Genomic DNA, 115,343 nt, shown 5'->3' with positions numbered 1-115,343 from the left:
CGGCGGCTTCCCGAGGGGCCAGACAGCCCCGGTGCCGTTATCCACGGCAACCGTCATCTCCTCGGCGGCCGAACGCGAGCGAACCAGACGCAGCACCCTCTCGAAACCCCCGGTACAGCTCGCCGAAGACCATCGCGGTCTCGCTCGACGCGCCCTCCGACAGACCGGCCCCGGCGCCTCCTTGCTCAGCGAGGCGTTGCCAAAGCAATGGCCAAGGCTGTTGCGTGTGTGCCTCTTCGGCGGGCACGCGTGCGTCACCAACTACAGATGGGGTGACACCGCATGGAGATCTCAGGCGTGATCAGCGCGATTGTCATCGGCATCGTGATCGGCGTCCTCGGCCGGCTCGTGGTCCCCGGGCGCCAGCACATAGGCATGCTGTGGACGATCCTGATCGGCATCGTCGCCGCCTTCATCGGCACGGGCATCGCGGCAGGCCTCGATGTCGCCGACACCAAGGGCGTCGACTGGGTCGAGTGGCTCATCCAGATCGCCGTGGCCGCGCTCGGGGTGGCCGCGCTCAGCAAGGTGAAGGTGCGCCACTGACGGGCCGGCGCGTCCAGAAGGCGTGCAGTTCGACTCGAGGTCGCCTGCCGGATCGCGCCCACCGGCCCGATCCGGTGGGCGACGACCACTGCCCGGGTGCGGTCGCACAGGCGGTCCGACCCGGCCCGTTCATCCGTCGAGCGCTGTACCGCCCCTGAGTTGACGCCTCTCGCGGAGCAGGACGGCGACCGGCACGCGCACGCCGTAGCCCACCGCGCGCCTCGTGACGGACGTAGCGGTGTTCTCGACGCGGGCCAACTGATGCTCGGCCAGGTCCAGCAGAGCACGCTGCAACGGCCGGAAGCCGGGCACGGTGGAGTCCACGAGGGCTCGCGAGTCGGTCAACGACTTCCTGGTCCTACGGCAGGTCAGGGCCACCAACTCCCGTACGGCCGGGGTGTCCTGGCCCTGCTCGAGGTCGGCACGGGTGACGCCGAAGCGGTCCAGGTCCTCCTGCGGGAGGTAGAGGCGCCCTTCGGCCAGGTCGTCGGTGAGGTCGGTCAGGAAGTCCAGGCGTTGCAGACCTTCGGCGAACGACCGGCAACGGGACCGGAAGACCTCGTCGCCGCCGCCCTCGTACTGCAGGTCCTCGATCAGCATCAGGGCCGGCAGGGCGAGATTGTCGACGTAGCGCTGGAAGTCGGCTTCGGTGGCGTGACCGGTGAAGTGCAGTTCCTCGGTGGTGGCCTTGAGGTAGGTGTGCACCCAGTGATGGGGCAGCCGCCGTGCGGCCACGGTGTGCAGGAAGGCCCGCAGGACGGGGTCGTCGGCGCACCCTGACTCCAGTCCCACGGTGACCTGTTCGGCCCAGGCCCGCCAGCGGGGCAGGCGTTCGTGCAGCGGCCCCTGGTCGGCGAGGTCGTCGGTACGGGCCAGGAAGGCGTAGGCGGCGACCACGTGCGGGTGCAGTGCCGGAGCCACCAGCAGACGTACGGCGGCGTAGTGGGCGAGGATTCTGCGGGCGAAGACCCGAGCAGCCGTCGAATAGTCCGCGCGCAGGGCACGGTCGCGCACACCCGCGGCCGTCAGCCTGCGATCCCAACTCGGCACGTCGTACCGCCCTTTCCTCTCCGACTCGGCCCGCCGGACCGCCACGGCCCCGGTCGGGCACGGCGTCGAAAGGGCGGTCGGGGTGACCTTAGCCTTCTCCCAACTGCGGGCGTACACCGGTGACTTCTCAGTGAGCGGAGAGCTCGACGAGGTGCCGGACCGTGCCGACGGGATCGACGATCTGGTGGAGGTGTGCACCGGGCAAGTGGGCCACACGCCAGCCGCGTCGGCGCGCCTCGTCGGCAGGTCCGTCGTACGGCGGGCCGAACAGCAGGTAGGAGCAGGGGTGGTCGTCCCAGCCGTCGGGGACCGGAATGTGCTGCTCGTAGTAGGACAGGGGCAGAGCGGGCTGCTCCTCCACCACCTTCTGGCGCACCTGCGGATCGGCGAACATGGGGGCGATCTCTGCCTCGTCCCACCAGTCGGTCCAGCGCGGCAGCCTGCCGTTCACGGCCTTCGGGCGGAGGAACTCCAGCAACTCGGGCGAGGCGACAGGGGTGGGTCCGATACGGGCCGGCAGTGCGGCATCGACGAAGACCGAGGCGGTCACCGCATGGTCGAGGCCGGAGCGGATCGCCGGGAGGAACAGCCCCGCGTTGCTGTGGGCGACCAGCACGAGGGGGCTGTCGACCGGTACTTCGCGGAGGTCGTCGCGTACTGCGTCGACCACGCGGGGCCAGAAGGGCGCGGGGCCGGCGCCCACGTGCAGGAGTGACGGCACCCGTGCCCGGTGTCCCGCCGCCACCAGGTGTTCGGCGACGGGGTGCCAAGTCGAGGGTCCTACGGACGGACTGTGCACGAGAACGAAGATCGGCTGCATGGGACGATCCTGTCGCCCACGCTGTCGGAGCCGCGACCGGCTCGGCCGACAGCAGAGCGGCCGTACCGACGGTCAGGTGTGGAACAAGTTCCGCGCTCGCGAGGGCGCACATGTGGAGTCTCCGCATAGCCCACCCCAGAACTGTGTTGCCCCGCCACATGTGCCCGTCAATTGCGCGTTCCTACGGTGTGCGCATACATACCCGTCCCCACCGCACACGAGGAAGTGGCGCACATGGCCTCCGCAGCATCCGCTCCCCCGACGCCGAACAACTTGAGGCGCATCGTCGCCGCCAGCCTCATCGGCACCACCATCGAGTGGTACGACTTCTTCCTCTACGGCTCCGCGGCCGCCCTGGTCTTCAACAAGCTGTTCTTTCCCGACTCCGACCCGCTCGTCGGCACGCTGCTGTCGTTCCTGACGTACGCCGTCGGATTCGCCGCCCGTCCGCTCGGTGCCCTGGTGTTCGGGCACTACGGCGACCGGCTCGGACGCAAGAAGCTGCTGGTCCTGAGCCTGCTGCTGATGGGCGGGGCGACCTTCGCGATCGGGCTGCTGCCCACGCACGCGACCGTCGGCACGGCCGCCCCCGTGCTGCTGACCGTGCTGCGCCTGGTCCAGGGCTTCGCGCTCGGCGGAGAGTGGGGCGGAGCCGTACTCCTCGTGTCCGAGCACGGGGACGCCCGGCGGCGCGGCTTCTGGGCCTCGTGGCCGCAGACCGGCGCGCCGGCCGGACAACTCCTCGCCACGGGTGTGCTGTCGCTGCTGACCGCCGTGCTGTCGGACGCCGCGTTCGTCAGCTGGGGCTGGCGGATTCCCTTCCTGCTCTCCGGCGTCCTGGTGATCGTCGGCCTGTGGATACGGCTGTCCGTCGACGAATCCCCGGTGTTCAAGCAGGCGTTGGCGCAGGCGGAGGCCCGCAAGGCGGCGCGGGACGGCGCGGCCGAGAAGCTGCCGATCGTCTCCGTGCTGCGCCACCACTGGCGCGATGTGCTGGTCGCGATGGGCGCGCGCATGGCGGAGAACATCAGCTACTACGTCATCACCGCGTTCATCCTGGTCTACGCCACCACGTCGGCCGGAGTCTCCAAGCAGACCGCCCTCAACTCGGTACTGATCGCCTCGGCCGTGCACTTCGCGGTGATCCCCGCCTGGGGAGCCCTGTCGGACCGCGTCGGCCGGCGCCCCGTGTACCTGCTCGGCGCGGTCGGCGTGGGGCTGTGGATGTTCCCCTTCTTCTCGCTCATCGACACCGGCGGCTTCGGCAACATGATCCTCGCGGTGACCGTCGGGCTCGTCATGCACGGCGCCATGTACGCGCCCCAAGCGGCCTTCTTCTCAGAGATGTTCGCGACCCGGATGCGGTACTCCGGTGCCTCCATCGGCGCTCAGTTCGCCTCCGTCGCGGCAGGTGCCCCGGCACCTCTCATCGCCACCGCGCTCCTCTCCGACTACGGCAGCTCCACACCGATCGCCCTGTACGTCATCGCCGCGGCCGTCCTGACGATCGTCGCCGTAGGTGTCGCCAAGGAGACGCGCCACCGGGACCTGGCCGACGTCGAGCCGGACGACGAGCCGGAGCCCGCGGCCAAGTCCCCCGCCGCGGACGCCCGGACCGCCTGAACCCTGGACGGTGCCCGACCTCACCGGCCCCCGTACGCAACGCGCGTGCGGGGGTCAGTGCCGCGTCGGCGCCGACAACCGGTGCAGCCTCAGGGCCAGTTGGATCTCCAACGCGCGGGCGGGGCGCTGCCAGTCCTCACCGAGCAGACGGCCCACGCGCTCCAGGCGCTGGGCGACGGTGTTCACATGGACGTGCAGCTCGTCCTTGGTGCGGGCCGGGCTCATCCCGCACGCGAAGTAGGCGTCGAGGGTGCGCAGCAGATCGGTGCCCCGCCGGTCGTCGTACGCGACGACCGGGCCGATGGTCCGGTCGACGAAGCCCGCGATGTCCCGGTCACCGGCGAGGAGCAGTCCGAGGAATCCGAAGTCCTCGGCGGCGGCACCGTCTCCCGAGCGGCCCAGGAGGCGCAGCGCGTCGAGGCAGCGACGGCCCTCCTCGTAGGCCGCGGCAACGGCGTCCGGGCGGGCGGCGAGATCGCGGACCGGCGCCGAGGCGCCGACGGTCACCGCCTCGTGGACGGCTGTGCCGAGGTGTCCGGCGGTGCGGCGGGCCAGTTCGGTGGCCGTGTCCCCTGTGGTGAGGGGCAGCAGCAGGACGGTGCCGCCGTCGCGGGCGGCGGCCAGGCCGTGCCGGGTGGCAGCGAGGTGGGAGGACGCGGACCACAGGCGTCTGCGGGCGGCCGCCTCCTGGTCGGCGTCGGCCGCGGTGCCTTCGAGACGGGCGGCCAGCACGATGTGGGTGGCGTCGAGGTCGGCGTCCAGCCGGACGGCGCGTTCGCGCAGCAGCCGAGGATCGCGGTCGCGGGCGTCGAGCAGGTCGTCCAGGAGCTCGCCGCGCACCCGCTGTTCGGCCTCGGCGGCGGAACGCCGGGCCAGCAGGAGCAGCGAGGTGACCATCGCGGCGCGCTCCAGGGTGCGCTGGTCGACGGGGTCGAGTCCGGGGTGGCCGCGCAGCACGAGGGCACCCAGGAATTCTCCGCCGGCGGCGACCGCGGCGATCCAGTCGTCCTTGTGCCGCACGGCGTGGCCTTCGGCCCGGGAGGCCTCCAGCGCCTCGGCGGGCGCGACCTCGGAGAACTCGACCGTGCCGTCGAGGATCTCGGAGACGGCAGCGGCCACGTCGTGCACCCCGCCACCCCGCAGCACCAGTTCGGCGAGCCGGTCGTGGACGTCGGAGGCGCGCTCGATGACGCCGCTGTGATCCCGGATGATCTCGTTGGCCCGCTCCAGCTCGGTCAGGGCCGAACGGGTCTCGGTGAGCAGGTTCGCGGTGTCGATGGCGGCCGCGGCCAGCGCGGCGAAGGAACCGAGGAGCGCGATCTGCTCCCGCTCGAAGACGCGGGCACGCCGGTCCGCCGCGAACAGCACCCCGATGACGTGGTGCCCCAGCGTCAGCGGCACGCCGAGGATGGCGACCAGGCCCTCGTCCCGTACGCCCGCGTCGATGGTGAGGGTGTGCTGGAAGCGGTCGTCCTTGAAGTAGTCGTCGGTGACATAGGGACGGGCGGTCTGGGCGACCAGTCCGCCGAGCCCCTCGCCCATCCCGAGCCGCAGCTGCTGGAAGCGGGCCGCGACCGAGCCCTCGGTGACCCGCATGTAGGTGTCGCCCCGCGCCGGGTCGTTCAGGCTGAGGTAGGCCACGTCCGTGCCGAGCAGGGACCGGGCGCGCTGCACGATGGCCCGCAGCACGGCGTCCAGGTCTCGAAGCCCGGCCAGGTCGTGGGCGGTCTCGAACAGGGCGGACAGCTCGGCCTCCCGCCGGCGTCGGCCCTCCAGCTCGGAGCGCACCCGCAGGGCGACCGCCTTGGCCGCTTCGAGCGCGGCGATCCGCTCGGCCGGCCTTCCCTCGGCGCGGGCGATCAGCACCGGCTGCTCGTAGGCGTCGGCGGACGCGCCCCTGGCGAGCAGCTCGAGGAAGGGTGCCTCGGCACTGCCTGCGGGGCGCTCGGCGGACTGCACGTGATCGCTGGACATGCCCACAGGATTGCTCATCGCACGCTCACCCCGTCAGGCCTGTGGAAAACTCCGGGCGGCGTGACGTGCGGCCGGATGCCGGTCAGTGCGCGGTCCAGCCGCCGTCGAGGACGAGCGACGTTCCGGTGACGAAGGACGCCTGCGGGCCGCACAGGTACGCCACGGCCTCGGCGACCTCCTCCGGCTCGATGAGCCGCTTGAGCGCGCTGTCCTGGAGCAGCACCTCGGACACCACCCGCTCCTCGGGGATGCCGTGCGCAAGGGCCTGGTCGGCGATCTGCCGCTCGACCAGTGGGGTACGCACATAGGCGGGGTTCACACAGTTCGAGGTCACTCCGTGGGGGGCGCCTTCGAGGGCGGCCGTCTTGGACAGACCCTCCAGACCGTGTTTGGCGGCCACATAGGCCACCTTGTACGCCGAGGCGCGCAGGCCGTGGACCGAGGACACGTTGACGATGCGCCCCCACACCCCTGCCCGTACATGTGCGGCAGGGCGCCGCGGATCAGGCGGAACGGCGCCTCCAGCATCACGGTGAGCACCGTGTGGAACACCTCGGGCGGGAACTCCTCGATGGGGCGCACGAGTTGGAGGCCGGCGTTGTTGACGAGGACGTCGGTGCCCGCGGCGGCGTGTTCGGCGGCGTCCAGGTCGGTGAGGTCGAGGACCAGCGGTTCGACGGTGCCCGCCAGCCCCGCGGACCGCTCGGCGAGCGCGTCCAGACCGGCCGCGTCCCGGTCGACCGCTCTCACCTTGGCCCCGGCCGCCGCGAGCCGCAGCGCACAGGCGCGGCCGATGCCGCCGGCCGCGCCGGTGACGAGGGCGGTGCGGCCGCCGAGGTCGAGCGTGGGGGCGTGGGGGCCCGGGAGGGCGCTGCTAGCGGTCATGCTCCGATCCTAGGGAGCGCCCGATCCTCACTACATGTGGTGACACCCCATACTTCACTCTGAACTCGTAGGGTCGAACCATGTGGGTGCGTCGGTCAGTGCCTGCTTGATCCGCTGCAGCCCGAACTCGTTCAGTTCCGGGAGGGCGTCCACCGCGAACCACCCCACGTCCAGCGACTCGTCGTCGTTGACCCGCGCCTCGCCGCCGACGGCCCGGCAGCGGAACGAGATGTCCATGTACTGGCAGGTGTCGCCGTTGTCGTACGTCACGGGCTTGAGCGCCTGGACGACGATCACCCGCTCGACGACGCAGTGCACGCCCGTCTCCTCCTCGACCTCCCGCACGGCACAGGCCGCGGGCTGCTCCCCCGGTTCCGGGATGCCACCGATCAGCGACCACCTGCGGGTGTCCGAGCGCCGGTTGAGCAGCACTCTGCCTTCGTCGTCGAGGACGACGGCGCTGATGCCGGGGAGCCAGAGCAGTTCATGACCTATGGACCCGCGCAGGGTGCGGATGAAATCAGGAGTAGCCATGTCTGCGACCCTAACCGGCCGGTCATGGCGCCTTGGTGATCTTCAGGGGGCGTACGACCGGCGTACGGTTACGCGTCACCGGCGCGACGCCCTCGCACTCCGGCGCCGATCGCCCAGCCGAGCCCGCCCGCGGCGACCAGCACCAGGGCCATTTCGGGCAGGATACCCAGCCGGGTCGCCGGGGTCTCAGTCGACCGCAGCGGCACCTTCTGCACCAGCGAGTCGGCCACGAACATCCCGGTCCTCTGGGTGATCTTCCCGTCCGGCATGATGATCGCGCTGACGCCGCTGGTCACGGGCACGGTGACGGTCCGGCTGTGCTCCACGGCACGCACCCGTGACATGGCGAGCTGCTGGTAGGTCATCTCGCTGCGGTCGAAGGTCGCGTTGTTGCTCGGCACGGAGATCAGCTGCGCGCCGTCAGTGACCTCGGAGCGCACGGCCCAGTCGAACGCGGCCTCGTAGCAGGTGACCAGGCCGACCTTGGCGTTGGCCATCTGGAACACGCCCGGCTTGGTGCCCCGGCTGAAGTCCTGGCGGACCATGGAGGTCCAGTTCTTGTTGATCGCGCCGACGAGGGAGCGCAGCGGCAGGTACTCGCCGAACGGCTGGATCTGCCGCTTGTCGTAGGTGTCGGTGGGGCCCTTGACCGGGTCCCACAGGATCTGCTCGTTGTAGAGCTTGCCGTCCCGTTCGACGACGCCGCCGACGGAGATCGGCGCGTCGATGGCCTTGGCCGCCTGCTCGATGATCAAGGCCGCGTCCGCGTCGGTGAAGGGGTCGACGTCGGAGGAGTTCTCCGGCCACAGCACGATGTCGGGCTTCGCGATCTTGCCGGCCTTCACCTCGGCGGCCAGCCGCTCGGTCTCGCGCGCGTGGTAGTCGAGCACGGCCCGCCGCTGGGCGTTGAACTCCAGCCCCGCGCGCGGCACGTTGCCCTGGATGGCCGCGACGGTCACGGTGCCGTCCTCGGCCTTGTCGCTCACCAGCGTCCGGGCCGCGAGCGCTCCGACCACCGGCACGGCCACGCTCAGCAGGGCCACGGCCGCGGCCGGACGTCGTACGGCACCGGTCCCCCGCCGCTCCACGACCAGCCGAACGATCTCGTACAGGCCGAACCCGCACAGCACGACGGCGAAGCTCAGGACGGGCGTGCCGCCGACCGCGGCGAGCGGCAGGAAGACGCCGTCCGCCTGTCCGAACGCGATCTTGCCCCAGGGAAAGCCATGGAACGGCGCACGCGCGCGTGCGGCTTCTCCGGCGATCCACACGGCCGCCGCCCACACCGGCGAGCCCGGCAGCTTCGACACCGCGGCGACACCCACGCCGACCAGCGCGACGAAGATCGCCTCGATCGCCACCAGTGCCAGCCAGGGCCCGGGGCCGACCTCGACGCCGGTCCACACCAGCAGCGGCAGCAGGAAGCCCAGGCCGAAGAGATAGCCGAGACCGAAGGCCGCCTTCCAGCCGCGGCCGCGCAGCACCCAGCCGAAGACGGCGAAGGCGGGCACGGCCAGCCACCACAGGGTGCGTGGCGGGAAACTGACGTACAGCAGCACTCCGGAGAGCGCCGCGACGGCGGCCGGGACGAGACGACGGAGCCGGGCGGCCCAGCGGGAGGCGGGCGCGGACTGCGGTTCCAGCCGGTCCGACTCGTCCACGGAAGTTGCGGTGACGGTCACTCCGGGAGTGTACGGCCGTTGACCTTGACGTCGACAGCGCGGTCCGCCTGGTGACCGTGACCCGTGGCCGGGCACCTGAACCGTGATGCGCCCGGGCAACCCCGCGCAACTCGTCCACAAATCACCCATCAGCCGTTACGGTGTGCCGGAGTCCCTGTCGTACGGGCCGATGGCGTGCGGGCGGCGAGGACCACAGGTCGGGGGACCGGCGTTTCGGGGGGCGGGGTGGGTTCCACGGGGATGACGTCTGTGGCCGGTTCTACGGAGGACGGCGACAGACGAAACGTTTCCGACGCGGTGGGCGTGCTGGTGCTCGGAGCCAGTGCCACCTGGTCGCTGATCACCGCGGCCGCGCACGACGGCCGTCCGGAGGGCGTCCTGCTCGCCTTGCTGGCCGTGGCCGCTGGGTATGCCGCCGGCCGGATCTCGGGGGCGCTGCTGCCGGTCGCCGCCCCTTGCGCCGCCGCGCTGACCGGACTGGGCCTGGCGGTGGGGCTCCCCCACCTCGCGCCGGGCCCCGAGATCGCACCGCTCGGTCACGCGGGCGCGACGGCCGCCCTGCTGACGCTCGCCACCGGCGCGGCGTGCTGCGCCGCCTGGACCACCGGATCGCCCGCCCTGCGGCTCCTCCTGCGCCTGATGGCCGTCGGCATCGCGGTGGCCTCGGCCGCCCTGGGGTCGGTCTCCGGGCTGGTCACCTGTGCGGCGGTGCTGCTGTGCTCCCTCGCGGCGGGTCAGATGCGCCACCGCGGTCCGGGCATCGCCGGTCTCATCCTCGCCGCGACCGCGGTGACCGGCCTGACCTGGGCGGTGGCCGGGAACGCGGTACCGGACGGACTCGCCGAGTCGCTGCGCGGCCGGCTCACCCCGCACCGGATCGGCCTGTGGCACGACGCCCTGGGCCTGGCCCGCGAGGACACCGCCCTCGGGGTGGGACCGGGCCGCTTCGGTGGGCTCAGCACGACGGCGGCCCAGTCACCGCTGCCCGACGGGAAACCTCACTCGGCACCGCTTCAGATGGCCGCCGAGCAGGGGCTGGTCGGGGCACTTCTGCTGGGGGCGGCCTTCTGCTGGCTGCTGTACGCGCTGTGGCGCTCTGCCCGCTCCACGCCCGTCGTCCTCACCGCGGGCGCGGCGCTGACGGCGCTGGCGGCGATCGCCGCGGTCGGCAACGCGCTGAGCTTCACGATGGTGTCGGTGGGCGCAGGGCTCCTGGCAGGTCTGGCGACGGCCCACCCGCTGACCGAGGAACCGGCCCCGAAGTGACCGAGCGGCCCGGTCTCAGCGTCGCGGAGCCGTGGCGCCGGGCCGCAGCCGGTCGCGGATGACGCGTACGGCGGACTCGGCGTCGTCCACGGTGATCGTGAACGTGTGCCCGTCCCACAGTTGGAGGACCACACCCTCACCACGGCGTACGACGACCGCGGTGCCCTTCTCGGGGCGCCACCGGTAGCCCCAGCCGCCCCACTGGCGCGGGTTGACGTGGGGGGCGAACTCGGCACCGGCGACGTGCGCCAGCGGGATCCGCCGGCGCGGCACGCCGATGTGGCCGCAGCGCACCTCCAGGCACTCCATGTCGACCTTGAGGGCCACATGGACGAAGCCGAGCGTGAGGAAGAGGACGAGCAGTCCGGCCGCGATGCAGCCGACCACGGACATGACCAGCGGGGCGACGCCCGAGGTCCACGCCGAGTCGACGGCGAGTTCGACGCCGAGCGCCACGATCGCGGCGCCGCCGAGCGCCAGCAGCCACTGGATCCGGTTGGAGGCGCGACCGGTCCAGACGTCGGTGTGGTGCGAGGTCTGCTCGCCGTGGGGGTGGTCCCTCATGCCTACGAGGTTACTCAGGTTTCGCCGTGCGGGTACCTCGTCGCGGAGAGTGACTGCTCCGGGTGGGGCTTTCCGGCCCGCGCGGCGGTCAGCGGGCGGGCGTGGCCGTGCGCAGGAGCCGGCCTTCCGCGTAGGCCAGGGCGGGCGCGGGCAGGGCGCTTCCTTCGCGTCCGCTCAGCAGCACCGTGAGGGTGCCGGTGGCCTCGGCCTCGGGCGCGGGCTGCTCGCCGATCCGGCGCAGCGCCTGGGCGGCGACCGCTCCGGCGGAGCCGTGCAGGACGAGTGGCGGACGGCCGGGACGCTGCACGGCGGCGCGGATGCGCTCGGCGACCAGTTCGTAGTGGGTACAGCCCAGGACGACGGTCGTCACGTCCTCGGGGGTCAGGGCGGCGGCCGCGGCGACGGCGGCGTCGATGGCGGCCTCGTCGGCGTGTTCCACCGCCTCGGCGAGGCCGTGGCAGGGCACCTCGGTGGCCGGTACCCCGTCGGCGAACTCCTCGAGGAGCCCGCGCTGGTAGGGGCTGCCGGTGGTGGCGGGTGTCGCCCAGATGGCGAAGGGGCCGCCGCCGGACGCCGCGGGCTTGATCGCGGGGACGGTGCCGATGACCGGCAGATCCGGTTCGAGGCGGGCGCGCAGGGCGGTCAGGGCGTGCACGGTGGCGGTGTTGCAGCCGATGATCAGGGCTTGGGGACCATGGGCGGCGGCGGCCTCGGCGAGGGCCAGAGCGCGCCCGATGATGTCGTCCGGCGTCCGCGGGCCCCACGGCATGCCGTCGGGGTCGAGGGAGAGCACGAGATCGGCGTCGGGGCGCAGCCGCCGTACCGCGGCGGTGGCCGCCAGCAGGCCGATTCCGGAGTCCAGGAGCGCGATCTTCACCCGGCCACGATAGACGATATGCCCTTGAGCGCCGGTCCCGTGGGGCAGACTGCGCGCGTGAGCGCCATCGCGTGGACCGCCGCCGTATCCCTCGCCGCCTGGCTGTGGCTGCTGCTCTGCCAGGGCTTCTTCTGGCGTACGGATGTGCGGCTCCCGCCGGAGCGGGACCCGCAGGCCTGGCCCCCGGTGGGTGTGGTGGTGCCGGCGCGCGACGAGGCCGAGGTGCTGCCCGCGAGCCTTCCTTCTCTCCTGGCCCAGGACTATCCGGGCCGGGCGGAGGTCTTCCTCGTCGACGACGGCAGCACGGACGGCACCGGGGAGCTGGCCCGCGAGCTGGCGCGCCTGCGGGGCGGGCTGCCGTTGACCGTGTCCTCGCCGGGCGAACCGCCGGCCGGGTGGACCGGCAAGCTCTGGGCGGTGCGCCACGGTATCGGCCTGGCACGCGCGCGTGGCCCCGAGTACCTGCTGCTGACGGACGCCGACATCGCCCACGAGCCGGACAGCCTGCGGCGGCTGGTGGCCGCCGCGCACGCCGGGGGCTTCGACGTCGTCTCGCAGATGGCCCGGCTGCGGGTGGAGAGCCTGTGGGAGCGGCTCGTGGTGCCGGCGTTCGTCTACTTCTTCGCGCAGCTGTATCCGTTCCGCCGGATCGGCAAGAAGAGGGGGCTCGGACGGCGGCCGCGGCGGGCGGCTGCGTCCTGCTGCGCGCCGAAACCGCCGAGCGGGCGCGGATCCCGGACGCCATCCGGCAGGCCGTCATCGACGACGTGGCCCTCGCGCGGGCCGTCAAGGGCGGGGGCGGCCACATCTGGCTGGGCCTCGCCGAGCGGGTGGACAGCGTGCGTCCCTATCCCCGGCTGCACGACCTGTGGCGGATGGTGTCGCGCAGCGCCTACGCCCAGCTCCGCCACAACCCCCTGGTGCTGCTCGGAACGGTGGCCGGGCTCGCGCTCGTCTATCTGGTGCCGCCCGTCGCCGTCCTCACCGGTCTGGCCACGGGGAGTACGGCGACCGTGGTGACCGGTGCTCTCGCGTGGCTGGTCATGACGGGGACGTACGTCCCGATGCTCCGCTACTACCGGCAGCCGTTGTGGCTCGCACCCCTGCTGCCGTTCACCGCGTTCCTCTATCTCCTGATGACGGTCGACTCGGCGGTGCAGCACTACAGGGGGCGCGGCGCGGCCTGGAAGGGCCGCACCTACGCGCGCCCGGACGCCGTCGCTGGCGAGGAGGGGTGAGGCCTCACTTGCGGCCCGGTGTCCAGTTCATGCCCCAGCCGTAGACGTGGTCCACCGTCCGCTGCGGGCTCACCCCGCGGTCGGGCACCAGATAGCGGGCCTCGCGCTGGACGACCAGGTCGTCGCCGGTGCTGGTGATCAGGGCCAGCGCGCACACCGTCGAGGGCACCGTGCACTCGTCGAGGGAGAAGTCGATCGGGGCGCCGTACTGCGGCTGGAGGGTGACCGTGGCGTGCAGGTCGGCGAAGGAACGCGCCCCCTCGTAGATGGTCACGAAGACCAGGATGCGCCGGAAGTCCCGCTTGTGGTCGAGGTTCACGGTGAGGTTCTCGCCGCTCGCGAGGGCACCGGTGCGGTCGTCGCCGTCGAGGTGGATGTACGGCGGCTGGTGCAGGGCTCCATAGGCGTTGCCCAGCGCCTGTACGACCCCCTTGCGGCCGTCGGCGAGTTCGTAGAGGGCGCACAGATCGAGGTCGAGGTCGGCGTGCATGGCCACCGCGCGACCGCGCTTGCTGCCCCAGCCCGAGAACTGTTTGCGTACCTGCCAGTTGAGGTTCACGCGCATCGCGCCCGACGTGCCGCCCTGTTTGGCGAGGGAGACCGAAGGCGCCGACTTGGTCAGCGTGACCTTGGAGAGGCGGACCGGTTGCGAGGCCGGGGCGGGCGCCGGGGCCGTGGGGGCTGCCTGCTGGGGTTCGTCCACGGTGATACCGAAATCCGTTGCCAGACCTTCCAGTCCGCTGTCGTAGCCCTGACCCACGGCGCGGAACTTCCAAGCGCCTTGACGGCGATAGAACTCTCCGAGCACGAAAGCGGTTTCCACGGTCGCACCCGCACTGTCGAATCGCGCCGCCACCGTGCCCTGAGCGGCGTCCTGTACCTCGATGTAGAGATCCGGGATCTGGGCGAAGGTCCCGCCGTCCGCGGAGGCGGCGAGTACGACCGTCTCCACCGACGGCTCCACGCGCGCGAGGTCGACGAGCAGTGTGTCGGTCACCCGGCCGTCGTCGGTCCGTTTGCCCTCGTGGCGGACCGCTCCGGAGGAGTGCTGCGGCTGGTTGTAGAAGACGAAGTCGGCGTCGGAGCGGACCTTTCCGCCGACGAGCAGCAGGGCCGAGGCATCCGCGTCGGGGACTCCGGGTCCGGAGCGCCAGCCCAATTCGACGCGCAGTGCCGTCGTGGGCACCGGAGCGTTCGACCCTTTCGACATTGACATGTCCGCCCCCATCAGGTGTCGGCAGGCCAGGACTCGCCCCGGCGGTCCTTCGGGTTCTACCCGCACAACCTATTCCCCAGGGACAGCGAACTCCCATCCCACGGACAGGAAGATCGCCGGTCAACCGTCGGTAACCCGCCGGGAACTCGGCCTTTACACGGATCGGGCCTGGATTGGCGTCCTTTTTTGCCGAGTTCGCTCGCATTGGGGATCCCACGTCACTGCGGACACGGAAAACAACCCTCTTATCGGTCTCCCCAACCAGCACATCGTGGGCTTAACTTATGTGCCATGACCTCCCCCCGCTCCACTTATGGCGGCGGCTACTACTCCGCCTCCTTCCCGGACACTCCGATCTACGACTCGCTCGTGGCCGAGCGGGGCACCCCGCAGATCGCCCCGATCCGGGTCCCTGCCGCGTACGACGTCCCGGCGAGCAACCTGCCGGCGCTTCCGTCCGGGCTGCCCGCTCTTCCCGCGGGTCCCTCCTACTCCTCCTACGGCTACCCGCAGGCGCAGCAGCCCTCTCCGCTGCAGCAGGCGCCCGGGGCGTACATCCCGCAGCAGGCGGCCGCGCCTCGCGGTTATCCCGGGCCGCAACAGCAGCAGCCGCGTCCGGCCGGCCAGGGCATGGGCACGGGCTACGAGGCGATGCGCCCCGCGGCTCCCCGGCCCGCTCCGGCGGCTCCCTACCAGGATCCGTACAACAACCAGCAGTACCGCGGGTACTGATTCCCCTCCCGGGCTGTCGGTGCCACCTGGCACGATGGCCTCATGGGGAATGCGCAGCTGCTGTCGATTCACGTCCATCCGGTCAAGGCGTTCCGGGGTCTGGCACCGCGGGAGGCCGAGGTGGAGCCCTGGGGGCTGGCCGGAGACCGGCGCTGGGCGCTGGTCGACGACGGGGGAAAGGTCGTCACACAGCGACAGCAGCCGCGCCTCGCGCTGGCCGCCGCCGAGCTGCTCCCCGGCGGCGGCGTCGTTCTGTCCGCGCCCGGCATGGATCCGCTGACCGTGCCGGTCCCCGAGTCGGCCGAGACCGTCACGCTGGATCTCTTCGGGGACAAGGTCGAAGGGGTACCCGCCGCCGACACGGCCGCGCACGCGTGGTGCAGCGAGTACCTCGGCGCCGGGACCCGCCTCGTCCACATGGACGACCCCGCCAACCGCCGCCCGGTCGAACCCGAGTACGCGCTGCCGGGCGAGACCGTCACCTTCGCCGACGGATATCCGCTTCTGCTCGTCTCCGCGGCCTCCCTGGACGCCCTCAACTCCCTCATCGCCGAAGGCCGGCACGCGGCCGAGGGCCCCCTGCCCATGAACCGTTTCCGGCCGAACGTCGTCGTGGGCGGCACCGACGCCTGGGCCGAGGACGACTGGTCGCTCCTCGCGATCGGGGACGTGACCTTCCGGGTGGCCAAGATGTGCGGGCGCTGCGTGGTGACCACGACCGACCAGGCCGCCGCCGTCCGCGGCAAGGAGCCCCTGCACACCCTGGGCCGGCACCGCCGCTTCGGCAGCAAACTGGTCTTCGGACAGAATCTGGTGCCCCGGTCCCGCGGCACCATCCGGGTCGGCGACACGGTGAGGATTCTCGAATAGCGAGCGGCGGGTCGACGCGGCGGCGGTGGACAAAGTTCCGCCAAAGATCAACCCGGGCCTCGGCCGCGGGAACACCGCCCGGGTGCCTGCACGTTGGGACCTTCATGAGGAGTTCATGAGAGGACCCGGCCGCAGGTGATTTCGCTCTCTCTTCGGCCGGTCCCTCGCGTGAACGACTCCGTCGGGGGTTATCACGGAGCGGGGAAGGGGGTGCGGACGGTGCGAGCGATCAGTGGACTCTGGCGTTGGCGGCGCAACCCGCTGCGCCGCGGGACCGACCTGGCCGAGGCCTGGGTGGGCCTGCTGGCCCTGCTGCTGATCCTGGTCGTCGGACCGGTGGTCGGGTCCGTCACCGGGGGCGTGGCCCAGGACGCGCTGCAGCGGTCGGTCCGTGAGCAGCAGGAATCCCGCCGGCTGGTGACGGCGACCGTGATCCGCAAACTGGACCGCTCACCGCTGGACGCCGACCCCGAGGCCGCCTCGGGGCGGGATGTGCGCAGCCGGGTGGTGGCCGACTGGACCGCGCCGGACGGCACCACGCACAAGGGCACGGTGACGGCCGCCCTCCAGACCCCGCACCGCGGCGACCACTTCAGTCTGTGGACGGACCTCCACGGACGGATAGCGGCCCGGCCGCTGGACTCCGCGACCGCCAGCACCCATGCCGTCCTCGCGGGCACCGGGGCGGCCCTGCTGACCGCGGGCCTGATCGAGGGCGGCAGGCGGCTCGCCGTCTGGCGCATGGTCCGCCGCCGGTACGCCCGTTGGGACCAGGCCTGGGACCGCGCGGGCCCGGACTGGGGCCGGACCGGCACCGGCAGTTGACGGCCTTACGGCTCTGGTCAACCCACCACCCGCGCGCACGCTACGGTGGACCGGCCGAGGTTCTTCGGCAGCACAAACCCGCGTACGTCGAGGTGGGGGCACAGCAACGCCATGGCACAGGGCACGGTCCAGGTGACGCACACCGGTACATCGCGGTGGCGGCGCCGCACGGGTGAGTACGCGTCCCTCGCCGCCGCCCTGGAGGCCGCGGCCGACGGCGACGTGCTCACGGTCGCGCCCGGCACCTACCGGGAGAACCTCGTCGTGCAGCGGGCGGTGACCCTGCGCGGCCCCGAGGGTTCGCCCGGTTCCGTGCGCATCGCGCCCCTGGACGGGGTGCCGTTGACGGTGCGCGCCTCCGCCGTGGTGCAGGATCTGCACGTGGAGGGCCAGGACGCCGCCGCGCCCGCCCTGCTCGTCGAGGAGGGCACCCCGGAGCTCTCCGACATCCGGGTCGTCACCCGGTCCGCGGCCGGCATCGAGGTCCGCGGCGGAGCCCGCCCGACCGTGCGGCGCTGCACCGTCGACAACCCGGCCGGCATCGGCATCGCCGTACTGGACGGCGCGGGCGGGGTCTTCGAGGAGTGCGAGATCGTGGCGGCCGGCCAGTCCGGCATCGCGGTGCGCGGCGGTGCCCATCCCCGCCTGGAGCGCTGCCGGGTCCACCACACCTCCGGTGCGGGACTTGCGGCCACCGGCGAGAACTCCGCGCTGGAGGCCGTGGGTTGCGAGATCTACGAGGTCCGCGGCAGCGGTGTGCAGATCACAGGCCGGGCCACCGCCCACCTCACCGACTGCGATGTGCACCGCACCACCGGCGACGGCGTCACGCTCGACACCGACGCGGTGCTGACCCTCGCCGACTGCCGTATCCACGACATCCCTGAGAACGCGGTCGACCTGCGCTCCCGTTCGGTGCTCACCCTGACCCGCACGACGGTCCGTCAGTTCGGGCGCAACGGCCTGTCGGTGTGGGATCCGGGCACGCGCGTGGACGCCAACCAGTGCGAGATCTTCGACAGCACCGGCGACTACCCGGCCGTCTGGGTCAGCGACGGTGCCACCGCCGTACTGGACTCCTGCCGGGTGCACGACGTGCCGGACGCCCTGTTCGTCCTGGACCGCGGCTCCCGCGCGGACGTCGTCGACAGCGACATCTCCCAGGTCCGCAACACGGCCGTGTCGGTGAGCGACGGGGCCACCGCGCAGCTCGACGACTGCCGGATCAGGGACGCGGCGACCGGCGCCTGGTTCCGCGACCACGGCAGCGGCGGCAACCTCAACAACTGCACCGTGGACGCCACCCAGACCGGCGTGATCGTCACCAAGGGCGCCGACCCGACGATCGAGCGCTGCACAGTCGACTCCCCCGCCGAGGCGGGCTTCTACGTGTCGGCGGGCGGCCGCGGCAGCTTCCTGAACTGCCGAGTGACGGGCAGCGGCGGGTACGGCTTCCATGTGATAGACGGCTGCCGTACGACGCTGAAGAAGTGCCGCACCGAGCGCTGCGCGCGCGGGGGCTATGAGTTCGCGGACGCCCCGGACGCGGCCGCCGGTGCGGGTCCCGTCGTCGAGGACTGCACCAGCGACGAGAGCGGGGGCCTGACCCCGCCCGCGGCCCGCGAGACCGCCGTACAGAACGACTCCCGCGCGCCCGGCCTGCTGGGTGCGATCCCCGGCCAGCGGATCACCGAGCAGGAGCCGCTGGTCGTCCCCGCGGCGCCGGAGAAGCCCTCGCGCACCTCGAAGGCCGTTCTCGGCGAACTCGACGCGCTGGTGGGCCTGGACAGCGTCAAGCGCGAGGTGCGAGCGCTCACCGACATGATCGAGGTGGGCCGGCGCCGCCAGGAGGCGGGCCTCAAGGCGGCGTCCGTCAAGCGCCATCTGGTCTTCACCGGTTCCCCCGGCACCGGCAAGACGACGGTCGCCCGGCTCTACGGCGAGATCCTCGCCTCCCTCGGTGTCCTGGAGAAGGGCCATCTGGTCGAGGTGTCCCGCGTCGACCTGGTCGGCGAGCACATCGGTTCCACCGCGATCCGCACCCAGGAGGCCTTCGACAAGGCGCGCGGCGGAGTGCTGTTCATCGACGAGGCGTACGCGCTGTCACCGGAGGACTCGGGCCGGGACTTCGGCAAGGAGGCCATCGACACGCTGGTGAAGCTGATGGAGGACCACCGGGACGCGGTCGTGGTGATCGTCGCGGGCTACACCGCCGAGATGGAGCGGTTCCTGTCGGTCAACCCGGGTGTGGCCTCCCGCTTCTCACGGACCATCACCTTCAGCGACTACAACCCCGAGGAACTGCTCAGCATCGTGGAGCAGCAGGCCGAGGAGCACGAGTACCGGCTGGCGCCGGGCGCCGCGGAGGCTCTGCTGAAGTACTTCACGGTGCTGCCCAAGGGCCCCGCCTTCGGCAACGGCCGGACCGCGCGCCAGACCTTCGAGGCGATGGTGGAGCGGCACGCGAGCCGGGTCGCCCAGGTGGACGACCCGACCACGGACGATCTGACCCTGCTCTACGCCGAGGATCTGCCCGAGTCGTCCTGAGCCCGCGGGCCCGGTACGTCCGGCTGCAAACGGCCCAGCAGTTTCGCCCGCTCCTCGGCGAAGACCGGGTCGGCCTGGTAGTCGGAGTGGCCCAGGATCTGTGAGGGCAGCGGGTGCAGGTCGGTACGGCCGTAGGCGAGCGGGTCCTTCAGGGGTTCCCGGTCCACTTCGGGGCCGCAGTCGCCGGGCAGCCGGACCGGGCCGCCGATGGGGTCGGTGAGCCGGTAGAGGTTGCGCCAGCAGTCCACGTCGTGGTGCAGGGCGGTGAGCGCGGCCGGACCGAAGTGGGCCGGGAACCAGCGGCCGTAGAGACGCTCCAGCGGGGAGCCGTAGGTCAGCAGGGCGACCCGCTTGCGGACCGACGGCTCCAGCTGCCAGGCCGCGGCGGCGGCGAGCACGCTGCCCTGGGAGTGGCCGGAGATGACCAGCCGGCCGCGGGTGGTGCGGGTCCAGGTCGCGATCCGCCAGGTCAGGTCCGGTACGGCGCGCTCGGCGTAGCAGGGCGGAGCGAAGGGGTGGGCGGCGCGCGGCCAGAAGGTGCCCACGTCCCAGAGGATGCCGATGGTCCGGCGCGCGGAGGGGTCCTTGTAGGCGCGGCGGCCCCAGGTGACGAACAGGATGAAGCCGAGTCCGATCAGCCAGGAACCGAGCGCCTGCGCGGTCTCCGCGGCGCTCTCGACGAAGGCGTACGCCCCCTCGGCGGCCTTGCCGGGTGTCTTGTGGGAGGTCAGGGCGCCCACGAGCGCTCCGGCGCCCAGGAGCAGGGTGCTGGCCGAGGTCACCCCGATCAGACGGGGCCCCCGGTCCGTCAGCGCGGCCATCGCGCGGGTGCGGGCGATGCGGCGGGTTCGTTGCGCGTCCTTGGGCTCCGCGGGGTACTCGCTCTCCACCGCGCCCAGTTGGGCCCGCCCGGAGCGCCAGGTGCGCAGGCCGAGCCAGGCGCAGTGCCCCAGCAGCACGACGAGGACCAGCGGGATCACGGAGGCCTGCCAGGTCAGCAGGACCGGCGGTCCGAGGATGGTCGCGCCGGTGCCGTCCAGCCAGTCCGCCACGCGCTGCGACACGCCGCCGGACATCACACCGCCGAGGGCGCAGGCCAGCATCGCCACGGCGGGTCCGCCGAGGCCCCGCATCGCGGAGCGGGGGTCGGGATGCGTGCGGTACAGCAGGTGGGCGACCGCGGCCAGGGCGATGATCAGCAGGCCCTGCACGAAGGCGATGCCGCCGAAGGTGGCGTCCCCCGACAGCCTGCCGTGCGACTCCCACCCGGGCCGTGCCCACCCGGCGTACACCGCGGCGAGGGCGAGCAGGACGAGCGCGGCGAGCGGCAGACGTCGTACGAGGTGCTCGTCGAGCTGCCGGTCGAGATGCTTCTCGCTGCGGCCGCGGCGGCACACCACCCAGACGACGGCGACCCCACCGGCGACGAGACCGGCCTCCAGGACCCGGCCGAGCGTGTCGAGCAGTGCGGAGCCGCCCGGTGCGCGGTCGAAACGGGCCGCCGTCGAGCTGACCGCCGCGGCGATCGTCAGCAGGCCCGCGGCGGTGTGCGCGGCCCGCAGGCGGGCGACCAGACGGCGGCCGTACCAGAAGCCGGGCCGGCCGAGTGCGGTGCGGCCGTTGTCCTCCTCCGGATCGCCCTCGCGGGACATGGGCTGCTGGGACTCGTAGGCGCTCCAGGTGCGGTGGGACAGGTACCAGAGGAGGCCGGTGAGCGCGGCCGGGACCAGGGCCGCGAGGGCGAGGCGGCGGCCCGGCCTGCTCCACCAGCCGCCGTCCGACACGTCGGGCGACAGGAAGCCCAGCCAGGAGTGCGACTCGGCACACGCGCGTGTGCCCGCGCACTGCCAGGCCGCGAGGTCCAGGGCGACCTCGCAGGCGGCGGCGACCAGCAGAACGGTCAGGGTCAGACCGGCGAGTCGTACCAGCAGGCCGTAGAGGCGCACGGTCCTTTTGCGGCCGCGTGCGGTGGGGCGCATCCAGTGGGCGAGGTTGACCACCATGAACGGCAGCAACAGCAGCCACAGGGCGCGGGTGCCGTTGCCGGAGGTGAGGTTGCACCAGACGTACGCCTCGGGCACCGGGCCGGTGCGGCCCTCGCGCGGTCTCTTCTCGGCATCGACGTCGTCGGCGCGCCGGAAGACGGCCGCGATGTCGTCGCCGGTGATCCGCACCGTGCGCGGATCGTCGAGCATCTTCTCCGGCGTGGTGCCGCCCACCCCGTGGACCAGGAGTTCCAGGGCGGTTCCGGATTCTTCGGGCCGGGCGGCCGAGCCGTCCCCGCCCATGGTCGTGACACGTTCCACTGTCTTCGCACTTCCCCCGTGACGCGCTGTCGGCATCTGTCCGTGCGGGCACAAGGATCTCCGGTCTGCGCAGTGCGCACACCCCTCGTCACGGAATCTCCCCGATCCGGGTGACAGCCAAAGCCCGGGTGTCACCCCGGTGGCAAGAGGGTGACGGGGCGGTCGGTGGCACTCCCCGCCGGGGCCCGTGCGAGTATGGGACGTCCCGCGCACCAGGGTCGGGCAAAATGTGCTTGTGGGAGAGGGTGCGCAGGGCATGTCGGACGGCCCCAGGCGAAAGGACCGGAGCGTACGTGAGTGAGAATCAGAACCTCCTCGCGGAGCAGCGGCGCGCCCTGATCCTGGACGAGGTCCGGCGCCGAGGCGGGGTGCGCGTCAACGAGCTGACCCGCAAGCTCGGCGTGTCGGACATGACGGTGCGGCGCGATCTGGACGCGCTGGCCCGCCAGGGTGTGCTGGAGAAGGTGCACGGCGGCGCCGTCCCGGTGGTCGAGGCGAGCACCCACGAGCCTGGCTTCGAGGCGAAGTCGGGTCTGGAGCTGACCGCCAAGGAGGACATCGCACGGTCGGCGGCGGAGCTCGTCGCCCCGGGCACCGCGATCGCGCTGTCGGGCGGTACGACGACGTACGCGCTGGCCCACCATCTGCTCGATGTGCCCGATCTGACCGTCGTCACGAACTCGGTGCGGGTCGCCGACGTGTTCCACGCGGCGCAGCGCACCACGGGCCCCCGCCAGGGCGCGGCCACCGTCGTGCTGACCGGCGGTGTGCGCACCCCGTCCGACTCGCTGGTGGGCCCGGTGGCCGACCAGGCGATCGGGGCGCTCCACTTCGACGTGCTCTTCCTCGGTGTGCACGGCATATCGGTCGAGGCCGGACTGTCGACGCCGAACCTCGCGGAGGCCGAGACCAACCGGCGTCTCGTACAGTCGGCGCGGCGGGTCGTGGTGGTGGCCGACCACACCAAGTGGGGCACGGTGGGCCTGAGTTCGTTCGCCTCGCTGGAGCAGGTCGACACGCTGGTCACGGACGCGGGGCTGCCGGCCGGGGCGCGCGCGGAGGTCTCCGAGCATCTGCGACGGCTGGTCGTGGCCGGTGAGTCCGTTGACGGTACAGACAGCTGACTGAGCGTCAGTTAGGGTGACACTTCCCGTTCGACGCCAGGGGGGTGTGTCCGTGGTTCACCAACTGCGTGAGGTGGGGCTCGACTTCATCGGGACCGCGCCGGTACGGCTGGTGTTCGCCCAGCAGATGGCCGCCCCGCCGGAGGCGGTTCACCGGGCGCTCGCCGAGGACGTACCGGGCTGGGAGGAATGGTTCTCCGCGGTGACTCTGGCCCGTTCGACCGGGGACGGCTCGACCCGGGAGATCCACCTCAAGGGCGGCGGGCGCTTCCAGGAGACGGTCCTCGCGGCGAAGGCCCCCGAGCTGTACGCCTACCGTGTCGACGTGGCCAACGCTCCCGGTGCCCGCGCCATCGTCGAGGAGTGGAGACTCACTCCCGCCGGGGCGGGCACCCATGTGCGCTGGACGTTCGCCGTGGACGGCACGGCGGCGTTCCGCGTCGTCGCCAAGCTGGGGCGCGCCGGGCTGGGGCGGGCCTTCCGGGACGCGGTCCGCACGCTGGACCGACGCCTCGCTGCGCAGGGATCCTAGCCGGGGCGTCCCCCAGGGCCCTGGCCCGGTCGCCTGCCGGTGACGGACCGCAAGGTCATCGGGAACCGCCTGCGCCTGACCAGGCGGCCGGCCACCGATCAGCCGTGTGAACAATCCTGCGGGTCAGTCCGACTGGGACCTGCCGGGAGAGACGTGGCCCGGCCAGATCCCCGTCTCCAGCAGTGAGGCGATCGCCGCCGTGTACGGCTCGATGTCCAGGCCCTGCTCGGCCAGCCACGCGTCCGAGTAGTACTTGTCCAGGTATCGGTCGCCGGGGTCACAGAGCAGGGTGACGACGCTCCCCCGGCGTCCTTCGGCCACCATCTCGGCGATGATCTTCAGCGCGCTCCACAGTCCGGTGCCGGTCGAGCCGCCCGCCCTGCGGCCGATGGTCCGCTCCAGGGCACGGACGGCGGCCACGCTGGCCGCGTCCGGGACCTTCATCATGCGGTCGATCGCCCCGGGCACGAAGCTCGGCTCCATGCGCGGCCGGCCGATGCCCTCGATGCGCGAGCCGCAGTCGCACGTGACGTCCGGATCGCCGGTGGTCCAGCCCTCGAAGAAACAGGAGTTCTCCGGATCGGCCACACAGATGCGGGTGTCGTGCTGCATGTAGTGGACGTACCGGGCGATGGTCGCCGAGGTGCCTCCGGTGCCGGCCGTGGCGACGATCCAAGCGGGCTCCGGGAAACGCTCCAACTCCAGCTGGCGGAAGATGGATTCGGCGATGTTGTTGTTGCCGCGCCAGTCCGTGGCCCGTTCCGCGTAGGTGAACTGGTCCATGTAGTGGCCGCCGGTCTCCACCGCGAGGCGGGCGGACTCCTCGTACATCGTGCGCGGGTCGTCGACGAAGTGACACCGGCCGCCGTGGAACTCGATGAGGCGGATCTTCTCGGCGCTCGTCGTGCGCGGCATGACCGCGACGAAGGGCACACCGATCAGCTTCGCGAAGTACGCCTCGGACACGGCGGTGGAGCCGCTGGACGCCTCGATCACCGGGCGGCTGGGCCGGATCCAGCCATTGCACAGGCCGTAGAGGAAGAGCGAACGGGCGAGCCGGTGCTTGAGGCTGCCGGTCGGGTGGGTCGACTCGTCCTTGAGGTACAGGTCGATGCCCCACATCTCCGGGAGCGGGAAGCGCAACAGATGCGTGTCGGCCGAGCGGTTGGCGTCGGCCTGGACCTTGCGGACGGCTTCTTTCAGCCAGCCGCGATAGGTGGTGTCGGTGCGGTCGACATCGAGGGTGTCGCCGGTCCGGGTCTGCTGAGGGGTGCTCACGGCGGGGCTCCTAACACTTCGCGCCGACGGCGCGTCGCGCGGCCGATGGTTCGATCATAGACACCTTCCGCACGCTTCTCACCTGCATAAACACACCTTTGAGAGCCCCAAAGACACCCCTGGGGTCACAACGGAACGCGACCACGGGGGCGCATTCGACGAGTGCTCCGGGCGCCCCCGGCGAGATGTCATGCGCACTGGTGCTGGACGCCCGTGGCGGGCAGACTGCACCGGACGGGACGGATGTCTCGGACGGGGGCGCACACTGGATCACGACAGGAGCCGGCTCTCGGCCCACGCGGGAGCGACGGGCCGGCACACCGACGCTCACAAGGGGGCGGGGCGGCATGGCGGAGCCGGAGTTCACGGCTACGGGCGTGCGGATCGGGAAGAGGTTGCGTTCGCTCACCCGGGCCGGTCAGGTCCGGATCAACGACGGCCGACTGGAACTGCTCACCAGTTACGGCAGCGAGATCGACAGTGCGCCCGTGCAGGCGGTGCGCGCCTCCAAGCCCTGGTTCGCGGCGGACGACCGGGCCCTCGCGGACCTCAACGGCAACAGGTACCTGCTGACCCTGGGCGATCACGACCCCGCTCCCGGCGAGCCGGGGCCGCCCGCCGCACGCCGGTTCATCGAGGCCGTACGCAGGGCTGCTGGTCGTAGCGGCTGAGTCACCGCGAGTTGCGGTATCACACCTCCTGAGTCACGCTGATCTCACATCACTCTGGGTTAACCGGCGATCACGCTGCGAACCAGCCCGCCGGGCACGACAGCAGGCGGCCGTTTCACGCAGGCACCTGCTGGATCGATCCGAACTCCGTGTTCTTCCGGACCTCACGTCGGGGAGTCGCAGCCGTGATCAGTTATCCAAGCAGGCACTGCACGGTGGAGCTTCAAGCCCTGCCGTCGCGGATCGGCCAGGTCCGCAGAATCCTTTCAGCGCAGTTGCGCTACTGGCACATGGATCCCCTCATAGACCGGGCCGTGCTCGGTGTGACGGAGCTTTTGACCAACGTCCACCGCCATGCCCAGCCCGACAAGACGTGCACCGTGGAGATCGAGCTGCTGCTCGATCGGCTCACGGTCTCGGTGCACGACCACGACCCGCGTCTGCCGGTCGTGGCCGACATCAAGGACACCGAGCCGCTCGCCACGTGCGGGCGAGGGCTCGCGATGGTCGCCGCGGTCAGCGAGAGCTGGGGCGTCCGGCCGGACGGCGAGTCGGGGAAAGCCGTGTGGTTCACACTGCCGACGCCCTCCGCCGCGCGGCCACAGCGGCGCACCGTCCTTGACAAGACCGCGCTCAGGTACGCCGAGGTGCGGGTCGACGGCCGTAGGCCCGAACACGCTCCCGCCCGGTCCGCCGTTGCCGGCTGACCGGGCGGTGACGACTCCTCTTTTCGCTTGGTCGCCCGCGGGGCGCTTTCAACCGGTGCGCGCCCCTCCGGCTCAGCCACGCCGACTGCGCCGGCGCAGTCGGCGTGGCTGCACCCTTGCCCGTCACTCGGTGGCGATCGCCCGCAGTACGTCCAGACGGGCGGCGCGCCTGGCCGGGCGCAGGCCTGCGAGGGCTCCCGCGGCGACGCCCACCAGGGCCACCACCGCGAGTTGCACGGGTGGCATCGCGAAGGCGAAGGTGCTGTCGCTCGCGCCGTCCGAGGCCTCGACCAGGACCCAGCCGAGGAAGGCGCCGAGGGCGAGTCCGCCGACCGTGCCGAACGCGGCGACCAGGACCGACTCCCAGCGGACCATGGCGCGGAGCTGGGACCGGGCCTGGCCCACGGCCCTCAGCAGACCCAGTTCCCGGGTGCGCTCGTGGATCGCCAGGGTCAGTGTGTTGGCGATGCCCAGCAGGGCGATGAGGACCGCGAGGGCGAGCAGCGCGTAGACCAGGGTGAGCATCATGTCGATGCCGCCGGCCGAGGACTGCGCGTACTCGTCGCGGGTCTGCACCTCGGGGTCGCCGTACCGCGCCGCCACCTTCTCCACCGCCGCCTTGCCCGCGCCGGTGCTCACACCGTCCTTGAAGGAGACCGCGACGAGGGTGTCGGAGTCCTGCGTGCGGTGCGGGGCCCAGGCCGCGCGGGTGATGACGTAGTCACCGGCCAGCTCGGACTGCCCGTAGACCGCGCGGACCGTGAAGGTGTCCTTCGCGCCGTCGGTGAAGGTGAGCCGGGCCTTGTCGCCGGTCGTGAGGCCCTGCTTCTCCGCTTCCTTCTCGGTGATGGCGATGCCGTCGGTGCCGAGGTCGCTCAGGGAACCCCGCACCTTGCCGAGGTCGAAGGTGCGCTCCAGTGCGAGCGGGTCGGTGACGGTCAACGCCCGCCCCTTGCCGTCGACTTCGGCGACACCGCGACCGAGGCCCACCGCCGTGTCCACCTCGGGCAGTTGCTGGACCGCTCCGCCGAGACGCGGGCTGAGGCCGCTGCCGCCCGCGCCGAACGACGGGGTGCTGACGGCGACATCGCCCGCGAAGGACCGTGACACCGTCTGGTCCATGGTGGCCTTCAGGGACGCTCCGAACACGGTGAACAGGGAGACCACGGCCACGCCGATCATCAGCGCGCTCGCGGTGGCGGCCGTTCGCCTGGGGCTGCGCAGGGCGTTGCGGCGGGCGAGGGAGCCGGTGACTCCGCGGAGCCGGTCGAGGGGGCCACCGATGACCCGTACGGCTGTCGTGGAGGCGACCGGGCCGAGGACCACGAACGCCGCCAGGGCCGTTACGGAACCGGCTCCCGCGAGCCAGATGGACGGTGAGACCAGGACGCCGGTGAGCGTCACGGCCACCGCGAGTGCCGCCAGTCCCCCGCCGATGACCGCTCGGACCCGGGATGCGCCCGACTGGTCGACGGCCGTCTCGCGCAGGGCGGCGAGCGGTGCGGTGCGGCCCGCGCGCACGGCGGGCAGCAGCGCGGAGCCCAGGCAGACGACGATGCCGACCGCCAGCGGCAGCACCATCGACAGCACACTGACCACCAGGTCGCCCTCCGGGAAGGGGAATCCGATCGCCGGGAACAGCGTCTGGAGCCCGGCGGCGATGCCGATGCCGCCCGCGAGGCCGGCGGCCGACGCGGTCACCGCGACCACGCTCGCCTCGGTCAGGGTGGATGCCGTGACCTGCCGGCGGGAGGCACCGAGAGCCCGCAACAGGGCGTTCTCACGGGTGCGTTGGGCCACGACGATCGCGAAGGTGTTGTGGATGGAGAAGGTGGCGACCAGGAGGGCCACGCCCGAGAAGACCAGCAGGAAGGTCGTGAAGACGGCCAGGAACTGGCTGGAGATCATGTCGGTGTTCTCTTCGGTCGACTCCTGACCGGTGATCGCCTCAACGCCCCTGGGCAGCACGGGAGTCAACCGGTCGACGAGCTCCTGCTGACCGACGCCCGGACCCGCGCGCACCTGGATGCTCGACGCCTCCCCGGGCCCGGCCGTGAGGTACTTCTCGGCGTCGGACTGAGTCATGCCGGTGAAGGTCACCTGGGCCATGCCGTCCTCGCCGCCGAAGGTCGCGAGGCCGACGATCGTCACCTCGACGGGGTCGGGCGTACGCAGGACCGTCGTGTCGCCGATCTTCAGGTCGCCCCGGTCGGCGGTGCCGCGGTTGACGACGACCTCGCCGGACCTCTTCGGTGCACGGCCTTCGGCGAGTCGGTACGGGTTGAGCTCGGGGTCGTCGATCCAGTTGCCGGCCACGGTGGGTGGGCCCTGGCCGCCGATGGGCTTGCCGTCGGCGCCGATCAACTGGCCCGCTCCCTGGATGTCGGGGGCGGCCGCCGCGACACCGGGAACCTGCTCGACGGTCTTGACCAGGTCGGTGTCGACCGGCTCGCGCACCCCCTCGCTCTCCCCCGGCGTGGTGATGGCCTCGGCACTGCGGACCACGGCGTCGGTGCCGCCGGTCGCGTTGCCGAACATGGTGTCGAAGCCGGCGCGGAGCGTGTCGCCCATGACGAGCGTCCCGGCGAGGAACGCCACGCCGAGGAACACCGCGAGGAAGGTCCCGGCGAAGCGCCGCTTGTGGGCGCGCAGGGAGGACATGCTCAGCCGTACGGAGGCGTTCATGAGGGCACCTCGAAGGCCTTCAGGCGGTCAAGGACCCGGTCGGCGGTGGGGGATTCCATACGGTCCACCAGGCGCCCGTCGGCGAGGAAGACGACCTCGTCGGCGTGGGCGGCGGCGACCGGGTCGTGGGTGACCATGACGACCGTGCGGGCCGTCCGGCGCACGGTCCTGGAGAGGAGGCCGAGGACCTCGCCGCCGGAGCGGGAGTCGAGGTTCCCGGTGGGCTCGTCGGCGAAGACGACGTCCGGTCGGCCGGCGAACGCCCGGGCCACGGCGACACGTTGCTGCTGTCCGCCGGACAGCTCGGCGGGCCGGTGCCGGAGGCGGTCGCGCAGGCCGACGACCTCGATCAGCGCGTCGATCCACTCCGCGTCGCCCTTGCCTCCCGCGAGGTCCAGCGGCAGCCTGATGTTCTCCTCGACGGTCAGCGTCGGCACCAGGTTGAACGCCTGGAAGACGAAGCCGACGCGGTCCCGGCGCAGCAGGGTCAGACGGCGGTCGTCGAGCGAGCCGAGGTCGGTGGCGCCGATGTAGGAGGCGCCCTCGGTGAGCGTGTCGAGGCCGGCCGCGCAGTGCATGAGGGTGGACTTGCCGGAGCCCGAGGGCCCCATGATCGCGGTGAAGCGGCCGGCCGGGAAGTCGACGCTCACCCCGTCCAGGGCCCGCACCCCGGTGTCGCCGCTGCCGTACACCTTCACGGCGTCGACCACCCGGGCGGCCGGCAGCGTCCTCGTCGAGGTGGTCGTGGCGGTCATGCCGCACCGCCCTTGCCCGCCGCAGGGCCGAACTGCTCGTCCAGGACGGACAGCCGGCGCCAGTACTCGTCCTCGTCGATCTCACCCGAGGCGAAGCGGCGGCCGAGCATGGCGATCGGTGAGTCGCCGGAGGGGCGGGCGTCGGCCATGGCGCGCCAGGGTCCGCGGCGGCCGCGCCACACGGTGCGGCGCAGGACGGTGACGACGCCGAGCACGACGGCCGCCCAGATCAGCGGGAAGAAGAGGATCCACGGGCCGGGGCCGCCGTCCCAGTGCGCGAGTGTCTGCATCTTGAGTCATCTCCTTGGTGGGTCTTGTCGTGATGACTCGAGACTGGCTCGGGAGAGGGGGCCGGGTCGTCGTACGGACAGCGGCAGTGCGGATACCTCCCGGGGAGTACGAGAGGGCCTCGACTTCTGTAACTACTAGTATGTACAGTGAGCGCATGAGCACCTCGGACCGACTGATCGAGTCCACCCGTGAGCTGCTGTGGGAGCGCGGCTATGTGGGGACCAGCCCCAAGGCGATCCTGGAGCGCGCGGGGGCCGGACAGGGCAGCATGTACCACCACTTCAAGGGCAAGCCCGATCTCGCCCTGGCCGCGATCCGGCGGACCGCCGAGGACCTGCGGGCCACCGCGGAGGAAGTACTCGGCGGGCCCGGCACGCCGTACGAGCGGATCGAGGCGTATCTGCGGCGCGAGCGGGACGTGCTGCGCGGGTGTCCGATCGGCCGGCTCACGATGGACCCGGACGTCATCGCCAGCGACGAACTGCGTGCGCCCGTCGACGAGACGATCGACTGGATCCGTGAGCGCATCGCCGGGATCGTCGAAGAGGGCAAGGAACAGGGCCAGTTCGCGTCCTCCCTGGACGGCGAGGAGATCGCGGCGACCGTTCTCGCGACGGTCCAGGGCGGCTATGTCCTCGCCCGCGCGTCCGGCTCGCCCGCCGCGTTCGACACGGGCGTGCGGGGTCTGCTCTCACTGCTCACACCACCATCGCCGTAAGGGAGTCGACCCACGTGCAGATCACCCGACAGCGCCCGGAGACCCGGCAGGGTCCGGCCGAGAACTTCACGGGGACGGTGTGGCTCGACGAGATCGCCGCGCCCGCCTCCCCGTCCCGGCTGCGGATGTTCAACGTCCATTTCGCGCCCGGCGCGCACACCGCGTGGCACCGCCATCCGCACGGCCAGGTGCTGCACGTCCTGGAGGGCGAGGGGCTGGTGCAGCGCAGGGGCGGTGCCGTCGAGCCGATCCGCGCGGGTGACAGCGTGTGGATCGAGCCGGGCGAGTGGCACTGGCACGGGGCGGGGCCGCGCACCTTCATGACGCATCTCGCGGTCGTCGAGGCCGCCGAGGACGGCACGACCGCCGACTGGGACGCGCACGTCGCCCCCGAGGACTACCCCGCCTGAGGAGGCATCCGATGCACGCCATGCAGTACGAGCTCACCCTGCCCGCCGACTACGACATGGCCGTCATCCGCGCCCGGGTGTTCCGGATCGGGCATCTGCTGGACGACTGGGACGGGCTCGGCTTCAAGACGTACCTGATGCGCGAGCGCGGGGTGAACGGCTCGCCCGTCAACCAGTACGCCCCCTTCTACCTCTGGGACACCGTGGAGGGCATGAACTCCTTCCTCTGGGGAGGCGCCTTCCAGGGGCTCAGCAACGACTTCGGGCGGCCGTCGGTGCGGCAGTGGACAGGTCTGTCGTACGAGGAGGGCGGCGCCGTCGGCTCCCCCGCCCGGTCGGCGGTCCGCAGGCGTCAACCGGTGCCGGAGGGAGTGGAGTTGGCAGAGGTGATGGCGGAGGCCGTGGACGAGACGGGGCGGCTGGCCGGGGAGGACGGCGCGCTGTTCGCGGCGGCCGCCGTGGACACGGCCCGCTGGGAACTCGTGCACTTCTCTCTGTGGGCGCACGAAGCGCCGAAGGCGGACGGTGATCTGTTCGAGGTACTGCACGTGTCGGCGCCGGGACGGGAGCGGCTGCCTCGGGGGCGTCAGTGGTGAGCGCGGTCGCGGTCCGTACCGTGGCCGGGGACGTCCCCGCCGAGGAGCTCGGCGTGTGCGACGCGCACGACCACCTGTTCTTCGGCAGCCCCCAACTGCCGGGGCAGGAGCTGCGGAGCGTCTCGGCGGCGCGGACCGAGCTGACGGCGTTCGCCGCGCAGGGCGGTGGCGCCGTGATGCAGTGGACGCCGTACGGGCTGGGGCGGCGGGCCGACGCGCTGCCGACGCTGGCACGGGAGACCGGGGTGCGGATCGTCACCGCGACCGGGCTGCACCAGGCCGCCCACTACGACGACGCCACGCTCGCCGGGCTGCGCGGCCGGCTGGCTGACGTGTTCGTCGCCGAACTGACCGAGGGCATCGGGCGGTCGGGGGTCCGCGCGGGGCTGATCAAGGTGGCGGGCGGCTTCCACGCGCTGGACGCGCACGCCCGCTGGACGATGACCGCGGCGGCCGAGGCCCATCACGCTACGGGGGCGCCGATCGCCGTCCACCTGGAGCTGGGGACCGGTGCGCTGGACGTACTGGATCTGCTGTGCGGGGAGTTGGGGGTGCCGCCGCGGCGAGTGATCCTCGGGCACCTCAACCGCTCCCCCGACTTCACGGTGCACCGCGAGGCCGCGGGGTCGGGCTGCTATCTCGCCTTCGACGGGCCCTCGCGCGCCCACCACGCCACGGACTGGCGCATGCCCGACGCGGTGCGGGAGCTCGCGGACGCGGGGCACGGCGACCGGCTGCTGCTCGGCGGCGACACCACGACCGCGGCGGCCCGCTCGGTCAACGGCGGCCCGGGGATGCCGTATCTGCTGCGCCGGGTGCGGCCGCGGCTCACGGCCGACCTGGGTGAGGAACTGGTGCGGCGCATCCTCACCGACAACCCTGGTCGAGCCCTGGCCGTGGAGTGGAGTCGGCCATGACGCCGCTCACCGGCAGAGTGCGTCGATGTCCTCGGAGAAGGTCGGGAACTCCGCCCGGGCGGTGGTGACGATGTCCCGGGTGGTGCGGCGCGGGGTGTTCGCGTGGCGTTCGGCGAGGGCGGTCAGCGTCGCGCTCGGACGGCCCTCGTACTGCTCGAAATCCACGACCTCCAAAGGCCCGAGGCCATCGGCGAGCACCCACAGGAAGTCGGACAGGTTCGCCGCCACCACACCGCGCTCGCCCTCCGATCCCAGGAACACCACGGGCTGCTCCACGAGGGGCCGCCCCGGCCGCACGCACCACAGGGCGGCGAGGCCACCGGTGCCGTCCTGTCCGAAGACCCGGTAGGCGTCGCCGTCCAGTTGGTGGTTGCCGGTCCAGTGGCGCAGCCAGTCGGTGGTCTCCTCGGCGGAGTCGAAGGCGTCGTACGGCTCGAAGTCGACGCCCTCGCCGTCGTCGTAGTCGAACTCCACGCGGGCCACGTCGGCCAGGGCGGGCGGAAAGGCGCGGTCGCGCTCAGTCGTCTCGATCATGCCCGGCAGGCTAGTCGCCGCCACTGACAACGGCCCTACGCCACCGAGATGTCCACCGAGGGCCGCAAGTTTCGCCGCCGCGGCCGGGAGCCTGACGGTGGCGCCGGATACTCCTGTCTGACACTGACCTGCTCGACACTGATGGGAAACGTATGCGAGTCGTCGTCATCGGCGGAAGCGGCCACATCGGCACCTTCCTCGTCCCCCGCCTGGTGCGGGCGGGCCACGAAGTGATCAACATCAGCCGTGGCACCCGCACGGCCTACACCGAGGCTCCCGAGTGGCAGCAGGTCCGCCAGGTCGTCGCCGACCGGCAGCGGGAGGACGACGAGGGCACCTTCGGTGACCGGGTGGCCGGCCTGGCCCCGGACGCCGTGATCGACCTGGTCTGCTTCACCCTGGAAGCGGCCACGGCACTGGTCGAGCGGCTGCGCGGCGAGATCGGGCACCTGCTGCACTGCGGCACCGTGTGGCGTTTCGGCCCCAGCGACAGGCTGCCGATCTCCGAGACCACGGGCACCCCGCCCGTCGGGGAGTACGGCATCCAGAAGGACCGGATCGCCCGGATGCTGAAGGAGGAGACCGCTTCCGGGGGCCTGGTGACCACGTCCCTGCACCCCGGGCACATCGTCGGGCCGGGCTGGCACCCGATCGGTCCGCTGGGAAACCTCGACCCCGCGGTCTGGTACGCCCTCTCGGCCGGACGGCCGCTGCCGGTCCCGGGGATCGGTGCCGAGCTGATGCACCATGTGCACGCCGACGATGTCGCCCAGGCCTTCGAACGGGCGGTCGAGCACCGGGACGCGGCGGCGGGAGAGGACTTCAATGTCGTCGCCCCCACCGCGCTGAACGTCCGCGGGTACGCCCGCATCGCGGCCGGCTGGTTCGGTCGGACCGCGTCGCTGGAGCCGGTGACCTGGGAACAGTTCCGCCGGACCACAGCCCCGGAACACGCCGAGGCGAGCTGGGAGCACCTCTACCGCAGTCAGTACCTCACCATCGAGAAGGCCAGGACCCTCCTCGGCTACGCGCCGCGCCACGAACCGGAGGCCGCCGTACTGGAGTCGGTGCGATGGCTGATCGACCACGAGGAACTGAAGGTGGCCGGCCCGCTCGGCGTCTGACCGGACGCGCGCTTCTAGGCCCTGTCGTCACATTCCCGTCGTCCGCCCGGAGGGCGGGCCGCGCGGCGGCGATGGGGCCCCTCCCGCGCGAGCTTGCTTCGAGCGTGCGGTCGCAAGGCGCCGGAGCGCCGTGTGGCGGAGCCGTGTCGGCGGTCGGCAGCGCGGCGAGCGCGCGTGCCGGGCGTCGCGCGGCAGGCGGGGATCAGGCCCGGCCGGCGTCCAGGCGTCCCACCCGGGCCACGTTCTCTCGGTCCTCGGCGTCCTCGCTCGCCCCGGCGGTGAACCAGGCGTCGAGGATCTCCTTGAGGAGTGGCTCGGAGGTGAGGCGGAGGCTGAGGGCCAGGACGTTGGCGTCGTTCCAGCGGCGGGCGCCGTCCGCCGTGTAGGCGTCCGTGCACAGGGCGGCCCGTACGCCCGGGACCTTGTTGGCGGCGATGGAGGCGCCGGTGCCGGTCCAGCAGCACACGACGGCCTGGTCGGCCGTCCCGGCGGCCACCTCACGGGCCGCGGCCGCCGAGCAGACGGCCCACTGCGGGTCGGCGCCGGGGCTCAGGGCGCCGTACGCGACGACTTCGTGGCCCCGCGCGCGCAGTTCGTCGACGAGGGTGCGCGCGACTGGTTCGTCCATGTCCGAGGAGACGGAGATCCGCATGTCACGAGCCTACTCGGCGGCTCACCCAACGGACGACGGGATCCAGGTAGCCCACGTGCGGACCGGCGAGGTCCGGAAGTTCGGCCGGTGAGCCTACGAGCGCGAGCCGGTCGAACTCCGGCGCCCGTCCCCGTACCGTCTCCGCGGCCGTCAGCGCCGTGAAGCTCTCCTGCAAGAAGGACGCGGGCAGGGGCGGTGCCAGGTAGTGGACACCGACCTGTCCGTCCGCGCCGTGCGTCACCAGACACCGGGTGAGGTCGGCGGCCGGGACGTCGACGCCCGTCTCCTCGGCCAGTTCCACGGCCGCGTGGCGGCGCAGTGCGGGTTCGTCCAGGGGCTCGTCGCCGGTGGGCGGTTCCACCGATCCGCCGGGGAACTGCCAGCGGCCGGGCGCGGCGGTGGACGCGGACATACGGCCCACCAGCACGCGTCCGTCGTCCGTCGGCTGCACCACGCTGACGAAGAGGGACGCCAGGGCGTCGGCACCCGGGACGCGGCGCAGGGCGAGGTACCGATAGGTCACCCGGGACCAGGAGACGAGCAGGTCGTCCTGGGCCTCCCGTGAGAGCCCCGCGCACACCGCCACCGGACCGTCGAAGAGGGCCGGGTTGGCCAGGACGGCCTCGCCCCACTCACGGTCCATGGCCGTCCGCACCTCGGCCGGCACCACCGGGGGCGCCACCTCGACCAGGCGCAGTCCCGCGGCCTCCAGCAGGTCAGCCATGGGTCAGTGCACCCAGCGGATCGTCCAGCACCGGCTGCCACGCCAGCTCGGCCGCCCCGACCAGGCTGTTGTGGTCGAGGGTGCAGGCCAGGATGGGAACGCCGCCGCTCTGCCCCCACAGACTGCGGTCGGCGACGACGGCGCGCAGACGGGCGGGGTCGGCGTCCAGAAGGGTGCGGTGGAGGCCGCCGAGGATGATGCGGTCCGGGTTCAGGATGTTCACCAGGCCCGCGAGACCGAGGCCCAGGCGGTCGATGAGGGCCTCGGCGGCGGTGCGGACGGCGGGATCGTCGTAGTGGTGCCGGACGAGGTCGTTGGCCTGCTGGAGCAGGGAGAGCTCGGGGCCGGGGTCGAGTCCGGCCGCCGTGAGGAACGCCAGCGGGTCCGCCTCGACGTCCAGACAGCCCCGGCTGCCGCAGTGGCAGGGTCGGCCCTCGGGGTTCACGGTGAGGTGGCCGACCTCCAGAGCCAGGCCCGAACTCCCCGTGTGCAGACGCCCGTCGAGCACCAGCGCGCCGCCCACGCCCCGGTGTCCGGTCGCCACGCACAGCAGGTCCCGGGCGCCGCGGCCCGCGCCGTGCCGGTGCTCGGCGAGCGCGGCGAGGTTGACGTCGTTGGCCGCGAAGGCCGGTCCGGTGATGCCTGCGGCACGCACGCACTCGCCGAAGATACGGCGGACGGGGGCGCCCGCGGGCCAGGCGAGGTGCAGGGGGTTGAGGGCGAGGCCTTCGGGTTCGGCGACCGCGGACGGCACGGCGAGTCCGGCGCCGACACAGCGTCTGCCGGTGGTGCGCAGCAGGTCGGCGCCCGCCTCGACGACGGAGCCGAGGACCTTCGCCGGGTCGGCGTCGACCGTCTCGCAGCCGGGGGCGGTGGCGACGATACGGCCGCCCAGACCGACCAGGGCGGCCCGGAAACCGTCGGCGTGGACCTGCGCGGCCAGCACGACGGGACCGTCCTCGGCGACCGCGAGGCGATGCGAGGGCCGGCCCTGCGAACCGGCGGCAGCGGTGGGCCGGGCGTCGACGCGGATCAGCCCGAGCGCCTCCAGCTCGGCGGCGACCGCGCCGGCCGTCGCCCGCGTCACCCCGAGTTCCGCGGTGAGCACGGCCCGGGTGGGCGCGCGGCCGGTGTGCACGAGCTCCAACGCGGGCCCGAGCGCACCGCGCCCCCGGTCCAGCCGCGTCCTCGAGGTGGTTCCTTCCCCCGCCGGCCGGGGGTCCGCCTTGCCGCTCATGAGGGCGAGTCTCCCATGATCCGTTCGCGATGGAGCTCAGAGCCCGCTGACCCGCAGCGTGATGTTCAGCCGTCCCGTCAGCCCCAACTCGGGCGGCGCGGTGCCCGGATGCACACGGGGGACCCCGTGGTACGCGAGTCTCGACGGGCCGCCGAACACGAACAGGTCACCACTGCGCAGTTCGACGTCCGTGTAGGGCCGGGTCCGGGTTTCGGGGTTGCCGAAGCGGAAGACGCAGGTGTCGCCGAGGCTCAGGGAGACCACGGGCGCGTCCGACTTCTCGTCGCTGTCGCGGTGCATGCCCATACGGGCGTCGCCGTCATAGAAGTTGATCAGCGCGATGTCGTAGGCCGCCTGCTGCGGACCGAGTGCGTCGCGCACCGCTTCCCGGCCCAGCTCGCCCAGCCAGTGCGGGAACGGCTTCACCGGTGCCCCGTCGCCGTCGGCGACCGTGCGGGCGTAGGCGTACGGGTACCAGTGCCAGCCGAGGCACACCTGCCGCGCGGTCATCGTGCCGCCGCCCGGGGTGCGGACCGTGCGCAGTCCGGCGGGCGGGCGCGCCCACTCCCGGCAGGCCTCCAGCAGGTCGCGCTGCCGCCCCGGCTCCAGCCAGTCCGGGACGTGCACCGCACCCGGCGCGACCTCCGCACGGGGTCGGGGGAACAGCTCGGCATCCATGGGTTCCATCCTGCCCGAGCGGGCCTGAGCTGCGCCTCGGATAGCCTGGACGCACGATGGACGACCGTATGACGACCCCCTGGGGCGAGTTCGCGCTCACCCGTTTCCCCGAGGACCCGCGTGACCGGCTGCGCGCCTGGGACGCCTCCGACGAGTATCTGCTGAGGCATCTCGCGGCGGAGGGCGTGGCCCTGTCCGGCACGGTCGTGTTGGTCGGAGACCGCTGGGGTGCGCTGGCCACCGCGCTGGCGCCGCACCGCCCGATCCAGATCACCGACTCCTTCCTCAGCCAGGAAGCGACCCGCGCCAACCTCGAACGCGCCGGCGTCGAGCCCGGCACCGTCCGGCTGCTCACCACACAGGACCCGCCGCCCGGCCGCGTCGACGTCCTGCTGGTGCGGGTGCCGAAGAGCCTGGCCCTGCTGGAGGACCAGCTGCTGCGGCTGGCGCCCGCGGTGCACGAGGGCACGCTCGTCGTCGGCACCGGCATGGTGAAGGAGATCCACACCTCGACGCTCCAGCTGTTCGAGCGGATCCTCGGGCCGACCCGCACCTCGCTGGCCGAGAAGAAGGCCCGGCTCATCTTCTGCACACCGGAACCGTCGCTCGAACGGCCCGCCAATCCCTGGCCGTACGGCTACACCCTCCCGGACGGCGTCGGTGCCGCCTCCGGGCGTGCCGTCGTCAATCACGCGGGCGTCTTCTGCGCGGACCGGCTCGACATCGGCACCCGGTTCTTCCTCCAGCACCTCCCGAAGAGCCGGGGTTCCCAGCGGATCGTGGACCTGGGCTGCGGCAACGGCGTCGTCGGAACGGCTGTGGCCCTGGCCAACCCCGAGGCCGAGGTGCTGTTCGTCGACGAGTCCTTCCAGGCCGTGGCCTCGGCGGAGGGGACGTACAAGGCGAACGGCGTGCCCGGGCATGCGGAGTTCCGGGTCGGGGACGGTCTGGCGGGGGTCCCGGCGGGCAGCGTCGACCTCGTCCTCAACAACCCGCCCTTCCACTCCCACCAGGCGACGACCGACGCGACGGCCTGGCGGATGTTCACCGGAGCCCGCAGGACGCTACGGCCCGGCGGCGAACTGTGGGTTGTCGGCAACCGCCATCTCGGCTATCACGTGAAGCTGCGGAAGCTGTTCGGCAACAGTGAACTCGTCGCCGGCGGGCCGAAGTTCGTGGTGCTCAAGGCGGTGAAGGAGTCGGGTGTCTGATCTCTCGGTGCGGGCCTTCTACGACGCGCTGGCCCCGGACTACCACCGGATCTTCGCGGACTGGGACGCGAGCATGGCGCATCAGGCGGCTGTGCTCGGAGCGTTCGTGCGGGAGGACCTGGGGCCGGGGCCGCACCGCGTCCTGGACTGCTCGTGCGGCATCGGGACCCAGGCGATCGGGCTGGCTCTCGCGGGGCACCGGGTCGTCGGCAGCGACATCAGTCCGGTGGCCGCCGCACGGGCCGCCCAGGAGGCCGCGGCCCGCGGGGCAGTGGTGCCGACCGCCGCCGCGGACATGCGCCGGCTGCCGTTCGCGTCGTCCGTCTTCGACGTCGTCGTCTGCGCCGACAACTCGCTCGCGCATCTGCTGACGGCCCCGGACGTCGAGGCCGCGCTCGCGGGCATGGGCAGGGTTCTGCGGGACGGCGGTCTGCTGGTGCTCACCCTTCGGGACTACGACGAGATCCGGCGGACCAGGCCCGCCGCCCCGCCTCCGCAGGTCTCCGAGGACTCCGGCGGCCGGGTGATCACCTTCCAGCTGTGGCAATGGCACGATGACGGCGAGCGCTACGACCTGGAGCACTTCCAGCTCGCGGACGGCGCCGGGGACGACTGGGCCGTCCGCGTCCGCCGTACGACCTCCTGGGCCCTGACCCGTTCACAGCTGACGGAGTTCGTGGCCGGGGCCGGTTTCGTCGACGTGCGCTGGCACGATCCGGCCGCCGGCGGGTTCTACCAGCCCGTCCTCACCGCGCGAGCAGCTGGATGATCCGCCGGGCCGCCTCGGCCATGGCGTCCCGCCCGACGCTCAGGTAGGTGCGGGAGTCCACCGCCTCGGGGTGAGCCGCCAGGAACTCCCGGATCGCGCCCGTCATGGCGATGTTCAGCGCGGTGCCGACGTTGACCTTGGCGATGCCGCCCGCGACGGCCGCGGTGAGTTCCTCGTCGCGGACTCCGGAGGAGCCGTGCAGGACGAGGGGGACGTCGAGGGTGGCGGTGAGGCGTTTGAGCAGGTCGTGGTCGAGGGTGGCGGTGCGTTCGGTCATCGCGTGGGCGCTGCCGATGGCCACGGCGAGGGCGTCCACGCCGGAGTCGGTGACGAAGGCGCGGGCCTCGGCGGGATCGGTGCGGGCGCCGGGGGCGTGGGCGTCCAGCGGGGGCCGGCCCTGCTTCCCACCCACTTCCCCCAACTCGGCTTCGATCCAGAGCCCTTGGGAGTGCGCCCAGTCGGCCGCCGTCCGGGTGGCGGCGAGGTTCTCGGCGTAGGGCAGATGGGCCGCGTCGTACATCACGGACCCGAAGCCGGCGTCGGCCGTCTGGCGCAGCAGGTCGTCGCTCTGGACGTGGTCGAGGTGCAACGCGACGGGTACGGCGGCTCGTTCGGCCGCGGTGACGGCGGCGCGAGCGAGCGGGAGGAGACTGCCGTGGCGGAACTTGACGGCGTTCTCGCTGACTTGGAGCACGACGGGCGCGTCCAGGGACTCGGCGCCGGCGATGACGGCCTCGACGTGTTCCAGGGTGATGATGTTGAAGGCGGCGACGGCGGAGCGGGTGGTGGCGGCCCGGGTGACGAGCTCGCCGGTGGTGACCAGGGGCACGACGTCTCCTAGGGGCGGGCGAGGATCACCGAGCGGGTGAGGTGGCGGGGCTGGTCCGGGTCGAGGCCGCGGGCCCCGGCGACGGCGACCGCGAGGCGCTGCACGCGGACCAGTTCGGCGAGGGGGTCGAGGGTGCCCGCCACCCACAGCCCGCCGGTCTGCCGGACCTGTTCGGCCAGCCCCTCGGGTGCCGCGCCGAGCATCCAGGTGGCGGTGCCGTGGGTGGTGATGCTGATGGGGCCGTGCCGGTACTCCATCGCCGGGTAGGCCTCGGTCCAGGCGAGGGAGGCCTCGCGCATCTTCAGGCCGGCCTCGTTGGCCAGCCCGACCGTCCAGCCCCGGCCGAGGAAGGTGAACTGCGTGCACTCGACGAGGCCTTCGGGCAGGGGAGACGTGAGTGCGGTGCGGGCGTCGGCGACGACGGCGTCGGTGTGCAGGCCCAGGTGGGCGCGGAGCAGGGTGAGGGCGGTGGTCGCGAACCTGGTCTGGACGACGGAGCGTTCGTCGGCGAAGTCGAGGACGACGACCTCGTCGGCGGCGGCCATGACGGGGGTGGCGGGGTCGGCGGTGAGGGCGGTCGTGCGGGTGGTGCCCTTCAACTGCCCGAGCAGGTCGAGGACTTCGGTCGTCGTGCCGGAGCGGGTGAGGGCGACGACGCGGTCGTACGAGCGGCCCTGCGGGAACTCCGACGCGGCGAAGGCGTCGGTCTCGCCCTGGCCCGAGCCCTCCCGCAGCACCGCCACCGCCTGCGCCATGAAGTACGACGTGCCGCATCCGACGATCGCGACCCGCTCCCCGGCCGCCGGAAGCGCGCGGGCGTGGCCCGCGGCCTCCGCCGCCGCCCGGGTCCAGCACTCGGGCTGGCTGGTCAGCTCGTCCTCGACATGAGTCATGCCGTACCTCTCTGTGACTTTGATTGCTCTTGCAAGATATAGCCATCTTTCAAGCACAATCAAGCATACGTGGGCAGGAGTGGTCCGCCCCCGCAGGGCGAGCTGTTTCCGTGACACCCGCCGCCGATCCTGCATAGGGTGATCCCCAGGAGGCTGCGATGAGCGGATCACCCAGGGATCACACGGGCTACCTGCCGATCGCCGAGCACGGTCTGATCGGCGACCTGCGCAGCGTGGCACTGGTCGGGACCGACGGCACCATCGACTGGTACTGCTGCCCGGCCTTCGACGCACCGAGCGTCTTCGCGTCGATCCTGGACGCGGAGCGCGGCGGCTGCTTCGAGCTCGCGGCGACCGTGCCGGCGCGGACCAAGCAGTTCTACTTCCCCGACACCAACGTCCTGATCACCCGGTTCTACACCGAGGACGGCGTGGGCGAGGTCCAGGACTTCATGCCGGTCGACGGCGACACGGTGGAGACCGAGCGGCACCGGCTGATCCGGCGGGTGGTGTGCGTGCGCGGCTCGATTCCGTTCCGGACACGCGTGGCGCCGCGTTTCGACTACGGCGCCCAGCCGCACACCCTCCGCATGGTCGGGGACGTCGCGGTCTTCGAGTCCCCCAAGCTGACGCTCGGCCTGACCGCGACGGTGCCGCTGGAGACCGAAGGCCCGGACGTGCGCGCCGACTTCAAGCTCTCCGAGGGCGAGTCCGCGGTGTTCGCGCTGGACCAGGTCGGCGGCGAGGTGACCCCGCGCCGGTGCGCGCACACCGAGGCCGAGGAGCAGTTCACCAGCACGGTCGCCTACTGGCGGCACTGGCTGTCCGCCTCCAAGTACCGGGGCCGCTGGCGGGAGATGGTGCACCGCTCCGCCCTCACCCTCAAGCTGCTCACCTACGCGCCCACCGGCGCCATCGTGGCCGCGCCGACGACGAGCCTGCCCGAGCAGCTCGGCGGCGAGCGCAACTGGGACTACCGGTACGTGTGGGTGCGGGACGCCGCCTTCTGTGTGTACGCGTTGCTGCGGCTCGGCTTCACCAGCGAGGCCGAGGCGTTCATGGACTTCCTCATCCGGCACGTCAGCCCGGACGGCCACGGCCCCTCCGGGCCGCTCCAGATCATGTACGGCATCGACGGCCGTACCGATCTGACGGAGCGTGAACTCGGCCATCTGGAAGGGCATCAGGGCTCCGCGCCGGTCCGGGTCGGCAACGCCGCCGCCGACCAGCTCCAACTCGACATCTACGGCGCCCTGATCGACTCGATCTACCTCTACGACAAGTGGGCCAAGCCGATCTCCAGCGATCAGTGGGACGACGTGTCCGCGCTGGTGGACTGGGTGTGCGAGAACTGGGACCAGCCCGACGAGGGGATCTGGGAGACCCGCGGCGGCCGCAAGAACTTCCTGTACTCGCGGCTGATGTGCTGGGTGGCGATCGAGCGGGCGATCCGCATGGCCAACCGGCGCGGGCTGCCCGCCGACCTGAACCGCTGGCGGGAGTGCCGCGACACGATCTACCGGCGGATCATGAAGCGCGGCTGGTCGGAGACCCGGCAGGCGTTCGTCCAGCACGAGGACGGCGATGTGCTCGACGCGGCCGTGCTGATGATGCCGCTGACCAAGTTCATCGCGCCTACCGACCCCAAGTGGCTGTCCACGCTGGACGCGCTGACCGAGGAGCTGGTGTCGGACTCCCTCGTCTACCGCTACGACCCGACGGCGAGCCCCGACGGACTGCGCGGGGACGAGGGCACCTTCTCCATCTGCTCGTTCTGGTACGTCGAGGCGATGGTGCACGCCGGCCGGATCGACGAAGCACGGTTGGCCTTCGAGAAGATGCTCACCTACGCCAACCATCTGGGCCTGTACGCCGAGGAGATCAGCAACACCGGCGAGCAACAGGGCAACTTCCCGCAGGCGTTCACCCATCTCGCCCTGATCAGCGCGGCCTTCAACCTGGACCGGGCCCTCGGCTGAGGAATAGCCGTCGGCCGGTCCCACGTTGCAGCCGGCATGACGACGAACGCACCGCGGCCCGAGGTCCTGCGATACACCGCCTTCTCCAGCACTCCCGAGGGCGGCAACCCCGCCGGTGTCGTCCTGGACGCCACGGCCCTGGACGACGACGCCATGCTGGCCATCGCCGCCGAGCTCGGTTACTCGGAGTCGGCGTTCCTGACCGCGCCCCCGGAGGGGCTCGAGGGGCCGGAAGGACGGACGTTCACCATCCGTTACTTCAGCCCCAAGGCCGAGGTACCGTTCTGCGGGCACGCCACCGTCGCGACCGCCGTCGCGCTGGCCGAGCGGATCGGTCCGGGCGAGCTGGTGTTCGCCACGCCCGCCGGCACCGTGCCCGTGTCGGTGGCCGAGGAGGCCGGGACGGTCAGGGCCACGCTCACCAGTGTCGAGCCGCACGTCGAGGAGGTCGCCGAGGCCGACCTCACCGAGGCGCTCGCCGCGCTCGACTGGCCGGCCACCGATCTCGACCCGGCGTTTCCGCCCCGGATCGCGTTCGCCGGTGCCCGCCATCTCGTCCTCGCGGCGGCGACGCGCGCACGGCTCGCGGATCTGGCGTACGACTTCCCGCGCCTCGAAACCCTGATGCACCGACTGGACCTGACCACCGTCCAGCTGGTGTGGCGGGAGTCGGCCACCGTGTTTCACGCCCGTGACCCGTTCCCGGTCGGCGGAGTGGTCGAGGACCCGGCGACCGGCGCCGCGGCCGCCGCGTTCGGTGCGTACGTCCGTGACCTCGGCCTGGTCCCGGAGGACGCCGTCCTCACCCTGCACCAGGGCGAGGACCTGGGCCGTCCCGGCGAACTCACGGTGACCCTGCGCGCCGGCGACCCCCGTGTCCGGGTCGGGGGCGCGGGGGCTCTCATCGGCCGGTGAGCTGCTGGGCGGGCTCGTAGCTGAGCGTCAGTGGCCGTGCTCGCCCGACGACTCATGGGGGGCCTCTTCGGAGGCCTCTTCCCCTGTCGCCGCCGTGCCCGCCCGGACCGTGAACGCGGCGGTGTGCACCTTGCCCTCGTGCTTGAAGTCGAGAAAGAGCCGGTAGGTGCCGCTGCTGGGCGCCGTGGCCGTGAAGGAGATGTCCGGCCCTGGCTCGGTCGAGCCGTCGCCGGGTTCACCGCCCGGGTGGACGTGGAGGTAGGCGAGGTCGCCGGAACGCAGGGCGACCAGGTGGCCGTAGGCGCCGAGATAGGGCTGGAGATCGGTGACGGGCCTGCCGTTGCGGGAGACCGTCAGCTTCAGCTCGCGGGCGGCGCCGGGCCGCAGGGCTCCGCCCAGCTTCACCTCGTAGCCCTCGGTCGTGGCGATGGTGTCCGGCGCCGGCAGGTTCTGCGGTGCATAGGTGCCCGACACGGCCAGATCCGCGCCGAGGGTGAGGTTCTCGGCGCCCTTCGTCTCGGGGGTGAAGTCGGCGAGGACCCGGTAGCCGCCCGCGCGGGGCAGCGACACGGGGATGCTCCAGGTTCCGTCGGCGGCCCGGGTGGGGTGCAGATGGCGGTAGGTGTTCAGGTCGCGTGAGGCGACGATGAGGTGGAGTTCCTTGTCGTGCTCCCGGCGGAAGGCGGTGACCGCGCGGCCCGTCCTCGCCCCGGATGGCGAAGCGGAGGTCGGCGGTGCGTCCGGCCGCGAGGCGAGGGGTTCGCAGGTCGAGGGTGTAGCCGTTCTCGGAGATCTGGAGTCCACCGGCCGGGGGCGACTCATGGCCCGAGTGCCCGGAGCTCTCCGGGTGCCCTGACTCGTTGTCTTTCGTGTGTGTGTCATGGCGGGCGGGCGTCTCGTCGTCGGTCACGGGGCCGACGCCCTGGCCCACGCCGTAGGCGGTGCCGAACGTCGCGGCCAGTGCGGCGGCGAATGCGGTGATCTTCAGTCCAGCGTGCATGGCCGGCTCCTCCACGTCGGTATGTGGCTCTCGATGCACTTCACCATACCCCTGGGGGGTATCAAGTCAACCCCTCGATCGGCTTGCCTCAGATACCCTCTGGGGGTATACATGGGTTGCGACCCACCATACCCCCGCCTGGTATCCACGAGGAGTAGTCATGACCACCACCATGACCACCACCGCAGCAGCCGAGACCGAGCTGGCCATCGGCGGCATGACCTGCGCCTCGTGCGCGGCGCGCATCGAGAAGAAGCTCAACCGGATGGACGGGGTCACCGCCACCGTCAACTACGCCACCGAGAAGGCCAAGGTCACCCACGCCGTCGGCGTCTCGGTCCAGGACCTGATAGCGACCGTCGAGAAGACCGGGTACTCGGCCCGGGAACCGGCACCACCCGAGCCGTCCGCTCCCGACGAGGAAGAGCCGGACGAACTGCGTTCCCTGCGCGAGCGGTTGGTGACCGCCGTACTGCTGGCGGTGCCCGTCGTCGCGATGGCGATGATCCCGGCGCTGCAGTTCGAGTACTGGCAGTGGCTGTCCCTGACGTTGGCGGCGCCCGTGGTGACGTATGCCGGATGGCCCTTCCACAAGGCGGCGTTCACCAATGCCCGGCACGGCGCGGCCACCATGGACACGCTGATCTCGGTCGGTACGACGGCCGCCTTCGGCTGGTCGCTGTGGGCGCTGTTCTTCGGGACCGCGGGCACGCCGGGTATGAAGCACCCCTTCGAGCTGACGATCGCCCGCGGCGACGGCACTGGGAACCTGTATCTGGAGGCCGCGGCCGGGGTCACCGCGTTCATCCTGGCCGGGCGGTACTTCGAGGCCCGCTCCAAGCGCAAGGCGGGCGCGGCTCTGAAGGCGCTGCTGGAACTGGGCGCGAAGGACGTCACCGTGCTGCATTCGGGCGGCCACGAACGGACCGTCCCGATCGCGGAGTTGAAGGCCGGCGACCGCTTCCTCGTCCGTCCCGGCGAGAAGATCGCGACCGACGGGATCGTCGTCGAGGGCTCCTCCGCCGTGGACGCCTCGATGCTCACGGGTGAGTCCGTGCCGGTGGAGGTCACTCCCGGAGATTCCGTCACCGGCGCCACCCTCAACGCGGGCGGACGGCTCGTCGTCGAGGCGACCCGGGTCGGCTCCGACACCCAACTGGCCAGGATGGCCAAGCTGGTCGAGGACGCCCAGAACGGCAAGGCGGCCGCTCAGCGGCTCGCGGACCGGATCTCAGCGGTGTTCGTGCCGGTCGTCATCGCGCTCGCCCTCGGCACCCTGGGCTTCTGGCTCGGCAACGGCGCCGGTACGGCCGCCGCGTTCACCGCCGCCGTCGCCGTACTGATCATCGCCTGCCCCTGCGCCCTCGGACTCGCCACGCCGACCGCTCTGCTGGTCGGAACCGGGCGCGGCGCCCAACTCGGCATCCTCATCAAGGGCCCCGAGGTCCTGGAGTCCACGCGCAGGGTCGACACCGTCGTCCTGGACAAGACCGGCACCGTCACCACGGGCCGGATGACCCTCCTGGCCGTGCACCCGGCGGACGGCACCGACGAGGCCGAAGTCCTGCGGCTGGCGGGCGCGTTGGAGCACGCGTCGGAGCACCCGGTCGCCCGCGCGGTCGCCGACGGGGCGATGGAGAAGCTGAGTTCTCTCCCCGCACCGGAGGACTTCGCGAACGTGCCGGGGCTCGGGGTGCAGGGCATCGTCGACGGGCATGCCGTGCTCGTCGGCCGCGAGCGCCTGCTGGCCGACTGGTCCTTGGAGCTGCCCGCGGAGCTCCGCCGGGTCAAGTCGGAGGCGGAAGCTCTCGGTCGTACGGCGATCGCGGTCGCCTGGGACGGCGAGGCGCGGGCCGTGCTCGAAGTCGCCGACGCGGTCAAGGACACCAGCCGTGAGGCGATCGTCCGCCTGCGCGCGCTGGGCCTGACGCCCGTCCTGCTGACCGGTGACAACCGGGCCGTGGCCGAGTCCGTGGCCCGGGAGGTCGGCATCGACCCGGAGCACGTGATCGCCGAGGTGCTGCCGCAGGACAAGGTCGACGTCGTCAAGCGGCTTCAGGCAGAGGGCCGTTCGGTCGCGATGGTCGGTGACGGCGTCAACGACGCGGCGGCGCTGGCTCAGGCCGACCTGGGTCTGGCGATGGGCACCGGCACGGACGCCGCGATCGAGGCGGGCGATCTGACCCTCGTCCGGGGTGACCTGCGGGCCGCGGCGGACGCCATCCGCCTCGCCCGCCGCACCCTGGGGACGATCCGGTCCAACCTCTTCTGGGCCTTCGCCTACAACGTGGCCGCTCTGCCGCTGGCGGCGGCCGGACTGCTCAACCCGATGCTCGCGGGGGCGGCGATGGCGTTCTCGTCGGTGTTCGTGGTCGGCAACTCGCTGCGGCTGCGGTCGTTCCGGGCCGCCTGATCCGGCCGGCCGGGCGGGCAGGGACTCCGAGACCGGGAGCCTCTGCCCGCCCGGCCGCGAGCCGAACATTCACAGCGGTAAGCGCGAGCGCCAACGGTCCAGGCACACCGCACCTCCCTGCGGCCGCCGTCCTTCCGAGCCACCTGACCCAGCCGACCGGACGAACAGGCACTCCCGAACCACAAGCCCCCGCCCACCCGCCCCTCAACCGAACGCCTTCACCGCCCGGCCGCCAGCCGGACATGTACAGCGGTGAGCGCGAGTGCCAGCGGTCCGGGCACCAGGAAGGCCAGCGGCACCAGCATCCAGGCGCACAGGGCCGCCGTGGCCACGGCCAGCAGCACCAGGGCGCTCCCGCCGACATCCCGTACGGCGTCCCGGGCGGCCTCCCGCACGGCGGCCGGCCAGTCGGTGAGCGACTCGGGGCGGGCGCAGGCCCGCAGGCCCACCACCAGGGCGACCGCACCGATACCGGCGGCCACCACCGCGAACAGCGGGGCTCCCGGCAGCCCGGCCCCGGCGAGCGCCAGGTCCGCCAGGAACAGCAGCGAACCGGCCAGGGCGACGGCGCCCGCCCCCAGGTCACCGGCCCGCAGCCGACGCCCCAGCACCGCGAAGTACCGGCCCGCGGTGGCCGGTTGCCCCTCCCCCGCACCCCGCAGGACCGCGCACGCGGCCGACAGCGCGGCCGGGGCCGTCACCACGGGCAGGCAGACCAGGGCCGTCGCCAGGCCGACGCTCAGCATGTCGGCGAACAGGGTCATCCTGGGCCCGAAGACCTCGCCCGGGTCACGAGCACGCATCCCGCTCATCCCTTGAGTCCCGAGCTCGCCATGCCCTCCACCAGGAACCGCTGGAAGGCGAGGAAGAACAGCACGATCGGCAGCAGCGCGATCACCGACATCGCGAACATCGGGCCGAACGCCGACTGGCTGGAGGCGTCCACGAACGACCTGAGGGCGAGCGTGAGCGTGAACTTGTCCGGGTCGAAGAGGTAGATGAGCTGGGTGAAGAAGTCGTTCCAGGTCCAGATGAAGGTGAAGATCGCCGTGGTGATCAGCGCGGGCCTGGTCAGCGGCAGCACGATCTGGAAGAAGCTGCGGAAGGGCCCGCAGCCGTCGATGCGGGCGGCCTCCTCCAGCTCACGTGGCAGACCCCGCATGAACTGCACGATGAGGAAGACGAAGAACGCCTCCGTGGCCAGGAACTTGGGCAGGATCAGCGGCCAGTAGGTGTTCACCATGCCGAGCTTGTTGAAGATGATGTACTGCGGGATCAGGATCGCGTGGTGCGGCAGCATGATCGTGGCGATCATGAAGGCGAACATCGGGCCGCGGAAGCGGAAGCGCAGTCGGGCGAAGGCGTAGGCCGCGAGCGAGCAGCTGATCACGTTGCCGAGGACCGCGCCACCCGCGATCAGCAGCGAGTTGGACAGCAGCCGCCAGATGGAGACGTCGTTGACGCCCTCGAAGGCGGTCTCGTAGTTCGACCACTCCAGGTGGCCGGGCAGCAGGTCGAGGCTGGCGATCACCTCGTCGGCCGGCTTGAGCGAGGTGGCGAGCAGCCAGGCCAGCGGGTACAGCATCACGAGCAGGGCGGCCAGACAGCCGAGGTGCAGGGCGACCCGCCCCCAGCGAACGGGCTTGCGGGCGGCGGCAGTTGATACGGAGGTCATCGCTCCCCCTCGGACGCGTAGAAGACCCAGGAACGCGAGGTGCGGAACAGCACCGCCGTGACGACGCCGATGACCAGCAGCAGCACCCAGGCCATGGCGGAGGCGTAGCCCATGTGGGAGGCGACGAAGCCGCGGTCGTAGAGGTACATCGTGTAGACGAGCGTGGAGTCGGCGGGGCCGCCCTTGCCCGCGCTCACCGCGAAGGCGGGTGTGAAGACCTGGAAGGCCTGGATGGTCTGGAGGACCAGGTTGAAGAAGAGCACCGGGGACAGCATGGGCACGGTGACGGACAGGAACTGCCGCCATTTTCCGGCCCCGTCGACGGCCGCCGCCTCGTAGAGCTCGACGGGTATCTGCTGCAGCCCCGCGAGGAAGATGACCATCGGCGCCCCGAACTGCCACACCGTCAGCAGCGCGACGGCCAGCAGCGCCCAGCCGGGCCTGTTGACCCAGCCGCCGGTGCCGAAGAGGTTGTCCACGGTGCCGCCGTCGTTGAAGACGGCTCGCCAGACGAGGGCGATGGACATGGAGGCGCCGAGCAGCGAGGGGGCGTAGAAGGCGGACCGGTAGAAGGCCTTGCCGCGCTTCATGGACTTCAGGGCGAGCGCGACGAGCAGCGCGAGGGCCAGTTGGAGCGGCACGGCTATGACGACGTACATCAGGGTCGTCGTGACGGAACGCCAGTAGCGCGGGTCCTCGGTGAACATCTGCGTGTAGTTGCGCAGGCCCACCCAGTGGGGCGGGTCGAAGAGGTTGTAGTCGGTGAAGGACAGGTACAGCGAGACGGCCATCGGCAGCAGGGTGAGAACGCTCGCGCCGAGGACCCACGGGGAGAGGAACACCCAGGCGGCGCCGTGGCGTTCGCGCCTGGGGCGGCGCTTCGTGGTGGGGGCGGTGGCGCGCCTCTCCCCCGTCGGGATCGCGGTGGTGGTCATGACCTCAGCTCCGCCTTCGCCTCGGTGACGTAGTTCTCGGCCGCCTCGCGGGGCGTCATGCGCTGGTAGGAAACCTGGTCGTAGTCACGCTGGAAGGTGGTCTGCAGGGCGTTGTCGCCGGAGGGCGGGGCCTGTGGCGGATCCTTCAACTTCCCTTCCAGGGACGCCTGGTAGTCGGCGACCGTCTTGTCGAAGTCCTTGAGCAGGGGTGCTGTCTCCTTGCGGATGGTCTCGTTGACGGGGATGCCGCGGGTGGCGCCGAGGATCTTCGCCGCGTCCTGGTCGTTGAGGAGGAAGTCGACGAGCTGCGCCGCCTCCTTGGCGTGGCCGGTGTTGGCGGAGACGCCAAGGAACATCGACGGCTTGAAGTACTGGCCGGGCGTGCCGTCGGAGCCGGACGGCATGGGTGCCAGTGCGATCCCGGTCGGGATGATCGCGAGGTAACCGCTCGACGGAGCATCCCAGTTGTTGTCCGCGGTGGCCTTGCCGCGGCCGAGCGGGGTGTTCTCGACAGAGCCGTCGAGCTGGGTGGTCTGCTCGGCCGGGGAGACGGACTCCTCGCGCCGCAACTGGTCGGTGAACGTCCACCACTTGGTGAGGTCGTCGGCGGTGAAGCCCAGTCCGCCGCTCTTCGTGTAGAGGGCCTTTCCCTGTCCGCGCAGCCAGACCTCGAAGGCGTCCTCGTTCTGCCCGGGGTCGGTGGCGCCGGGTTGGCCGGTCTTCTTCTTGAGGGCGCGCATGGCGTCGGCCCAGTCGTCCCAGGTCCATCCCTGTTTCGGGAGCGGCACCCCGGAGGCCTTCCAGGTCTTGACGTCGTAGACGACGGTCTCGGTGCCCCGGCCCTGCGGGATCGCGTACTGGGTGCCGTCCACGCGGCCGGTGGCGAGCAGCCCGGAGTCGATCTCGGAGGTGCGCAGTACGGCCTTCTGCTTCGCCAGGTCGAGCAGGACCCCGCCGGAGGCGTACTGGTCGATCTGGCGGTAGTCGAGCTGCATCACGTCGGGTGCGTCGCCGCCCGTGGCCTGGACGGCGAGCTTCTGTTTGTAGGCGTCGTAACCCGAGAACGACGTCTGCACCTGTACGTTCGGGTGCTGTTTCTCGAACAGGGCGACGGCCTGCTCGGTGCGCTCCGCGCGGTCGGGGTTGCCCCACCACGTGTAGCGGAGCACGACCTTGCCGCCGCCGACCGATTCCCCGGATCCCCCGCAGCCGGCCGCCAGCGCGCAGAGCGCGAGTGCGACGGCCGAAGCGCAGAACCCCTTTGTCCTGTGTCCGGGCATGCCGAGGTCACCTCATCCCTTCCTCGGACTTTCTACGGCCCCCCTCGCAACTCCCCCCAGAACAAGCGGTGTTACTCGCTGCCGTACGGCAGCGTCGTCCCCGGCAGGTTGTACTCGTCCCGTCGGCCGCACATCCCGAAGCCGCCGAGCCGGGTCGGCGCGGCCTCATGGGCGGTCGCCTCGACGAGGTACGACGGTTCACCGGCCGCCAGCGCGTCGAGCTGGGCGCCGGTGCGCTCGGCGGTGGCCAGGGCGCCGGTCCGCCACAGTTCGCGCCAGGTGGGCACCTTGTCCCGTACCAGGCGGGCGGCGGCCCGCTGGAACTCCAGATACGGGCCGTTGTCTCCGGCGACCAGTGCCTCGCGCAGGCCGAGGTAGCCCTCGACGGCGAGGTCCCGGCGCCGGCGGGCGGCCGCGGCCGTCTCCGGTCCCGTGCCGGGCGGGAGCCCGGCGGCCTCGGCATACCGCGAGGGGTCGGCGAGCACCTCCGGCGGGAAGGTGAAGACGGCGTCCCCGGCCTCGGGCAGACCGCTGTTCTGCATCAGCACGGTGATGCGCAGATCGCCGCCCTGGACCATGCGGTGCACGGTGCCCGGTGCGAACCAGGCGATCGAGCCCGGCTCCAGGGGGATCTCCCGGTAGCCGTCGGGGCTCAGCGTCTGCACCGCGCCCCGGCCGCCGGTGACGACGTAGGCCTCCGTGCACACCAGGTGCAGATGCGGGCTGCCGCCGCAGACGCCGTCGGCGGCCTCCCAGTCGTAGGCGCTCAGGTGGGACAGGCCCACGGCGCCCGGCAGCGGGTGCGGAAGGCCGGGCTTCACCAGGACAGGCCTTCCAGACACGAGGACACGCGTTCCTCGTCCCAGGCACCGTCGGCCACGACCAGCCGGTAGCGGTACTCGAAGGACTCCCCCGGCGGCAGCTCGAACTCCTCGAAGAACGCCCAGGAGAACGCGACCGTCGGGAAGGGCTCGGAGCGCACGAACCAGTGCGACTCGTGGATCGCCCTCCGCGGGTCGAGGTTCTCGGGGGCGTGTGCGAAGACGAGCGTGGAGTGGGCGTCCACGTCGTCGTGCTCGGTGGTGAAGGCGAGCCAGGGGCTCTGGCTGCCCATCAGCTTGTCCGCGTCGCCGTCCGTGTCCGGGGCGAGGACCGATCCACCGGTGAAGTCGCGGGGGCCGCGCCACTGGAGTCCCGTGTAACCCGCCATCTCACGGCCCGCGGTGGTGGGGGAACCGAAGGCCAGCGGCTGGTCGCGGGTGTTGGTGAGGCGGATCGACCAGTCCAGCGCCCAGGAGCCGGCCTCCTCGTCGACCGAGTGGACGGTGATGCCGCGGAGCTCGCGCGCCCACTCGCTGCCGCCGTTCTCCACCCAGGTGAGCTCCTCGGCGAAGGTGAGCCGGTCGTCCTCGACGGTCAGCTGCGGGAAGCCGTCATGCCGCATGGAGCCGACGCGCTCCGGCAGGGGCAGATAGCCCTGTCCGTGGACATAGCAGTTGCCGCCCCAGAAGTTCTGCCCCGACAGATGGCTCGCGGTCATCTGCAGACCCTTGTGCCAGCGGTGGTCGTTGGGACGGTAGCCGGTCACCGTGCGGCCGCCGAGGGTGCGCACCGGGTGGGCGTAGGGCTTCTTGGCCTCGAAGTCCTCGGGGTCGGGTCGGTAGACGTAGCGGAGGATCTCCGTGCCGTTCGCCGCCTCGACGGCGATGTGCTCGCCGTGGACGTGGCTGACGCGGATGCTCATGCGCGCTCCTTGGGGGCCCAGTGGGGGTGGTCGCCGTGCATGGCCGGGTAGAAGGGGTCGCCCGGTGTGATCTCGCCGGCGTTCACGGGCCGGCCCGTGAACGCGGACTTGTAGAGCGCGGCGGCGAACTCGAGGGTGGCACGGGCGTCGGCGCCGCTGCCGGGAGGCCTGACACCGTTGTCGTACGCGTCGAGGAGCGCGCCGAGCTGGGCCGCGTGCGAGCTGGGCACGTCGGCGGCGGGCGTACGCCAGGCGTCGACGCGGTCGGCGGCCACGTGGGGGGCGGGTGTGTAGGTCCAGTCCTGGTTGCGGTGCCCGTACAGGTGGGTGAGTTCGACGGTCGCGTCGGCGCAGTCGATGCGGATGCGGCTCACCTCGTCGGGTGACAGCACACTGTTGACGACGGTGGCGAGGGCGCCGTTCTCGAACCGGACGAGGGCCGTGGAGACGTCCTCGCTCTCGGTGTCGTGGACCAGCCGGGCCGCCATCGCGCGGATCTCCGCCCACGGGCCGAGCAGGTGCAGGAGAAGGTCGTACTGGTGGATGCCGTGGCCCATGGTGGGGCCGCCGCCCTCACTGGCCCAGGTGCCGCGCCACGGTACGGCGTAGTAGGCGGCGTCCCGGTACCAGGTGGTCTGGCAGTGCGCGACCCGGGGGGCGCCCAGCTCGCCGCTCGTGATCAGCCCGCGCGCGTGGACGGCGCCGGAGCCGTAGCGGTGCTGGAAGACCACGGAGGCGTAGGCGCCGGACGCCTCCTCGGCCGCCGCGATCTCGTCGTACTCGGCGAGCGACAGTGTCAGCGGCTTCTCGCACAGCACCCAGGCACCCGCCTTGAGGGCGGCCACCGTCTGCTCCCGGTGCAGCGACGGCGGGGTGCCGATGAGGACCAGGTCGGGGCGAGCGGCGTCCAGCATCGCGGCCATGGAGGTGTACCCGGCGACCTCGCCGCCCGCGAGTTCCCGGAAGGCGTCGAGTCTGCCCTGGTCCACGTCGACGGCGGCGACCAGTTCTGTGCGCTCGGCGTGGGCCCTGAGCGCGGACAGATGGCTGCCGCTGACGATGGCGCCGGTGCCGACCACGGCTACGCGGCGGCGGGCTGGACGGGGCATACGGTCCTCCTCGGACGTCCGGCAAGGGGACGCTGACATGCGGGGGAAAGCGCTTGCTCTCCCGGAGTCGACCCTAGATCCCCGGCGATTGTCCTAACAAGACCCCGGGCGGTGATATCGGTGAACACGCCACGCACACGGCTCATTCACTTGCCTGACGCAAGTGATTCGGCGCGCTCGCCTCCGCACACGCCTTCCGGTGCTCGGGGTGTGCGGGGGAGCCCAGGTCAGAGAGCCGCGAACAGGTCGTCGAGCGGGGCGGGTACGCCGTCGGGGTCGAGAGCCTCGACGAGGACGCGGCCGTAGTGGATCTTGCGCCCCTTCTTCGTACCGAGGAAGCGCCGCAACTGCTGCTCAGCGGTGCGGCCCCGCTGCGCGGGCTGGGACAGGAACGTCGTAAGGGGCCGCAGGTCGCCCTCCTCGCGCACGAGTTCCTTCACCCGCGGCACACCCAGCGCGCGGATCAGCTCGTCCTCCAGGTCCGCCGCGCAGACGAAGTACCCGTCCGGTGCCGCGCCTGCCCGCTCCCAGCCCCGGGCGTAGAAGGGCCGTTCCCGCTCGTCGCACAGTCCCGTCAGGCGCAGGCCCAGGCCGGAAGGGCCGAGAAGACCCGCGAAGCGGCCGACGCTCATCGCCCCGCCCATCGCCAGGACGCAGAGCCCCTCGGCGGCCAGGTTCCGGCCACGGCTCGCGGCCAGCGCGTCGACCGCCGCCACGTCGCTCGGCCCTTCGAGCAGGACGACGGTCCGGACGGACAGCCGTGCGGCCAGCTCGCGTGCCGGGTCGCCGGGGCCACCGGCCGCCCACGCCGTGACCGCGTCCCGGAACTCCCCCATGTCAGCCATGGGAGGAGTCTGTGCCCTCACCGGCCCCGGCGACAGGCAATTTCCGCCGGCCTCACCGGCTCGCCTCCCCGTGGGTCACCCGGATCTTGGACTGGCCGTGCGGGAGTTCCTCCCAGTCCTCCATGAACCGGGCCCGCAGGCCATGCTTCCCGGCCAGCTCGACGAGCGTCTCGACGCGGTAGTAGAAGTCCTCCCGGAGCACGTGGTGCTCCTCGCCCTCGGTGCGGTCGAAGGTGAAGTCGAACCAGCCGCCCGGGGCGAGCACCCGGCCGACGTTGGCCAGACACTCCTCGATCACCGGGAGCGGCGAGTGCGAGAAGACGCTGTGCGCGTGGACGACGTCGAAGTGGGCGTCCGGCAGGAACCGCAGCGTCAGGTCGCGCACCGGGGTCAGGTTCGGCAGCCGCTTCTGAAGCGACATGTCGACGATCGTGTCCTGCGCGGCGAAGAGGATGTCGGGCGAGATGTCGATGCCGTGGTAGTGCCCGGGCTCCAGGTGTCGGATGAACCGCCAGCCGCCGCGCAGGTTGCCGCAGCCGATCTCCAGCATGCGGTGCTCGGGGCGCAGCCCGTGGCCGAGGAGGTAGTCGAACTGCATCGCCCCGAGCGCCAGCCAGCGCTCCCGGTTGCGGCTGCCGACGGCCGCGTCCGGATCGGCCCGGGTGTCGGAGCGCATCACGGCGCGGTAGTAGGAGATGTGGTCCGGGTACCGGCGGCGCAGCCACAGGTCGCGGGCGGCGCGGGCCACATGGCGGGGCACGCGGTCGGGGTGACGCAGGGCGTAGCCGACGCGGTGGCCGAGGGCGGCGCGGTTGGCGGTGAGGTTCTTGGCGGGCATCGTGAGGCCTTTCGCAGGTCGTCGCTCTGCTCCCAGCCTCAGTGCGGAAGCCGGGCCTCCGGCTCGGCCAACGAGCTCCCGCCGCGGAGAGTTTCGGGCGACCGGCATGTCAGCCGATCGGTTGATGCGATCCTCCGTCCGGCACGTTAGACACGGAGCATGAACCACTCCGATCCGGACGAGCGCTGGCTTGGCGCGATCGTGCACGGCGCGTTCTTCCTGCTGCTCGGCTCGTCGTTCGCCCGCTTCCTGACCCGCGACCAGGGCGGAGCGCGCACCGGCTGGGTGGTGGCGTTGTTCGCCTTCTTCTGTGTGCTGTACGTCCTCGGGCATCTGGTGGCCCCGCCGCCCCGCCCGGGACTGCCGCCCACCCGGCGCCATCTGGTCTGGCTGGGCTCGGCCACCGCCGTCTGGGTCGTCCTGCTGGTCCTCGCGCCGAGCGCCACCTGGTGTGTGATGCCCCTGTTGTTCGCCGGACTGCACGCCCTGCCGCCGAGGATCGCGGTGCCCGCGGCGGCCGTGCTCACGGCTCTGGTCGTGGTCTCGGAGATACGGGTGGCCGACGGGCCGCTCAACCCGAACATGGTGGTGGCCCCGCCGGCCGTCGCCGCGGTCGCCACCGCCGTACTGGTACATCTGCAACGGCAGGGGGCCCGGCAGCGCGTTCTGATCGAGGACCTGGTGCGCACCCGGCACGAACTCGCCGCCACCGAACGGCGGGCCGGTGTCCTGGCGGAGCGCCAGCGGCTGTCCGCGGAGATCCACGACACCCTCGCGCAGGGGCTTTCCAGTCAGCGGATGCTGCTCCAGGCCGCGGAGCGGGTGTGGGGCTCGGACCGGGACGCGGCCCGGGAACATGTCCGGGCGGCGGCGGAGATCACCTCGCACAGCCTCGCCGAGGCCCGCCGCTTCGTGCACGACCTGGCTCCCGCGGACCTCGCGGAGCGTTCCCTCGCCGAGGCCCTCGGCGCACTCGCCCGGCGCGAGAGCGGCCCGGGGCTGACCGTGGAGTTCCGGCTCGAGGGGGATCCGGGTCCGCTGCCGGAGCGGGTGGCGGGGGCGCTGCTGCGGATCGCCCAGGGCGCGCTGGCCAACGTACGGGAGCATGCGGCGGCGACCCGGGCCGCGCTCACGCTCACGTGGCTGGACGATCAGGTCTCGCTGGATGTCGCGGACAACGGGCGGGGGTTCGAGCGCACCGAGGCCCGGGGGTCCGGGTCGTCGACGCGTGGGCACGGGCTTCCCGCCATGCGGATCCGGGCCCGCCAGGCCGGTGGCGGGCTCACCGTGGAGTCCACGCCGGGAGAGGGCACCGTGGTCTCGGTCGCCGTCCCGCTCGCTGTCCCGCCCGCTGTCAAGGAGACCACCCTGTGAGTACGTCGCCGCCCTCGTCCCCCGTCCGGCTCCTGCTCTGCGACGACCATGCCGTCGTACGCGCCGGACTGCGGGCCCTGCTCGCCAGCGCGGACGGCATCGACGTGGTCGGGGAGGCGGCCACCGGTGAGGAGGCGCTCGCCATGGCGGCCCACCTGGGCCCCGATGTCGTACTGATGGATCTTCAACTGGACGACGGCATGGACGGGGTGACGGCCATCCGGCAGCTGACGGCGGGAGGCGCTCGAGGTCCCCGCGTGCTGGTGCTCACCATGTTCGACACGGACGCCGACATCACCCGGGCCATCGAGGCGGGCGCCACGGGCTATCTCCTCAAGGCCGAGCAGCCCGAGGAGTTGTTCACGGCGATCCGCGACGCCGCGTCCGGACGCAGCACGCTGTCCGCCCCGGTGGCCGACCGGCTGCTGACCCGGCTGCGCAGCCCGCGCCCCGCCCTGTCCGCGCGGGAGCACGAGATCCTCGCGCAGCTCGCCCGTGGCCTCGGCAATCGGGAGATCGCCCGCGCCCTGTTCATCAGCGAGGCGACGGTCAAGACCCATCTGGGTCGGATCTACGGCAAGTTGGGCGTCGAGACCCGGGCGGGCGCGGTGGCCGTCGCCAAGGAACGACGGCTGCTGCCTTGACCGGTTTCGGGAACCAGGAGTATCCGATCCGCACTCTTCCGTTACGGCAGACACCCTTGACAGCATGCGTACTGTTTGGCGACGTTTGGTCCTTGCCGACATTTCGATCGGCGGGACGCGGACGCCGCGTCGTGGGGGGAATTGGGGGGAACGGTCGCCCATGCGATCCATGAGCAGTGACACGGACATAACGATCCACAGACCCGAAGAGCTCGGCACCTCGCTCCGCAAGGCCTGGCACCGGGCGATGGACGAGTCGCCCGAGTACGCCAACCCGTTCCTGGCACCGGAGTTCGCGGCCGGGATCGGCAGACACCGCCGCGGCGGCGCCCGGGTGGCGGTGCTGCACCAGCGCGGAGAGGCCGTGGGCTTCCTCCCGTACGAACGGGGTTCCTTCGGCGTCGGCCGTGCCATCGGACTCGGACTCTCCGACTGCCAGGGCCTCGTGCACCGCCCCGGGTTCACCTGGGACGCCCGGGCACTGCTGAAGGCGTGCCGGCTCTCGGTGTTCGAGTTCGACCACCTCGTCGAGGAGCAGGCGCCCTTCGCCCCCTATGTCACCGGGACGTTCGCCTCCCCGGTGATCGATCTCAAGGTCGGCAGCGACAGTTACCCGGAGTGGCTGCGCGGCGCGTACCCGGGGCTCGCCAAGACGACCCTCAAGAAGGAGCGCCGGCTCACGCGCGACCTGGGTGAGATGCGGTTCGTGTTCGACGAGCGCGACCCGAGGGCACTGCGCACACTGATGCAGTGGAAGTCCGCCCAGTACCGCCGCACGGGCCGGATGGACCGGTTCGCGCGGCCGTGGATCGTGAACCTGGTGGAGGACCTCTTCCAGGTCCGCGAGGAGCACTTCACCGGGATCCTTTCGGTCGTGTACGCCGGTGACCGGCCGGTGGCCGCGCACTTCGGGCCCACCTCGCGCACGGTGTTCGCGCCCTGGTTCACCGCGTACGACCCCGAGCTGCGCTACTACTCCCCCGGTCTGATCATGCATCTGCGGATGGCCGAGGCGGCGGGCCGGCGCGGGGCGCGGCTCATGGACATGGGACGCGGCGACAAGGAGTGGAAGGACTGGCTCAAGACCCGTGAGCTGCGGGTGGCGGAAGGGTTCGCCACCCGTCCCCACCCGGTCGCGACGGCACACCGTCTGTGGCGCCGGCCCGTGCGGGGTCTGCGCAACACGGTCAACGCCCACCCGGCCCTGCGCGAGCCCGCCGACCGACTCCTGAAGACCGTCGGCACCCTGCGCACCTCCGGGCACCGTTCGGACTCCGACAGCGCGGGACCGCTGGCGAGCTGACGAACCCGCTCACCTCCGGTTCCCGCGGGAGGTGGCGCCGACGTGTGTTCTCCTCCACGGTCCTTCCGTGGCCCATCGACACAAGGGGTGCCGATGCCCTATGGCTCGCGGCTGTCCGCGACGATGACCCGGCGACTGGGACGCGAGTGCGTCTACACGCCCTCGGCCCGGCTGGCCCTGTACCTGGCGCTCAGGCGCTGGTGCCGGCCGGGCGCGCGGGTGCTGATGTCACCGGTGAACGACGACGTGATCCTGTTCGTGGTCCTCGCGGCCGGGCTGCGCCCCGTGCAGGCCCCCGTGTCCGTGTGGGACGGCAACATCGACCCGGCCGCCGTACCGGAGTCGACCTGGCGCAATGTGGACGCGGTCCTGACCACCAACCTGTACGGCGTGCCCGACCGGGTCCTCGAACTGCGGCGCCGCTGCGAGCAGTTGGGGATCCCGCTGTTCGAGGACGCGGCGCACGCGATCGGCAGCCATGTGGCCGGACAGCCGGTCGGGACCTTCGGGAAGGCGGCGGCGTTCAGCCTGTCCAAGCACGTGGCCGGGATGGCGGGCGGTTTCCTCGCCGTCGAGGACGCGCGCACGCGCCGGGAACTGGAGCTGCTGCGGGACGATCTGCTGACCCCCGGGCGGCTGCGCGAGGACCTGGCCACGACCCTGCGCCCGCTGGCCCGGTCCGCCGTCCGGTCGCTCCATCTGGTGCGCCCGGTGTGGCGGACCATGGAGCGTCTGGGGCTGCTGGAGCGCGACGCGTTCCGGATGGACCTGCGCGCACCACGGCTCAGCGCCTCCGCGCGGGAGGCACCGAGCCTGACCGCGTACGAGCGGTGGGTCCGTGTCGATCTGCACGGCTACCGTTCCCGGCACGGCTCGCTGGTCCGCGGCCAGCTGACGCTGCGGATGGCCCGGCTCGACGAGGACCTGGCCCGGCGCAGGGCCGGGGTCGCCCTGCTGGCGGGCACACCGTGGGCCTCGCCTGCGCTGCGCGACCGGACGGCGCACGAGGGGCCCCTCCCCCTCTTCCGGGTGCCGCTCCTGGTCCACGACCGGGACTTGCTCGTCCAGCGGCTGGTGCGGCACGACGTGGTCTGCGGCTACATCTACGACCCGCCGCTGGACGACTACGCGGGCGCGGAGTTCGTCGAACCCTCCCCCGATCCGGCGCCGGCCCGCTGGTTCGCCGCGCACACGCTCCCCGCCGATCCGCTGCTGGCCCGCAGGATCGTGGGCGCGTTCACGAAGGAACGGGTGGCCGACGCGCACCCCTCGCTGCTGCGGCCGGTTCGGGACGTCACACCGCCGCGGTTGCTGGGCCAGTGAACTGCGACACCCCGACGATCGATCAAAACATCAGGGGGTTAGCATATGAGCGCCGCCTAGCTCGAAAGAGAATTCTGTGACTGTCAAGGACGACTCGTTCACCGACTGGAAGAACCGCGAGGAGATCGCGGAATCGATGATCCCGATGATCGGGAGGCTGCACAGGGAGCGGGACGTAACGGTTCTGCTGCACAGCCGTTCCCTGGTGAACAAGTCGGTGGTCAGCATCCTCAAGACCCACCGGTTCGCCCGGCAGATCGCCGGTGAGGAGCTCTCCGTCACCGACACCCTGCCCTTCGTCCAGGCGCTCACGGCGCTGGACCTCGGCCCCTCGCAGATCGACATCGGCCGGCTCGCCGAGATCCACCAGGCCGACGACCGCGGGCTGTCGGTGGCCGAGTTCACCGCCGAGGCCGTGGCCGGCGCGACGGGCGGCAACAAGATCGACCGCCGTGAGCCGCGGGACGTCGTCCTCTACGGCTTCGGCCGCATCGGCCGCCTGGTGGCCCGGCTGCTGATCGAGAAGGCGGGCTCCGGCAACGGCCTCAGGCTGCGCGCGATCGTGGTCCGCGGGGGCGGCGACCAGGACATCATCAAGCGCGCCTCGCTGCTGCGCCGGGACTCCATCCACGGCCAGTTCCAGGGCACGATCACCGTCGACGAGGCCGAGAGCGCGATCATCGCCAACGGCAACACCATCAAGGTGATCTACGCGAACGACCCCTCCGAGGTCGACTACACGGCGTACGGCATCAACAACGCCATCCTCATCGACAACACCGGCAAGTGGCGCGACCGCGAGGGCCTCTCGCAGCATCTGCGCCCCGGCATCGACAAGGTCGTCCTGACCGCGCCGGGCAAGGGTGACGTCCCCAACATCGTGCACGGCGTCAACCACGACACGATCAAGCCGGACGAGCAGATCCTGTCCTGCGCGTCCTGCACCACCAACGCGATCGTGCCGCCGCTGAAGGCGATGGCCGACGAGTACGGCGTGCTGCGCGGCCACGTGGAGACGGTCCACTCGTTCACGAACGACCAGAACCTGCTGGACAACTACCACAAGGCCGACCGCCGGGGCCGTTCGGCGCCGCTCAACATGGTCATCACGGAGACGGGCGCCGCTTCCGCCGTCGCCAAGGCGCTGCCCGACCTCAAGGCGCCGATCACCGGCAGCTCGATCCGGGTCCCGGTGCCGGACGTCTCCATCGCGATCCTGAGCCTGCGCCTGGGCCGTGAGACCACCCGCGAGGAGGTTCTCGACCACCTGCGGGACGTCTCCCTGACCTCCCCGCTCAAGCGCCAGATCGACTTCACCACGGCCCCCGACGCGGTCTCAAGCGACTTCATCGGCTCGCGCCACTCCTCGATCGTCGACGCCGGTGCCACCAAGGTCGACGGCGACAACGCGATCCTCTACCTCTGGTACGACAACGAGTTCGGCTACTCCTGCCAGGTGGTCCGGGTCGTGCAGCACGTGACCGGCGTGGAGTACCCGACCTATCCGGCGCCCGCGGTCTGATTCGGCCGTTCGGACGGGCCGGCGAGGGACGTCGGCCCCGCACCGGGCCGGTCAGTGCCGTCGTTCCCGGTACAGGTCGCGCAGCAGGGCGATCTCGGCGCCGTGGTGCAGGACTTCCTGGTTGACCCACCACACGATGTCCAGGAACGGTTCCTCGGCGTCGCTGCCGTGCGGGTAGGTGCAGCGGCCGACGGTGTCGAGGTCGGTGTCGTCGGTGTCGCGCAGCGCCGTGCGCCAGGCGTCGGCGGCCGCCTCGAAGGCGGCGATCGCGTCCGCCGCGGTGCCGCTGACACGGTAGTCGTCGCGGGTGAGGGTGTGGGTGCCCGACGTGTGGTCGGCGCGCAGGAAGAGCATCTCGCTGAGGTGGCTCAGGCGCCATGCGAGGGTCGTGAACGGCGGCGGAACGGGGTGCGGGTGGGGCGCGGCGTCCCGGCCCCAGTCGCCGGTCCCGGCCAGGAAGGTCGCTCGGGCTGCTGGTCGGTCCGTACGCCTACGGACCGACCAGCAGCCCGCCGCCGGCTCCCAGAGGTACTCGTCGTCGGTCATCGCCCCGACCGGGGTCCGCGAGCCGTCGCCGCTGTCCATGACCGGCCCGTTGAGCCGGCCGGCCAGGCGCTCGCAGGACCAGTCGAACTGGTCCAGCAGGGGGGTGAGGCGAGGTCCTGCGGTCATCGGTGCTCCCCTGGACGGTCCGGTCCGCCAGGCTGGCACAGCAAGGGGAGTCCCGCTCCTTCTTTTTTCAGGCCTAGTGCCCCCGGAACGCCTCCTCCAGCCACCACGCCCCACGGTCCCGGACCACCTTGGCGTCGATCAGCAGCGGGGCGGACCGCGGCCCGGCGACCCAGTCCTCCACGGCCTTGAGATCCGTCCGGGTGTGCACGGTCACCGCCTCGAAGCCGTAACCGCGGGCCACGGCCGCGATGTCGGTCGGCGGGAACTCGACCGTGTCGAGCGGGTGTCCGTCGGGGCCGAAGTGGTGCACCTCCGCTCCGTAGGCGTCGTCGTTGTACACGACGACGACCATGGGAAGCCCGAGCCGTCGTACGGTGTCCAGGTCGGCGGCGCCCATCAGCGCGCCGCCGTCGCCGAGTGCGGCCACCGGCAGCCGGTCCGGGCGGGCCAGGGCCGCGCCGATCGCGGTGGCGAGGCCGAGGCCGATCGACTGGTAGGCCTGCGTGAAGCAGAAGCCGTCCTGGTCGGGCACCGACAGGAACATGCTCGGGTGGCCCATGAAGTTGCCGGAGTCGACGCCGATCACCCGCTCCGCGGGGAGGATGTCGTCGAGCGCGATGCTGAGCGTGCGGGGGTCGATCCGGTCACGGGTGCTCGTGTCGTCGTACGGCACGTCACGCCAGCGCACCCGCGTGGCCACGGCCTCGGCGATGACGGGCGTCCGCAGGCCCTGCCGTTTCCCGCCGGGGGCCGCCAGGACGTGCCGCGCGGTGAGTTCGACATCGCCGGTGACCCCGAGACGCAGCGTCCGGTGGGCGCCGAGTGCCGAGGGGTCGTCGTCGACCTGCACCACGGTCGTGTCCGCACCGATGAGGGCGCCGTGCCGCATGGTCCACATGTTCAGTGCACAGCCCCAGCCGACGATCACGTCGGCGCCGCCGATGAGTTCGGCCGCCAAGGGCGAGGCGAAGCCGCCGGACACGTCGAGCGACCAGGGGTTGTCGTGGAACAGCCCACGCGCCACGGCCGAGGTCGCCAGCAGGGCCCCGCAGCGCTCGGCGAGGGCTTCGAGGGCGTCCCGGGCCCCGGGTGAGCGCGCACCGCGTCCGGCCACGAAGACCGGCCGCCGGGACTGCTCCAGCACCTGGGCCAGAGCCGCCACTTCGTCAGCGGACGGTTCGACCGCCGTTCGCAGCGGTGGCGGTGCGGCCTGGGCGAGGGCATCGTCGGGGGCGTCGGACGCCTGTACGTCCAGGGGGAGGTTGAGAAGCACGGTGCGTCGTTCGTGCAGAGCCCGTCGTACCGCCGCGCACGCCTGTCCTACGGCGTCCTCGGGCGACGCGACCCGCATCGGGACCGCGCCCACCGCCGTCCCCAACGCCTCCTGGTCGACATAGAAGTTGGAGGTCGGCCGGGTCACCTCGGCCGCCACCACGACGAGCGGTGTGCGGCTCTTGGCCGCCTCGGCGATCCCCGTCATCGCGTTGGTGAGCCCGGGTCCCTGGTGGACGCTCACGGCGGCCACCGTGCCGCTCACGCGCGCGTACGCGTCGGCCATCGTCGCCGCGCCGCCCTCGTGGCGGGCGGCGACGAAGCGGGCGCCGGCCGCGACCATGGCGTTGGTCAGGTGGAAGTTGCCGGACCCCACGACGCCGAAGACCTGCTCGACCCCGGCCGCGTACAGGGCCCGTCCGACGGCCTCCGCGACCTTCACGACCGCTCCACGAGGGCCAGCACGCGCGCGGGCGAGCCGGAGCCCGCGACGATGGGCAGGGGGCCCGCGACGACGACGCTGCCGGTCGCGGGCAGCGCGGCCAGGTTCTGGAGCTGGGTGAGGCCGTACTTGTCGCTGCCCATCAGATAGGAGTGGCAGGGGAAGGCCGGATCGAAGGAGTGCCCGCGCCCGGCGTCCGTGCCGACCGTCTCGACACCGAGGCCGATCACGGGCGACTGCTCGGCCACCCAGCGGGCGCATTCCGGGGACAGACCGGGCGTGTGGGGACCGTTCTCGTCGGCGTTCAGGAACGCCTCCTGGGAGTGCGAGCGGGCGTCCCAGCCGGTGCGCAACAGCAGCCAGCCGCCGTCCGGCAGCGGCCCGTTGTGTTCCTCCCAGGCCTTGACGTGGTCCACCTCCACGAGGAAGTCCGGATCCTTGGCCGCCTCGGCGGTGAAGTCCAGTACGGCGGCGGGGGCGATCAGCCGCTGAGCCGGGACGGACGCCACGTCGGCGAGTTCCCTTCCGGTCACCCAGTGGTTCGGGGCGTCGAAGTGCGTGCCGGTGTGCTCGCCGCTGCGGAAGTTGTTCCAGTACCAGGCGGGGCCGCGGTCGTCGTACCGGCTGATCTCCTCCAGCTCGAACACGGCCGTCTGGCCGAACTCCGGCGGAAGCTGGATCACGGGTGTGGACGACGACAACGGCGAGGTGAGATCGACGACTTCGATCGAACCGGCCCGCAGGGCGGACACCAGCGCGGCGAGAAGGGACGGCTGCTCGTGCATGAGGGCCTCCTGAAACACTCCGAGGCCGACAGCATGTCACCGACCGTCCGGTCGAGGCCCCGGCACGACGGGCCCCGGATCGTCCGATCCGGGGCCCGTCGGCAGGTAGTGCAGGTGTCAGGTCAGTTGACGCCGACGTGGGCGTTGACGCTCGCCGCGACACCCTGGGTGGAGACGAGGGCGTCGACGTCGGCGCAGACCTCGAGGTGCGCCAGCTGGAGGTGCAGGCCGGCGGTGGTCGCGGCGGCGACACCACCGGAGACGTTGTCCAGGTCGGCATCGTTGAGCTCGGCCGCTACGAGGTGGGGGGCGACGTTCATGACGCGCGGTTCCTTTCGCATGAGCAATCCTCGAGGAGGAGGGACACCGGATGGAAGCACGCCGGGCATGAACACGGCCAGTCAGCCGGACACCCTCCACAGGACGTTCCCGTCCCGGCTTCACCGATCGCAACATGGTCACCCAATCCGTCGGTTCCTTCACAGAATTTGCTGCCGCAGGGACCGATCCTCCCTCGCTGTGCCGTTCCGCAGGCGAACGCTCCACCACCGAAGAGCGGTGCGGAAAACGTTTTATCCGCGGCCGGGGTAGACTTGCGTCGCCCATGTGGAACAGCGAGGGGGTGGACGCCATTTCGGTTCGCCCCGCCCGTATCCAGGACGTCGCGGCCGCCGCCGGGGTCTCGGTCTCCACGGTGTCGAACGTCCTGAATAGGCCCGAGCGGGTCAATGCGCGCACCGCCGAGCGGGTCCGCGACGCGGTCGCCGCCCTCGACTACGTCCCCCATCCGGGAGCCGCCGGGCTGCGCACCGGGCATTCCTCGTCGATCGGCCTGGTGCTGCCGGACGTGGCCAACTCCTTCTACTCGCGCATCGCGCGCGGCGCCGCGGACGCAGCCTACGAACACGGCTACTCCCTCGTCCTGTGCGACAGCGGGGACGCGCCGGAGCGGGAGCAGGGCTACTTCACCATGCTCATCGAACAGCGGGCGGTCGGCGCGGTGGTGGTGCCGCTCAGTGCCGACCCCACCCGGCTGTCGCGGCTGCGCGAGCGCGGTATCCCGCTGGTGCTGGCGGACCGTGCGATGCCCGCCCAGGAGGGCTGTTCGGTCTCCGTCGACGACATCGCCGGGGGCCGCATCGCCGTGCAGCACCTGCTGGACCGCGGGGCGCGCGACGTCCTCGTCGTGAACGGCGAGCGCACGATCCGTCAGTGCGCCGACCGCTACCAGGGCGCCCGGCAGGCCGTGCGCACCCGGCGCGAGGCCCGCCTCGACCAGGTGGTCGCCGAGGAGATGACGGTGGCGTTCGGCAGCGAAATAGCCCACAGCCTCGACGAGTTGCCCGACGGCGTGTTCTGCACCAACGACTTCCTCGCGGCGGGGCTGTGCCGGGCGCTGGGCGAGCGCGGTGTGAAGGTCCCGGAGGACGTCCAGGTGGTCGGTTACGGCGACCTGGACATTGCCAGCTTCGTGGGCACGACACTGACCACGGTCCGCCAGCCGGTCGAGGAGCTCGGCCGGGCGGCCGTGGAGATGCTCCTGGACGAGGTGGAGGCCCGCGCGGAGCACGCCCACGAGGCACGGGTGTTCGCACCGGGCCTGGTCCTGCGGGACTCCACCCGGGCTTCGTCAGACGCGCCTTTCTAGCGTCACCGGCCCCAGCAGGCCGGAGGGGAGCTGGGAGGGGAAGGCCCAGGCGGTGGGCGTGGCTTCGGACAGATACGGCGCCAAAGTGTTGTGGACGGTCACTTCGAGGCGGACGGTGCGCCCGGCGGTCCCACGCAGTTCGAAGCGGTACGGCGCGCAGAACGCCTCCCCGACGATTTCACCGTCGACGCACACCGCGACACTGCCACGCACCCGCCCCAGATCCAGCACCGGGTCCGGCCCGGCCGGCACCTCCGGTGTCCGGGCATAGGTCACGCCTCCGCTCCAACCGCCCAGTCCCATCTCACCCCACTCGCCCAGCGGCATGGGTGCCGGTACCGTGCGGACGCGTACCGGTCCCCGCCAGGCGGAGCCACCGCGCAGAACGGCCGTGGGAGCGGTGACCACTTGGCACTCGGCCGCCTCGTCGAGCGGTTGATCCAGCGTCAGTACACCGCCCAGGAAGTCGAGTTCAGGGCCGTCGCCGATCGTCACCCGGGCGGGAAGCTCCAGTGGCAGGTCGAGCGACACGGTCCCCGCCGGCACGGTGAACCGGAAGCGCTGCTCGACCTCCCGGAGGTCGTCGGTGGACCGCAGCGGCAGTACGGCGGACCCGAGCACCGGAGCACCGGCCAGCCACTCGGCGTCGGGCAGGGGGTGCGGCCGTACCGCCGCGCCACAGTGCTGCAACTCTCCCCACCGGCCCGTGTGTTCGATGGTCAGCCCGCTCCACTCCCCCGTCCCGGCCGCCCAACCCGGGCCGCTGACCAGGGCGGTCGTGTCCGCCACGAGGTCGACGAAGACACCGTCCCGCGCGTCGACGCTGTCGGCCACGACGTCGAGGACGTGATCGCCGCCGCTCAGCGTCAGTTCGTGCCGGAAGAACATCGGCACCGCGCCCCAGTCGGACTCGTAGTACTCGACCTTCTCCTGCCGTGCCACGACGGCTCCGTCGAGGAGGACGGTCACGCCGACCGCGGCACCCACGACGAGGACCGCGTCCGTACCCTGCCCCGGGGCGCTGATACGGCCGCGATAGGTCACGCTGCCGTCCGGTCGTACGCCGTCGGGCAGGCGCATGAACAGCGGGCGCGGCGCGAACCCGTCCGGACGGGACAGACAGAAGTAGCTGCCCAGCGGGGTGTCGGCGGCGGCCGAGATGGTCTGCGGCCGGTCCTGGGCGTCGGACAGTTCGTACTCGAGCACATTGCGGGCCCGTTCGACCTCGACCCGGGCGGACGCCAGATGGCCGCCGCCCGTCTCCAGCCGGCTGCCGTTCCACCACAGGCGTTTGACCGCCGCCGCACCGACATGCAGATCGGCGGGTCCCCGGTGGTCGGTCTCCACGACGGCCCTGACCCGGGCGACGGTCCCGCTCCCGGGTACCGGCACCCGCACGAACTCCTCCGGTACCAGTCCCTTGTTGCCGAGCAGACCGTACGGGTCCGGGATGCCGCGACTCGACGAGTACAGCGAGACGGCCCAGTCCGGGGACGCCAACTCGCGCTCCCCTGACAGGACTTGCTCGACGGCGGCACGGTCCAACGGAGCCGGAGCCTGTGCGGAGGGCACGGGCGCCAGGACGCGGACCCGGTTGCCGTATGTCACCCTCGTCTGCTCCCACGAGCCTTCGGTCTCGGTCCACCGCATGGTCCAGATCTGCGGTTCGGTGACGGAGGCTCCGGCGGGCAGGGCCAGGTCGCCCCAGGTGTTGTCCATGGTGGGAGCAAGGCGGCCCTCCCAGCCGGTCGACAGGTCGGTCGTCTCCGGCGGCTCCGTGGGCGACGGGGGAACAGCGTCCACCAGAGGGCCTTCGCGCCATACGACGAGGGCGGCGGGGGCGCCCTCCAGGGGTACCTCGATGGTCGAGACGCCGTCGGTGACGGTGACGCGTCCGGTGCGGCGGGTGCCGGTCGCCGGGTTCCAGATCTCGGCCTCGGCGACCGTGGCCCGTACGGTGACGGAGGAGGTGCGGGCGTAGCGGGCGGGGTCGATCTCGTGGTGGTCCCGCGGCGGATGCGTACGGGCGTCGGGGAACGCCCCCGTGACCAGCGCGACCGCCGCGTCGCCCTTCCTCCTGACGAGCAGCGGCACCTCGCCCGTCGCGTATCCGGCGGCTTCGGCGACCGCGGCCGCACCGGCCTCGGCGTCGGTCACCCGCTCCAGGCGGGGGTGATCCAGAAGTGCGGCCACGACGGAGTCGTCACCGCCGAGCCCGGCCGCCTGCGTCGGCGGGCGGCCGACGACCACGACCCGTCCGCCGGCGTCGAGGAGTTCGGCCAGTCGGCGGGCCGTCTCGTGCTCCAGGACGCTCGCCGAGGGCAGCAGGACCGCGGTGTACGCCAGGTCCCTGATGCGCAGGGCCCCGTCGCCGGCCTTGGCCCCCTGGACGGAGGCGTCGTCGATGACGTCGAAGGAGACGCGGTGGCGGTCGAGGGCGCCGACGGCGGGCCTGAGCCAGTTGTTGGTGCCGCACAGTTCCAGGTAGTGGCGCTGGGTCTCGTCGACGTCGGCGTGGGCCGCGCCCAGGCGGCCGTCGCCGAAGTGCTGGACGGGGGCGTCCAGGGGGATGAGGGCCTGCATGGTGGCGGTCGGATGCAGGACCGCCACGTCGGCGCTGTAGGTGCCCCAGGACAGGATCGAGCAGATCCGGGCGACGGCCCGGGAGAAGGCGGGGTACTGCCGCCAGTAGGGCTGGCGCCAGTCGGTGGACGGCGGCGCCCACTCGAACCAGCCGCCCGCGGTGCCGAAGTAACTGGCGTGCGGGTTGTAGAGGTTGGCGCCGCTGCGCAGGAACGGCAGCAGCCAGTCGTAGGTCTCCTCCAGGGTGCCGCCCCAGCCGGAGGAGTGGAACGACTCGATCCAGACGCGCTCGTGGCCGTAGAGGTGGGCCATGGAGGAGTGGACCTTGGCGTCGCCGTGGTGGTCGCTGCCGGCGGCGCTGTACCAGCGGTGGGTGCGGAAGTAGTCCGTGTAGAGCTGCGTCGACTGGGCCGGGAAGCCGGAGCGGGCGGGGTGGCTCTGGTCGCAGCCCAGGAGCAGGCCGCGCTCGTCGTGCCAGGCGGCGAGGGGACGGAACAGCGCCTCTTCGGTGAGCTCGGCACGGACGGCGTAGTAGTCGGCGCGGATCTTCCGGGCCCGGGTGGTGTCGTCGCCCGTGAAGAGGGCGGGGAGGTGGTCGAGGAGGTCGTAGCCGCGTCGGGCCCGGAACTCCTCGGGGAAGCGGCCGGTCCAGGAGTTGGTGGCGGGAAGCTCGTCCTGGAAGCTGCCGGCGATGACGTTGCCCAGGTACTCGGGCACGCGCCGGTCGTACTCGCGATGGATGGCGTCGAACAGGAGATCGACAGACGCCGGGTTCAGGTAGTCGAAGGCGGTGGGGACGGCGAGGACCAGGCGCACCTGGGTGCCGTCGGCGACCTCGAGCCGTGGCGGTCCTTGGCGACCTACAGGGTCGGGCCGCCCGGAGACCGGCACCCGCGCGCCACCGCTGTCGTACGCCCCCAGCAGTGTCTCCGCGCCTTGCAGCGCGACCGTGCCGTCGGAGACGACGGCCAGGCGTGACCGCAGTGCGCGGCCTGCCGCGTCGGGGTGCTCCCGGGTGATGCCGCCCTGCACGTTGGCGCCGGAGAAGCCGATCTGGTCGTAGAACCACAGGCGCATGCCCAGGTCCCCGGCGATCTCACAGGCGTCCGTGAAGCGGGCCCACCACTCCTCGCCGAACCACACCGGGTCGTCGGTGCGGGCGCCGAAGGTCGGGCCGGCCGGGGCCAGGTTGATCACCACGAGGTTGTGGACGCCGCCGTCCGCGAACCGGCGCAGCTGCCAGGCCAGGCGGTCACGGGTGACCTTCGCGCCCGACCACCACCACAGCGGGGTGGGTCCGAAGTCCCGGGGCGGGTTGTCGAACAACTGTTGCAGGGCTGGAGAGATCACGGATAGGTCCTTCCGACGACGGCCTGGACACTCTCACGGATCAAAAACGTTTTACATCAGCCTCACCGTAGGACACCCCCGCGGCACCCACCAGAGCTGCGGGGCCGTCAGGTCGTTGCCACGGATGGCCGCATGACGTCTTGTTGGAACGTTTTTACGCTCCTATAGTCGCTGGACATCGGCCGAGAACAGCGACGTCCCCCTCCGCTCGGAACCCCTCTCCCCAGACGGAGCCGCATCATGGCCCGAACCTCGCCTGCCCCGAACCAGCCGGAACCGCCCATCGAGAAGCGCCTGTGGAAGGTCGCGACCCTCTCCGGCATGGCGTCCTACCTCGACGCCGCACTCATCGTCAGCATCGGCGTCAACCTGGCCATCTACCGCGACGCCTACGACATGGGCGTCTGGATGGCCGGTGCGATCAGCGCGATCGTCACCATCTGCATCGCCGTCGGCTCCCTGGTCGGCGGACGGCTCGCCGACGTGTTCGGCCGACGCCGTCTCTACAACCTGGACATCCTCTGCTACGCCCTCGGGGCGGTCATCATCACCCTCGCGCCCGACGACATCACCCTTCTGGTGGGTGTCCTGCTCGCCGGTCTCGCGGCCGGCGCCGACCTGCCGACGTCCCTGGCCGTGGTCTCGGACGCGTCCCCCGACCACGCCCGGGGCAGGCTCATCGCGTTCACGCAGGTCATGTGGATGCTGGGCATCATCGTCGTGGTCTTCGTCGGCTTCGCCCTGTCGGACACGGGCATGCTCGGCGCACGGCTCATCACCGGCCATCTGGCGGTCGCCGCTCTGGTCACCTGGCATCTGCGCTCGCGGCTGGAGCTGGCCACCGGACCGGACCCGGCACAGGACCAGGTCCCGACGGAGAAGCCGGCCGAGCAGCAGGGCGTCGCGCTCAGGAACGTCTGGACCCGTGCCGCGCTGGTGCCCATGCTCGCGACCTTCGCCTTCTACGTCACCTGGGGCCTGGGCGCCAACACCATGGGGCAGTTCACGACGTATCTGCTGGTCACCGTCAGCGGTGCCTCGCAGAGCGTGGCCACCGGCATCAACCTGGCCTGTCTCCCGATCGGCCTGCTGCTGACGCTCGCCTTCGTCCGGATCGCCGACGGCCCGCGGCGCGACCGGATGTTCTACGTCGCCACGCTCGTGCAGATCGCGGCCTTCGCGATCGGCACGCTCACCCTGGGCGCCATCGTCGGCTTCCTCGTCTTCTACGTCCTCTACCAGCTGTCGTATCCCTTCGCCGGCGAGGCGAACTACAAGGTGTGGTCGCAGCTGACACTGCCCGCGGACACCCGGGGCACCACACAGGGGATCACCTACGCCGTCTCGCGCGGGGTGTTCGCGGGCGTCGCGTTCGTCACGCCCGCCCTGCTCGACCGGAGCCCCAGCCTGCTGCTCTGGGTGATCACCGGCTGCATGGCGCTGTCGGCCCTCGCGGGTCTGTACATCGTCCGCGTCCTCATTCCGCGCGTGTCCCCGGTCGCCACCGCCCCGGCGGACGTCAAGGTCGCGCGGACCTGAACCGACCCCCGAAGGAGCGCCGACCATGGCGACGACCGAATCCACCACGACGCGTGCCGGTGCACGAGAAGCCGTGCTGGGCGAGTTGCTCCCGCCCGTGACGCGCCGCCGACCACGGATCGGGCTGGTCTCCGGCGGGCTCGGCACCTACTGGCCGCAGTTCCCGGGACTGCTGCCCCAGTTGAAGGAGTCGGCCGCGTATGTCGCCGACCGGCTGGGCCGGTTGGACGCGGAGGTGACGGACGCCGGGTTCGTCTCCGACGCGCAGGAGGGCGCGGCCGCCGCCGAGCAACTGCGGCGGGCCGACTGCGATCTGATCGTGCTGTTCCTGACGACCTATCTGACCTCGTCGATGGTGCTGCCGATCGCGCAGCGCACCCACACCCCGGTGCTGGTCGTCGACCTCCAGCCGTCCGAGCGGATGGACCACGCCTCCTTCGACACGGGCGACTGGCTGGCGTACTGCTCGCAGTGCTCCGTGCCGGAGGTCGGCAACGTCTTCCGCCGGGCCGGTGTCCCCTTCCGTTCGGTGTCGGGCTGGCTGCGGCAGGAGTCGGCGTGGCGGCGCGTCGAGCGGTGGGTGCGGGCCGCGCACGTCCGGGCGGCGCTCCGGCACGCCCGGCACGGACTGATGGGGCACGTGTATCCCGGGATGCTCGATGTGCAGACCGATCCGACGCTGCTGTCGGCGACGTTCGGCTCGCACGTCGAGGTGCTGGAGTTCGACGATCTGCGGCACCGGGTGGAGAAGGTGACCGAGGCGGAGACCCGGGAGCGGGTGGAGCTCGCCCGGCGGATCTTCACCGTCGACGACAGCGTGGTCGACGAGGACTTCGCGTGGGGCGCGACGGTGTCGGTGGCTCTCGACCGGCTGGTGGAGGACTTCGGCCTCGACACCCTCGCGTACTACCACCGGGGCCTCGACGGAGAGCTGCACGAGCGGCTCGGCGCCGGGATGATCCTGGGCGCCTCCCTGCTCACCGCCCGCGGAGTGCCCGCGGCCGGTGAGTTCGAACTGCGCACCAGTCTCGCCCAGTTGGCCTCGCAGAGTGTCGGTGCCGGAGGTTCCTTCACCGAGATCCAGGCGCTGAACTTCGAGGACGGCGTGGTGGAGATGGGCCACGACGGGCCGGCCCACCTCGCGCTCAGCGCCCGGGACCCGCTGCTGCGCGGCCTCGGTGTCTATCACGGCAAGCGCGGCTGGGGTGTCAGCGTGGAGTTCGACGTCCGGCAGGGGCCGGTCACGCTGCTCGGTCTCGGTCAGGACGCCGACGGCAGCCTGTCGTTCATCACCTCCGAGGGCACGGTCGTGCCCGGTCCGCTGCTGGAGATCGGCAACACCACCAGCAGGGTCGACTTCGGCCGTGATCCCGGTGAGTGGGTCGACGCGTGGAGCGCCACGGGGGTGGGGCATCACTGGTCGCTGGCCGTGGGGCACCACGGCGCTGATTTCGGGGCCGCGGCGAGTCTGCTGGGGATCGATCACCGGGAGGTGTAGCCCCGGTCAGGGAGCCTCGGCCGCCCGGACCCGGGCCAGGACCTCCCTGATCATCTCGGCGCTGATCATGAAATGCTCCCGGGCTGTCCCCTCCGCGCGCTCCGGATCGCCCGCCGCGACGGCCTCGTAGAGCGCCGTGTGTCCGTGACCGGCCCGTTCGTGGTGGGAGCGCTCGCCCTTCCCCCAGGGTTCGATCGGGAAGCCCAGGCTGATCCGGGTCAGCAGGTCCCGGCTGAGCTGGGCGATCTGCGGATTGTGGGTGGCCGCGCAGATCGCCCGGTGGAACGCGCTGTCGGCGGCCTGCTCCTCACGGGGTGTGCTCGCGGAGAGGTGCGCGTCCAGCGCCTCGCGCATCGGCTCCAGGTCCTCGGGGCGTCGGCGCCGGGCGGCCGTCGCGGCCACCATGCCCTCCACCAGCCCGCGCAGATCGAAGAGTTGCTCGAACTCCTCCCAGCGGGGCAGCAGCGTACGGCGGACCGCGGCGCCCGAGGACTCGGTCCAGCTGTCGCGGACGAACGCTCCGCCGTTGCGGCCCCTGCGGATCTCGATGACGCCCAACGCCAGCAGGCGTGCGACCGCCTCGCGCACGGTGGGGCGGCTGACGTGCAGCAGTGCGGTGAGCTCGCGTTCTGCGGGCAGCCGCTCGCCGGGCAGGAAGTCTCCGACGGCGATCGCGGTGAGCAGCCGGTCGGCGACCTCGTCGACCGCCGAGTTCACCCGGACCGGACGCAGCGAGGACGACGGACTGTCGCCGAGCAGGACACGGTCGAGGACGCGGGAGAACTCGTCACCGGGTTCAGGTGCGGATGTCAGTTGTCCTCCTGTGAGTCGCCTCTGTAAACGCGCACGGGCCACGTGAACCCGCTGTTACTTCTTTCCCTCACCACGCTAAAAGGTCTTGTGGACTGACCTTTTGCCCCCTCACTATCGCATCCATCCGTCACATCCCAACTATTTTCAGACAGCGGTCGGCTGGTTCCGACTGGTCTGGGAGGCTTCCCCGTGGCGATCCCCGAACCGAACCACACCGGAACCGTCGACTTCAACGGCCATTCCACCTGGTACCGGATCACGGGCGAACCGGGCAGGACACCCCTGGTGGTCCTGCACGGCGGGCCCGGCGCCGGCCACCACTACACGCTCAGCATCGCGGGCATCTCCGAGCAGGGCCGCCCCGTGATCCACTACGACCAGCTCGGCACCGGTTTCTCCACCCATCTGCCCGGCAAGGGCGCCGACTTCTGGACCGTCCAGCTCTTCCTCGACGAGCTGGACCACCTGCTCAAGGAGTTGGGCATCGCCGACGGCTACCACCTCCTCGGCCAGTCCTGGGGCGGCATGCTCGCCGCCGAGCACGCGGTACGCCGCCCGCCCGGGCTGCGCGGACTGGTCATCGCCAACTCCCCCGCGTCCATGGGGCTGTGGCTCGAGGCGGCGGCCGAACTGCGCGCCGGACTCCCCGAGGAGGTCCAGCACACCCTGCACGCCCACGAGGCGGCCGGGACCACGGACCACCCCGACTACCGGGCGGCCGAACAGGTCTTCAACGAGCGCCATGTGTGCCGAATGACGCCCAACCCGCCCGAGGTGCAGGCCACTTGGGACAACATCGCGGCCGATCCGACCGTGTACCACTCGATGAACGGCCCCAATGAGTTCCATGTCGTCGGCACCCTCAAGGACTGGTCGGTCATCGACCGGCTGCATCTGATCGAGGTGCCGACCCTGCTGGTGTCCGGGCGCTTCGACGAGGCGACCCCCGAGACCGTCCGCCCCTTCGCCGACCGCATCCCCGATGTGCGCTGGCACATGTTCGAGCATTCGAGCCACATGCCGCACGTCGAGGAGGAGCAGCTCTACCTCCGGGTCGTCGGCGAGTTCCTCGACTCCACCGACTGACTCCGGGAGTTCCCAGCCATGTCCCGCAATGCCAGACGGGGCGCGCTCGCCGCCGCCACCGTCGCCCTCACGCTCACCGCGGCCGCCTGTTCGTCCTCCTCCGACCCGGGCTCCTCCTCCGGCCCGGGCGCCTCCTCGTCCGGCTCCTCCGCCTTCCAGGCCCAGCACAAGGGCGGCACCCTGAAGCTCGTCGCCCACGCGGCCGCGGGCAGCTTCGACCCGCAGGTCAACTACACGCTCCAGTACTGGCAGTTGTTCCAGTCGATGTACGACGGGCTGCTCGCCTTCAAGAAGGTCAACGGTCAGGAGTCCTTCACCGTCGTCCCCGACCTGGCCACGGCCATGCCGAAGGTGACCAACGGCGGCAAGACCTACACCTTCACGCTCCGCAAGGGCATCACCTTCTCCAACGGCAAGGCCCTGACCACCGACGACGTCGTGGCGTCCTTCCAGCGCATCTTCAAGGTCTCCAGCCCCACCGCGGGCACCTTCTACAACGGCATCGTCGGCGCCGACGCCTGTCTCAAGACGCCGGCCTCCTGCACCCTGTCCAAGGGCGTGATCGGTGACGCCAAGGCGAACACGGTCACCATCAACCTGACGGCTGCCGATCCGGAGTTCGAGTACAAGCTGGCCGTCCCGCACGCCGTCGTCGTACCGAAGGACTCGCCGACGAAGGACGCCGGTACCAAGCCGCTGCCGTCGACCGGGCCGTACATGGCGGCGTCGTACGACCCCAACCGGGCGCTCAAGCTGGTCCGTAACCCGCACTTCAAGGAGTGGTCGCGGGAGGCGGAGCCGCAGGGCTATCCCGACGCCATCGACTACACCTTCGGCCAGACCGTCGAGTCCGAGGTGACCGCCATCGAGAACGGCCAGGCGGACTGGATGTACGACGCGCCGCCCGCCGACCGCCTCAACGAGATCGGCACCAAGTACGCCTCGCAGGCGCATGTGAACCCGCTGACGGCGTTCTGGTACGCGACGCTCAACGTCAACATGGCTCCCTTCAACAACAAGTTGGCGCGTCAGGCGATCAACTGGGCCGTTGACCGGTCCGCCGTGGTGCGGCTGTACGGCGGTACCAACCTCGCCTCCCCCGCCTGCACGGTCCTGCCGCCCGGCTTCCCCGGGCACGTCGAGTCGTGCGACTACACCAAGGGCGGCGGTGCGACCTGGAAGGCCGCGGACCTCGCCAAGGCCAAGGAACTGGTGAAGCAGTCCGGTACGGCGGGTCAGGAGGTCGGCATCGTCACGCAGGACGACGACGTCAACAAATCGATCGGGCAGTACCTGCAGAGCCTGCTCACCCAGCTCGGCTACAAGGCGACGCTCAAGCCGCTGTCGGGGAACATCCAGTTCACCTACATCCAGAACACCAAGAACAAGGTGCAGTTGGCCCTCACCTCCTGGTACCAGGACTATCCGGCGGCCTCCGACTTCCTCAACGTGCTGCTCTCCTGCGCGAGTTACCACCCCGGCAGCGACTCCAGCATCAACATCTCAGGGTTCTGCGACAAGGGCGTCGACGCGAAGATGCAGGCGGCGCTGAAGACCTCGCAGACCGACAAGGCGAGCGCGGACAAGCAGTGGGGTGCCGTGGACCAGGCGGTCATGGCCCAGTCCCCGCTGGTGCCGCTGATCAACCCGAAGATGATCGACTTCACGTCGAAGCGGGTCGGCAATTACCGGTTCAGCAAGCAGTTCTACATGCTGGTCGGGCAGTTGTGGGTGAAGTGACCCTGCCCCCGTCGGCCGGGGCCCGGCGCTCGCCGGGCCCCTGGCGGACCGCCGTCGGCGACCTGCTGCGCAACAGGACGGCGCTGGCCGCCGCCGCGGTCCTGCTCCTCGTCGTGCTGGCGACCCTGTGCGCCCCGCTCTACGCGGACCACATCGCCCACACCGACCCCTTCCAGTCCCATGTCTCCGGCACCACCGTCGTGGACGGAAAGACCGTGCCGGTGCTCACCCCGAGCAGCACCGGCCTCGGCCTCGGCGTCACCCCGATCGGCCCGACCTGGGACCCCGCCCACTACTTCCTCGGCGCCGACAACCAGGGCCGGGACGTGCTGGCCCGTCTGCTGTACGGCGGCCGTACGAGCCTGTTCATCGGGTTCACGGCGGCGCTGCTGACCTGCGTCGCCGGTACGGCCGTGGGGGTCGTCGCCGGGTACACGGGCGGGGTCGTGGACGCCGTCATCTCGCGGGTCCTGGACGTCGTCTGGGCGTTCCCGGTCTATCTGCTGGCCATCTGTCTGTCGGTGGTGCTGCTCACCAACGGTCTCCAGCTGGGCCCCGTCACCGTCGACGCGGGAAGTCTCTGGCTGCCCGTCACGATCATCGCGGCGATCTATGTGCCGTACGTCGCACGGCCGTTGCGCGGTCAGGTGCTGGTGCTGCGCAACAAGGAGTACATCCAGGCGGCCGTCGGCTCCGGCGCGCCCACCCCGCGCATCCTGCGCCGGGAGGTGCTGCCGAACGTGGTGCCGACGGCGATCGTGTTCGTCCCCCTGATGACCGCGCTCGCCATGCTCACCGAGTCGGCGCTGTCCTTCCTGTCCGTCGGCGTCCAGCCACCCGACGCCAGCTGGGGCACGATCATCGAGGACGGTCTGGGGCTCCTCTACACCCGGCCCGCCGTGACGATCGCGCCCGGTCTGCTGATCGCCCTGACCACGGCCGCGCTCAACGTCCTCGGTGACGGGGTGCGCGACGCGCTCGACCCGAGCGCCCGGCTGCGCGGAGGGGTGTGACCATGCTCGTCTTCGCCCTCAAGCGCTTCGCCTCGGCCCTGCTGGTGATGTTCGCGATCAGCGTGCTGGTGTTCCTGATCTTCTTCGCCACCCCGGGAGTCGACCCGGCGGCACGCATCGCGGGCCGCAACGCCGACCCGGCCACCCTCGCCCAGGTGCGGCACTCCTTCGGCCTGGACCGGCCGATGCCGATCCGCTATCTGCTGATGATGCGTCACCTGCTGATCGACCGGGATCTGGAGTCGTTCGTCAACCGCGGCTCCCGGGTCATCCCGCAGATCATCCAGGCCACTCCCGTGACCCTGTCCCTGGTCATCGGCGCGGCCCTGATCTGGATGACGGCCGGCATCCTCATGGGCACGGCCGCGGCGACCCTGCGCGGCAGGGCCGCCGACCCGCTCATCATGCTGGTGGGCGTGGTCGGTGTCTCGCTGCCGGCCTACTGGCTCGGCGAGGTCGTCAACCTCCTCACCCAGAAGCAGCTGCACGACTCGCTCTTCTCCTGGGTGCCCCCGCCCGGCTACGTCGGTCTCGGCCAGGACCCCGGCCAGTGGGCGCTGCACATGCTCTTCCCCTGGCTGACGCTCGCCCTGCTGTACGCCGGGATCTACGCCCGGCTGCTGCGCGGCGAGGTCGTCACCGCACTGAACGAGGACTACGTCCGTACGGCCCGCGCCAAGGGTCTGTCCGAGCGGCGGATCCTGCTCCGGCACGCCCTGCGCTGCTCGCTGATCCCGATCGTGTCGCTGTTCGGCCTGGACTTCGGCGCGCTCGTCGGCGGGGCCGCGCTCCTCACCGAGGTGGTCTTCGGCCTGCCCGGCATCGGCAAGCTCACCTTCGACGCCCTGCAGAACCTGGACCTGCCCGTGATCATGGGCACGGTCCTGTACGCGGCGTTCTTCGTGGTCCTCGCCAACGCCCTGGTGGACATCCTGTACGCGCGACTCGATCCGAGGGCCCGCCATGCCTGAACCACTGCTGGACGTACGTGACCTGCGAGTGCGCTTCCGCACCCGCCAGGGCCTCGTCACGGCCGTCGACGGTCTCTCCTTCTCGGTCGCTCCCGGCGAAGTCCTGGGCGTGGTGGGCGAGTCGGGCTCCGGCAAGAGTGTGTCGATGCTTGCCGTGCTGCGGCTGCTCACCAACCCGAACGTGACCGTGTCGGGTGAGGTCCTCTTCCGGGGGCGTGACCTGCTCACCCTGCCCGACAAGGAGATGCGTGCGGTGCGCGGCCGGGAGATCGCGATGGTCTTCCAGGACCCCATGACCGCCCTGACCCCGGTGTACACCGTTGGCTGGCAGATCGCCGAAGCGATCCGGGCGCATGAACAGATCTCCCGCAAGGTGGCACACGCGCGTGCCGTCCGGCTGCTCTCGGACGTCGGCATCCCCGACGCGGCCTCGCGGGTGAACGCCTATCCGCACGAGTTCTCCGGCGGGATGCGGCAGCGCGCGGTCATCGCGATGGCGCTCTCCTGCAGCCCCTCCCTGCTGATCGCCGACGAGCCGACGACCGCACTGGACGTCACGGTCCAGGCGCAGATCCTCGATCTGATGCGGGAACTGAACAGAGGGGGCTCCGCGATGGTGCTCATCACTCACGACATGGGTGTGGTCTCCCAGATCGCCGACCGGGTCCTGGTCATGTACGGCGGCCGGGCGGCCGAGGAGGGCCCGCGGCGGGCGGTGTTCCACGGTCCGCGACACCCGTACACCTGGGGTCTGCTCGACTCGGTGCCCCGGGTGGGCGGTCCCCGGCTGCGGCGGCTGCCCACCATCGCGGGCGTGCCGGTCGCACCGGGTGGCGTGCCGGAGGGGTGCGCGTTCGCGCCGCGTTGCCGGCTGCGGCACGACCGGTGCGAGGAGCGGCCCGTCCTGTCGGGTGATGCCCACCTCGACGCCTGCTGGCTGCCTCCCGACGACCGGGCGGGACTGAGAGTGAGCGCGAGAGACACGGAGGCGGCGTCGTGACGGCACAGGACATCGCGGCGGTGGTCCCGGACGCACCGCCCGCCGGAGAGGTCCTCCTGAGGGCCACGGACGTCACCAAGCACTACCCCGTGCGCGGAAGACACCAGGTGCTGCGTGCCGTCGACGGAGTCTCCCTGGCGGTGCGCGGGGGCGAAACCCTCGGTGTCGTCGGGGAGTCCGGCTGCGGCAAGTCCACGCTCGGCCGGTGCCTGGTCCGGCTCACCGAACTCACGGGCGGGCGGGTCGAGTTCGACGGGCAGGACATCTCCACGCTGTCCGCGCGCCGGCTGCGTCCGGTACGGCCTGGCATGCAACTGGTCTTCCAGGACCCGCAGGCCTCGCTCAACCCCCGCCGTCGTGCCGGGGACATCGTGGCCGAGCCGCTGCTCGTGCACCGGTACGGCGACGCGTCCGCGGTCCGCCGCAGGGTCCGGGAACTCTTCGACGTCGTAGGACTGGCGGCGGCACATCTGGACCGCTATCCGCACGAGTTCTCCGGCGGTCAGCGCCAACGCATCGGCATCGCACGCGCCTTGGCGACGAATCCGAAGCTGATCGTGGCCGACGAGCCGGTGTCCGCGCTGGATGTGTCGATCCAGGCGCAGGTGCTGAACCTCTTCGCCGATCTCCAGGAGGAGTTCGGTCTCACGTACGTCTTCATCGCGCACGATCTCGGGGTGGTCCGTCATGTGTCGGACCGGATCGCCGTGATGTATCTCGGTGAGATCGTCGAACTCGCCGGCACGGAGGCGTTGTACTCGGACCCGGCCCATCCGTACACGCAGGCCCTGCTGTCGGCGGTACCGGACATCGACGACGGGACGTTCGCGGAGGACGGCCCGCCCCGGGAGCGCATCGTGCTGACCGGTGAGGTGCCCAGTCCGGCGGACAAGCCGACGGGGTGCCCGTTCCGCACGCGTTGCCCCTACGCCCGGGATCTGTGTGCGGTGGAACGCCCGCGGCTCGCGCCGAATGCCTCCGGCCGTCAGGTGGCCTGTCACTACCCGCTGGCCGGCTGAGGTTCCGGGTCGCGCCCGGGGTCTGCAGCCCCCGGGCCGGTCACCCGTTCGTCAAGCAGGTCCTCAGGTTCAACCGAACTGACCGACCACGTAGTCGCCGGCCGGCTGCTGGGTCATGACGTTCAGCCGGTTGAAGGCGTTGATGACGGCGATCAGGGAGACCAGGGCGAGGAGCTCCTCCTCGTCGTAGTGCTTGGCGGCGTTCTCCCAGACCTCGTCCGAGACGCCGGTCCCGTCGGCGAGGCGACTGCCCTGCTCCGTCAGCTCCAGCGCGGCGCGCTCGGCCTCGGTGAAGACCTTGGCCTCACGCCACGCGGCGACCATGTGGAGGCGCTGCGCGGTCTCGCCCGCGGCGGCGGCCTCCTTGGTGTGCATGTCGAGGCAGAACCCGCAGCCGTTGATCTGGCTCGCGCGGATCTTCACCAGTTCCTGGGTCGTCATCGGCAGTCCCGAGTCGGTGACCACCTTGCCCGCCATGGCGAAGTGCTTCAGCAGCTTGCCGGCCAACGGGCTGGTGAAGACGTTGAGTCGGGCTTCCATGGTGTGCTCCTTCTGCCGTTGTCGATGGCTACACACATACGACTGAATGGCCCGGCGGATTGTGACAGGCCTGGATGTGACCTGCGTCTCCCTGGGGCGGGGCCCCTAGCCGCCGTACGCCTTCTTCCAGCGGGCCCGATGCCGTGCGTCCCCCTGACCCCGGCCGTTCACCTCGCCCAGCGACACGAGGGAGGCCCCGTTGTTCCACAGGCCGAGGAGGTCGCGGTGCACGGCGAGGATGTCGTGCTCCAGCGCGAACTTCTCGGAGGGGCCGGTGAAGCGTGAGGTCGTCACGAAGACGGCCACGTCGGCGCGGAAGTGCACCCGGGCGCCCAGGAGATCACGCAGCTCGCGATTCGGGATCGCCCTGCTCGGTGCGTACCGCTTGCACTGGACGACCATCGTGCGGCCGTCCGGCAGCCGGCCCAGGACGTCGGCGCCGTTGTCGCCCGCGCCGCCCACCCGCCGGACCTCCGTACACCCGTCCCGCCGGCACAGTCCCGCGACCAGTTCCTCGAACTCGGTGCCCGTCATGGCGTCCACCTCGGCGAGGGTCCTGCGACCCGCCTTCACCGCCTCCTCGTGCCGCCAGCGACGGTCCCTGCCCCGGAGAAGCCGGTCCGTGTGCCACAGCCGCCATGCGATCGCCGCGGCGGCGGCGGCCGACAGCACGCCCAGGAGATACGGCCACACGCTCGCCCGGAACAGCACCACGAGAACCAGCACCACCGCGCCGCCCAACCACCATTGCCGCTCCCGCCGTCCGCGAGCGGCCGCACTCCGTCGACGCCCGGCCACAGCACTCTCCCCCCTGTGTCCCTGCCAAGGAGTCTGGGCAGCTCAAGAGGGCGTGAGAAGGGCGCGAGTCGGCCACGTCCGAAGACCGCCGTGAACGCCGGTCGGCCGCGGTACCTGAAGGCACCGCGGCCGAAACGGGGAAAGACGTCAGCCCTTGACGGGCGTTCCGCGGCCCCAGGCCCAGGCGAGGCGGTCGGCGCCCGACTGGTTGGTGGTCTCCAGCCACGGCCGGTTGGCCGGTCCGACGAGCTTCTGCACCGAGTAGATGTCGTCGGTGCGCAGGCCCGGCCAGTACACCGAGCCCATCTTCAGCTCGCGGAAGGTGTCGGTGACGGCCTGGATGAAGTTGACGAAGTTGTCGTCCGGGGTCTTCACGTTGTAGTTCAGACCGGTCGTCATCGGCGCGCCGAACTCGTCCGCCACGGTCCGGTTCGCGCAGTCGCCGATGCGCACCTTGAGGTCGGCCACCCACTCGTCGTAGGTGGCGTACGACTTCCAGAAGCCGTAGTGGTGCAGCGACAGGTAGGTGCCCTTCAGGCGCGGGTCGGCACACACGGTCGTGACGTGGTCGTTGTAGCCGGCGCCGCTGACGAAGACCCGGTTGCGCGGCACGGACTTGTAGGTGTCCAGCCACTTCGCGGCGATGTCGGCCCACTCGGTGTCGGTGTAGCCGTGCGGCTCGTTCATCGGCTCGAAGTAGACCCGGGAGTTGCCCTTGTAGGCCTTGACCACGGTGTTCCACATCGGCCAGTAGGTGGCCTCGTCGTCGATGAAGCCGTCCTTGCGGTCGCCCGTGCCCTCCCAGTAGGACACGATGACCTTGAAGCCGTGGGCCGTCGCGGCGTCTATGACGCCCCGGTACGACTTCCAGTAGGAGCCGTTGACGGTGTACGGGTTGATCGGCAGCCGGACGGTGTTGGCGCCGAGGTTCGCCCGGAACGCCGAGATGATGCGGCTCGCCTTGGTGTACGTCTGGGCGTAGGTGTCGGAGGTCGACAGGCCCGACAGCTGAAGCTCGTCGTCGGCGAAGTTGTCGCGCGGGTCGGCCCAGTTGACACCCTTGAACTGGGTCGTGTCGGTGGTCGGCGCGGCGGCGGAGGCGGAGGCGGGGCTGCCGGTGAGGGTGGCGCCGGTGATCGCGGCGATCGCGACGGCGACGAGCGAGGCACGCAGCCTCGGGGCGCGACGGGTGCTGACGGGGGTCTTGCGCATCGACCAAACCCTTTCGGAATGACAGCATGTTTACGTAAACATGACGGCGCCGGAATCGTGGCATCCGCTCCGGCGACCGTCAAGGTTTCCCACACGTAACATCCGGTGCGACACGCAACACGTTCGTGTGCGGACGGAGGAGGCAGCAGTGGTGGAGCGGGGAGGTTCCGGTGTTCCCGGGGGGCGGCGCAAGCAGCGTGTGTCCATGGCCGACGTCGCCAAGCTCGCGGGCGTCTCCTCGCAGACGGTCTCGCGGGTCTCCAACGGTCACCCGGGGGTGATCCCTGCCACGCGCGAGCAGGTCCTGGCGGCGATGCGGGAACTGGGTTACCGCCCCAACAGTGCCGCGCGGGCGCTGCGGTACGGCCAGTTCAACACCATCGGCGTGATCCTGTTCAGCCTGTCCTCTACCGGCAACAGCCGCACGGTGGAGGCGATCGCCACGCACGCGGCGGCCGAGGGGTACGCGATCACCCTGATCCCCATCGACGTCCCGACGCAGGACAACGTCCTGGGGGCCTTCACGCGGATGGGCGAGCTGGCCGTGGACGCGGTCATCGTCATCATGGAGATCCATCTCCTCGACACCGGGACCGTCCAGCTGCCTCCCGGCGTGCATGTCGTCGTCGTGGACTCCGACGCCGGCGACCGCTACAGCGTGGTCGACACCGATCAGGCGGACGGCGCGCGTCAGGCCGTACAGCATCTGCTGGAGCTGGGGCATCGGACCGTCTGGCATGTGACCGGTCCGCAGGCCTCCTTCTCGGGACAGCGACGGGCCCAGGCCTGGCGTGCGGTCCTCGAGGAGGCCGGGCGGCCGGTGCCGCCCGCGCTGTACGGGGACTGGTCGGCCGAGTCCGGTTACGCGGCCGGGCTCGAGCTCGCCGAGAAGCCGGACTGCACGGCCGTGTTCGCCGCCAACGACCAGATGGCGCTGGGACTGCTGCGCGCGTTCCACGAGCGCGGGCTGTCCGTGCCGCACGACGTCAGCGTGGTCGGTTTCGACGACATCCCCGACGCGGCGTTCTTCGTGCCGCCGCTCACCACCGTCCACCAGGACTTCGCGGAGGTGGGCCATCGCTGCGTCCAGAAGGTGCTCCAGCAGATCCGCTCACACGGGGGCGGACAGCCCGGTACCGATCTCGTCCCGACGCGTCTGGTGGTGAGGGGGAGCAGCGCGGCGCCTCGGAACTGACGCTACTGTCACTCGTTCGGAGTTCTTGGGAACTGGGGGAAGCGGCTGTGATCGTCTGGATAAACGGCCCGTTCGGCGGCGGGAAGAGCACGCTCGTGGAGGAACTGCGTCCGCGACGGCCCGACGCGCTGGTCTTCGACCCGGAGATGGTCGGCGCCGTGCTGCAGGAGATCGTGGACGTGCCGACCGGTGATTTCCAGGACCTTCCGCTGTGGCGACGACAGGTCGCCGACCTGGCCGTCGGTCTCGTCGAGGAGTACCGGCGCCCGCTCCTGGTCCCCATGACGCTGGTGGAACCCCGCTACCTGGGCGAGATCTTCGGCGCCCTGAAGGCCGCGGACATCGTGGTCCACCACTTCTTCCTCAAGGTCGCGCCGGAGGTCCTGGTGCGGCGGATCGACGCGCGGAGCTTCTTCCCCGACGATCCCGCCCGGGAGGAACGGGTGCGGGCATGGTGCAAGGCCCGCATCGAGGTGTGTACGGCCGCGGTCGACACCCTGCCCGGCGACACGGTGTTCCTCGACGGCGAGTCGACCCCGGCGGCACTGGCCGACCAGGTGCTCGCCCGCGTCGGTTGACCTTGCCCCAAGGGGAGCCCGCAGCATCGCTCCATGGTGCGAGGCAGACGGCTGCTGGTCGACGTACGGCCCCTGCGGGCGGGCGAGTTCCGGCGATTGTGGGCGGCCGGGATCGTGACCGCCCTGGGATCTCAACTCACCGCGGTCGTCGTGCCGTTGCAGATCTACGAGTTCTCCGGCTCGTCGGCCTACGTGGGGCTGGCCGGTCTGGTGAGCCTCGCCCCGATGGCCGCGGCGGCGCTGTGGGGAGGGGTACTCGCCGACGTACGCGACCGGCGGCGGGTGCTGCTGACGACCACGATCGGCATCGGGGTGACGTCGTTGCTGCTGTGGGTCCAGGCGTGGGCGAATCTGCGGTCGGTCGCCGTGCTGCTCGTGCTGGTGGCCGTGCAGCAGGCCCTGTTCGGCGCCAACTCCACGGTGAGCAGGGCCGTGACACCGCGTCTGGTGCGGCCCGAGTTGCTTGCGGCCGCCAACGCGCTGCAGTCGACGGTGCTCCTGTCCGCCGGGATCACCGGGCCGCTGCTGGCCGGTGGTCTGCTGCCGGTCGTGGGCAGCCGGACGCTGTATCTGGCGGACGCGGTCGCCGTCTGCGCGACGGTGTGGGCCGTGTGGCGACTGCCGGCTCTTCCCCCGGACGGCGCCGGTGAGCGGCGACAGAGCGCGGTTCTGCGGCTGATCGCGGACGGCGTACGGTTCGTGACGCGGCGTCAGGTTCTGCTGGTGGTCTATCTCGCCGACTTCGCCGCGCTGTCCCTCGGTCTGCCCACGGCACTGTTCCCGCAACTGGCGGCGGAGACCTTCCGCCCTTCGGACATCGGGGTGCTGTACGCCGCCGTCTCGGCCGGCGGCGTACTGGCGGGGTTGTTCTCGGGGGCCTTCACGCGCGTCGGCCGCCACGGTGTCGCGGTGGCCGTGTCGGTCGGTGTGTGGGGCCTGGCGGTCGCGGGGTTCGGGCTGGCCCACTCGCTCGTCTCCGCCGTGGCCTGGCTGCTGCCGGCCGGCGGTGCGCTCCTCGCGCTGGGGGTCTTCCGGAAGACGGTGCTGCAGAGCGCCGTTCCCGACGGGATGCGCGGCCGGCTCCAGGGGATCGACACCGTGGTGGCCGTCGGAGGACCACGGCTGGGCGACCTCCTGCACGGCACGGTCGGCGCCGCTCTCGGCGTCACGTGGACCGTCACGGGCGGCGGTGTCCTGACCGTCGTGGCGGCGCTCGCCCTCCTCCTGCTCTTCCCGGGGTTCCGGAGCCTCACTTCAGGGCCAGCGGTAGCGAACCGAGGCCGCTGAGGAAGTTGGAGTAGACCGGCTTGGAGGGGCCGGTCCGTTCCATGTCCTCCACCAGGTCGCGCAGCCCCTCCAGGACCGCTCCGATCTCCGCGCGGGCCAGGTAGGCGCCCAGGCAGAAGTGCGGGCCGTAGGCGAAGGTGCAGTGCTTGTTGGGGGTGCGGTCGAGGCGCAGCCGTCCGGGGTCGTGGAAGACCCGCTCGTCGTGGTTGGCGGAGGCGTTCCACACCGTCACGATGTCTCCGGCGCGGACCGGACGGCCGGCGATCTCGGTGTCGGTCGTGGCCGTGCGGCCCGAGTGCAGTGCCGGGGTCGTCCAGCGCAGGATCTCCTCGACGGCCGTGTCGACACCGGCATCGCCCTGCTTGAGTGCCTGCCATTGGTCGGGGTGCTCCACCAGGGCCAGAGCGGCGCCGACCATGGACAGCCGGGCCGTCTCGTCACCGCCGAGGATCAGGCTGTAGCAGTTGAGCATGATCTCGTCGTCGTCCAGCGGAAACCCGTTCACCTTGCTTCCGGCGAGCAGCGCGATGACGTCCGCGTGGCCGCTGTCACGGCGGTCGCGGGCGAGGTTCGCGAAATAGAGCAGGATCTCGCTCTTGGCGATCCAGGCGTCGGCGGCGGTGCCGTCGGCGTCGTGGGAGCCGAGGGCCGAGGAGGTCAGGCTCAGGACATGGGCGCGGTCGCCCTCGGGCACGCCGAGCAGGTCGCAGATCGCCCCGAGGGGGATGCCGGCGGCCACGTCGTCGGCGAAGTCGCAGTTCCCCTTGTCGATGGCCTCGCGCAGCAGCCGGTCGACCGTGCGGCGCACGCTCGCCACGACCGGCTGGAGGGCGCTCGGGGTGAACGCGGACATCAGGACGCGGCGCAGTTCCCGGTGCCGGTCCCCGTCGGTGATCGCGAGCATGCGGCCGGCCGCCGAGTCGCCGCCCGCGAGCAGGGTTTCCAGGACGTTGCCGCCCTCGGAGGTGAAGGTGGTGTTGTCGCGGTACACCGAGGTCACGTCGGTGTGCCGGGTCACCACCCAGAAGCCGGGAGCCGTTTCGGTGGCCGGGTTCCAGTGGACCGGCTCATGGTCTCTCAAGTGGCGCCACACGGCGGACAGTTCGTCCTCGGCGTGCAGCCGCGGATCCGCCAGGTTCAGCGTGTCGAGGTCTTCCGGACCGATCGTCCGCCGCGTGGTCATCGTTCGGCTCCCCCTGCTCTATTCGCCCATGGCCCGGATCAGGCTCTTGGGCCGCATATCGGTCCAGTGCTGTTCGACGTACTCCAGGCACTCCTGGCGGGGCGCCCGGCCGTGGACGACCGTCCAGCCGGCCGGCACCTCCGCGAAGGCGGGCCACAGGGAGTGCTGGCCCTCGTCGTTGACCAGCACGAAGTGCTCGAGGGTGTCGTCGTCGAACGGGTTGGCGCTCATGCGGGGTTCCTTCCGTGGGTTGCGGTGTTCAGTACGGGGCCGATCCGCTCCAGCGGGCCCGGCCGGGTCATCTCCCCGTGGACGCACGGGATGTCGTGGTTGTCGACGCGTCCGTCGACGTACGGCTGCCAGGCACGGTGGCGCTCCGGGTGTGTGTCCGGATCCTGTGCGGCCGTGAAGAACAGCAGGTCACCGCGGTACGACGTGGGGGCGAACTCCTCCATCAGCCGTCGGTTTCCGGCGGTGACCTCGACCAGGGCGGCGAGTTCGGCGTCGTCGAGGCTCGCGGTCATGTCGGGGACGCGGCGCACGAGTTCGGCGAAGCGGGTGTCGGTGAGGGGCTCCGTGTCGTCGGGTCGGGGGCGGCCCAGGATGCCGAGCAGGCTGCGCAGCAGCGCGGGCCGGTCCGTCGCGCGGGCGCCCCGGTCGATCCAGATCCCGGGGAAGGCGTCGAGCATCGCCAGGAGGGCGACTTCGTGGCCTTCCTTCTGGAGGGTGGCGGCGACGTCGTACGCCACCAGGCCGCCCATGGAGTAGCCGAGCAGGTGGTAGGGGCCCTCGGGCTGGATCTCGCGGATGCGGGCGAGATGGTCGGCGACCGTGGCCCGAAGGGTGTCCGTACGCGGGCGGCCGGGGATCAGTCCCCGCGACTGGAGGCCGTACAGCGGGCGTTCGGGGTCGAGGTGGCGGGCGAGTCCGGCGAAGCCCCAGGCGAGACCGGAGGCGGGGGGCAGACAGAAGAGGGGTTCCTTGTCGCCCCTGGTGCGCAGGGGCAGTACGGCCTCCAGGGGCGCCGCGCCCGACGTGCCACCCCGCAGTCGCTGGGTCAGTCCGGCGACCGTGGGGGTGTCGAACACCGCGCGCAGGGGCAGTTCGGCGCCGAGGTCGGTGCGGATGCGGGCGGTGAGGCGGGGGGTCAGCAGGGAGTGGCCGCCGAGGTCGAAGAAGCTGTCGTGGATGCCGACGCGGGAGGGCTCCAGTCCGAGGACGTCGGCGACGATCGCGCGCAGCCGTTCCTCGTGCGGGGTGCGCGGGACGCTGGTGGTCTCGGCAGGTGCGGACGGGTCCGGCAGGGCCGTGCGGTCGGTCTTGCCGCTGGCGGTGCGCGGGAGAGCGATGAGCGGCACGACGGTGGCCGGGACCATGTGCGCGGGGAGCGTGCCGGCCAGGTGCTCGCGCAGACGATCGGGGGCGGCATCACCCACAGTGTCCCCCACGACGTAGGCCACCAACTGCTGGTCATCGCGACCGTCCTGACGAACCGCCACCGCGGCCTGGGTCACCGCGGGGTGTGCGGTGAGCACGGCCTCGATCTCGCCTAGTTCGACGCGGAAGCCGCGGATCTTCACCTGGTGGTCGGCGCGTCCGACGAACCGCAGCCGTCCGTCACGGCCTCGGACCGCGAGGTCCCCGGTCCGGTACATCCGCTCCCCCGGCGCTCCGAAGGGGTCGGCGACGAACCGCTCGGCGGTGAGTGCCGGGCGGCCGAGGTAGCCGCGGGCGGGGCCGCCGCCACCGAGATGGATCTCGCCGACGATCCCGTCGGGGACCGGCCGCAGGGCCTGGTCCAGAAGGTGGACGCGGTTGCGGGCGAGCGGGTCACCGAGCGGCGGTGAGCCTTCCACGGTGTCCTCGTCGGAGCGCCAGGCCGTGGCGTAGATCGTCGTCTCGGTGGGCCCGTAGAAGTTGACCAGCCGCGCTGCGGGGAAGGCGGCCCGGAGGTCTTCGCGGAGCTGTGCGGGGATGGGCTCACCGCCCAGGGTGACGGTGTGCGGTGCGGCGTCGGGACGTTCGGCGATCACGCCCGCCATGACCGACGGTACGCCGCTGATCAGCCCGGCGTCGGTGCCGGAGGCGGTGAGGGACAGCAGGTCGTCGACGAGTTCGACGCGTCCGCCGCACAGCAGCGGGGCGAAGATCTCGAACACCGAGACGTCGAAGTTGAGCGAGGTGGAGAAGAGGACCTTCCGCAGAGCCTCGCGGCCGAAGGCGCGGTGGGTCCACTCCACGAACTCGACGGCGTTGCGGTGGGTGGTGAGGACTCCCTTGGGGCGCCCGGTCGAGCCGGAGGTGTAGGTGATGTAGGCGAGGTTGCCGGGAAGCGGACGCTGTGGCGGATACTCCTGATATTCCGTCATATCGTTATCAGGCGGAACAAGTTGGGTTCCCGCCGGAAGCACTTCTGCTGTGTCGGCCGTGGCCAGTACCGCCACCGGCCGGGCTTCCTCGACGATGTACGCGAGCCGGTCCTTGGGGTACGCGGGGTCGAGCGGCAGATAGGCGGCCCCCGACTTCAGTACGCCCAGGACGGCCACGACCAGGTCGGGGGTGCGGGGCAGGGCGATACCGACAACCCGTTCCGGACCGGCGCCGAGCGCGGTGAGCCGGTGGGCCAACCGCTCCGCCCGCGCGTCGAGTTCGCCGTACGACAGACTCGTGCCGCCCGCTCGTACGGCCTCCGCGTCGGGTGTGGCCGTCGCCTGGGCCGTCCAGAGGTCGGTGAGGGTGCGGGGCGCGGGAGCCGGTTCGGCGGCCGGGTCGGGGCGGGGATCGCTGCTGGGATCGAGGAGGCCGAGGCGCCCGAGCGGGAGGTCCGGGTGGGTGGCGAAGGTCTCCAGGATGCGGACGAGGTGGGCGAGTTGGGCGTCGGCCCAGCCGTCCTCGAAGAGGTCGCACCGGTGGGCGAGGCGGAAGCGCAGGCGTGGTCCGGGGAAGGCGACGAGGGTCACGGGATAGTGCGTGGCGTCACGGCCGCTCGTGCCGGTGATGTGCAGGCTGTCGGAGGGAGCCGTGTCGTCCATCGGGTAGTTCTCGAACACGACGAGGGTGTCGAAGAGTTCGGGCAGGCCGGTGGTGCGCTGGATGTCGGCGAGGCCGAGGTGGTGGTGGTCGAGGAGGCTGACGTAGCCGTCCTGGACGTCCCCCAGCAGCTCGATCAGCGAGCGGTCGGGCCGGAGCCGTACGCGAACCGGCACGGTGTTCACGAAGAGCCCGACCATCGACTCGACGCCGGGCAGGGTGGCGGGGCGTCCGGAGACGGTGGCGCCGAACACCACGTCGTTCCGGCCGGTCATCCGGCTGAGCAGGATCGACCAGGCGGTCTGCACCAGGGTGTTGGCGGTGACGCCGAGCCTGCGGGCGAGGGCGGTGAGGGCGGCCGCGGTGATTTCCGGCAGTTCGGCGCGGGCCTGTGCCAGTGGGCCGGGGCCGGGGTCGGGCGGCGCCAGCCGGGTCGGTTCGGTCACTTCCTCCAGGGCCGTCCGCCAGGCGGTCTCCGCGGCGGTGCGGTCCTGGCGGCCGAGCCATTCCAGGAAGGTGCGGTAGGCGGGGGCGGGCGGGAGTTCGGCGTCCGACTTGTAGAGCGCGAGGAGTTCGCGCACCAGGACGGAGACCGACCAGCCGTCGAGCAGGATGTGGTGGTGGGTGACGAGGAGCCGGTGCCGTCCGTCCGGCCGGCGGGCCAGGGTGCAGCGGATCAGGGGTGGGGTGGCCGGGTCGAAACCGCGGTCGCGGTCCGCGTCGAGGAGCCGGGACCAACCGACCTCGGAGTCGACGTCGGTCTCGGTCCACGGCAGGGTCGCGCGGTGCGGGACGACCTGCACGGGCGCGCCCCCCTTGCGGCGCCGGAAGGCGGCGCGGAGGTTGGGGTGGCGGTCCAGCAGGGCCTGCCAGGCGGCCCGCAGCCGTCCGGGGTCGACCGGGCCTTCGAGGTCGAAGACCAGCTGCACGAGGTACACGTCGGCGGCGTCCCGCTCGTGCTCGTACACGGCGTGGAAGAGGAGGCCCTCCTGGAGGGGGGTCAGGGGCAGGACGTCGGCCAGCGCGGGCTGGGTCATCGCATCGTCTCCTTCCGTGCGCGTCAGCCCTCGAGGCCGGCGGCGAGTTCGTCGAGTTCGTCCGCGTCGAGCTCTGCCGACAGCAGGGCGCCCGGGGCCTGCGGTGCCATACGGGCGGCACGGTCGGTCAGCGCGGTGAGGGCGGCGAACCAGGCCCCGGCCAGCTCCCGTACTTCGGACTCGGTGAGCACCCCGTCGGGCCAGGACCAGTCGGCGACGAGCCGGGGGCCCGCCGGGGTGTCGTGGACGACCGCGTTGAGCTCGAGGGCGTGGGCGGCGGCGAGGCCGGGGTCGGTGCCGCTGCCGAGTGCCGGGGACTCCGGGGCGAACGACCACGGGCTGTCGGTGGCCGGGGCCGTGGCGAACCGGCCGAGGTAGTTGAAGCCGATCGGGGGTGCGGTCTGCTGGGCCAACTCGCCCGCGGTGTCGGGGTTCAGGTACCGCAGGAGGCCGAACCCGACACCGTGGTCGGGCAGTTCACCGGTCCGGTCGGCGACTCGGCGCACCACACCGTCGGCGGCGGGACCTGCGGCCAGCGCGTCCCGCAGGTCGAGGCCCGCCAGGTCGACATGGACCGGGTAGAGGGAGGTGAACCAGCCGACCGTGCGCGAGAGTTCGAGGCCGGGTGCGATCTCCTCACGGCCGTGTCCCTCGACGTCGACGAGGACGTGCGGGACGTCCTGGCGTGCGGCGACCGCCAGGGTGAGCCCGGCGAGCAGCACGTCCTGCGGTCCGGCGCGGAACGCGGCGGGCACGCTGCCGAGCAGCGGGCCGGTCACGCCGGCTTCCAGGGTCAGGCGCAGTGACCTGGAGGTGGCCGCGGTGTCCTTCGCGGGGTCGAGCGGTCTGGCGCCGAAGGGGGCGCACGGGGCGTCGTTCAGCCGCCGCCACAGCTTGGCCTCCGCGCCTCGTGTGCACGCCTGCTCACGCAGCATGGACGACCAGGCACGGAACGACGTGCCGACGGGCGGCAGGTGAGGCTCGCGCCCCTGTGCGACCGCCTCCCAGGCCGCCTCCAGGTCGGGCACGAGGATCCGCCAGGACACACCGTCCACGGCCAGGTGGTGGACGACCAGCAGCAGCCGTCCGGGGCGGTCCCGGCCCGCGTCGAGCCATACGGCCCGCAGCATCGCGCCGGTCGACGGGTCGAGCGTGCCGAGCGCACGGTCGAACTCCTCGGCCACGACCGCATGGAGATCGTCCTCACCGCTGACATCCCGTTGGTCCATGACGACGGCGACCGAGCCCACCTTGCCGACCTCCATCGAACGCTCCCCGGTGAGCCGGGACCGGAGCATGTCGTGGTGGTCCACGAGCGCCTGGAGGCTGCGGGTCAGCCGGGGCGCGTCGGCGTCCGCGGGCACCGTCAGCAGCACCGACTGGCTGAGCCGGCCGATCGGACCGCCGCGCTCGACCAGCCAGTGCATCACGGGCGTGAACGGCACCGGCCCGACGCCCTCGTCGGCGTCGCCGACGTTCGAGGCGCCCACGGGACCGCGTGCCGCCGCCGCGAGGGCGGCCACCGTCTGGTGCTCGTACACATCGCGCGGGCTGATCACCACCCCGGCCTCGGCGGCCCGGCTCACCAGCCGGATCGAGGAGATGCTGTCGCCGCCGAGCGCGAAGAAGCCCTCGTCGAGGGTGAGCCCGGGAAGCTTCAGCAGGTCGCGGAAGAGCTCGGCGAGCACCCGCTCGGCGGGCGACCTCGGCTCACGGGCCGCTTCGAGTGCCGTCGGCGTCTCGGGAGCGGGCAGGGCCCTGCGGTCGAGCTTGCCGTTGGGGGTGAGCGGGAGGGCGTCCAGGACGACGACGGCCGAGGGGACCATGTACTCCGGGAGCAGCCGGTCGGCGTCCCGGCGCAGTGCGGCCGGGTCGGCGGGCGGGTGTCCGGGGCGGGTGGTGACGTAGGCGATCAGGCGCCGCTCCCCCGGCTCGTCCTCGCGCATCACGACGGCTGCCTGTGCGACCGCGGGGTCGCGGGCCAACGCGGCCTCGACCTCGCCGGGTTCGATCCGGAAGCCGCGCAGCTTGACCTGCTCGTCGGCGCGGCCGAGATACTCCAGCTGTCTGTCGGGCGACCAGCGGGCCAGGTCGCCGGTGCGGTACATGCGGTCGCCGGGGCCGCCGTACGGGTCGGCGACGAAGCGCGCGGCGGTCAGGCCGGGGCGGCCGAGGTAGCCGCGGGCCACGCCGGTTCCCGCGAGGTGGAGCTCGCCGGCCGTGCCGGGCGGCACCGGGCGCAGCCAGGCGTCCAGGACGAGGGCGCGGGTGCCGGTGACGGGGCGCCCGATGGGCGGGGCCTGGTCGCCGGTGAGCGGGACGGCGATGGTGGCGCAGACCGTGGACTCGGTGGGCCCGTAGGCGTTGGCCATACGGCGGCCGGGCGCCCAGCGGGCCACCAGTTCGCCGGAGCATGCCTCGGCGCCGACGACGAGGGTCTCCAGGTCGGGCAGCTCACTCGGCGGCAGCGTGGCGAGGGCGGTCGGCGGGATCAGGGCGTGGGTGATCCGCCTCCGGGTCAGCTCCTGTTCGAGTTCCTCGCCCAGCAGCGGCCCCTGCACGTCCGGGACCACCAGGGTCCCGCCCGCCGCGAAGGCCATCAGCAGCTCCATCACGGACGCGTCGAAGCCGGGCGCCGAGAACTGCAGGACCCTGCTGTCGGGACCGAGTCCGAAGCGCTCGATCTGTGTTCGCGCGAGGGCGGCGAGCCCTCGGTTCTCGACGACCACGCCCTTGGGCGTGCCGGTCGAGCCGGAGGTGTGGATGACGTAGGCGGCGTGGTAGGGGTGGTGGCCGGTGGGCGGTTCGCCGGGGGTGCCGTCCGTCGTGAGGTCGGTCAGGACGTGTGCCGGTCGGGCGTCGGCCAGCAGGGCGTCGATGCGGTCGGCGGGGAGTGCCGGGTCGACCGGGAGGAACGCGGCGCCGGACAGGGCGACCGCGAGCAGGGCGACGATTCGGTCCACGGACCGGGGCAGTCGTACGGCCACGAGGTCGCCGGGGCCGATGCCGCGCCCGGCGAGATCGCCGGCCAACTTCCCCGCCTTGGCGTCGAGTTCGGCGTACGACAGGTCGTTGAGTGCGGGCGCGTCGGGCCGTTGCCGCACCTGCCGTGTGAACATCTCGGCCAGGGACTCGGGCTGTACCGATCCCCGGTTCGCGTTCCAGGCGTCGAGGCGGGCGTGCTCGTCCTCGTCGAGGAGGTCGACGTCGCCGATGCGCCGGTCCGGGTCGGTGGCGACGGCGTCGAGGAAGTGGATCAGTCTGTGGGCCAGTCGGCGGGCGGTCTCCGGCTCGAAGAGATCCGTGCTGAACTCGGCGACGCCGTCGATGCCCGCCGGGGTGCCGTCGTCGTTGCGGTGCTCGGTGAGGTACAGGGAGAGGTCGAAACGGGCCGCTCCCGTCACCACCGGTTCACGGGCGACGCTCAGGCCGGGCAGGGTGGGGACGAGGTCCGCACCATGGCCGGTGTAGGCCAGCATGACCTGGAAGAGGGGATGGCGGGCGAGGCTCCGCTCGGGGCTGACGGCGTCCACCAGGAGGTCGAACGGCACGTCCTGATGGGCGTAGGCGGCGAGGTCGAAGTCCCGGACGCGGGCGAGGAGTTCGCGGAAGGTGGGGTTGCCCGAGGTGTCGGTGCGCAGGGTGAGGCTGTTGACGAAGAACCCGACGAGGTCGTCGAGCCGCTCGTCGCTCCGGCCGGCGACGGGGGTGCCGATGGGCACGTCGGTGCCGCAGCCGAGCCGGGTCAGGACGGCTGCGAGTCCGGCCTGGAGCACCATGAAGAGGGTCACCCGCTGTGCGGCGGCCAGGTCGGCGAGGCCGGCGTGGAGGGCCGGGTCCAGGGCGACGGCCGTGCGATCGCCCCGGCCGCTGGGTTCGGCGGGCCTCGGGTGGTCGGCGGGCAGCGGGAGTTCCTCGGGGATGCCGGCCAACGCCGAACGCCAGAAGTCGATCTGATCGGCCATCATGCTGCCGGGGTCGTTCTCGTCCCCGAGCGACTCGCGCTGCCAGTGCGCGAAGTCGGCGTACTGGACGGGCAGGGGCGGCCACTCGGGCGCCCGCCCTTCGCGGCGGGCCGTGTAGGCGCTCTCCAGATCGCGGGCCAGCGGCCGCATGGACCAGCCGTCGACCGCGCTGTGGTGGGCGAGCAGGAGGAGGACGTGGGTGTCGTCGCCGAGGTCGTACAGGGTCACCCGCAGGGGCGGTTCCGCGGAGAGGTCGAAGCGGCGGCCGGCGGCGCTCTTGAGCAGCCCGGGAAGTTCGGCCTCGGTGGTGCGGACGACGTCCAGGCGTGGCCTGGCCTCCGCCGGGGCCAGGATCCGCTGGTACGGGGTGCCCTGGACGTCGGGCTGGAGGGTGCGCAGCGGCTCGTGGCGGGCGACGACGTCGGCGAGCGCCTCCGCGAGCGCCTGCCTGTCCAGGGGGCCGGTCAGGCGCAGGGCCGCGGGGACGGTGTAGGTGGTGTGGCCGCCGTCCAGGCGGCTCATGAACCACAGCCGCTGCTGGCCGTAGGAGAGTGGTATCGGGTCGGGACGGCCCGGCAGCGGGAGGAGGGCGCCCCGGTGTGCGTCCCGCGTCTCGCCCAGGCGGGCGGCGAGGGCCGCCGGGGTGGGAGCCTCGAAGACGGCCCGTACGGGCAGCGCGGTGCCGAAAGCGGTCCTGATCCGGTCGGTGAGGCGCATGGCGAGCAGGGAGTCGCCGCCGAGGTCGAAGAAGGCGTCGTCCGCGCCGACCTGGTGGGCGTCGAGCCCGAGGACTCCGGCGAACAGGCCCCGGAGGATCTCCTCCTGCGGGGTGCGCGGGGCGCGGCCGGCTCCGGTGACCATGGTGGCCGCGGCCGGGATCGGGAGGGCCGCGCGGTCCAGTTTGCCGTTGGCGGTCAGCGGGAGCCGGTCCAGGACGACGACCGCGTGGGGCACCATGTGCTCGGGCAGGGTCCGTGCGAGGTGGTCCCGCAGCGACACCGGGTCGGGCGTGCCTTCGGACACGGCGTACCCCACCAGCCGCCCGTGACGGACCAGGACGACCGCGCGGGACACCTCCGGATGGGCCGCCAGTGCCGCCTCGACCTCGCCCGGCTCGATCCGGAAGCCGCGGATCTTGACCTGGTCGTCGGCCCGGCCGACGTACTCCAGCTGCCCGTCGGTAGTACGGCGTGCGAGGTCGCCGGTGCGGTACATCCGCTCGCCTGGCCCGCCGAAGGGGTCCGCGACGAACCGGCCGGCCGTCAGTCCCGGGCGGCCCAGATAGCCACGGGCCAAACCCGCGCCGGCCACGTACAGCTCACCGGCCACGCCCGGCGGTACCAGCCGCAGACCCGCGTCCAGGACGTGGGCGCGCAGATCGGGGAGGGGCTCGCCGATGCCCTCGCACCGCTCCCGGGTGAGCGGGAGGCCGGTGACGTGGACGGTGGTCTCGGTGATGCCGTACATGTTCACCAGGGCGGGGGCATCCTCGGGGTGCCGGGTGAACCAGTCGGCGACGGGCGTGACGTCGAGCGCCTCCCCGCCGAAGACGACGTGCCGCAGGCTCAGTTCGGCGTCAGTCCGCGGTAGTTCGGCGTCGGCCCGCACCAACTCGCCGAAGGCCGAGGGGGTCTGGTTGAGGACGGTCACCCGCTCCCGGGCGAGCAGCCGCAGGAACTCGTGCGGATCCCGGCTGACCTCGTGCGGTACGACGACCAGCGTGCCGCCGTGCAGCAGTGCTCCCCACAGTTCCCAGACGGAGAAGTCGAAGGCGTAGGAGTGGAACAGGGTCCACACGTCGTCGGGGCCGAAGCCGAACAAGTGGCGGGTGGACTCGAAGAGGCGGGTCACGTTGCCGTGCGGGACGGCGACGCCCTTCGGTCGTCCGGTCGAGCCGGAGGTGTAGATGACGTAGGCGAGATGATCACCCGTCAGCTGCGGGAGATCCGCGACGCACGGGGAGCTGCCGTGGTCGTCCAAGGTCAGTACGGGTACGCCGGTGTCGGGCAGGCTCGGGGCCGTGTCCCGCGTGGTGAGGAGCAGGACGGGTGCCGAGTCGCTGAGCATGTACGCGAGCCGCTCGGCCGGATACTGCGGGTCCAGCGGGACGTAGGCCGCGCCGGTCTTCAACACCGCCAGGATCGCGACGACCAGGTCCGTGGAGCGGGGCAGCGCGAGGGCCACCAGGCGTTCGGGGGCGGCGCCCCGGGCGGCCATCACGGCGGCCAGCTCCGTGGCCCGGGCGTTCAGTTCGGCGTAGGTGAGACGGGTGTCGCCGTGGACCACCGCCGTCGCGTCGGGGGTGCGGGCCGCCTGGCGGGCGAAGAGGTCGGTCAGGGCGCCGGACGGAGCGGCCGACTCGTGCGCGGGGACCCGCGCAGAGCCGCCCGTGAGCTGCTCCCGCTCCTGCGGCAGCAGGGCCTCCACCTCGCCGAGGCGGCAGGACGGGTCGGCGGTCAGCTGAGCCAGGACCGTGGCGAAGCGGTCCAGGAGGGTGCGGGCGCCGGTCTCGTCGTACAGGCCGGGCCGGTAGGACAGACGCAGGGCCAGGCGGCGGCCGGGCAGGACGGCGAGGGTGAGGGGGTAGTGGGTGGCGTCGCGGCCGGTGAGCTGCGTGACGGGGTCCTCGCCCGGCCCGATGGCCGTGGGGTGGCTCTCGAAGGCCAGCAGGGTGTCGAAGAGGTCGCCGGTGCCGGTGGTGCGCCGGATGTCGGAGAGACCGAGGTGTTGGTGCGGGAGCAGGGCCGCCTGTCGCTCCTGGAGAGCGTTCAGGAAGGCGCTGACGGTGTCGGAGTCGTCCCAACGCACGCGTGTGGGCACGGTGTTGATGCAGAAACCGACCATCGAGGCCACGTTCCGCAGTTCGGGCGGGCGGACGGTGACGGTCTGGCCGAACACCGTGTCGGTGCGGCCGGTGAGGCGGCCGAGCAGCACGCCCCAGGCGCCCTGGACCAGGGTGTTGAGGGTGATGCCGAGATTGCGTGCCGCGCTCTCGGCGTCGGCCGTCGCCGGCTCCGGGAGTTCGACGACGAGCTCGTGCGGCAGCACCGCCGTACGGGCCGCCGTCCCGGGGGCCAGGAGGGTGGGCTCCTCGACGCCTTCCATCGCCTTCTGCCAGGTGGTCTCAGCGGCGGCGCGGTCCTGTCGGGAGAGCCAGCCGAGGTAGTCGCGATACGGCGGGGGCGGAGTCAGGGCGGTGGGGTGCTCGCCCGCGTACAGGGCGGTGAACTCCCGTACCAGCAACTGTTTCGACCAGCCGTCGAGCAGGATGTGATGGTTGGTGATCACCAGGCGGTACCGGTCGGCCGTCCAGCGGACGAGCAGGTGGCGCAGCAGCGGGGGCCGGGACAGGTCGAAGCGGCGGGCGCGTTCCTCGTCCAGGATCCGCCGCCAGGCGGTTTCCCGCTCGGCGTCGTCGGAATCGCTCAAGTCCGTTTGGGACCATGGCAGTTCGACGTCTGCGGGGACGATCTGGAGAGGGGCCGCGGACTCCCGGCGGCGGAAGCAGGCACGCAGGTTCGGGTGCCGGTCGAGCAGGGCCTGCCCCGCGGCGCGCACAACGGCGGGATCGACGTCACCGGTCAGTTCGAGGATCTGCTGGGCGGCGTAGACGTCGGGTGCCTGGTCGTCGTCGTACAGGGCGTGGAAGAGCAGCCCTTCCTGCAACGGCGACAGGGGCAGGATGTCGGCGATTCCGGACCGGGTCACCGTGGGTTACCTCCACTCGCTTCCGAACTCGGCTTCGAGTTCGTCGATCTCCGCTTGGGACAGGGACACCAGGGGCAGGTCGGACGGGGTGTGCCCGCCGTCCGTGCCGGTGTCTTCGAAGGCGGCCAGAGCCTGGAACCACCCGTCGGCCAGGGCGGTCACCTCGTCCTCGTTCCAGAGGCGCGGCACCCAGGACCAGGTGGCGGTGAGCGTGCCGTCGGCGTCGGCCACAGCCGTGATCTCCAGGCCGTGGGCGACAGGCTGCGCTGGGTCGTGGGCGGCGCCGAGTCCCGTGCCGGGCAGGGTCTCGGGCGCCTGCGACCAGGGGGTGCCCACGCCGGAGACGCTGCGGCCCAGGTAGTTGAAGCCGACCTGCGGAACGGGGAGTTCGGCGAGGAGCGGGCGCGTCTCGGGGTTGAGGTGGCGGAGCAGTCCGTGGCCGAGACCGTGGTCGGGGGCGGCCCGCAGGTGTTCCTTCATGGCCTTGAGGATCTGCGCCGGGTCGCCGAGGTCGAGCCCGCGCAGATCGAGGCGGGCCGGTACGACGCTGGTGAACCAGCCGACCGTCCGGGTCGGGTCGACACCGTCCGCGAACTCCTCGCGGCCGTGCCGCTCGATGTCGAGCAGCGTCGCCGGGCGGCCCACACGGGCGAAGGCCGTCGCGAGCGCGGCCAGCAGGACGTCTTCGGGGCCCGCGTGGAAGGCCGCGGGGACGGTGGTGAGCAGGCCGGCGGTCGGGAGCTCCCGGGTGAGGTGGCGCATCTGACCGACGAGGTCCGTGGACCGCACGGCAGGCAACGCATCGGGATCCCCCAACACCCCTCTCCACAGGTCGAGTTCGGCGGACCTCGCTACGCTCTCGCGCTCCAGCAGATGGGCCCAGGCTCTGAAGGACATGCCCTGCGGGGTGAGTTCCTCTCCTCGCCAGGCCGCCGCCAGGTCGGTGCGCAGGGTGTGCCAGGACACCGCGTCCACGGCGAGGTGGTGGATCGTCAGCAGCAGCCGTCCGCGACGGCCGGGGCCCGCGTCGAACCAGACCGCGCGCACCAGGTCGCCGCGGTGCGGGTCGAGTCGAGGTGCCGGTCGCTGGAGGTCCAGGACGGTGACCCGCTCCAGCAGACCGGTGGCGTCGAGGGAGCCGCGTGGTGGGATGACGGCCGTACCGTCGCCGTCCAGGCGCAGTCGCAGGGCGTGGTGGTGGTCGATCACTGCCTGGAGCGCCTTGCGGAGGCTCTCCTCGTCGGCGTCTTCCGGGGTGACGAGCAGCATCGACTGGCTGAACGCCTCGATGGGGCCGCCGCGTTCGACGAGTCGCCGCAGGGCCGGTGTGAGGGGCAGTTCACCCGTCGGGGCGTCCTGTGTCACCGATGTCAGGGGCTGCGCGGCGGCCGCCACCGCGGCGAGGCCGGCGACCGTGCGCTGTTCGAACACGTCCCGGGGTGTCAGGCGCAGTCCCTCAGCGAGTGCCCGGCTGACGAGGTGGATGGAGGTGATGCTGTCGCCGCCGACATCGAAGAAGCCGGTGTCCAGGCCGACTTGGCCGACGGGCAGCCCGAGCACCTCGGCGACGAGGGCGCGCAGTGTCTCCTCCTGCGGGGTGCGCGGCTCCCTGTTGCTCGCCGCGGAGCGGGTACCGGGGGCGGGCAGGGCGGCCCGGTCGAGCTTGCCGTTGGGTGTCATGGGCAGGGCGTCGAGGGCCACGAGTGCCTCGGGGACCATGTGCGCGGGGAGGTTAAGGGCGGCATGGGCACGGATCTCGTCGAGGTCACCGGTGGCGGCCCCCACGACATAGCCCACCAGGCGCCGTACGCCAGATGTGTCCTCGCGCACCACCACCGCGGCCTGGGCGACGGCGGGATGACCGGTCAGCGCGCCCTCGACCTCGCCGGGCTCGATCCGCAGCCCCCTGATCTTCAGCTGTCCGTCGGCCCGGCCCCGCAGTTCCAGCACGCCGTCGGCGCGCCGCACGGCCAGGTCTCCGGTGCGGTACATGCGTGCGCCCGGGGGGCCGAAGGGGTCGGCGACGAAGCGCTCGGAGGTCAGGTCCGGGCGCTGCCAGTAGCCGCGGGCCACATGGTCGCCCGCCACATACAGCTCGCCCTCGACACCTGCCGGTACGAGGTGCAGGCGTGCGTCGAGCACATACGCCCGGGTGTTCCACATGGGGCGGCCGACGGGTACCGGCCCGGAGGGCAGCTCCTCCCCCGGCTCGATGCGGTGGTCGGTGCAGCCGACGGTGAGTTCGGTGGGGCCGTAGTGGTTGACCAGCCGTACAGCGGGATGATCGCGACGCCAGGCGCGCAGTGCCTCGCCGACCAGGGCCTCCCCGCCCAGCATGAACTCCTCGGCGGGCGAGAGGTCGTACGGCAGCGCGGGCAGCAGGGGAAGGTGGCTGGGGGTGGCCTTGAGGAAGCTGTAGCCGCCGGGCAGTTCGGTGGAGCCCGCCTCGTGGAAGGCCGCGATGTGCACCCGGCCGCCCACGGCGAGCGCTCCGTGCAGGGTGGTCACGGTCGCGTCGAAGCTCATCGTGGCGTGCAGCAGCGAGGTGCCGCGCAGGCTCGGGTAGGCCTCGGCACAGCGGGCGATATAGGTGGTGAGGTTGCGGTGTTCGACGACCACGCCCTTGGGGCGGCCGGTGGTCCCTGAGGTGTAGATCAGGTAGGCCGGATCGGCCGGCCCGGCCTCGGGGAGTTCGGCCGTGGGGTCGGCCGGTGTCACGTCGGGGTTCACGTGCGGGCGGTCCGCGTCGACGGGTTCCCGCGCGATGACGCAGACGGGGTTCGCGTCGGACAGAAGGTACGCCGTGCGCTCGGCGGGGTGGTCCGGGTCGAGCGGGAGATAGGCGGCCCCCGCCTTGAGGACAGCAAGGACCGCGACCGCGAGGTCGACGGAACGGGGCAGCGCGAAGGCGACGACACGGCCCGGACCGGCGCCGCGCTCGACCAGCACGCGGGCCAAATCGTCGGCGAGGGAGTCGAGTTGGCGGTAGGTCAATGAGGTGCGCGCGTCCGTCACGGCGAGCGCGTCCGGCGTTTCGGCCGCCTGCTGCGCGAACATCCGGGGAAACGTGGTGTCCGGGATGTCCCGTGCGGTGTCGGTCAGGTCGGACAGCAGACGTCGGCGTTCGTCCGGTGCGAGGACGTCGAGATCCCCGATTCCCCGGTCAGGTGTGGCGAGCGCGGCCCGCAGCAGCCGTTCCAGACGTGCGGCCAGTCCCTCGGCCGTGCTGCGGTCGAAGAGGTCGGCGCTGTACTGGAGTGTGCCGTCGATGCCGTTCGGGGTGCCGTCGGACGCCCGGTGCTCGGCGAGGTTGAAGGTGAGGTCGATCTTGGTCGAGCCGGTCTCCACGGGGAGGGTGCGGTCGTCCAGGCCGGGCAGTTCAAGACGCCATGAGGCGGTCGGCCGGAAGGCGAGCATCACCTGGAACAGCGGGTGACGGGCCGGTGAGCGGGACGGATTGAGCGCCTCGACAAGCTGCTCGAACGGCAGGTCCTGGTGGGCGTGGGCGGCAAGGTCGGTCTCGCGCACCCGGTCGAGGAGTTCGCGGAAGGTCGGCTCGCCCGAGGAGTCGGTGCGCAGCACGAGGGTGTTCACGAAGCAGCCGACCAGATCGTCCAGGGCCTCGTCGGGGCGGCCCGCGACCGGTGTGCCGAGCGGGATGTCGGTGCCCGCGCCCAGCCTGGTCAGCAGGGCGGCGAGCCCGGCCTGTACGGCCATGAACACCGTCGCGCCCCGGTCGGCGGCGAGGTCGCGCAACCGCCGGTGCAGGTCGGCGTCCCAGTGGACGGGGATGTCGCCGCCCCGGTGGGTGGCCCGGGCCGGGCGGGGCCGGTCGACGGGGAGCGGGAGCTCGTCGGGGAGCCCCGCGAGGGTCTGTCGCCAGTGGGCGAGTTGCCGGTCACGGTCGTCGGCGAGGAGTTCACGCTGCCGGCGCGCGTAGTCCTGGTACCGGACGGGCGGCGGCGCCCAGTCGGGGACCTCGCCCGTGAGCCGGGCCCGGTAGGCGGTGGCCAGGTCACGGAGGAGCGGCTGCAGGGACCAGCCGTCGGCGGCGATGTGGTGGAGCACCAGCAGGAGAACGTGGTCCTCGGGGCCCAGTGCGAGGAGGTGGGCGCGGAACGGTGTGCCGGTGGCGAGGTCGAACGCCTTGGACGCCAACTCAGCGGCCATGCAGGCGAGTTCGTACTCGGTTGCCGACTGGACGGACAGCTCCGGGGACACGTGTGCCAAGAGCCTGGAATGCGGGGTGCCGTCGGTGTCCGGATAGACGGTGCGCAGGATCTCGTGCCGGTCGCTGACGTCGGCCAGGGCCGCTCGCAGGGCGTCCTGGTCCAGGGATGCGCCGGTCAGCCGCACGGCAAGGGGAACGTGGTAGGCGGCTCCGGACGGCTCGGCGCGGTGCAGGAACCACAGACGCCGCTGGGCGGAGGACAGCGGCGCCTCGCCGTCCTCCGTACTCCTGACCAGCGGGGGCGCCGGGCGCGCCGGTTCGGCGGCGGGGAGGAGCCGGGCCAGGGCAGCCGCGGTCGGCGCCTCGAAGACGTCCCGCAGGGCGAGGTCGGTGCCCAGTGCGGTCCGGATGCGGTGGACGAGCCGCAGTGCGTGCAGGGAGTGGCCGCCGAGAGCGAAGAAGCTGTCGTCGGGGCCGACGTCGGGAAGGCCGAGGACATCGGCGATCAGCGCGCACAGCACCTCTTCGTGGGCGGTACGCGCACTCCGCCCGGCGTCCCGGCCGGTGCGCACCGGGGCAGGCAGGGCCGCACGGTCCACCTTGCCGTTGGCGGTCAGCGGCAGCCGGTCCAGGAGGACGACGGCGGAGGGCACCAGGTAGGCGGGCAGGAGCCCGGCGAGGTACTCGCGCAGGACATCCGGCTCCGCACCCGCAGCGGCGGTGGCGTAGGCGACGAGGCTGCGGTCGCCTGGCCGGTCCTCGCGGACGACGGCGACGGCGTGCTCGACGTCCGGGTGTCCGGCGAGGGCCGCCTCGACCTCCGCCGGTTCGACACGGAAGCCGCGCAGCTTGACCTGGTCGTCCGCCCGCCCGTGGAAGGCGAGTTGACGGTCGGGGGTCAGCCGTACGCGATCCCCCGTGCGGTACATGCGCCCGCCGGGCGGCCCGAACGGGTCGGCGACGAACCGCTCCGCACTGGCGCCCGGACGGTCCAGATAGCCGCGGGCCACGCCGGGGCCGGCGAGGTACAACTCCCCCACCGTGCCGGACGGGGCCGGTCGCAGGGCGCCGTCGAGGACGTAGGCGCGCATTCCGTCGAGCGGGCGGCCGATGGGCAGCGGATCCGGCACCTGTGCAGTGCCGGGGCAGGGGCGGGTGGTGGCGAAGGTGGTGGTCTCGGTGGGGCCGTAGCCGTTGGTGACCGTCAGCCCGGGGCAGGCGTCCAGTGCTCTGCGGACGGCAGCGGCGGGCACCGTGTCGCCACCCGCCCAGACCTGTCGGAGCCCCGTGAAACAACCCGGGTCCTCCTCCGCGACGAGCCGGAACAGCCCCGCCGTCAGCCACAGCGCGGTCAGCCCGTGGCGACGCGTCAGCCGCCCGATCGCCGCCGCGTCCACGTCCTCCTCCGGGCCCGCGACCACGGCGGTACCGCCCCCCAGCAGCGGGACCCACAGCTCGTAGGTGGAGGCGTCGAAGGCTGTGGGCGAGTGGACGAGGACACGCGTGTGCGCGCCGCCCGCGAAGGCACTGTCCGTCGCGAGGGCCGTGACGTCCCGGTGGGTGACCGCCACGCCCTTGGGGGTGCCGGTGGAACCGGAGGTGTGACTGACGTAGGCCAACTGGTCCGGTTGCAGCGGGAGTTCGGGGTCGGTGTCGGGTTCGGTGGCGAGTGACGGCAGGTCGTCGACCAGGACCACTTGGCAGTCGTACGACGGTGACGTCCCGTCCGTCCGGAGGGCCGCGGCTGTCGTCGAGTCCGCGAGGAGGGCCGCCGCCGATGTTGCGTCCAGGATCCGGTGGGTGCGGGCGGCCGGGGCGCGGGGGTCGAGGCCGACGTAGGCGGCACCTGCTTTGAGGACCGCGAGGAGGGCGACGACCAGGTGTTCGGAGCGGCGCGTCAGGACGGCGACGCGGTCCTCGGGGCGGACGCCGAGGCGCAGCAGGCGGTGTGCGAGACGGTTGGCGCGGGCGTTCAACTCGGCGTAGCTGAGGACCTGTTCGCCGTGCACGACAGCCGTGGCCGTGGGCGTCGCGGCGGCCCGGGCCGCGAAGAGGCCGGGCACGGTTCCCGTGGCCGTCGGGGGCGCCGGGCCGTCCAGCAGGGCCGCCTGTGACTCCTCGGGCAGCGTCACCTCGACCCGGCCGACAGCGGTGCCGGGAGCAAGCACGGCGGCCGCGAAACCTTCCGCGAAGTGGGTGAACCGGCGGTGGTAGGCGGTGAGTTCGGCGTCCGTGTAGCAGGCGGTGCTCGCGTCGAGGTCGATGCGGATGCCGTTGCCGTCGGAGCGCTCGTAGACGTTGACGGCGAGGTCCTCGACCGGGCCCGTGGAGAGGTTGTGGCGGGTGGTCGGATGCCCGGCGAACCTCAACTCCGTCCCGAACGCCATGATGTTGACGACGGGACCGAAGAACCTGCGGTCACCGCCGAACTGGTCCAGCTCGCGACGCAGGTCCTCGCCCCGGTACCGCTGGTGTGCGAGCAGTTCCCGGGTTGCGGCGGCTGCCTGGCGTACGAGGTCGTGGGCGCGGGTGTCGGGGCGTACGGACAGCCGCAGCGGGAGGACGTTGGAGGCCATGCCCGGGGTGGCGCGCTCGGTGTCGCTCTCGCGGGCGGTGACGGCGAGGCCGAGGACGATGTCCCGGGCTCCGGTGAGCCGGTGCAGATAGGCAGCGGCCGCGGCGATCAGGACACGGGACCAGCGAGTGCCCGTGTGCGCGGCGGCCGAGTGGACCAAGTCGCCTGCGCTGTCGGCGAGATGACCGGTTCGGCGCAGGAAGCCGTCGCTCACCCGTGGGGGGTGGTCACTGAGGCCGACCGGGTCCGGGCGGTCGGCGCAGACACCGGCCCAGTGGCGGCTGTCGGCCGCGCGGCGGTCGCCGGTGCGGTATGCCTCGTCCGCCTCGACCAGCGGGGCGAGAGGCGCCTCGGGCGGGGTGTGCGCGGTGCCCGTGACGAGGGCCGTGTAGGCGTCGGCGACCCTGGCCGCGATGAGGGAGCAACTGAACCCGTCGACCGCGATGTGGTGGTAGCAGTGGTACCAGACCCAGTGCTCGTCACCGAGCCTGAGCAACGCGTACCGGAACAACGGGGCCTCTTCGAGATCGATGGGCACCGCGAAGTCGGCCTCCCGCCAGGCGTCGGCGGCGCCGCCGGGGTCGGTCGAGTCCCTGAGGTCGACGACGGTCAACTCCCAGGCGGGGTCGGGCTCGACGATCTGGTGGACGCCGTCGCCGTCGGCCGTGAATCGGGCCCGCAGGGTCTCGGTCGCCGCGACGATCTGGCACAGGGCGGTGCGAAAGCGGTCGACGTCGAGGCAGCCGTGGATCTCGGTGTACTCGCCGACGTTGTACGCGGATCGGGCGGCGGAGTCGAGACGCTGGCCGAACCACATCGAGCGCTGGGCGGCGGACAGGCCGAATGCCCGGGCGGGTACGGACACGTCGGTCATCGGCGGCACGTCGGCGGGCGCGGAAAGGTCCGTCATCGGCGGCACGTCGGCAGGCGCGGAAAGGTCCGTCATCGGGCGGCCCCCGCGGTCACGACGCCCGCCAGCTGACGTTCGACCTGCTCGGCGACGCGGCGCGGCCCGGACTCGCCGCCCGGCCAGGTGACGCGCAGCCAGGGTTCGGCGGGCACGAGGGGAAGGTCCTGGGCCTGGCGGGCGCGGCCGCCGCCGGTGATGTTGAGGAGCACGAGCTCGTCGGGGCGCACCTGTCCGTCGCGCACGGCCTCCGCGAGAGCGGCCACGGCCACGCCTGCGCCGGGTTCGATGTCGATCCCCTCGGTCTCCTCGAAGAGCGCCATGGCGGTGAGCGCTGCTTCGTTGTCCGTACATCGGACCTGGCCGCCGCTCTCCTCCAGCGCGTCCCGCACCCCGCCGCGGACGGCGAACGGCGGGCGACGGTTGGTGAGTTCACGGGCCAGGGGTTCGAGTTCGCGGCTCGCGGGCGGCTGGCCGCCGTGGCACCAGGCCTCGTACAGCGCGGCGAACGGTTCGTTCTGGCACATCAGCAGCCGCGGCAGGGGCTCGCCGGCGGCGCGGATCCGGCGGGCCGCCTCGTGTGCACCGATGGCTCCCGTGCCACTGCCCACGGCCTGCACATAGACCTGCGGAAGGCGTCCTACGGCCTCGGCGGCGGCGAGCATGACCGTGCCCAGTCCGTCGCGGCGGCCGACGTTGCGCGCACCGCCCTCGGCGTGGTGGCCGGGCATCCGGGCGAGCAGGTCGGCGCACGCGATGGTGTCGCTGTAGGTGGCGGCTCCGTCGAGGGCGACGATGCGGACGCAGGGGTCGAGCGGCGCGGGGAAGCGCATCCGCTCCAGGGCCGGGGCGGGCACGACGAGCAGACACGGGATCCGGTGCCGGGTGGCGGCCCAGGCGAAGGCGGCGGCGGTGTTCCCGGCCGAGGGGATCACCAGGAGCGGCGGGTCGGCGGGCAGCCGCCCCAGGACGGTGTAGGCCTCCAGATCCTTGAACGTACAGGTGGGCAACTGCGCCCCGCGCTCGGGCCAGTGGCCGTTGAACGCCACCCACAGCCGGTCCAGACCGAGCAGCCGGCCGAGCCGCTCCGCCGGGTACACCACCGGTCCCGGCACCCCGGGGAAGGTCCGCACCACGGGCAGCAGCGGGGCGTGGCGAAACAGTCCGGTCGCGCTAGCGGTGTGCGTCCCGTGGTACTCGGTGCGCAGGAACGCCGGTTCCCGGCAGGCACGGCAGTCGAGCATGATTCCGTCGTCCTCGTAGCGGGTTCCGCATGAGGAACAGAAAACCGTGTAGTGACGTGTTCCCGGGAGCGCTCGGAACATTTTCGCTCGCTTTCCGAAGTGCCGTGTCTGGCCGGTCAATTGGACCCCGGGCTACGGAAAGCAGGGGTGACACGCACATGACCCTTTGGCGACGCCTGCCTGACGCGCACCGGCTCGTGTTCGCCCCGCTGAACAGGGTGATCGATGTTCAACGGCACTTCACCCGGCCGCCCCTGCACCGCAGTTGGGAAAGCGGACAGCATCCCTTTCGCATACGCCTCGACGAAGGGACTGCGGAACATGGGAGATGCGTCGCTGCACAAGGAGGACACGGAATGGGAAGAACCGTCCTTCTGGCTCCCCTCCCAGGTTCCGGTTTCCTTTTTGCCAGAATTGGAAAAAGGGGGTCCGGCCGAACTCCTCCTGGAGGCCTGGCGCCGGATGGTTCTCGGTCGCCGGTTCGACCGGCAGGCGACGGCGCTCGCCCGCCAGGGGCGGCTCGCGGTCTATCCGTCGAGCCTCGGCCAGGAGGCCTGTCAGGTGGGTGCGGCCCTCGCGCTGCGCGAGACCGACTGGCTGTTTCCCACCTACCGTGACTGCGTCGCGCTGGTCAGCCGCGGCATCGACCCCGTCGAGACGCTCACCCTGCTGCGCGGCGACGCCCACTGCGGCTACGACCCCACGCGTCACCGCACGGCGCCGCAGTGCACCCCGCTGGCCACACACGCCGCGCACGCCGTCGGACTGGCCCACGGCGAGCGCCTCAAGGGCTCCGACACGGTCGCCCTGGCCCTGGTCGGCGACGGCGCCACCAGCGAGGGCGACTTCCACGAGGCCGTGAACCTGGCGGGGGTGCTGCGAGCGCCGGTCGTCTTCCTCGTGCAGAACAATCGGTACGCCATCTCCGTGCCGCTGTCCGCGCAGACCGCCGCGCCCGGCCTGGCCTACAAGGGCATCGGTTACGGCGTCCGTGCGGAGCAGGTGGACGGCAACGACGCGGCCGCCGTGCTCGCGGTGCTGACCGCCGCCGTGGAGGACGCGCGCAGGGGCGGCGGGCCCTGGCTGGTGGAGGCCCACACCTACCGGGTCGGACCGCACACCAGCGCCGACGACCCGTCCCGCTACCGCACGGCCGCGGAGGAGGAGCACTGGCGGGCCCGGGATCCGCTCGCCCGGCTGGAGTCCGCGCTGCGCGAGCGGGGACTGCTGAGCGACGCGGACATCGTCGCCGTGTCGGAAGAGGCCGAGGCTCAGGCGACCCGGCTGCGCGAACGGCTGGCGCAGGATCCCGAAACCGACTCCTCCGCCCTGTTCGACCACGTCTTCGCCACCCCCACCCCCCAACTGCTCGCCCAACGCGAGGAGCTGCACCGCGAGTTGGAAAGGCGCTGAGATGACACAGGCCCTGGAACCGACCTCGATGGCGCAGGCCCTCAACACCGCGCTGCGCGACGCACTCGCCGCGGACGAGCGTGTCCTGGTCTTCGGAGAGGACGTCGGCCGTCTCGGCGGGGTCTTCCGCATCACCGACGGGCTCGCGGACGCCTTCGGCGACCGGCGCTGCTTCGACACACCGGTCAGCGAGGCCGGTATCGCGGGCCTCGCGATCGGGCTGGCGATGGCGGGCTTCCGGCCCGTGGTGGAGATGCAGTTCGACGCGTTCGCCTACCCCGCCTTCGAGCAGATCGCCTCCCACATGGCCAAGATGCGCAACCGGACCCGGGGGCGGGTGGGGCTCCCGATCGTGGTGCGTATCCCTTACGGCGGCGGCATCGGCGCCGTCGAGCACCACAGCGACTCCAGCGAGGCGTACTACGCGCACACGGCGGGCCTGAAGGTCGTGACCCCGGCGACGACGGCGGACGCCTACTCCCTGCTGCGCGAGGCGATCGAGGACCCCGACCCGGTGATCTTCCTCGAACCGAAGCGGCATTACTGGACGAAGGGAGAGACCGAACTCCCCTGCCACACCGCGCCGTTCGGCACCGCAGCGGTCCGCCGTCCCGGCATCGACGCCACCCTTGTCGCCTACGGCCCCTCGGTCGCCGTGGCCCTGGCAGCGGCCGCGGAGGCCGCCGCCGTAAGCCTGGACGTCGAGGTGCTGGACCTGCGCACCCTCGTTCCGCTGGACGACCGTGCGCTCACCGAGTCCGTGCGGCGCACCGGGCGTTGTCTGGTGGTCCACGAGGCCCAGGGGTACGCGGGCGTCGGCGCGGAGATCGCGGCGCTGGTGCAGGAGCGATGCTTCGACACCCTGCGCGCACCGGTGTTGCGGGTCACTGGCCTGGACGTGCCCTATCCCCCGCCGCTGCTGGAGGGCGCGTACCTCCCGGGGGTTGCCCGTGTGCTGGCCGGGCTGCACCGGCTGTCCGGCATCGACGGACGGCCCGCCGGCCGTCCCGTTCCGCCCGCGGCAGGCCGCACTTTCACCCTCCCCGACCTGGGTGAGGGCCTGACGGAGGCCGAACTCCTGGAGTGGAAGGTGGAGGTGGGCGACCCAGTCGCGCACGACCAGGTGGTCGCCGAGGTCGAGACCGCCAAGTCGGTGGTGACGCTGCCGAGTCCGTTCGCGGGAACGGTGACCGCCCTGCACTACCCGGCCGGTGAGGTCGTACAGGTGGGAGCGCCACTGTTCTCCGTGGCGGAACCTGACGACGCTTCGGGTGCGGTGCTGACGGGGTACGGGACCCGGGCGTCTGAGTGCTCGTCCCCCTCACATGTCCGTCAGGCAGGCGGAGTTGAGGCGTCCGACGCCCGGGTGCCGATGGAGGCGACGGCCGAGAAGTTCCTCCGCGCCCATCGCGACACCCCCTCGGTGACGATCTGGGCGGACGTGGACGCCACCGGACTGCTCGCCGAGCGGGCCTCGCGCGGGGTGGGACTGCTGGCGCTGCTCGCCCGGGCCTGTCTCACCGGGCTCGCCGCGTTCCCGGAGTTCAACTCCCGCGTCGACAGTGACCGCGAGGAGGTCGTCCGCCTCCCCCAGGTGCACCTCGGCTTCGCCGCGCAGACGCCGAAGGGCCTGGTCGTGCCCGTCGTACGGGATGCGGACCGGTTGCCCCTCGACGCCCTCGCGGCGGAACTGCGCCGCCTGACCGACCTCGCACGGCAGAACGCCCTGCCGGTCGGGCACCGCACCGGCGGCACGTTCACTCTCAACAACTACGGCGTCTTCGACGTCGACGGTGCCACGCCGCTCCTCAACCACCCACAGGTGGCGATGCTCGGCGCGGGCCGTATCACCGACCGTCCGTGGGCGGTGGACGGCCGGGTGGAGGTGCGCAAGGTCGTCACCGTGTCCCTGACCTTCGACCACCGCGTCTGCGACGGGGGCACGGCGGCAGGCTTCCTTCGTCATGTCGTGGACGCGGTCGGGGGTGGGTCGGTGGGGGGCGGTTGACCCACCAGGCCGACGCCGGCTTCAGACGTTACGGCGGTACTGGCCCCCGACCTCGAAGAAGGCCTCGGTGATCTGCTGGAGGGAGCAGACCCGGGTGGCGTCCATGAGGACCGCGAACACGTTGTCGCCGCGTACCGCCGCGTCTTTGAGGGCGTCCAGCGCGGCCCGGGCCTCGTCGTGGTGGCGGGAGTGGAAGGTGCGTACGCGCTCCAGCTGGGACTGCTTCTCCTCCTCGGTGGCGCGGGCGAGTTCGACGACGCCGGGCTCGGCGGTGTCGGCGTGGGGGTTGCGGAAGGTGTTGACGCCGATCAGGGGCAGGGAGCCGTCGTGCTTGCGCTGTTCGTAGAGCATCGACTCGTCCTGGATACGGCCGCGCTGGTAGCCGGTCTCCATCGCGCCGAGCACGCCACCGCGTTCGCTGATCCGCTCGAACTCCTGAAGGACGGCCTCCTCGACCAGGTCGGTGAGTTCGTCGATGATGAACGACCCCTGGAGCGGGTTCTCGTTCATCGCCAGGCCCCACTCCCGGTTGATGATCAGCTGGATGGCCAGGGCCCGTCGTACGGACTCCTCGGTGGGGGTGGTGACGGCCTCGTCGTAGGCGTTGGTGTGCAGGCTGTTGCAGTTGTCGTAGATGGCGATGAGCGCCTGGAGGGTGGTGCGGATGTCGTTGAAGTCCATCTCCTGGGCGTGCAGGGAGCGTCCGGAGGTCTGGACGTGGTACTTCAGCTTCTGGCTGCGCTCGCCGGCGCCGTACTTCTCCTTCATCGCCACCGCCCAGATGCGGCGGGCGACCCGGCCGAGCACGGAGTACTCGGGGTCCATGCCGTTGGAGAAGAAGAACGACAGGTTCGGGGCGAAGTCGTCGATGCGCATGCCGCGGGCGAGGTAGGCCTCGACGTAGGTGAAACCGTTGGCCAGGGTGAAGGCGAGCTGGCTGATGGGGTTCGCGCCGGCTTCGGCGATGTGGTAACCGGAGATGGACACCGAGTAGAAGTTGCGGACCTTCTGCGCGATGAACCACTCCTGGATGTCGGCCATCATGCGCAGGCTGAACTCCGTGGAGAACAGGCAGGTGTTCTGGCCCTGGTCCTCCTTGAGGATGTCGGCCTGCACGGTGCCGCGCACGTTCGCCAGCGCGTGTGCGCGCAGCTCGGCCGCCTCCTCGGGCGAGGGGTCGCGGCCCTCCTGGTCGCGGAAGCGTTCGGTCTGCTGGTCGATGGCGGTGTTGAGGAAGAACGCCAGGACGGCCGGGGCGGGCCCGTTGATCGTCATGGAGACGGAGGTGGTGGGCGCCACGAGGTCGAAGCCGTCGTAGAGCGCCTTCATGTCCTCCAGGGTGGCCACCGAGACGCCGGAGGTGCCGACCTTGCCGTAGATGTCGGGGCGCTCGTCGGGGTCGCGGCCGTAGAGCGTCACCGAGTCGAAGGCGGTGGACAGGCGGGTGGCGGGCTGGCCCTCGGAGAGGAGCTTGAAGCGGCGGTTGGTGCGGAACGGATCGCCCTCGCCGGCGAACATCCGTGCAGGGTCCTCGCCGTCGCGCTTGAACGGGAACACCCCGGCCGTGAAGGGGAAGTGGCCGGGCAGGTTCTCCGCGCGCCAGAACCGCACCAGTTCGCCGTGGTCGGTGAAGCGGGGCAGGGCGACGCGGGGGATCTTGTTGCCGGACAGGGACTCGCGGGTCAGCTTGGTGCGGATCTCCCGGTCGCGGACCTTCACGACCTGCTCGTCGCCGGAGTAGGAGGCGATCACGGCGGGCCAGCTCTCGATCTGCCGCACGATGTCGTGCGGGAGACGCGTGCGGGCGCCCTCCAGCAGTGCGTGCACGTTCGCCGCGTCGGAGCCCGCGTCGGCGAGTTCGGCCCCGACCAGCTCCAGCCGCTGGACCCGCCGCGCCGCTTCGGCCAGCTGCTCGGTGTCGGCGTGGTAGCCACGGACGGTGTCGGTGATCTCGGCGAGGTAGCGCACCCGCTCGGGCGGAACCACCTGCCGGATGCCGGAGGAGTGGCGTACGTCGACCCGCGCCAGGGCACCCTCGGGCAGCGGGAGTCCCTTCTCGGCGAGGACGGCGGTGAGGTGCTGGTGCAGGGCGGTGACGCCGTCGTCGTTGAAGGTGGCCGCGGAGGTGCCGTACACCGGCATGTCCTCGGGCCGCTTGCCGAACGCCTCGCGGTTGCGCACCAGTTGGCGGCCCACGTCGCGCAGGGCGTCCTTGGCGCCGCGCCGCTCGAACTTGTTGATCGCCACGACGTCGGCGAAGTCGAGCATGTCGATCTTCTCCAGCTGCGAGGCGGCCCCGAACTCCGGCGTCATCACGTACAGCGAGGCGTCGACGAACGGCACGATCGCCGCGTCGCCCTGCCCGATGCCCGGCGTCTCCACGATCACCAGGTCGAACCCGGCGGCCTTCACGACATCGATCACGTCGGAGAGATGCTCGGGCAGCTCGCGGCTGCCGCGGGTGGCCAGGCTGCGGAAGAACACCCTGTTCCCGTCGAGGGAGTTCATCCGGATCCGGTCGCCGAGCAGCGCGCCGCCACCGCGGCGGCGGGTCGGGTCGACCGCGATCACGGCGATCCGCAGGGCGTCCCGCTGGTCGACACGGAACCGGCGCACCAGCTCGTCGGTCAGGGACGACTTGCCCGAGCCGCCGGTGCCGGTGATGCCGAGCACCGGCACGTGCCGCGCCGCCGCCGTGGCCCGCAGTTGCTGCCGGAACTCCGGGGGCAGCTTGCCCAGTTCGGCACCGGTGACGGCGCGGGCGATCGCGAACCGGTCGCCCGCCAGGACCGCGGTGAGGTCGGCCGGCTTGCCGTCCCACAGGTCGAAGTCACAGTCCCGCACGACTGTGTTGACCATCCCGGCGAGGCCCATCCGCTGGCCGTCCTCGGGGGAGAAGATCGTCACCCCGCTCTCCCGCAGGCGGGTGATCTCCTCTGGCACGATCACACCGCCTCCGCCGCCCACCACCCGGATGTGCTCCGCGCCCTGTTTGCGCAGTGAGGCGACCAGGTATTCGAAGTACTCGACGTGTCCGCCCTGGTAGGACGAGACCGCCACGCCGTGCGCGTCCTCTTCGAGAGCCGCGTCCACGACCTCCCGCACGGATCGGTTGTGTCCGAGATGGATGACCTCGGCGCCCTGCGACTGGAAGATCCGCCGCATGATGTTGATCGAGGCGTCGTGCCCGTCGAACAGTGCCGAGGCGGTGACCAGTCGGACGGGGTGGACGGGGCGATGCAGATCGCTCATGGCGGAGCCTTCCCAGGACA

General features: G+C 71.7%; 85 protein-coding genes and 4 pseudogenes. 42 read left to right on the top strand and 47 right to left on the bottom strand.

Annotated features, from left to right (window positions below; translation table 11 throughout):
* The first annotated feature begins 282 nt into the window (after positions 1–282).
* Positions 283–546, top strand: coding sequence for a hypothetical protein (locus M2157_RS42845; protein ID WP_069758748.1), 264 nt, complete (start codon positions 283–285; stop codon positions 544–546).
* Between the two features lie 129 nt (positions 547–675).
* Here the strand turns inward: M2157_RS42845 and M2157_RS42840 are convergent, their stop codons facing one another.
* Complete coding sequence (locus M2157_RS42840; RefSeq protein WP_280855761.1) at positions 676–1,596, bottom strand: squalene/phytoene synthase family protein; 921 nt, start codon at positions 1,594–1,596, stop codon at positions 676–678.
* 127 nt (positions 1,597–1,723) lie between these two features.
* A complete protein-coding gene (locus M2157_RS42835) occupies positions 1,724–2,416 on the bottom strand; it encodes an alpha/beta hydrolase (RefSeq protein ID WP_280867879.1) in 693 nt (230 codons plus the stop codon).
* 234 nt (positions 2,417–2,650) lie between these two features.
* Here M2157_RS42835 and M2157_RS42830 point away from each other — a divergent pair, with 234 nt between their 5' ends.
* The gene (locus M2157_RS42830) at positions 2,651–4,039 is read left to right on the top strand and encodes an MFS transporter (protein ID WP_280855763.1); all 1,389 of its coding nucleotides are present in this window, start codon (positions 2,651–2,653) and stop codon (positions 4,037–4,039) included.
* A gap of 54 nt (positions 4,040–4,093) precedes the next feature.
* Here M2157_RS42830 and M2157_RS42825 read toward each other — a convergent pair whose 3' ends face one another.
* The 4 genes and pseudogenes from M2157_RS42825 to lnt form a co-directional block, all read right to left on the bottom strand.
* Entirely contained in the window at positions 4,094–6,013 is a 1,920-nt protein-coding gene (locus tag M2157_RS42825) for a GAF domain-containing protein (RefSeq protein WP_280867878.1), read from the bottom strand.
* An 82-nt stretch (positions 6,014–6,095) separates the two neighbouring features.
* Positions 6,096–6,898 (bottom strand): annotated as a pseudogene (locus tag M2157_RS42820) (3-hydroxybutyrate dehydrogenase).
* Positions 6,899–6,952: 54 nt separating this feature from the next.
* On the bottom strand, positions 6,953–7,432 hold the full coding sequence (locus tag M2157_RS42815; RefSeq protein ID WP_280855766.1) for an NUDIX domain-containing protein: 480 nt from the start codon (positions 7,430–7,432) through the stop codon (positions 6,953–6,955).
* Between the two features lie 68 nt (positions 7,433–7,500).
* The gene (gene lnt, locus M2157_RS42810; RefSeq protein WP_280855767.1) at positions 7,501–9,114 is read right to left on the bottom strand and encodes an apolipoprotein N-acyltransferase; all 1,614 of its coding nucleotides are present in this window, start codon (positions 9,112–9,114) and stop codon (positions 7,501–7,503) included.
* Positions 9,115–9,354: 240 nt separating this feature from the next.
* Here lnt and M2157_RS42805 point away from each other — a divergent pair, with 240 nt between their 5' ends.
* A complete protein-coding gene (locus tag M2157_RS42805) occupies positions 9,355–10,380 on the top strand; it encodes an O-antigen ligase family protein (protein ID WP_280855768.1) in 1,026 nt (341 codons plus the stop codon).
* A gap of 15 nt (positions 10,381–10,395) precedes the next feature.
* On the opposite strand, the gene M2157_RS42800 is transcribed toward M2157_RS42805, so the two are convergent.
* Both M2157_RS42800 and M2157_RS42795 read right to left on the bottom strand, forming a co-directional pair.
* Positions 10,396–10,944 (bottom strand): hypothetical protein, encoded by a 549-nt coding sequence (locus tag M2157_RS42800; protein ID WP_266523765.1) that lies wholly within the window; start codon positions 10,942–10,944, stop codon positions 10,396–10,398.
* A gap of 88 nt (positions 10,945–11,032) precedes the next feature.
* Complete coding sequence (locus tag M2157_RS42795; RefSeq protein ID WP_280855769.1) at positions 11,033–11,821, bottom strand: aspartate/glutamate racemase family protein; 789 nt, start codon at positions 11,819–11,821, stop codon at positions 11,033–11,035.
* An 18-nt stretch (positions 11,822–11,839) separates the two neighbouring features.
* Here M2157_RS42795 and M2157_RS42790 point away from each other — a divergent pair.
* Positions 11,840–13,059: pseudogene (locus M2157_RS42790) on the top strand (glycosyltransferase).
* A gap of 4 nt (positions 13,060–13,063) precedes the next feature.
* Here the strand turns inward: M2157_RS42790 and M2157_RS42785 are convergent.
* On the bottom strand, positions 13,064–14,269 hold the full coding sequence (locus tag M2157_RS42785) for a TerD family protein (RefSeq protein WP_280868350.1): 1,206 nt from the start codon (positions 14,267–14,269) through the stop codon (positions 13,064–13,066).
* Positions 14,270–14,566: 297 nt separating this feature from the next.
* Here M2157_RS42785 and M2157_RS42780 point away from each other — a divergent pair, with 297 nt between their 5' ends.
* From M2157_RS42780 to M2157_RS42765, 4 genes are all read left to right on the top strand, one after another.
* A complete protein-coding gene (locus M2157_RS42780) occupies positions 14,567–15,007 on the top strand; it encodes a DUF6643 family protein (protein ID WP_280855771.1) in 441 nt (146 codons plus the stop codon).
* A gap of 42 nt (positions 15,008–15,049) precedes the next feature.
* On the top strand, positions 15,050–15,877 hold the full coding sequence (locus tag M2157_RS42775) for an MOSC N-terminal beta barrel domain-containing protein (protein ID WP_280867877.1): 828 nt from the start codon (positions 15,050–15,052) through the stop codon (positions 15,875–15,877).
* A gap of 219 nt (positions 15,878–16,096) precedes the next feature.
* Positions 16,097–16,702, top strand: coding sequence for a hypothetical protein (locus M2157_RS42770; RefSeq protein ID WP_280867876.1), 606 nt, complete (start codon positions 16,097–16,099; stop codon positions 16,700–16,702).
* A 111-nt stretch (positions 16,703–16,813) separates the two neighbouring features.
* Positions 16,814–19,249, top strand: a complete 2,436-nt coding sequence (locus M2157_RS42765) for a right-handed parallel beta-helix repeat-containing protein (protein WP_280867875.1) — start codon at positions 16,814–16,816, stop codon at positions 19,247–19,249.
* Here M2157_RS42765 and M2157_RS42760 read toward each other — a convergent pair.
* On the bottom strand, positions 19,219–21,537 hold the full coding sequence (locus M2157_RS42760) for a hypothetical protein (RefSeq protein WP_280858924.1): 2,319 nt from the start codon (positions 21,535–21,537) through the stop codon (positions 19,219–19,221). The two genes, M2157_RS42765 and M2157_RS42760, sit on opposite strands and share 31 nt — an antisense overlap.
* A 311-nt stretch (positions 21,538–21,848) precedes the next feature.
* On the opposite strand from M2157_RS42760, the gene M2157_RS42755 reads away from it, so the two are divergent.
* Positions 21,849–22,679, top strand: a complete 831-nt coding sequence (locus M2157_RS42755) for a DeoR/GlpR family DNA-binding transcription regulator (RefSeq protein WP_057617769.1) — start codon at positions 21,849–21,851, stop codon at positions 22,677–22,679.
* A gap of 52 nt (positions 22,680–22,731) precedes the next feature.
* Positions 22,732–23,211, top strand: a complete 480-nt coding sequence (locus M2157_RS42750) for an SRPBCC family protein (protein WP_280855774.1) — start codon at positions 22,732–22,734, stop codon at positions 23,209–23,211.
* 123 nt (positions 23,212–23,334) lie between these two features.
* Here M2157_RS42750 and M2157_RS42745 read toward each other — a convergent pair whose 3' ends face one another.
* Positions 23,335–24,489 carry a PLP-dependent cysteine synthase family protein gene (locus M2157_RS42745; protein ID WP_280867874.1) on the bottom strand — a complete coding sequence of 385 codons (1,155 nt, stop codon included), beginning with the start codon at positions 24,487–24,489 and terminating at the stop codon, positions 23,335–23,337.
* 347 nt (positions 24,490–24,836) lie between these two features.
* Between M2157_RS42745 and M2157_RS42740 the strand changes: the two genes are divergently transcribed.
* Both M2157_RS42740 and M2157_RS42735 read left to right on the top strand, forming a co-directional pair.
* Positions 24,837–25,160: a hypothetical protein gene (locus M2157_RS42740; protein ID WP_057617772.1), complete on the top strand. Its 324-nt coding sequence runs from the start codon at positions 24,837–24,839 to the stop codon at positions 25,158–25,160.
* A 185-nt stretch (positions 25,161–25,345) separates the two neighbouring features.
* On the top strand, positions 25,346–25,867 hold the full coding sequence (locus tag M2157_RS42735) for an ATP-binding protein (protein ID WP_280855777.1): 522 nt from the start codon (positions 25,346–25,348) through the stop codon (positions 25,865–25,867).
* Between the two features lie 123 nt (positions 25,868–25,990).
* On the opposite strand, the gene M2157_RS42730 is transcribed toward M2157_RS42735, so the two are convergent.
* The 3 genes from M2157_RS42730 to M2157_RS42720 are packed head-to-tail and all read right to left on the bottom strand — an operon-like array spanning position 25,991 to position 29,597.
* Positions 25,991–28,552 (bottom strand): ABC transporter permease, encoded by a 2,562-nt coding sequence (locus M2157_RS42730; RefSeq protein ID WP_280867873.1) that lies wholly within the window; start codon positions 28,550–28,552, stop codon positions 25,991–25,993.
* A complete protein-coding gene (locus M2157_RS42725) occupies positions 28,549–29,307 on the bottom strand; it encodes an ABC transporter ATP-binding protein (RefSeq protein ID WP_280855779.1) in 759 nt (252 codons plus the stop codon). Before M2157_RS42725 ends, M2157_RS42730 begins: the two co-directional genes overlap by 4 nt.
* A complete protein-coding gene (locus M2157_RS42720) occupies positions 29,304–29,597 on the bottom strand; it encodes an SHOCT domain-containing protein (protein ID WP_280867872.1) in 294 nt (97 codons plus the stop codon). Before M2157_RS42720 ends, M2157_RS42725 begins: the two co-directional genes overlap by 4 nt.
* A gap of 140 nt (positions 29,598–29,737) precedes the next feature.
* Here M2157_RS42720 and M2157_RS42715 point away from each other — a divergent pair, with 140 nt between their 5' ends.
* The 4 genes from M2157_RS42715 to M2157_RS42700 are packed head-to-tail and all read left to right on the top strand — an operon-like array spanning position 29,738 to position 32,239.
* Positions 29,738–30,316 carry a TetR/AcrR family transcriptional regulator gene (locus tag M2157_RS42715; RefSeq protein WP_280855781.1) on the top strand — a complete coding sequence of 193 codons (579 nt, stop codon included), beginning with the start codon at positions 29,738–29,740 and terminating at the stop codon, positions 30,314–30,316.
* Positions 30,317–30,330: 14 nt separating this feature from the next.
* Positions 30,331–30,726, top strand: a complete 396-nt coding sequence (locus tag M2157_RS42710) for a cupin domain-containing protein (protein ID WP_280867871.1) — start codon at positions 30,331–30,333, stop codon at positions 30,724–30,726.
* 11 nt (positions 30,727–30,737) lie between these two features.
* Positions 30,738–31,322 carry a DUF4865 family protein gene (locus tag M2157_RS42705; RefSeq protein ID WP_280867870.1) on the top strand — a complete coding sequence of 195 codons (585 nt, stop codon included), beginning with the start codon at positions 30,738–30,740 and terminating at the stop codon, positions 31,320–31,322.
* A complete protein-coding gene (locus M2157_RS42700; protein ID WP_280867869.1) occupies positions 31,316–32,239 on the top strand; it encodes a phosphotriesterase in 924 nt (307 codons plus the stop codon). The genes M2157_RS42705 and M2157_RS42700 overlap by 7 nt, the downstream gene beginning before the upstream one ends.
* A gap of 6 nt (positions 32,240–32,245) precedes the next feature.
* On the opposite strand, the gene M2157_RS42695 is transcribed toward M2157_RS42700, so the two are convergent.
* A complete protein-coding gene (locus tag M2157_RS42695; RefSeq protein WP_280867868.1) occupies positions 32,246–32,773 on the bottom strand; it encodes an SMI1/KNR4 family protein in 528 nt (175 codons plus the stop codon).
* A gap of 152 nt (positions 32,774–32,925) precedes the next feature.
* On the opposite strand from M2157_RS42695, the gene M2157_RS42690 reads away from it, so the two are divergent.
* A complete protein-coding gene (locus tag M2157_RS42690) occupies positions 32,926–33,897 on the top strand; it encodes an NAD(P)-dependent oxidoreductase (protein ID WP_280855787.1) in 972 nt (323 codons plus the stop codon).
* Positions 33,898–34,099: 202 nt separating this feature from the next.
* Here M2157_RS42690 and M2157_RS42685 read toward each other — a convergent pair whose 3' ends face one another.
* The 4 genes from M2157_RS42685 to M2157_RS42670 are packed head-to-tail and all read right to left on the bottom strand — an operon-like array spanning position 34,100 to position 37,188.
* On the bottom strand, positions 34,100–34,549 hold the full coding sequence (locus tag M2157_RS42685) for an RpiB/LacA/LacB family sugar-phosphate isomerase (protein WP_280855788.1): 450 nt from the start codon (positions 34,547–34,549) through the stop codon (positions 34,100–34,102).
* A gap of 1 nt (position 34,550) precedes the next feature.
* The gene (locus tag M2157_RS42680) at positions 34,551–35,273 is read right to left on the bottom strand and encodes an NUDIX domain-containing protein (protein WP_280867867.1); all 723 of its coding nucleotides are present in this window, start codon (positions 35,271–35,273) and stop codon (positions 34,551–34,553) included.
* Positions 35,266–36,510 (bottom strand): ROK family protein, encoded by a 1,245-nt coding sequence (locus M2157_RS42675; protein ID WP_280855790.1) that lies wholly within the window; start codon positions 36,508–36,510, stop codon positions 35,266–35,268. The genes M2157_RS42680 and M2157_RS42675 overlap by 8 nt, the downstream gene beginning before the upstream one ends.
* Before the next feature lie 36 nt (positions 36,511–36,546).
* The gene (locus M2157_RS42670; RefSeq protein ID WP_280867866.1) at positions 36,547–37,188 is read right to left on the bottom strand and encodes an alpha-ketoglutarate-dependent dioxygenase AlkB; all 642 of its coding nucleotides are present in this window, start codon (positions 37,186–37,188) and stop codon (positions 36,547–36,549) included.
* A gap of 68 nt (positions 37,189–37,256) precedes the next feature.
* On the opposite strand from M2157_RS42670, the gene M2157_RS42665 reads away from it, so the two are divergent.
* Together M2157_RS42665 and M2157_RS42660 are read left to right on the top strand one after the other, a co-directional pair.
* Positions 37,257–38,399, top strand: a complete 1,143-nt coding sequence (locus M2157_RS42665) for a methyltransferase (protein ID WP_280867865.1) — start codon at positions 37,257–37,259, stop codon at positions 38,397–38,399.
* Positions 38,392–39,168, top strand: a complete 777-nt coding sequence (locus tag M2157_RS42660; protein WP_280867864.1) for a class I SAM-dependent methyltransferase — start codon at positions 38,392–38,394, stop codon at positions 39,166–39,168. Before M2157_RS42665 ends, M2157_RS42660 begins: the two co-directional genes overlap by 8 nt.
* Here M2157_RS42660 and M2157_RS42655 read toward each other — a convergent pair.
* A complete protein-coding gene (locus M2157_RS42655; protein ID WP_280855794.1) occupies positions 39,146–39,997 on the bottom strand; it encodes a class II fructose-bisphosphate aldolase in 852 nt (283 codons plus the stop codon). The two genes, M2157_RS42660 and M2157_RS42655, sit on opposite strands and share 23 nt — an antisense overlap.
* Before the next feature lie 8 nt (positions 39,998–40,005).
* Positions 40,006–40,890: a sugar isomerase gene (locus M2157_RS42650; protein ID WP_280867863.1), complete on the bottom strand. Its 885-nt coding sequence runs from the start codon at positions 40,888–40,890 to the stop codon at positions 40,006–40,008.
* 158 nt (positions 40,891–41,048) lie between these two features.
* Between M2157_RS42650 and M2157_RS42645 the strand changes: the two genes are divergently transcribed.
* Both M2157_RS42645 and M2157_RS42640 read left to right on the top strand, forming a co-directional pair.
* Positions 41,049–42,869 (top strand): glycoside hydrolase family 15 protein, encoded by a 1,821-nt coding sequence (locus M2157_RS42645; protein ID WP_280867861.1) that lies wholly within the window; start codon positions 41,049–41,051, stop codon positions 42,867–42,869.
* 36 nt (positions 42,870–42,905) lie between these two features.
* Positions 42,906–43,784 (top strand): PhzF family phenazine biosynthesis isomerase, encoded by an 879-nt coding sequence (locus M2157_RS42640; protein WP_280867860.1) that lies wholly within the window; start codon positions 42,906–42,908, stop codon positions 43,782–43,784.
* Positions 43,785–43,811: 27 nt separating this feature from the next.
* On the opposite strand, the pseudogene M2157_RS42635 reads toward M2157_RS42640, so the two are convergent.
* Positions 43,812–44,784, bottom strand: a pseudogene (locus tag M2157_RS42635) (hypothetical protein).
* Positions 44,785–44,956: 172 nt separating this feature from the next.
* Between M2157_RS42635 and M2157_RS42630 the strand changes: the two are divergent.
* Positions 44,957–47,197 (top strand): heavy metal translocating P-type ATPase, encoded by a 2,241-nt coding sequence (locus M2157_RS42630; protein ID WP_280868349.1) that lies wholly within the window; start codon positions 44,957–44,959, stop codon positions 47,195–47,197.
* Positions 47,198–47,415: 218 nt separating this feature from the next.
* Here M2157_RS42630 and M2157_RS42625 read toward each other — a convergent pair whose 3' ends face one another.
* From M2157_RS42625 to M2157_RS42585, 9 genes are all read right to left on the bottom strand, one after another.
* Positions 47,416–48,009, bottom strand: coding sequence for a hypothetical protein (locus M2157_RS42625; protein WP_280855799.1), 594 nt, complete (start codon positions 48,007–48,009; stop codon positions 47,416–47,418).
* Positions 48,006–48,872 carry a carbohydrate ABC transporter permease gene (locus M2157_RS42620; RefSeq protein WP_280855800.1) on the bottom strand — a complete coding sequence of 289 codons (867 nt, stop codon included), beginning with the start codon at positions 48,870–48,872 and terminating at the stop codon, positions 48,006–48,008. Before M2157_RS42620 ends, M2157_RS42625 begins: the two co-directional genes overlap by 4 nt.
* Positions 48,869–49,807, bottom strand: coding sequence for a sugar ABC transporter permease (locus tag M2157_RS42615; protein ID WP_280855801.1), 939 nt, complete (start codon positions 49,805–49,807; stop codon positions 48,869–48,871). Before M2157_RS42615 ends, M2157_RS42620 begins: the two co-directional genes overlap by 4 nt.
* Positions 49,804–51,087 carry an ABC transporter substrate-binding protein gene (locus tag M2157_RS42610; RefSeq protein ID WP_280855802.1) on the bottom strand — a complete coding sequence of 428 codons (1,284 nt, stop codon included), beginning with the start codon at positions 51,085–51,087 and terminating at the stop codon, positions 49,804–49,806. Before M2157_RS42610 ends, M2157_RS42615 begins: the two co-directional genes overlap by 4 nt.
* 71 nt (positions 51,088–51,158) lie before the next feature.
* Entirely contained in the window at positions 51,159–51,929 is a 771-nt protein-coding gene (locus M2157_RS42605; protein ID WP_280867859.1) for a cupin, read from the bottom strand.
* Positions 51,905–52,831: a PmoA family protein gene (locus M2157_RS42600; protein ID WP_280867858.1), complete on the bottom strand. Its 927-nt coding sequence runs from the start codon at positions 52,829–52,831 to the stop codon at positions 51,905–51,907. Before M2157_RS42600 ends, M2157_RS42605 begins: the two co-directional genes overlap by 25 nt.
* The gene (locus tag M2157_RS42595; protein ID WP_280867857.1) at positions 52,828–53,940 is read right to left on the bottom strand and encodes a Gfo/Idh/MocA family oxidoreductase; all 1,113 of its coding nucleotides are present in this window, start codon (positions 53,938–53,940) and stop codon (positions 52,828–52,830) included. Before M2157_RS42595 ends, M2157_RS42600 begins: the two co-directional genes overlap by 4 nt.
* 227 nt (positions 53,941–54,167) lie before the next feature.
* Positions 54,168–54,785, bottom strand: a complete 618-nt coding sequence (locus M2157_RS42590) for a TOPRIM nucleotidyl transferase/hydrolase domain-containing protein (protein WP_280855804.1) — start codon at positions 54,783–54,785, stop codon at positions 54,168–54,170.
* Positions 54,786–54,837: 52 nt separating this feature from the next.
* Positions 54,838–55,623: a class I SAM-dependent methyltransferase gene (locus tag M2157_RS42585; RefSeq protein WP_280867855.1), complete on the bottom strand. Its 786-nt coding sequence runs from the start codon at positions 55,621–55,623 to the stop codon at positions 54,838–54,840.
* Positions 55,624–55,782: 159 nt separating this feature from the next.
* On the opposite strand from M2157_RS42585, the gene M2157_RS42580 reads away from it, so the two are divergent.
* The 5 genes from M2157_RS42580 to M2157_RS42560 all read left to right on the top strand — a co-directional run bounded on the left by M2157_RS42580 (position 55,783) and on the right by M2157_RS42560 (position 61,789).
* The gene (locus M2157_RS42580; RefSeq protein WP_280867854.1) at positions 55,783–56,997 is read left to right on the top strand and encodes a sensor histidine kinase; all 1,215 of its coding nucleotides are present in this window, start codon (positions 55,783–55,785) and stop codon (positions 56,995–56,997) included.
* Positions 56,994–57,641: a response regulator transcription factor gene (locus M2157_RS42575; protein ID WP_280855807.1), complete on the top strand. Its 648-nt coding sequence runs from the start codon at positions 56,994–56,996 to the stop codon at positions 57,639–57,641. Before M2157_RS42580 ends, M2157_RS42575 begins: the two co-directional genes overlap by 4 nt.
* 160 nt (positions 57,642–57,801) lie before the next feature.
* Positions 57,802–58,944, top strand: coding sequence for a GNAT family N-acetyltransferase (locus M2157_RS42570; RefSeq protein ID WP_280867853.1), 1,143 nt, complete (start codon positions 57,802–57,804; stop codon positions 58,942–58,944).
* Between the two features lie 93 nt (positions 58,945–59,037).
* The gene (locus tag M2157_RS42565) at positions 59,038–60,267 is read left to right on the top strand and encodes a DegT/DnrJ/EryC1/StrS family aminotransferase (RefSeq protein ID WP_280867852.1); all 1,230 of its coding nucleotides are present in this window, start codon (positions 59,038–59,040) and stop codon (positions 60,265–60,267) included.
* 76 nt (positions 60,268–60,343) lie between these two features.
* Positions 60,344–61,789 carry a glyceraldehyde-3-phosphate dehydrogenase gene (locus M2157_RS42560; RefSeq protein ID WP_266552725.1) on the top strand — a complete coding sequence of 482 codons (1,446 nt, stop codon included), beginning with the start codon at positions 60,344–60,346 and terminating at the stop codon, positions 61,787–61,789.
* A gap of 51 nt (positions 61,790–61,840) precedes the next feature.
* On the opposite strand, the gene M2157_RS42555 is transcribed toward M2157_RS42560, so the two are convergent.
* The 4 genes from M2157_RS42555 to M2157_RS42540 all read right to left on the bottom strand — a co-directional run bounded on the left by M2157_RS42555 (position 61,841) and on the right by M2157_RS42540 (position 65,280).
* Positions 61,841–62,461, bottom strand: a complete 621-nt coding sequence (locus M2157_RS42555) for a DinB family protein (RefSeq protein WP_280867851.1) — start codon at positions 62,459–62,461, stop codon at positions 61,841–61,843.
* 73 nt (positions 62,462–62,534) lie between these two features.
* Positions 62,535–64,175, bottom strand: coding sequence for a thiamine pyrophosphate-binding protein (locus tag M2157_RS42550; RefSeq protein WP_280867850.1), 1,641 nt, complete (start codon positions 64,173–64,175; stop codon positions 62,535–62,537).
* Complete coding sequence (locus tag M2157_RS42545) at positions 64,172–64,960, bottom strand: cyclase family protein (protein ID WP_280867849.1); 789 nt, start codon at positions 64,958–64,960, stop codon at positions 64,172–64,174. The genes M2157_RS42550 and M2157_RS42545 overlap by 4 nt, the downstream gene beginning before the upstream one ends.
* A gap of 122 nt (positions 64,961–65,082) precedes the next feature.
* Positions 65,083–65,280 (bottom strand): hypothetical protein, encoded by a 198-nt coding sequence (locus tag M2157_RS42540; RefSeq protein ID WP_280855814.1) that lies wholly within the window; start codon positions 65,278–65,280, stop codon positions 65,083–65,085.
* Positions 65,281–65,582: 302 nt separating this feature from the next.
* On the opposite strand from M2157_RS42540, the gene M2157_RS42535 reads away from it, so the two are divergent.
* Positions 65,583–66,608 carry a LacI family DNA-binding transcriptional regulator gene (locus tag M2157_RS42535; RefSeq protein ID WP_280858927.1) on the top strand — a complete coding sequence of 342 codons (1,026 nt, stop codon included), beginning with the start codon at positions 65,583–65,585 and terminating at the stop codon, positions 66,606–66,608.
* Here M2157_RS42535 and M2157_RS42530 read toward each other — a convergent pair.
* Entirely contained in the window at positions 66,591–70,541 is a 3,951-nt protein-coding gene (locus M2157_RS42530; RefSeq protein ID WP_280867848.1) for a glycosyl hydrolase, read from the bottom strand. The genes M2157_RS42535 and M2157_RS42530 overlap by 18 nt on opposite strands.
* A gap of 240 nt (positions 70,542–70,781) precedes the next feature.
* Here M2157_RS42530 and M2157_RS42525 point away from each other — a divergent pair, with 240 nt between their 5' ends.
* Both M2157_RS42525 and M2157_RS42520 read left to right on the top strand, forming a co-directional pair.
* The gene (locus M2157_RS42525) at positions 70,782–72,080 is read left to right on the top strand and encodes an MFS transporter (RefSeq protein ID WP_280855816.1); all 1,299 of its coding nucleotides are present in this window, start codon (positions 70,782–70,784) and stop codon (positions 72,078–72,080) included.
* A 25-nt stretch (positions 72,081–72,105) separates the two neighbouring features.
* Positions 72,106–73,578 carry an L-fucose/L-arabinose isomerase family protein gene (locus M2157_RS42520; RefSeq protein ID WP_280855817.1) on the top strand — a complete coding sequence of 491 codons (1,473 nt, stop codon included), beginning with the start codon at positions 72,106–72,108 and terminating at the stop codon, positions 73,576–73,578.
* A gap of 6 nt (positions 73,579–73,584) precedes the next feature.
* Here M2157_RS42520 and M2157_RS42515 read toward each other — a convergent pair whose 3' ends face one another.
* Positions 73,585–74,295, bottom strand: a complete 711-nt coding sequence (locus M2157_RS42515; protein ID WP_280867847.1) for an FCD domain-containing protein — start codon at positions 74,293–74,295, stop codon at positions 73,585–73,587.
* A gap of 285 nt (positions 74,296–74,580) precedes the next feature.
* Between M2157_RS42515 and M2157_RS42510 the strand changes: the two genes are divergently transcribed.
* From M2157_RS42510 to M2157_RS42485, 6 genes are read left to right on the top strand one after another with little or no spacing between them, the layout of a single operon-like run.
* Positions 74,581–75,477: a proline iminopeptidase-family hydrolase gene (locus M2157_RS42510; protein WP_280867846.1), complete on the top strand. Its 897-nt coding sequence runs from the start codon at positions 74,581–74,583 to the stop codon at positions 75,475–75,477.
* 18 nt (positions 75,478–75,495) lie between these two features.
* Positions 75,496–77,217 (top strand): ABC transporter substrate-binding protein, encoded by a 1,722-nt coding sequence (locus tag M2157_RS42505; RefSeq protein WP_280867845.1) that lies wholly within the window; start codon positions 75,496–75,498, stop codon positions 77,215–77,217.
* Positions 77,205–78,230 carry an ABC transporter permease gene (locus M2157_RS42500; RefSeq protein ID WP_280867844.1) on the top strand — a complete coding sequence of 342 codons (1,026 nt, stop codon included), beginning with the start codon at positions 77,205–77,207 and terminating at the stop codon, positions 78,228–78,230. The genes M2157_RS42505 and M2157_RS42500 overlap by 13 nt, the downstream gene beginning before the upstream one ends.
* A gap of 2 nt (positions 78,231–78,232) precedes the next feature.
* Entirely contained in the window at positions 78,233–79,201 is a 969-nt protein-coding gene (locus tag M2157_RS42495) for an ABC transporter permease (protein WP_037707443.1), read from the top strand.
* Complete coding sequence (locus tag M2157_RS42490; RefSeq protein WP_280855822.1) at positions 79,194–80,201, top strand: ABC transporter ATP-binding protein; 1,008 nt, start codon at positions 79,194–79,196, stop codon at positions 80,199–80,201. Before M2157_RS42495 ends, M2157_RS42490 begins: the two co-directional genes overlap by 8 nt.
* Positions 80,198–81,220, top strand: a complete 1,023-nt coding sequence (locus tag M2157_RS42485; protein ID WP_280855823.1) for an oligopeptide/dipeptide ABC transporter ATP-binding protein — start codon at positions 80,198–80,200, stop codon at positions 81,218–81,220. The genes M2157_RS42490 and M2157_RS42485 overlap by 4 nt, the downstream gene beginning before the upstream one ends.
* A gap of 69 nt (positions 81,221–81,289) precedes the next feature.
* Here the strand turns inward: M2157_RS42485 and M2157_RS42480 are convergent, their stop codons facing one another.
* The 3 genes from M2157_RS42480 to M2157_RS42470 all read right to left on the bottom strand — a co-directional run bounded on the left by M2157_RS42480 (position 81,290) and on the right by M2157_RS42470 (position 83,770).
* Entirely contained in the window at positions 81,290–81,760 is a 471-nt protein-coding gene (locus M2157_RS42480) for a carboxymuconolactone decarboxylase family protein (protein ID WP_280855824.1), read from the bottom strand.
* 105 nt (positions 81,761–81,865) lie between these two features.
* Entirely contained in the window at positions 81,866–82,489 is a 624-nt protein-coding gene (locus M2157_RS42475; RefSeq protein ID WP_280868348.1) for a restriction endonuclease, read from the bottom strand.
* Positions 82,490–82,705: 216 nt separating this feature from the next.
* On the bottom strand, positions 82,706–83,770 hold the full coding sequence (locus M2157_RS42470) for a cellulase family glycosylhydrolase (protein ID WP_280855825.1): 1,065 nt from the start codon (positions 83,768–83,770) through the stop codon (positions 82,706–82,708).
* A gap of 148 nt (positions 83,771–83,918) precedes the next feature.
* On the opposite strand from M2157_RS42470, the gene M2157_RS42465 reads away from it, so the two are divergent.
* Genes M2157_RS42465 through M2157_RS42455 form a run of 3 tightly spaced genes read left to right on the top strand, consistent with a single transcriptional unit; the run spans position 83,919 to position 86,830 of the window.
* Positions 83,919–84,965, top strand: a complete 1,047-nt coding sequence (locus M2157_RS42465; protein WP_280855826.1) for a LacI family DNA-binding transcriptional regulator — start codon at positions 83,919–83,921, stop codon at positions 84,963–84,965.
* A 47-nt stretch (positions 84,966–85,012) separates the two neighbouring features.
* Positions 85,013–85,543 (top strand): AAA family ATPase, encoded by a 531-nt coding sequence (locus tag M2157_RS42460; RefSeq protein ID WP_280867843.1) that lies wholly within the window; start codon positions 85,013–85,015, stop codon positions 85,541–85,543.
* Between the two features lie 33 nt (positions 85,544–85,576).
* Positions 85,577–86,830 (top strand): MFS transporter, encoded by a 1,254-nt coding sequence (locus tag M2157_RS42455; RefSeq protein WP_280867842.1) that lies wholly within the window; start codon positions 85,577–85,579, stop codon positions 86,828–86,830.
* Here M2157_RS42455 and M2157_RS42450 read toward each other — a convergent pair.
* The 6 genes from M2157_RS42450 to M2157_RS42425 are packed head-to-tail and all read right to left on the bottom strand — an operon-like array spanning position 86,793 to position 108,731.
* Complete coding sequence (locus tag M2157_RS42450) at positions 86,793–88,013, bottom strand: cytochrome P450 (protein WP_280867841.1); 1,221 nt, start codon at positions 88,011–88,013, stop codon at positions 86,793–86,795. The two genes, M2157_RS42455 and M2157_RS42450, sit on opposite strands and share 38 nt — an antisense overlap.
* An 18-nt stretch (positions 88,014–88,031) precedes the next feature.
* Entirely contained in the window at positions 88,032–88,244 is a 213-nt protein-coding gene (locus M2157_RS42445; RefSeq protein ID WP_280867840.1) for an MbtH family protein, read from the bottom strand.
* A complete protein-coding gene (locus M2157_RS42440; RefSeq protein WP_280867839.1) occupies positions 88,241–92,080 on the bottom strand; it encodes an amino acid adenylation domain-containing protein in 3,840 nt (1,279 codons plus the stop codon). Before M2157_RS42440 ends, M2157_RS42445 begins: the two co-directional genes overlap by 4 nt.
* Before the next feature lie 23 nt (positions 92,081–92,103).
* Positions 92,104–99,753, bottom strand: coding sequence for a non-ribosomal peptide synthetase (locus M2157_RS42435; RefSeq protein ID WP_280867838.1), 7,650 nt, complete (start codon positions 99,751–99,753; stop codon positions 92,104–92,106).
* Positions 99,754–99,759: 6 nt separating this feature from the next.
* Positions 99,760–107,445 carry a non-ribosomal peptide synthetase gene (locus tag M2157_RS42430; RefSeq protein WP_280867837.1) on the bottom strand — a complete coding sequence of 2,562 codons (7,686 nt, stop codon included), beginning with the start codon at positions 107,443–107,445 and terminating at the stop codon, positions 99,760–99,762.
* Entirely contained in the window at positions 107,442–108,731 is a 1,290-nt protein-coding gene (locus M2157_RS42425; protein ID WP_280867836.1) for a cysteate synthase, read from the bottom strand. The genes M2157_RS42430 and M2157_RS42425 overlap by 4 nt, the downstream gene beginning before the upstream one ends.
* A 240-nt stretch (positions 108,732–108,971) precedes the next feature.
* Here M2157_RS42425 and pdhA point away from each other — a divergent pair, with 240 nt between their 5' ends.
* From pdhA to M2157_RS49190, 3 genes and pseudogenes are all read left to right on the top strand, one after another.
* Entirely contained in the window at positions 108,972–110,063 is a 1,092-nt protein-coding gene (gene pdhA, locus M2157_RS42420) for a pyruvate dehydrogenase (acetyl-transferring) E1 component subunit alpha (protein ID WP_280867835.1), read from the top strand.
* Position 110,064: 1 nt separating this feature from the next.
* A pseudogene (locus tag M2157_RS49195) lies at positions 110,065–111,039 on the top strand (alpha-ketoacid dehydrogenase subunit beta); the annotation flags it as partial.
* Positions 111,016–112,071: a dihydrolipoamide acetyltransferase family protein gene (locus M2157_RS49190; RefSeq protein ID WP_348541838.1), complete on the top strand. Its 1,056-nt coding sequence runs from the start codon at positions 111,016–111,018 to the stop codon at positions 112,069–112,071. The pseudogene M2157_RS49195 and the gene M2157_RS49190, both read left to right, overlap by 24 nt.
* 21 nt (positions 112,072–112,092) lie before the next feature.
* Here the strand turns inward: M2157_RS49190 and icmF are convergent, their stop codons facing one another.
* Positions 112,093–115,323 carry a fused isobutyryl-CoA mutase/GTPase IcmF gene (gene icmF, locus M2157_RS42410; RefSeq protein ID WP_280867833.1) on the bottom strand — a complete coding sequence of 1,077 codons (3,231 nt, stop codon included), beginning with the start codon at positions 115,321–115,323 and terminating at the stop codon, positions 112,093–112,095.
* Positions 115,324–115,343: the final 20 nt, after the last annotated feature.

This window comes from Streptomyces sp. SAI-127 (genome assembly GCF_029894425.1).
GTDB lineage: Bacteria > Actinomycetota > Actinomycetes > Streptomycetales > Streptomycetaceae > Streptomyces.
This window is presented reverse-complemented; position numbering and strand designations above follow the sequence as displayed.

Bases quoted from the DNA above. Each gene is read 5' to 3' on its own strand.
- M2157_RS42450 (WP_280867841.1), bottom strand. From the start codon at position 88,013: ATGACCACGCGGCGGACGATCGGTCCGGAAGACCTCGACACGCTGAAC.
- M2157_RS42695 (WP_280867868.1), bottom strand. From the start codon at position 32,773: ATGATCGAGACGACTGAGCGCGACCGCGCCTTTCCGCCCGCCCTGGCC.
- M2157_RS42830 (WP_280855763.1), top strand. From the start codon at position 2,651: ATGGCCTCCGCAGCATCCGCTCCCCCGACGCCGAACAACTTGAGGCGC.
- M2157_RS42640 (WP_280867860.1), top strand. From the start codon at position 42,906: ATGACGACGAACGCACCGCGGCCCGAGGTCCTGCGATACACCGCCTTC.
- M2157_RS42730 (WP_280867873.1), bottom strand. From the start codon at position 28,552: ATGAACGCCTCCGTACGGCTGAGCATGTCCTCCCTGCGCGCCCACAAG.
- M2157_RS42470 (WP_280855825.1), bottom strand. From the start codon at position 83,770: ATGCGCAAGACCCCCGTCAGCACCCGTCGCGCCCCGAGGCTGCGTGCC.
- M2157_RS42580 (WP_280867854.1), top strand. From the start codon at position 55,783: ATGAACCACTCCGATCCGGACGAGCGCTGGCTTGGCGCGATCGTGCAC.
- M2157_RS42630 (WP_280868349.1), top strand. From the start codon at position 44,957: ATGACCACCACCGCAGCAGCCGAGACCGAGCTGGCCATCGGCGGCATG.
- M2157_RS42665 (WP_280867865.1), top strand. From the start codon at position 37,257: ATGACGACCCCCTGGGGCGAGTTCGCGCTCACCCGTTTCCCCGAGGAC.
- M2157_RS42760 (WP_280858924.1), bottom strand. From the start codon at position 21,537: ATGGGCGGGGACGGCTCGGCCGCCCGGCCCGAAGAATCCGGAACCGCC.
- M2157_RS42690 (WP_280855787.1), top strand. From the start codon at position 32,926: ATGCGAGTCGTCGTCATCGGCGGAAGCGGCCACATCGGCACCTTCCTC.
- M2157_RS42565 (WP_280867852.1), top strand. From the start codon at position 59,038: ATGCCCTATGGCTCGCGGCTGTCCGCGACGATGACCCGGCGACTGGGA.
- M2157_RS42520 (WP_280855817.1), top strand. From the start codon at position 72,106: ATGGCGACGACCGAATCCACCACGACGCGTGCCGGTGCACGAGAAGCC.
- M2157_RS42585 (WP_280867855.1), bottom strand. From the start codon at position 55,623: ATGCCCGCCAAGAACCTCACCGCCAACCGCGCCGCCCTCGGCCACCGC.
- M2157_RS42725 (WP_280855779.1), bottom strand. From the start codon at position 29,307: ATGACCGCCACGACCACCTCGACGAGGACGCTGCCGGCCGCCCGGGTG.
- M2157_RS42650 (WP_280867863.1), bottom strand. From the start codon at position 40,890: ATGACTCATGTCGAGGACGAGCTGACCAGCCAGCCCGAGTGCTGGACC.
- M2157_RS42825 (WP_280867878.1), bottom strand. From the start codon at position 6,013: ATGTCCAGCGATCACGTGCAGTCCGCCGAGCGCCCCGCAGGCAGTGCC.
- M2157_RS42800 (WP_266523765.1), bottom strand. From the start codon at position 10,944: ATGAGGGACCACCCCCACGGCGAGCAGACCTCGCACCACACCGACGTC.
- M2157_RS42430 (WP_280867837.1), bottom strand. From the start codon at position 107,445: ATGACGGACCTTTCCGCGCCTGCCGACGTGCCGCCGATGACGGACCTT.
- icmF (WP_280867833.1), bottom strand. From the start codon at position 115,323: ATGAGCGATCTGCATCGCCCCGTCCACCCCGTCCGACTGGTCACCGCC.
- M2157_RS42815 (WP_280855766.1), bottom strand. From the start codon at position 7,432: ATGGCTACTCCTGATTTCATCCGCACCCTGCGCGGGTCCATAGGTCAT.
- M2157_RS42595 (WP_280867857.1), bottom strand. From the start codon at position 53,940: ATGCCCCGTCCAGCCCGCCGCCGCGTAGCCGTGGTCGGCACCGGCGCC.
- M2157_RS42785 (WP_280868350.1), bottom strand. From the start codon at position 14,269: ATGTCGAAAGGGTCGAACGCTCCGGTGCCCACGACGGCACTGCGCGTC.
- M2157_RS42720 (WP_280867872.1), bottom strand. From the start codon at position 29,597: ATGCAGACACTCGCGCACTGGGACGGCGGCCCCGGCCCGTGGATCCTC.
- M2157_RS42445 (WP_280867840.1), bottom strand. From the start codon at position 88,244: ATGAGCGCCAACCCGTTCGACGACGACACCCTCGAGCACTTCGTGCTG.
- M2157_RS42680 (WP_280867867.1), bottom strand. From the start codon at position 35,273: ATGGCTGACCTGCTGGAGGCCGCGGGACTGCGCCTGGTCGAGGTGGCG.
- M2157_RS42615 (WP_280855801.1), bottom strand. From the start codon at position 49,807: ATGACCACCACCGCGATCCCGACGGGGGAGAGGCGCGCCACCGCCCCC.
- M2157_RS42780 (WP_280855771.1), top strand. From the start codon at position 14,567: ATGACCTCCCCCCGCTCCACTTATGGCGGCGGCTACTACTCCGCCTCC.
- M2157_RS42455 (WP_280867842.1), top strand. From the start codon at position 85,577: ATGGTGCGAGGCAGACGGCTGCTGGTCGACGTACGGCCCCTGCGGGCG.
- M2157_RS42685 (WP_280855788.1), bottom strand. From the start codon at position 34,549: ATGCGGATCTCCGTCTCCTCGGACATGGACGAACCAGTCGCGCGCACC.
- M2157_RS42610 (WP_280855802.1), bottom strand. From the start codon at position 51,087: ATGCCCGGACACAGGACAAAGGGGTTCTGCGCTTCGGCCGTCGCACTC.
- M2157_RS42775 (WP_280867877.1), top strand. From the start codon at position 15,050: ATGGGGAATGCGCAGCTGCTGTCGATTCACGTCCATCCGGTCAAGGCG.
- M2157_RS42540 (WP_280855814.1), bottom strand. From the start codon at position 65,280: ATGAACGTCGCCCCCCACCTCGTAGCGGCCGAGCTCAACGATGCCGAC.
- M2157_RS42425 (WP_280867836.1), bottom strand. From the start codon at position 108,731: ATGTTCCGAGCGCTCCCGGGAACACGTCACTACACGGTTTTCTGTTCC.
- M2157_RS42570 (WP_280867853.1), top strand. From the start codon at position 57,802: ATGCGATCCATGAGCAGTGACACGGACATAACGATCCACAGACCCGAA.
- M2157_RS42845 (WP_069758748.1), top strand. From the start codon at position 283: ATGGAGATCTCAGGCGTGATCAGCGCGATTGTCATCGGCATCGTGATC.
- M2157_RS42590 (WP_280855804.1), bottom strand. From the start codon at position 54,785: ATGGCTGACATGGGGGAGTTCCGGGACGCGGTCACGGCGTGGGCGGCC.
- M2157_RS42525 (WP_280855816.1), top strand. From the start codon at position 70,782: ATGGCCCGAACCTCGCCTGCCCCGAACCAGCCGGAACCGCCCATCGAG.
- M2157_RS42600 (WP_280867858.1), bottom strand. From the start codon at position 52,831: ATGAGCATCCGCGTCAGCCACGTCCACGGCGAGCACATCGCCGTCGAG.
- M2157_RS42440 (WP_280867839.1), bottom strand. From the start codon at position 92,080: ATGACCCAGCCCGCGCTGGCCGACGTCCTGCCCCTGACCCCCCTCCAG.
- M2157_RS42675 (WP_280855790.1), bottom strand. From the start codon at position 36,510: ATGAGCGGCAAGGCGGACCCCCGGCCGGCGGGGGAAGGAACCACCTCG.
- M2157_RS42495 (WP_037707443.1), top strand. From the start codon at position 78,233: ATGCTCGTCTTCGCCCTCAAGCGCTTCGCCTCGGCCCTGCTGGTGATG.
- M2157_RS42705 (WP_280867870.1), top strand. From the start codon at position 30,738: ATGCACGCCATGCAGTACGAGCTCACCCTGCCCGCCGACTACGACATG.
- M2157_RS42740 (WP_057617772.1), top strand. From the start codon at position 24,837: ATGGCGGAGCCGGAGTTCACGGCTACGGGCGTGCGGATCGGGAAGAGG.
- pdhA (WP_280867835.1), top strand. From the start codon at position 108,972: ATGGGAGATGCGTCGCTGCACAAGGAGGACACGGAATGGGAAGAACCG.
- M2157_RS42765 (WP_280867875.1), top strand. From the start codon at position 16,814: ATGGCACAGGGCACGGTCCAGGTGACGCACACCGGTACATCGCGGTGG.
- M2157_RS42835 (WP_280867879.1), bottom strand. From the start codon at position 2,416: ATGCAGCCGATCTTCGTTCTCGTGCACAGTCCGTCCGTAGGACCCTCG.
- M2157_RS42490 (WP_280855822.1), top strand. From the start codon at position 79,194: ATGCCTGAACCACTGCTGGACGTACGTGACCTGCGAGTGCGCTTCCGC.
- M2157_RS42545 (WP_280867849.1), bottom strand. From the start codon at position 64,960: ATGCACGAGCAGCCGTCCCTTCTCGCCGCGCTGGTGTCCGCCCTGCGG.
- M2157_RS42715 (WP_280855781.1), top strand. From the start codon at position 29,738: ATGTACAGTGAGCGCATGAGCACCTCGGACCGACTGATCGAGTCCACC.
- M2157_RS42505 (WP_280867845.1), top strand. From the start codon at position 75,496: ATGTCCCGCAATGCCAGACGGGGCGCGCTCGCCGCCGCCACCGTCGCC.
- M2157_RS42555 (WP_280867851.1), bottom strand. From the start codon at position 62,461: ATGACCGCAGGACCTCGCCTCACCCCCCTGCTGGACCAGTTCGACTGG.
- M2157_RS42625 (WP_280855799.1), bottom strand. From the start codon at position 48,009: ATGAGCGGGATGCGTGCTCGTGACCCGGGCGAGGTCTTCGGGCCCAGG.
- M2157_RS42670 (WP_280867866.1), bottom strand. From the start codon at position 37,188: ATGGATGCCGAGCTGTTCCCCCGACCCCGTGCGGAGGTCGCGCCGGGT.
- M2157_RS42620 (WP_280855800.1), bottom strand. From the start codon at position 48,872: ATGACCTCCGTATCAACTGCCGCCGCCCGCAAGCCCGTTCGCTGGGGG.
- M2157_RS42480 (WP_280855824.1), bottom strand. From the start codon at position 81,760: ATGGAAGCCCGACTCAACGTCTTCACCAGCCCGTTGGCCGGCAAGCTG.
- M2157_RS42805 (WP_280855768.1), top strand. From the start codon at position 9,355: ATGACGTCTGTGGCCGGTTCTACGGAGGACGGCGACAGACGAAACGTT.
- M2157_RS42645 (WP_280867861.1), top strand. From the start codon at position 41,049: ATGAGCGGATCACCCAGGGATCACACGGGCTACCTGCCGATCGCCGAG.